Source organism: Campylobacter concisus, from assembly GCF_003049085.1.
Taxonomy (GTDB): Bacteria; Campylobacterota; Campylobacteria; order Campylobacterales; family Campylobacteraceae; genus Campylobacter_A; species Campylobacter_A concisus_H.
On record NZ_PIQX01000001.1, the window covers coordinates 1 to 115343 of the forward strand.

Sequence of the window (115343 nt, forward strand, 5' to 3'; positions counted from 1 at the left end):
TTAGGAAGTGGGTGGTTAAGAGAGTTTCGATCTTGCCACCAAGTGGGCAGGCTTTGGGTGAGTCAGAGTGGATCTTGAAAAGTTTTTCTTTATCATTTACTGCGTTAAAAATTTGAAGGAGGGTTAGATCTTTTGGCTCTTTCGCAAGACTCACTCCACCAACTCCAGCTACGATATTCACGAGTCCTGCAGCCTTTAGAGTACCGAGCAGGCGCCTAACTATGACTGGATTCGTGTTTATACTACCTGCTATAAATTCGCTCGTGACTTTTTCTTCTTTGAAAAAACAAGCTGCTAAAACTACATGGATCGCGGTTGAAAACTTAATCCCTACTTGCATGATCGTCCTTGAAATTTTTTCTGATTATACTTTAAATTTTTACTAAAAGCAGTTTATTTTTTAGTTTAGATTTGACAAGCCGGCTTTTTATGCCAGCTATGTCAAATCTATAATTTCATGCTCGCTCACTAACTGCTGTGAAGCGTTTTTGTATAAATTTTTTGTTTTTTAGCTCGTCTATGATCGCAAGCGCAAGGTCTGCATAGCTTATATAGCTCTCATTTTTTGAGTTTAAGATGAGATTATCTCCACCAAGCACGTATTTACCAGTACGAGCACCATTTGCGTCGTAGTCGCCTGCTGGGCTTACGTATGTCCAAAGCAAATCGCTCCTACCTTTTAGCTCAAAATAAGACTCCGCAGTCGCCTTTGCCACACCCATATATGCAGCCGGGAAGTCTGGTGTATCCATTAGCATAGTGTCTTTGCTATCAACAAATAACGTACCAGCGCCGCCAACTACGATGAGCCTTGTACTAGTGCCTTCTAGTAAATTTATAAGGTGAGTGGCCACTTTTTTGTGAAGCGCAAAGGTATCTGGCGTCCACGCTGCAAATGCACTGATCACTGCGTCAAAGCCAGCCAGATCAGTCTTTGTAAGCTCGAAAATATCTTTATAAACGACCTTTACGCTTTTGTTTTTATACTCTTTATTTCTAACGATCGCTGTGACATCGTAGCCTTGTTTTAAAGCCTCGTTCACCAAATTTACACCGCTTTTGCCGTTTGCACCTATGATTGCTATTTTCATTGTTTCTCCTTTAAATTTTACAGCCAGCTTGGCTTTACGTCATCAACTATCACGCCGTCGCTCATTGTGTATTGCTCTAGGCTACCGCGTTTTGTCTGGATGCAGATCATTTTGATGCCGTTTTTGCCAGCTTTAAAGCACCTTTTGCCATCTGGATCTATGCGCACCGCATCTCCTTTGCTTACTTTTAGCACCTCACCGTCGATGAAAAGCTCACCCTCACCCTCTAGGATGATGTAAAGCTCCTCGTTTTGCTTGTGCGCATGGACAAATGGCACGCTCACATTTGCTGGAAGCTCGTTTATAGATACCTCACAGCCGCTTAAATTTAAAGCCTCTTTTAGCTCGACTCTTGGCTCGTTTACGATCTTTGCAACCTGAAAATTTTTCATTTTGTTCTCCTTGTCTTTGTGTTGTAATATTTTTATTTACAACCGATGAGCGAAGTATAATAATTTTTAGTTGTAATGTCAATAGTTACAACAAAAATTTTTCAAAATTTATAAATTTTGGCTAGAATTCGCGAAAATTTTAGGATTAAATTTGCAAAATAACGCCTTTAAAACGCTAAAGAGCATAGCGACCGAGCACAACAAAAAGCTCATTTTGACCTTTGCTTTGGTGTTAGCAGAGAATGGACTTTTTCTGGCATACCCGATATTTGCGGGCTTTGCGATCAACGCAATCATGCAAGGAAACACGTTAAATGCCCTCATTTACGCACTTTTTGTGCTCATAGCGTGGCTTGTAGGAGCCATTAGGCGCCGCGTGGATACGCAAGTTTTTGCAAATATCTACGCAAAGCTTGCTGTAAATGTCATCATGAATGAAAAACAAAATGCCAAAGACGACTCCGCCATCATTGCTAGAGTAGCGCTCTCGCGAGAGTTTGTAAATTTCTTTGAGACGCATTTTCCTATGTTTTTTACATCGGTTATTTCGATCATCGGCTCAGCGTTTATGCTCATTTTTGTCGAGTCAAAGGTCGCTGTGGCGTGCTTTGTCGTGATGATCGTTTTTCTTATATTTTTACCAAGATATATCAAGAAAAATGACGACCTTTATCTTCGTTTAAATGACCGCCTAGAAAAAGAGGCAAAGGTGATAGGTGTTTTTAACAAAAGCACGCTAAATAGGCACTACGACGTCGTTTCTAAATTTCGTATAGCGATCTCAAACAGGGAGGCGATGAGCTATTTTATCATCGGCATTAGCGCTTCGCTGCTCTTTTTGGTGGCGATAATAGTGCTAAGCTCGCAGCAGACAAATGCCGGCCACATCTACTCTGTGATGACCTATATATGGAATTTCGTCATCAGTCTTGACGACTCGCCAAAGCTCATCGAGGAATTTTCAAATTTAAAAGATATTGGCAAGAGGATCGACGCCCAAAAGAAGGATAATGATGCACAACAAGAGCGTTCTTAGAAATTCGTTTTTTCTAATTTTCACGTTTATGGTGGTTGAAGCCGTTTTTGGCTTCGTTTCAAACTCGCTTGCGCTCATTAGCGACGCATTTCACATGCTCTCAGACGCTGCCGCGCTATTTTTGTCGCTAATAGCGTTTAAAATTTCAGAAAAAAGGGCAAATTTACAAAAGACTTTTGGCTACAAAAGGGTCGAGATCATCGCCGCTTTCATAAACGCCATCGCTCTTATCGCACTTGCTGTTTTTGTCGTAGTTGAAGCTATCATCAGGCTTTTTAACGAGCCAGAGATAGAGGCTGAAACGATGCTTTTTGTTAGTATTTTAGGGCTTGTGGTAAATTTGGTCGTGGCTATTTATATGCATAAAAGTGCTGATACAAAAGAAAATTTAAATATGAAAGGTGCTTATTTGCACGTGCTTGGCGATACGCTTGGCTCAGTTGGCGCCATCATTGCGGCGCTTCTTGTGATGAAATTTAACTTCACGCAGGCTGACAGCATCGCAAGTATCTTTGTCTCGCTACTCATCATAAAAAGTGGCGCTAGCTTGCTAAAAGATAGCTTTAATATCCTGATCGAAGCCGTGCCGCTTAAGCTTGATACGGATGAAATTTTAGGCGTTATAAAGAGCGTAGATGGCGTTAAAATCGTGCATGACTTGCATATATGGGCGATAAATGCTGGCACAAACGCGCTCATAGCCCACGTGGTGGTGGATGATGCGCTAAACGTGGCTGAAATTTCAAAGATGATAAAGCGCATCGAGCACGAGCTTTCTCACGTTGGCATCGGCCATGTCACGCTTCAGTTTGAGAGCGAGAACCTTGGACATAAAGACGATCTCATCTGCGAGCTAAAAAGCGCGCATAAAGACGAGCACTTTGGGCATCATCACTAAAATTTGACGGAAAAGGCTTAAATTTAATGTTTCGTGTAAGAAATGAATATCTAGTAGTCGTGGCTATGGGGTTGCTTTGTGTTTTTATTGATATAACCCATCTTATCGCAGTAAATTTTGTAGTAGCCTTGATTTGCGCTCTATTTTGTATGAAAAAGGATTATATATTTATTTTGTTGCTGGCGTTAAATTTTGCTCTGTATTTTAATGTCATAGATGCTCCGTTTGAACAACCAGAGCTTTGGACTTATCATGTGCCAGCGCTGGCAACTGCGACATACGGGCTTAGTACTTTAGTTTATGCTTCAGCTTTTTTAGCTTTTTTACCGCTTTTTGCTTATCTTTATTTTTTATATTCACTTTGCGTTGTGCTCTGCGCTTTGCGTAAAAGTTTAAGAGCTAAATTTGAGCTTTAAATTTAAGCCTTGCTAGCCTAGCAAACTCATTTTTACTCAACTTTAACGATTTTTTTTATAAAATCGCCTAAAATTTAACTAGGGATTTTATGAAAAACATTAGAAACTTTAGCATCATCGCTCACATCGACCACGGCAAAAGCACGCTTGCTGATCGCCTCATTCAGGAGTGTGGCGCTGTAAGCGACCGTGAGATGAGCTCGCAAATCATGGACACGATGGACATCGAAAAAGAGCGTGGCATCACGATCAAAGCCCAGTCTGTCCGCCTAAACTACGCACTAAATGGCGAAAATTTTGTTCTAAATTTGATAGACACCCCAGGACACGTTGATTTTAGCTATGAGGTGAGCCGTAGCCTAGCTAGCTGCGAGGGCGCACTGCTTGTCGTGGATGCTAGCCAGGGCGTGGAGGCGCAAACCATCGCAAACGTCTATATCGCACTTGAAAATAACCTAGAGATCATCCCAGTCATCAACAAGATCGACCTACCAGCGGCTGACCCTGCTAGGGTAAAAGACGAGATAGAGCATATCATCGGCCTTGACTGCTCAGGAGCGATCGAAGTGAGCGCAAAAACAGGCGTTGGCATAAAGGAGCTGCTTGAAGCGATCATCACGAGGATCCCAGCGCCAAATGGCGACGTAAGCAAGCCTACAAAGGCGCTAATCTACGATAGTTGGTTTGACAACTACCTCGGCGCACTTGCTCTTGTGCGTGTTTATGATGGTGAAATTTCAAAAAATGATGAAATTTTGGTCATGGGTACAGGCAAAAAACACATCGTGCTAGACCTCATGTATCCAAATCCTATAGCTCCGATCAAGACCAAAACGCTTAGCGCTGGCGAGGTTGGCATCGTGGTTTTGGGGCTTAAAAACGTTAGCGACGTGCAAGTTGGAGATACGATAACGCAGTCAAGAAATCCTCTAAAAGAGCCAGTTGGCGGCTTTGAGAGGGCTAAGCCGTTTGTTTTTGCGGGACTTTATCCAATAGAAACTGATAAATTTGAAGATCTGCGTGACGCGCTGGATAAGCTAAAGCTAAATGACAGCTCCATTAGCTACGAGCCAGAGACCTCGGTCGCACTTGGATTTGGCTTTAGGGTTGGCTTTTTAGGTCTTCTTCATATGGAGGTTGTCAAAGAGAGGCTGGAGCGTGAATTTGATCTTGATCTCATCGCCACAGCGCCAACTGTGACTTATGAAGTCATCCAAACTGATGGGTTAAATTTAAAAATTCAAAACCCAAGCCAGTTGCCGCCTGTAAATAAAATAGACTCAATCCTTGAACCATACGTGAAAGCGACTATAATCACGCCAAGCGAGTTTTTGGGCAACATCATCACGCTTTTAAACAATCGCCGCGGCATACAAACGAAGATGGACTACATCACGACTGACCGCGTTTTACTCGAGTATGATATACCGATGAATGAGATCGTGATGGACTTTTACGACAAGCTAAAGTCAAGCACTAAAGGCTACGCGAGCTTTGACTACGAGCCAAGCGACTACCGCGTGGGCGATCTAGTGAAGCTTGATGTCAAAGTAGCCGGCGAGACGGTCGATGCGCTCTCTATCATCGTGCCTGAGAGCAAGGCTCAGACAAAGGGCAGGGACTTCGTAAAGGCGATGAAAGAGATCGTGCCACGTCAACTCTTTGAAGTGGCGATACAAGCTAGCATCGGTAATAAAATAATCGCCCGAGAAACCGTAAAATCAATGGGTAAAAACGTCACAGCCAAGTGCTACGGCGGCGATATCACGCGTAAGAGGAAGTTGCTTGAAAAGCAAAAAGAGGGTAAGAAGAGGATGAAGGCCATTGGTAAGGTGAATTTGCCGCAGGAGGCGTTTTTATCCGTCCTAAAAATAGACTAATGTGTTGTCTCGCTTTGTCATACTTCGTTGTGTCTAAAATTTACTCGGTCATTACCTGCCATGGTAACTCCCGTCGTAAATTTTATCCACGCCTTGTCTGACTTTGCGATACTGCCGCATTTGGGAGCTTGTTTGGTGGATAGGTTTTGATTAAAATTTAAGTGCTAAATTTACAAAAAGGAGTGCTATGCCGTTTGTGAAAATTTGCGTGACAAAAGAGGGTGATAGCCCAAGTGTGGAGCAAAAAGAGAAGATGATAAGCGGAGTTACAAAGCTAATAAGCGAAATTTTAGGTAGAAGCGCTCAAAATACCGTTGTCATTATCGATGAGGTCGATACAAACAACTACGGCATCGCTGGCGAGAGTGTGAAAAATCTCCGCAAAAAACAAAAAGAGCAAAAGGAAGTGAAATGCTAAGAGCGACATTATTAGCAGTTTTTGCAGCCGTCTTTCTAACTGGCTGCGTGGCAAAAGCTAGCCTTTGTCTATCGTGCGAGGGCATAGACGGCGTGCAAAGTGCAAGCATAAGTAGCGAAGATAAGACCTATTTTGAAGAGGTTATGAGGATCCCAGCTGACTGCAGCGCTTGTAGGGGCAGGGGCGATGGCGTCTTTATAAATGGCGTCAAGTATAGAAGCGACGTGGCGATAAACTGCTGCTTAGAAAAAAATATGATCGATATAAACGTTGGGCTAAAGAAGGTCTATTTTCATAGGATCGTGGATGCTAGAAGCAGCGCAAGGTCGATTTACTACACAAGAGAAGATGGTAGTGGCGTAGTCTTTAACTCAAATCCACGCCTTGAAGTGCTCTTTTATATGTTTTTAAAACGTGAGCTAAATTCGCGTGGCATCGTTGTCGTGGATACGCAAACATCGCCTTATACATATAGGCTTGATTTTAGATTTGACGAGCTTAGAGGCACTTACTCTAGAAGCTCTGAAATTTTAAACGGACATCTATACGGCGAGCTTGTGCTTTCAGATATAAATTTCAAAAAACGAATTCCTATCTCGACTAGACACCACGTGGAGGAGCTTGAGGCGTCAAAAAGCGGTCAGTTTGACTTCTTTATCGCGCTTTTAGTCAAGCAAGCCGCCATAAAAGTGGCTGATGAGATCACTAAACTTTGAAAGGAAAAATATGAGTAAATTTAAATTTCTAGCTATCTTTGGACTTTTTGTCCTATTTTTGAGCGGTTGTGCGCCTACTCAGACGGTGCTTGCGTTTGATCCTTATAAGGCTATCGTTTCAAATCAACAAAGCAGTGGTTTTGAGGTTTATATAAGTGCAGTGCATGACAGTCGCAAAAACAAAAGCACTATAGCAACTATAACAGATGGCAAGGGCACTGTGGATGAATACGTCGTGCTTCAAAATGACCTTGCGACCTATTTTGGTGACTCTCTTAAAAAAGAGCTTATAGCTCATGGCGCAAATGTAAATGGTATGGGTGGCGTCGTGGTTGAAGTTTTCATAAACGAATTTGAAGCAAATATGAGCGGATATAACAGCGACAACACAAAGGGCAAGATAAAGATCACTCTTAAAATCCAAAAAGGTGATCAAAGCATCATCAAAAATATCTCAAACAACCAAACCAAATTTGAGCTAGTTCGCACTGGCGGAGCATTTAAATCATTTTTAACTGAGATCATAAATGATGCTATCAAACGCACTGCAATTGCTATTTTAAATAGCTAATGTTTTGTGCGTTTTGCAAGAGCTTTACGCTAAATACGTTTTGTAAAATTTGCTCACAAATTTTAAGCGAGCCAAGCCCGATAGTAAGAGAACTAGAGGGCTTTAAAATTTATAGCTTTTACGGCTACTCTGAAATAAAAGAACTCATCCACTCCAAGCACCAAATGCACGGATATTTTATATATAAAAACTTAGCTAAATTTGCATTTAATCAATTTGCTAAAAGCTTTAGCTTACTGGAGAAAGTCTATGCTCTGCCGATAGATGATAGAGTGCATTACGGCTATTCGCATACGGCTATTTTGGCAAATGCACTAAGGGCTAAAAATCTAAAGCCCATATTTCACGCACTGCAGGCAACCAGCAATATTAGCTATAGTGGCAAGGATTTGCAATTTAGACAAAATAACCCAAGAAATTTTAAAATCCTAAAAAAGATCACTGCGCCAGTTATTTTGGTAGATGATATCGTAACCACTGGCACAACGATACTTGAGGCTAAAAACACTCTAGAAAAAGCTGGCGTAAAAGTACTTTTTGCTCTAGTTTTGGCTGACGCTAAATATTAGATTTTTAATTTTTTGCTCAAGCCTTTTTAGTAAAAATTTATCAACCTCCAGCAGCAGAGGCAAATCAGGTAAAAGCGATAAAATTACAAATAAAGCATTGTTCCAAGGCGAATCATATTTGAGCCACATTTTATCGCTAGCTCGAAGTCACTACTCATGCCCATCGAGCAGATAGTTGCACCTTTTGGCTTTAGGCTCTCATAAATTTTATAAGTTAGTTCAAAGCTCTTTTGAATCTCTTTTGGCTCATCCACATGCGCTCCAATACTCATCACGCCTTTTAGATTGATATTTTTGCACTCGCTTTGGATACGCTCATAAATTTCTGCCGCATTTGCTACGCTTACACCTTGCTTTGTATCCTCATCAGCCGAGTTTATCTGAAGCAAGGTATCAAGCTTGTAGCTGAGTCTTTTATCGACCTCTATGGCTCTTTCAAAGCTATCGCAACTTTGCCAAAGTGTGGGTTTTAGGCTTATCATTTGATTTATTTTGTTATTTTGCAATCGGCCGATCATATGCCATTTTATATCAGCAAAATTTTGCAGTTCTAGCTTTTTTTTGGCTAACTCTTGGACTCTATTTTCACCAAAATTTCTTTGCCCTTGTGCGTAAAGCTCTCTTACTTCAGCGCTTGTGACATTTTTACTAACGGCGATTAGTGTCACATCTTTGCTTAAATTTTCTATCTTTTCTAACAGCTCTTTTAAAACTATCATCATAAACCTCCGCTTAATCTCATAATATCATTAAAGGTTGCAAGCATCATTATACCAAGCAGTAGCGCCCAGCCGCAGTAAGTAAGCGTTGTAAGTACTCGCTCATTTACCTCGCGTCTAAAAATTAGCTCATATAGGTTAAAAAGTATGTGCCCGCCATCAAGTGCAGGGATTGGGAATAAATTTAAAACGCCTAAATTTACTGAGATTAAAGCGACGATCGTCAAAAGTACGCCAAGACTTATTTTTGCGGCTTTTGAAGTGACATCAGCGATCTGTACGATGCCACCGACCTCTTTTAGCGGCACAGCTCCACTTACTAGTTTGGTAAAGCTTTTAAAGATTAGTTTTGATGCCTCGATCGTCTCACTAAAGGCAAAATTTATGCCTGCAAGACCAGTGTGGTAAATTTTTATCACTTCGCCATTTGGAGAGATCCCGATTAATGGGCGCTGTACCTTTTCATTAAATAGATTTATCGTCTCGCCTATCTTTGGTGTTAAATTTATAGTCATTTGCGAGCCGTTGCGATCTATCAAAATGGTGCTTGGCTCAAGCTTTACATTTTTACTGATCTCGTCCCACTCACTTATTTTTACTCCATTTATTGCTAAAATTTTATCATTTTTAGCTAGTCCAGCGCTCGCAGCTGCCGAGCCTTCAGCTATGTGTCCAACGCTTGGCGCAAGTCTCTCAACACCGATAAATCCAAGCAAAATGTAGATAAAAAAGGCCAAGATAAAGTTAAAAAATGGTCCTGCAAAAAGGATATAAATTCGCTTTAGTGGGCTTAGCACGTTGTAGCTATCACGGTCGTAGTTTTTGGCCTTTGGGTCGGTGTCGTCTTGACCTTTTAGCTGCACGTATCCACCAAGTGGGATCGCGCTTAGGCAGTAGTCGGTGCCGCCAACGTTTTTGGTGTAAATTTTCTCGCCAAAGCCGATGCTAAAGGTGTTTATCTTTACGCCAAGCGTTCTTGCTACCAAAAAGTGGCCAAGCTCGTGAAAAAATATGAGAAAACTTATGGCTAAAACAGTCACTAAAAAATAAAACGAATACGCATAAAGCCCAAGGCAAAGTAGGGCTAGCGTGAAGAGAATACCTTTCAAAACTTACCTTTTTTTGAAAAATTGATGAGATTTTAGCCAAAATTTATAAATTTACTCTCAAACGGCATTAAGTTAAAAATTTCTTTTAGCTAGGAGAAATTTTTTACTTGATTTTACTTATTTTGAAAATGAAGATTTGATTATTTATATAAATTTTTGCAAGTAAAAACTTTGGGTCTTACGAGCGAAAGAAATTTTAGCTCTTTTTCATCGCCTTTATATAGGCAAAGATATACTCAAATCCAGAATAAAGTGTAAGCGCAACAGCTATCCATAGCAAAAGTCCTCCGCCAGGCCAGCTCATCAGTAAAAATCCAACCGCAAACATCTGCGAGACTGTTTTTACCTTGCCAGCCATTGATGCAGCGACTTCGACACCGTCACTTGCCATCACGACACGAAAGCCAGTTATAAAAAATTCCCTCACCAAGATGAGATAAACAGCCCAAGCGCTCGCTCTGCCAAGCATCATGAGACCTAAAAATGCAGCAAGAATTAGCATCTTGTCTGCTAACGGATCAAGGATCGCTCCAAGTTTGGTTTTTTGATCCCAGCTTCTGGCGATGTAGCCGTCAAAAAAGTCAGTCACAGAGGCGATCACAAAAATAAGAGCTGCGAAGTAGTTTATCCAACTTATGTGAATTTGTGTAAAAATTTCTGGCGCATTTACGAGCATAAAAAACATAAGCGGAGCCAGAAGTATCCTAAAAAATGCCAATGCGTTTGGTAAATTTAAACTCACAAATATGCCTTTATGCTTAAAATTTCAATCTTCTCATTTAAAAGTCGTGCCACCATCTATTATGAATGTATGTCCAGTCACCCAGCTAGCCTTAGATGAGCACAAAAATAGACATGCTCCGGCTAGATCAGTCGGCTGTCCCATGCGGTTTAGTGGGCTAAGCTTTGCTGTCATATCACGCACCTCTTCGTAGTTGGTAAAGGCTCTTAGTGCGTCTGTTTCGATAGGGCCGCCACTTACGACATTTACGCGGATATTTTTCTCGCCAAGCTCAGTCGCAGCGTATCTTGCCATGGCTTCAACGGCTGCTTTTGCTGTGCCGTGACCTGCGTAGTTTTCGATATAGACTAAATTTCCAGTTGATGATAGGCTGATGATGCTGCCGCCACCCACTTTTTCCATGCGTTTAGCAGCTTCTTGAGTGCCTACAACAAAGGCATTTACGGTTGCTGTGAAGATATTGTTTATGCCTCTTGGTTTTAGCTTCATAAATTTAGTGTATCCACCAGCTACTGCGCGACCTGAGATGATAGCATTTGAGATGAAAAAATCAATCCTATCAAAATCCTCGTCTATCTTTAAAAATAGCTCTTTGTAAGTCTCTGGTTCGAGAATATTTAGCGCGTAAGCTCTGGCTTTTATCTTATAAGTAGCCTCAAGTTCTTTTGCCTGCTCTTTTGCAAGCTCTTCGTTTGAGTTATAGGTAAATGCTATATTTACACCAGCTTTTGCAAATTCTTCGACTATGGCTCTGCCGATGCCTCTAGTGCCGCCACTGATGACTAGTGTTTTACCTTTAAATTCGTTTAGTGTGTCCTTCATTAAAATCCCTTTATTTCGTAATTTTTAATAACTTCTTCTATCTTTTTAAAATTTTCTTTACTTGGTTTGCAAAGCGGTAAGCGATACTCTAAAGAGTCGATGAGTCCAGCTAGATACATCGCTGCTTTGATCGGTATCGGATTGCTTTCGCAAAAGAGTGTTTTATTTATCGTGTATAGATTATCGTTTATTAGTTTTGCTTTTTTGTACTCTTCGTTCATTGCAAGGTGCGTAAGCTCTGAAATTTGATCTGGTAAGAGGTTTGCAGTAACTGAGATAACGCCTTTGCCGCCATTTGATATGATAGGATAGTTGATCGCATCTTCACCGCTGATGACTACTAAATTTGGCTCGTGAGCCAGTAGATCGACGCATCTATCGATGCTGCCTGTTGCTTCTTTGATACCGTAGATATTTTTACACTCTTTAAAGAGTCTAAAAACAGTCGCTGGCAAGATATCCACGCCAACTCTGCCAGGAACATTGTAAAGAAGCACAGGGATTTCAATGCTATTTGCAATGGCTTTGTAATGCTCATAAAGCCCTTCTTGTGTTGGTTTGTTGTAATAAGGTGCAACAGAGAGGATGCCATCAGCACCATGAGCTTGGGCAAATTTAGCGATACCAATAGCCTCGTGAGTCGCGTTGCTGCCAGCTCCAGCTAGTACTTTTACATTTGTGCCTTTACACGCATCTACGGCTATTTCGATACAAATTCTATGCTCATCATGCGTTAGTGTTGCACTCTCACCAGTAGTTCCAACTGGCACAACGACATCTATGCCGTGTTTTATCTGTCTTTTTATTAGTTTTTCAAAACTGACTTCATCTACTTTTTGATTTTTAAATGGCGTAATGAGTGCGGTCATCGCACCTTGAAGCGAATTTTCCACGTTTATTCCTTTTTTAATATTATTGTTGTGCTGGTTTTTTCATTAAAATATCTATTTGCTATCTCTTTTAAAAGCTTGGCATCTATCTTATCGATATTTTTTTCAAGCTCGTAAAGTGGCTTTATGTCGCCTCTAGCAAGGTATGAGCCATATAAATTTGCAACCTTGCTTGCACTCTCAAATGAGTAAATAAAATCAGTTTTTATCAAATTCTTAACTCTTAAAACATCATCTTTATCGATTGGCTTATTTTTTAAATCATCTATGATCTTTAAAATTTCAGCCTCAACCACGTTTGCTTCGACATCTGGGTTGCAAACTGCTAAAAATATAAATAAATTTTCATCAACACAGCTCATGTTGTAAGCATAAATTTGATTTACAAGCATGAGCTCATCGACTAGGCGCTGCTGTAAGATAGAGCTTTTGCCAGTGGTTAAATATTCGCTTATCGCATTTAGCCCCACTTGATCAGCGTGTCTGAAGTCTGGGATCTTATAAGCGATAGCTAGCATTTGTGTTTGGCTATCTTTATAGATGATAGCTCTTTTTGCGCCGTCTTGCTCAGGCTCTTTGCAGTGTAGTTTTGGTATAGCTCTTTTGTTTTTTATGCTGCTAAAGTTTTTTTTAGCTAGCTTAAATGCCTCATCCTTGCCGATGTCGCCACTTATCATTAAAATGGCATTTTTGGGCTGATAAAAAGTGGCATGAAATTCTTTTATGTCGGAGATATTCCAGTTTTCGATATCTTTTATAAAGCCTATCGGAGTCCAGTGATATGGGTGGTAGATAAATGCGTGGTTGTAGAGCCTAAAGTAGAGGTATCCCATAGGGTTGTTGTCTGTTCGCCATCTGCGCTCTTCATGCACCACGTCTCGCTCTGGCTGAAATTCTTTGTCTTTCAGGCTTAAATTTTTCATAAGCTCAGCAAAAAGACCAAGCGTTTTGTCTAAATTTTCATTTGAGGCTTTTATGAAGTAGTGAGTGTAGTCAAAGCCTGTACTTGCGTTATTTACGCCACCAAAGCCTTTTACTATTTCGTCAAATTCACCAGCTCGTAAATTTTTGGTTGATTTGAAATTTAGATGCTCTAACATGTGAGCGATGCCGCTTTTGCCCATCACTTCGTTTCTTGATCCAACTTTATAAAAGACATCGACGCTTATCACTTTTGAGCCCGGATTTACTGGTACGTGATAAATTTCTAGTCCGTTTTCTAGTTTTGCTTTATTAAATTTTATCAATCTTTTGCCTTTTATTTTTTAACATCTATGCCGACCGCTTCGCTAATAGAGGCAAAGCCATCTCTTTTTAAAAGTTCTAAAATTTCTAAATTTATATCTCTTGCGATCATTGGCCCTTTAAAGATAAAGCTTGTAAAAATTTGCACTAAATTTGCTCCCATTTTTATGCGCTCATATGCCTCTGCACCACTATCTATGCCGCCGCATGCGATAAGTGTCGTCTTACCATAAAGCTCGTCTGCAACGGCTTTAAAGATCTCTTTTGACTTTTTAGCGATCACCTTACCACTTAGTCCGCCAAAATCCTTTAAATTTGATGAGTGAGAGAGCGAGTAATCAACGCTTGTATTTGAAACAAGCACGCCACTAGCACCGTTTTCTACCGCACAGCTGCAAAGCTTGATCGCATCTTCGTGACTCATATCAGGAGCGATTTTAAAGATGATTGGTTTTTTAGTAAGTGGCAAAATGACGCTAAAAAGCTCTTTTATAAAGCTCTCATCTTGCAATGCTCTTAAATTTGGCGTGTTTGGCGATGAGACATTTATGACAAAGGTGTCGCAAATTTCGATAAATTCTCTTACTAAAATTTCATAGTCTTTTATTGCATCTTCGTTTGGTGTGACCTTGTTTTTACCGATATTTGCCCAGATAGGTAAAGTATAAGGATAAAGTTTTTTGACTCTATTTTTAATAGCCTCGCAACCATCGTTGTTAAAGCCCATCGCATTTTGGATGCTCTCTTCGTCTACGAGCCTAAAAAGCCTTGGTTTGTCGTTGCCAGGTTGAGGTTTTGGAGTAAATGTGCCAAATTCTAAATACCCAAATCCAAGAGCTGTGAGAGCTTCAAACATTGTGGCATTTTTATCAAAGCCACCAGCTATGCCAACTGGATTGTGATAAGTGCTTGAGAATAAATTTTGTTTTAGCGCATTGTCATCGACCACGCACTTATTTGCTACAAAGCTTAATGATCCTGGAAAAATTTTATTTGCTCCGATCATTGCAAGTTCTGCGATTTTATGGGCAGTTTCAGGATCGAATTTAAAAAATATAGATTTTAAAGTTTCGTAGTTTAAGCTCATTTTAACCTCTTTAAAATGCCTAAAAATTTGTGCAAATCTTAGCAAAAATCGCCTTAAACTAAGGCTTTGCCTTTAAGTTTTGCATAAATTTCATTTCTCTTGCTAAGCTCTTCATCGCTTCCAATATCAACTATCTTTCCACCACTTAAAACCGCGATCTTATCAGCACTCTCAACCGTGCTTAGACGGTGAGCGATGACAAAGATGATTTTCTTGCTTCTTAGATTGTTTATAGCCTTTGTGATCTCTTTTTCACTCTCGTTATCAAGCGCTGAAGTGGCTTCGTCAAAGATAAGAATTTGTGGGTTTTGATAAAGCGCTCTTGCTATTGCTATGCGTTGTCTTTGACCGCCTGAAAGGTTTGTGCCAAATTCATTTAAGATAGAGTGGATACCATCATCTAGTTTGCTCACAAACTCATAGGCATTTGCCATTTTTAGTGCATTTATCACGGCTTCTTCGTCAAATTCTCTGCCGTAAGCCACGTTTTTAGCGATTGTATCGTTAAAGATATAGACACGCTGTGTGACAAGACCGATGTTTTGGCGAAGTGAGTGGATTTTGATATCTTTTAAATTTGTCTCATTTATTAAAATTTCTCCGCTATTTACGTCGTAAAATCTCATAAGTAGATTCATGAGCGATGTTTTTCCGCCACCACTTGAGCCAACAAGGGCTATAAATTCTGACTTATTTGCCTCTAAATTTATCCCTCTTAAAACTTCTTTTTCACCGTAGTTTAGACATACGTTGTTAAATTTGATAAGTTTTATCTCTTCGCTTATCTCTTTTTCGCCATCTTTTATCTCGCTTACTTTATCCATCAAGAAAAAGGTTCTCTCGCTTGCGGCGATCGCATCTTGCATCTTGTTATAAATATTTACTATGCGTTTTAGCGGAGTATAGAGCATAAAAAGTGCAGTTAAAAACGAAAAGAAAGCACCCATGTTTATGTTGCCATCGATGACATCTTTGCCACCCACGATGATAACGGCTGCAACTCCGATAGAGCCTATCGTCTCCATTAGCGGACTTACTAGTTGCTCAATTTTTACGGTTTTGAGATTTAGTTTAAAAAATTTATTATTTTCATCAACAAAGCGTGAATGCTCGTATTTTTGGGCATTGTTTGCCTTTATTATCTCGATATTTGTAAAAATTTCACTCAAAGCTGAAGTGATATCGGATGTCTTTTCTTGCGACTGCTTTGAAATTTTTTTCATCTTTTTTGCAAGACGAGAAATCGGATAAATCGCTATTGGCATAACTACAAGTGCAAAAAATGCTAGCTTTGGGCTTTGATATATGACTACACAAAGTAGGCCAATGATCGTTATAAATTCCCTTGCAAATTCAGGTATCATACTCGAAACTATCGATCTTATGCGGTCGATGTCGTTTGTGGTTCTACTTATTAGCTCGCCTGTTCGAAAATCATTAAAAAATTTCATATCCAAAGTTAGTAAATTTTCGACCATCTTCTCACGAAATCTTCTAATTGTATCTTGCCCGATATATGCCGTAAAATAGGCCTGCATAAAAGTTCCAACATTTTTTAACACATAAATAGCAATGATCGCACATGGTAACAAATAAAGCAGTGTTTCGTTTTTTTCAACGAAAATTTTATTAAGTACAGGCTCCACTAGATACGCACTGACTGCTGTTCCGCCACTTGCGAGAGCCATGCTGATGAAGGCTAGGATAAAGTATGGAATGTAGTCTTTAAAATATGGACCAAAGCGTTTTAGCACATCTTTTAAGCCAAAGTTATTCATTATTTTTCTCCCAAACTGCGCCATTTGGCGTATCCATGATAGAGATATTTAGGCTGGAAAGCTCATCTCTTATCTCATCAGCTCTTGCAAAATTTTTCTCTTTTTTAGCTACCGCGCGCTCATCAAGTAGTCTTTTTATCTGCTCTTTTTGCTCGTCGCTTACACCAAACTGAAAATACTCAACATAATTTGTGCTAGCAATGCCTAAAATTTCGCCCATCAGCTCTAGAGTTGCCACTACTTCGGCCTTATATGCTTTATCTTTTGGGTTATTATCAAGTCTTTCATTTGCCGTTTTTACAAACTCATCAACGCTTGCAAGTGCTTTTGAAGCATTTAGATCGTCGCTTAGTGCTTCAAGTAGCTCATTTTTAAAGCTCTCATTTGCTGTCCCTGCTTGCACACCGTCAACTCTTTTTTTAAGGCGATAAATTTTATCAAGTCTCTTTTTTGAAGCCACTAAATCTTCATCTGAATAATTAAAATGAGCCCTGTAATGGCTTGTAAGTAGATAAAATCTAAGCACTTCACCATGAACGTTTTTTAGGGCGTCCTTTACGAAAAAGCTGTTATTTAGGCTCTTGCTCATCTTTTCGTTATTTACTTTTATAAAGCCATTGTGCATCCAGTATTTGCTCAAATTTTTATGATAAGCGCATCTGCACTGGCTTGCTTCATTTTCGTGGTGCGGAAAGAGTAGGTCGATGCCTCCAGCGTGGATATCGATCTCAAATTTATCATTTTCTTTGTCGCTTAAAAACTCCCTTATCATCGCCACGCACTCGGTGTGCCAGCCAGGGCGACCCTTGCCAAATGGGCTTTCATACCATTTTTCATCAAATTTCCAAAGCACGAAGTCTTTTTCATCTCTTTTCTCGCCAAAACTTGCCACGCGCGCGATTAGATCAGTGTTATTGTCCTTGCCGCTAATGCTAAAATAGCCACTATCCTTGCTCGTATCAAAGTAAATTCCATCGCTCGTCTTATACGCCACACCTCTATCCATAAGCACTTTGATGTAGCTAATGATCGCCTCCAAACACTGCGTAGCCTTTGGCTTAAAGTCTGGATCAAGCACGTTTAAAGCGTTCATATCGCTCTCATAATGCGCTATATATTTGTTTGTGATCTCCTCTAGGCTTTGGCCAGTTTGCGCCATTTTATTTAAAATTTTATCGTCGATATCGGTGTAGTTTCTTGCAAATTTGACCTTGTAGCCAAGCGCTTTTAAGACCCTTCTTAAAAGATCAAAGCTAACGGCTGATTTTGCATGTCCCAAATGCGCATCGTCATAGACCGTTGGTCCGCACAGATAGATGCTAACTTCACCATCTTTAATAGGGCTAAACTCAACCTTTTCTCTTTTGGAAGTATCAAAAATTCGCATTAAATATATCCTTTAAAAATGTTAAACCAAAATAGAGCAAAACCGCAAAGAGTGCGATAGCGGCTATAAATTTAGGCTCGATTATAGCTAAAAATCGCTTAGCTCCAAAGGCTCTAACGTATAAAATAAGCTGTAAAAATCCTCCAAGCGAGCTTGCAAATGCAAGGCCAGCAGCTCCAAATTTCTGCATCAAAATGACTGCTAGGATCAAATTTATCACAAGGCAGATGATAGAAATTTTAGCTGCCTCTTTTTGCTTCATATTTGCATAGAGCCAAAGTGAGAAAATTTTAGCCAGACCAAATGGCGTAAGCCCCACCAAATAGGCACTTAGCACCTTGGCGCACTCAATGGTGTTGGCCCTTACGAAATTTCCTCTCTCAAACAAGAGCCAAATGATAAATTCGCTCATCACTACGCCTGTGATCGTGGCTGCTAGCAGGGCGCAAAGAAGCAAGTAAAAGCTCTTTTTCGTCCAAACTAGGGCGTTTGCCTCGTCTTTTTGCTTTAAAAGTCTAGTGATCTTTGGAAATAGTGCTTGAGAGAGCGCGATCGCAAAGATAGCAAGCGGAAGCTGAAAAATTCTATTTGCATAAAAGAGATAGCTTATCGAGCCGCTTACCAAAAAGCTAGCTAGCCAAGTGTCCATAAATGCGCTTATCTGCATAGCACTTGAGCCAAGTAAGCCGTGGTAGAAATTTATAAAAAAGCCTTTGCTGCTAGCTTTTTTGCCTTTAAAATATCCGCTTAGACCGCCCCAGAAAATTTTATTTAAGGCGTTAAATTTCATAGCGATTAGATGCACCAAAACTTGCAATATACCGCCTGCAACGACGCCAAAGCTAAGATAAAGTGCGACCACACTCTCACTCTTGCCAAGAGCCAAAAGTAGCGATGCGATCATGGCTAAATTTAGCAGTGCTGTAGAAAACGCTGTTGTCGCAAAGTGCCCTTTATACTGAAGTAGCGCGCCCATGAAAGTGACGATATAAACAAGAGCTAGATAGTAGAAATTTATACGCACAAGTGGCACTGCATCGGTTATGTTTTGCTCGCTTAAACCGCTTGCGATGATCTTTATAAAGTAGGGCGTAAATAAATTTACAAGAAGCGTTAATGCGCCTATGAAAAGTAAAAATTTGATGAAAATTTCAGCCTGAAAGATCGCTTTTTTCTTGCTATTTGCAAAATTTGGCAAAAATGCCTGAGTAAAGGCGCCCTCGCCAAAGATGCGGCGAAATAAATTTGGTATCTTAAATGCTATAAAAAAGAGGTCGCTAAATATGCCAGCACCAAGGATAGAAGCCGTTAAAAGATCTCTTATAAGCCCTAAAATCCTTGAAGTCATGATACCAACTGAGTTTGAAAAAAAACCTTTTATAAACATCGTTCACCTAAATTAAATTTGAAAACGCAATAGTAACAAAAGATGCTTTAAAGCTTACATAACCCAAATTTAATAAAATTTTGGCGATAATAAGAGCCAAATTTTATGTGAAATGGATCAATTTTGAGCGAGAACGTGCAAGAAAACGAGAGATTTTTACCGCCAACGCAAATTCAAACTTCAACACCTTATATATCGCTTAAAGAACTAAGCAAACAACACAGCGTACCGGTAGAATTTATAGATTTTAAAATTTTAGACATTTTGACTTATTATAAAAATAAAGATAATGAAGAGTCAGTTTTTGTCCCTGAAGAAAATTTAAACTTTTTTGATGATAATGCTTTTTATCTTGACGAGACACTAGAGATCGAGCAGGTCTATGACGTGGAATTTTTTGATGTTAGGCTAAATGCTGTGCCAAAGCTTCCAAAGATAGAAATCGGTGTAAATTCAACAGTTACAAAAGTAGTCGCAAAGGTAAAAGCCACAAAAGATTGTGAATACGAACAGCATTACGAAGATAAACTTTTTGAATATATCGCCAAACAGCTTATGAAAGCTCAAATTTTAATAGGTATAAGGATCGGCAAACTAAAAGATGAGTTAAAACAAATCGCCTCAGTTGTGCATGTAAAGGGCGAACTTGATAAAGACTACATACTAAACATAACACAAGGTATAAATCCAAAAAAAGCTACCGATGCAAAGATACTTTACTACTACAAAGATAAACTTGATGCAATAAAAGAGGAAGATAAGATTGATTACGCTGATAGAGGTTTTGTTTTTGGTGTAGCACAAGATGAAGTGATAATGGAAGAGAAAAAGTCTCACGAGGGACAAAATGGCCGTGATGCGAGAGGTAAATTATTAGCAGTAGAAAAGCCAAAAGAAGATACTGGCAAAGAGATAAGTATAAGCGAAAATATAGAGAGAGTAGAAAATGACGATAGCATAATATACATCGCTAAAAAATCAGGATATGTAGTTGAGAAAAATGGTTCATTTGACATTGAAGAGCGTATAGAGATAAATGAAGCAAATTTTAAAACAACTGGCTCTATTCAAGCAGGCACTGATACAAATGTGACTTTGGTGGTTAGAGAAACTGATACTATAAAAGACGCCATCGGCACTGGCATCATCGTGGAGGCTGACGAGATCGAGGTAAAAGGAAACGTCGGTGCAAATGCGATGGTTAAAGCAAATGAAGTAATAATCGGCGGTCAAACACACCAAAAGGCTAAAATTTATGCAAAGAATGCAAAAATTTCTATCCATATCGGTAAGGTTGAAGCTGAAAATGTCGAGATAGATAGGCTAGAAGGCGGAAATGTCGTAGCAAAAAGAGTTAAGATAAATAGCGTCGTTGGTGGATCTATAACCGCTCAAAATATCCAAATAAATACGCTTGGCTCAAACTGCACTATCACAGCTTCACACTTAATAGACGTAAGATATTTAAGAGGCACTGACAATAAATTTATAATCGATACCAGTAAAATGCCTGAGAGTGCTGAGGCTACGCAAGAGCAATTAAATAAGATCGAATATACAAAAGCAGAGCTTGCCTCTCTTCTAAAAAATATTGAAACAAAGAAAAATGTCATAAATGAAAATAAAGACTCGATTTATACCATAAAAGCAAAGGTAGAAGAGCTCTCAAAAGCTAAAGTGATACCGCCAGTTACCTTTATGAAAAAGCTAAAAGAGTATCAAGGTCTAGTCAATGAATACAACACTTTGCTAAAAATTTTTAAAGATAAAAAAGAGTTGCTAGCTACTCTAAAGGATGAGCTTGAGATCATGCAAAATGGAATATTTTCTGCAAAAGTGATAAATAGAGGCAACTGGGTTGAATTAAATGAGATTAGATTTGTTATCGTTGATCCTCCACAAAATGTCACTTATATCTCAAAGCAAAATGAAACCGCACATGCTATTACTTTGGAGAAGATCGGCGATGGCGATGAGGCTGAGTATAAGATCAAAAAGTCAAATAAATTAGAAGACTACACAGATACAAATTTTTAAGAATAAAAGGTTAAATGATGATAAAAGCGATCGAAGGTGTCGTCAGCAAAAAAGATCCCGCATTTGTGATACTTAAAACAAATAGCGGCGTAAGCTATGGAATTTTTATCTCGCTTTTTTGCTCAGCCAAGCTTAGCAAGGGCGAAAAAGTCGAGCTTACCATAACACAGATCATAAGAGAGGACGCAAATTTACTCTATGGCTTTTTGGATGCAAATGAGCAAAAGATGTTTGAGATGCTTATTAAATTAAATGGTATCGGAGCTAGCACGGCTATGGCAGTTTGCTCAAGTCTTAGCTCACAGGCATTTACAAATGCCATAATAAGCGGCGATGCAGATACCTTTAAAAGTGTGCCAGGTATCGGACCAAAGACTGCTAGACGCATCATAGCTGAGCTAAGCGACGCAAAACTAATAAGTGATGAGAGCGTGCCAAGCTACCAAAACGAAGCGCTTTTGGCACTTGAAGCGCTTGGCTTTAAACGTGAGAAGATAGTGAAAATTTTGCCTGAGTGTAAGAGTGAAAATACAAGTGATCTTATAAAAGAAGCATTAAAGAAATTAGGATAAGGATTAGAAAGATGAATTTAGGTGTGATATTTGGAGCAAAGAGCTATGAACATGAGATAAGCATAGTTAGTGCGATAGTTTTAAAAAATGTCCTAAAACAAGAGCTAAAATTTATATTTTGCGACGCAAATAGAGACTTTTATCTTATCGAGCAAAAAGATATGAGAGCAAATTTCTTTAGCTCTGGTAAATACAAAAACTCAAAGAAGCTATCTTTGGCAAAGGGCGGCTTTTACGTGCACTCTCTTTTTGGCGATAAAAAAGTAGAGTGTGATGTCATTATAAATTTGATCCATGGCATGGACGGCGAAGATGGCAAGATAGCAGCACTTTTTGACTTTTACGGCATAAAATATATAGGTCCAAGGCTTGAAGTAAGCGCGCTTAGCTACAACAAAGAGCTTACTAAATTTCTAGCACAAAAAGCTGGTGTAAAGGCGCTTGACTATGAGATACTAACTCGTGAGAGCCAGCCAAAATTTCACTATCCTATTATCTTAAAGCCAGCAAGACTTGGAAGTAGCATCGGCGTAAATATAGTGCATGACGCCAGCGAGCTAACTTATGCAAAAGACGTGGCATTTGAGTTTGATAAAGATGTGCTTGTCGAGCCTTTTATAAAAGGAGTAAAAGAGTACAACCTTGCAGGCTGTAAGATAGATGGAAAGATAAAATTTTCTATCATAGAAGAGCCAAAAAAGAAAGAATTTCTTGACTACGAGCAAAAGTATCTTAGCTTTTCAAATGAAAACAAGGTAAAAGAGGCTGAAATTTCTGAGGAGCTAAAACAAAAGCTTAAATTTAACTTTTCAAAAATTTATGATTGCGGTTTTGACGGAGCGATCATTAGATGCGACTTCTTTGTGATAGATGATGAGGTCTATCTAAATGAGATAAATCCAAATCCAGGAAGCCTTGCAAACTATCTATTTGAGGATTTTGAGAGCACTTTAAATGCTCTTGCAAACTCACTTCCAAGAGAGCGTAATATAAAGATCGATTATAGCTTCATAAACTCGATCACTTCAGTAAAAGGTCGCGGAAAAATTTAGGCCATTTAGTAGATTATAAAGTAGTTTGTGATATTTTACGTAAAATTTTACACAAAGAGCGACAATGGTAACTTTTACAAAAGATGAAATTTATACAGCAACTGAAGTGGTTAGAAATTTTAGTTCAGTGCTCTCTCGTGTGGGAGCTAATGAATTAAAAAGAGCGGTCATTGTTAAAAATAATAAATTTGAAGCAGTGCTTTTAAATATGGAAGAGTATGAGCGCCTTTGCGAAGCAGTGAGCGTGCTTGAGAGCATTTACGCTGCTAAAAAGAGAGAAAACGATGGCGAGTAGGGCGGTAAAGTACGGCTCAGACGAGTATGAGATCAGCTACGAAGTAGTAAATCCAAAATGCAAAAAAATAGTGCTTTTCTTGCACGGCTGGGGTGCTAATAAAGAGATAATGAAAAAGGCTTTTGGGCACTATCTAAACGAGCTTTGCCATGTCTATATCGACATGCCAGGCTTTGGTAAAAGCTCCATTACTGATCCATTAAAAACAAGTGATTACGCAAAAATCGTTGAAAATTTCTGTGATGAGCTTGGCATAAAGCCAGATATTATCGTAGGTCATAGCTTTGGTGGCAAGATCGCAACGCTTCTAAAGCCGCCATATCTTGTGCTTTTAAGCTCAGCTGGCATAATTGTCAAAAAGCCATTTATCGTGCGCGCAAAGATCACTATTTTTAAAATTTTTAAGCTTTTTGGATTTGGAAAATTTTATAAACTCTTTGCCACAAAAGATGTGAGCGGCATGAGCAGAGTGATGTATGAAACCCTAAAAAACGTAGTTGATGAGGATTTTACGAAGCATTTTGCCAACTTTAGTGGTAAGGCTTTAATATTTTGGGGAGAAAATGACAAGGCAACGCCTATAACAAGTGGAGAGAGCATACATAAGCTCATAAAAAATAGTTCATTTTTCCCGCTTAGGGGCGATCACTTTTTCTTTTTGCTTCACGCTAAATTTATAAGTGACGAGATAGAAAAAGGGATAAATTTTGAGCCAAATGAAGCAAAAAATGTCGTGCTTGACGATGAGAGCGGTATCGAGGAGATAAGATGAGTATATTTTTAAGCATAAGCACAGTTTTATTTATCTTTGCGCTCGCTTTTTATGTGATTACTTGCTTTCAGTGGTTTTCATATAGGCCTGAGCGCGTACTCTTTCACTTCACAAAGCCCGCTTGGCACGTCTTTTTCTTTATTGTGCCGTTGGTGCTTTTTTACACGACTGGCAAGTGGTTTTTTATCTATTTTTACTTTGCTCTTTTGCCAGCTCTTTATCTTTGGCACAAAAAACTTGATAAAAAGCTAGTCTTTACCGCCAGGATCAAGCACTTTTTTGTGATCCTTGCTTGCGCTATCATCTTAAACTACGCTTTAAATTTTATCATCCACAAGGCGTTTTTGGCTCCGATGCCACTTTTTGTCTTGGTTGTGAGCCTATTTTTTAGTGAAATTTTAGAAAAGATAAAATTTCAAGGATTTAAAAACAAGGCGCTTAAAAAACTCGGCGCAAACAAAGAGCTAAAGATAATCCTAATCACCGCAAGCTACGGCAAAACTAGCATCAAAAATTTCCTCTTTGAAATTTTAAAAGATAGCTTCGTCTGCTACAAGACGCCTCGCAGCGTAAATACAATGGCTGGCATAATTAAAGACATCAATGAAAACTTAAGCGAGCAAACGCAAATTTACATCGCTGAGGCAGGTGCTAGGCTAAAGGGCGACATTTTAGAAATCACAAAAATTCTAAACCCGCAAATCGTCATCGTAGGTGAGATCGGCGCGCAACACATTGAGTATTTTAAAACGCTTGATAATATCCGCTCTACCAAGCTTGAAGCACTTCAAAGCACTCGTTTGCAGATGGCATTTTTACATAGTTCGACAAAAAAAGAGCCAAGCCAAAATATAGAAATTTATGATGAAAGTCTAAAAGATATCAATGCAAATTTAGATGGAATTTCGTTTACGCTTGGTGACAAGAGTTACGCCTCGCCGCTACTTGGCAAATTTAACGCTACAAATTTAGCCGTTTGCATCAAGGTGGCAAAATACCTAAAAATGGGCGATGAGGCGGTAGATAGAGCGCTATCTAAGATGAAAAACGTAGAGCACCGCCTAAGCAAGATCGAGGCTGGTGGCAAGCTGATAATTGATGATAGCTTTAATGGAAATTTCTCAGGCATGAGTGCAAGCTACGAGCTTGTAAGCACCTACGCTGGCAGAAAAGTGCTGCTAACACCTGGTATCGTCGAGAGCGATGCAGAGCAAAATGCAAATTTAGCCAAGGTGATAAATGAAATTTTTGACCTTGTTATCATCACAAGCTCGCTAAACGCCGAAGTTTTACTAAAGTACATCGTAAAGCCAAAGATCATCATCTTAAAGGATAAAAATAAAATGCAAGAAATTCTAGCTCAAAATACGCGTGCTGGCGATCTTATACTATTTTCAAACGATGCACCGAGCTTTATATGAAAAAGATAGTTTTTTTAATCCTAGCTTTAAATTTAGCATTTGGCTTTGACATCGATGATTATGACAGAGGTATTGAGGCGCTAAATGCTGGAGATTACGCAACTGCGTATGAAATTTTTTATGATGGCTGTGAGCAAAAAGATGTGCTTTCGTGCGAGGCTTTGGGCGATATGTTTGTAAATGAAGAGATAAATGAGCAAATGGATAGTGATCTAAAAAAGCACTCAAATATCGAGCTTGGCGTGAGTTATTATATGAAAAGCTGCGACCTTGGCTACCAAAATGCTTGTGATGACGTGATGAGCTTAAGGGACGATTTAAACATAAGCCTACCAGCTGGTGTTTATGAAAATGCCAAAGCAAGGTACGATGAGATAAGGCAAGAAGACGAAAAAGAAGAAGCCTTAAGCGAGCAAAATGCAACTTTGCAAAAATAAATTCTCTAGTTTTAGACTAAATTTACTTTTAGCGTATGCTCTTTTAGGCTTGCTGGAATTTTGCCATTTTCAAGCTCGACCAGTTCGCTAACTCTTAAAATATAAAAATCCTGCAAGCTTCTGTTTGCAAATTTTTCAAGCTTTTTTGAAAGCGTGTCAAACATATAAAACTCAGCCTCATTGCTAGCTAGTAAAAAATCAGCCCCGCTATCAAACGCATTAAAAATAATCTTACTTGCAAGTGCAAATGCAAGCTTTTCGTTTGCTTTTAAAAGTTCAAATCCACAAGGAAATTTATTGTTTAGATTTATAAAATTTGCTCTAAATTTATCTAAAATTTCAGGGATTTTATTGCTTACGGCTATTTTGAATTCTTTAAATTTATCCAAGCTCTTTATTTTTTCAAGCTCATTTTTTGAGGTTTCATCCTCTTTTATCCCTAAAATTTCTTTAAAAAACCTAATCGCTTCGGTATAAATTTCGCTTCCGCTAAAGATAAAATCATCAATCTTGCAAGCTATTAAAATACCATTTTCATTGTTGATAAGCCTCATGATCTCATCATTTTTTTCTTTTTTATAAAGATGATGAGCTAGTATGATGGCCGCTGCACCTATAAAATTTGGCTCGTATTCTCTCACAAAATCAGCATAAAAATATGGCTTTAAGCTTGCATAAAATTCTTTGTCTGCTTGATCACAAAATTTCTCAAATGGTTTAAATTTCTTCCAAAAGTCATCATCATTTATCTCAAGATCTAAAACCGCTCGTTTTTCATCAAGTGGCGAAATCACAAGCTCGTCTGCAAATTTCTCATATAAATTCTCTAATGGTTCAGCAGTGCTCACTACGACATCATTTACTTTCACAAAGCCAGTTGTTGGCTGAAAATACGGATCAATCTTTTTAATATGCAAAAATAGCTCGTCAAGGTTTGCGTAATCTAAAATTTCTAAAAAATATGGTTTAAAATACGACAAAATATCCTTTTTTGCATTAAATCTAAAAATTTCTATTTTTTGCATTTGGCTCCTTTTTTGGCTTATTTTATCCTAAAATTAAAAGGAGTTTCATTATAATGGCCCGATGGATAAAGAAAATTTTACGATTGAATGCTTTGGTAACGCTTATATTGGCGATGATGCGGCTGTGCTTGGCAAGCAGGTCTTTAGCAAGGATATTTTTGCTGAAAACTCGCACTTTAAGCATGGCTGGCTAAGCCTTGAAGAGATCGGCTACAAGGCGATGATCGTAAATTTTTCAGATACGATCGTGATGAATGCTAGGCCAAAATTTGCGCTTCTTGGACTTAGCTTGCCAAAGAATTTTTCGCCGCAGCAAATCAAAGAGCTAAGTAGTGGCATAAACAGAGCTTGCGAGGAGTTTGGTGTAAAGATAATCGGTGGCGACACGATAAGTAGTAAAATTTTAAATATAAGCGTTAGTGTAATTGGCGAGCTAAATGGCAAAGCTGTGCTTAGAAAAAATGCAAAATACGGAGATCTGGTGGCTTTTACTGGTGAGCTTGGAGGTAGCAAAAATGGGCTAAATTCGCTTCTGAGGCTAGCTAAAATTTCAAAAAACTCACGATTTAAAAAGCCTATTTTAAGAGATAAATTTTTCTACAAGGCAGCTCATCTTATAAACTCCGCTATGGATATCTCAGATGGGCTAAATGCTGATCTTGCCAAGCTTTTAAAGGCTAGCAAAAAGGGTGCTAAATTTACAAAAGAGCTAAGTAAATTTGAGCTTAGTAGCGGCGAAGAGTATGAAATTTTATTTACTTTTAGTCCTAAAAATTTAAACGCCATCAAAAGGATCGCCACAAAAACACGGACAAAGATTAGCGTCTTTGCAAAAATTTCAAACAAAAGGTTAAAACAAAATGCAAGAAACCACCACTTTTAAGCCACTTTATGCACTCACTCATGCACCTATCGAGGCATATTTTTCTAAAAATTCAGATGATTTTGTCGTACGCGAGATACCGCTTTATGAATTTAGTGGCGATGGCGAGCACATGATCGTTGAAATTTCTAAAAAAGATATGACGACGCAGGAGGCTTTGCATGTCTTAAGCGAGGTTACAGGGGCTAAGATGCGCGACTTTGGCTACGCTGGGCTAAAGGATAAGCAGGGCATGACGACGCAGTTTATCTCGATGCCACGTAAATTTGAGAGCAATCTAGCAAACTTTAGCCACGAAAAGATGAAAATTTTAAGCCTAAATGTGCATAAAAATAAGCTTCGTATCGGACATCTAAAGGGAAATAGCTTTTTTATCCGCTTAAAAAAAGTACTACCAAGTAATGCCAAAAAGCTAGAGCAAGCATTTGTTAGCATTGATAAAATGGGCTATGCAAACTACTTTGGCTATCAGCGTTTTGGTAAATTTGGCGACAATGCCGAAACTGGGCTTGAGCTTCTTAAAAATGGGACGATAAACGGCAAAAAGAGTAAAAATGTAAAGCTAAACGACTTTTTGATCTCAGCATATCAAAGCGATCTTTTTAACCGCTGGCTTAGCAAACGCGTGGAGATTTCGAGGTTTGCGCAGGACTTTAGCCTTTCTGAGCTAGCTCAAATTTACCCGTATCTTGACGGCGCGATTTTGAAAAATTTAAAATCGCAAAAGAGATTTTTTAAGCTGATAGAGGGCGAAGTTTTGGGTCACTACCCGCACGGAAAGTGCTTTTTGTGCGAGGATTTGGACGCAGAGGGCGCGCGCTTTGACGCTAGAGATATCACTAGCTGCGGGCTGATCGCGGGCGCAAAGGCGTATGAGGCGCAGGGCGCGGCTAGGGCAGCCGAGGATCAAATTTTTGCGCAGGCAAATGAATATAAAGCTAAAATGACGGGATCTAGGCGCTTTGCGTGGTGTTATTTGGAGGATGCAAGCTATAAATACAACGAGGAAAAAGCACACTTTACGATAAATTTCACACTGCAAAAAGGCAGCTACGCGACTGTTGTGCTAGAAGAAATCTTGCATAAAAACATCTTTGAGTAGGGCAGCGGCTCGTCTTGCGAGTACTTTTAAATGATTTTTGCGTCTATGCCGGTAACTGCAAGTAGAGTATAAATTTCGCTCCGTGATAGGCTGTATTCCTTATTTTTGGACGAAATTTACTTCTTTTGTTTAGCTACGAGCATAGTGACACAGAAAACACTTAAAACCATCTCGCAAAACTTTGCCTTAACTTTTAAGTTTAAATTTCACAAATCAAAATTCACCTCGCCTGACGCTCTTTAAAAGCTGTGAGCCAAGCGGTACAAAAATACTTTACTTTATTGTTTTAAATTTAAATTTGTGGCTAAATTTATCAAATTTTTGCACCAAGATCCTTATCCTAAAATCGCTAAATTTTACCCGTAAAGCAAGATGCGCTGGCGACGCGAAACACAAGTGTTTCTAAGCTCGTTTGGATATAATGGGTTTGCAAATTTATATTTTAAAAGGATTAAAAATGGCAAATATTTTTCTTTGCTCTTACTTTGCGGAGGTTGCGAGCAAGATTAATGAAGTGGTAAATTTTCAAGGCAAAGATATTGTTTTTATAGATACTGCGGCCAAATTTGAAGAGGTAAATTTCTACGTCGGCGAAGCGGTGGAAATTTTAGAAAATTTTGGTGCGAAGCTAAGACGCCTTGACGTCTCTTGCGCCAAGAATTCGGCGGCACTAGTATCTAGCCAAGATGAGCTATCTTGTGAAGATGAAATTTTATCTGCCATTAGTCAGTGTGATATCATTTACGTTAGCGGTGGAAATACATTTTATCTTCTTAGTGAGTTACGAAAGTCGCATGCTGCACAAGCCATCAAAGATGCAGTTCAAGCAGGGAAAATTTATATTGGCGAGTCAGCAGGTGCGGTCGTAGCGGCACCAGATACGAGATATGCTACGCTTATGGATGAAAATAGCGTAAACGTGAGTGATTTTACAGGCTTAAATTTGGTGGATTTTTTCATAGTGCCACACTTTGGTTGCGAACCTTTTACGCAGGCCACGCACGAGATAATGCAGAAATTTGGGAACTTGTACGATTTACGACCTATAAATAATGCTGAATTTATTGCGCTTTGAGATAATTTTATATGCTTTTTAACAAAACATACGCTAAATATTTACTCAAAGCACTATATCTGCCTGCGAATCTACCTTGTAAATAAAACATAAAGTTAAAAGCCTAAAGCTTTTAAAGCTAGAAATTTAAGCCAAAGCCGCTATAATTTCGCTCTGGCACGGTAAGCGATCGCTTTTGTTTTTACAAAAGAGGAAAGTCCGAGCTGCGATAAGACAAGGTTCCATCTAACGGATGGCTAGGGAAACCTAAGGGATAGTGTAACAGAAAGTAGACTTCCGCTTCGGCGGTAAAGGTGAAACGGCGGAGTAAGAGCCCACCGGCACGCTTGGTAACTTGCGTGGCCATATAAACCCAACCTGCAGCAAGAAGGGATGGTTTTGGTCTTATATTAAAACCCTTCGCTAGAGCTTGTTTGTAAAAGCAAGCGTAGATAAATGATCGCTCAAGACAGAACTCGGCTTAACGCCGTGCCTTTAAATTTATAAAAATTGATTAGTTTGTTACGTATTTTTGAGCTTTTTGTAGTTTTATAAGCTCATTTTGGATGTGCGAAGACTTGCTTTTTAAAAGCTCTATTGCACCGCCAATTAGTGCTTGTGCTTCCTGTGCTGAAGCTAGGCTTGTAAACATATCCTCACTAAAATTTTGTGATAAAGCAGCTATCTTGCTCGTGTCTTCGTTTATCAATGCTAATTTAAACTCATTAATCCAACTATTCACCTGAAGTTACCTCTCTCCATGCTTCAGATAGTTGCTTTACGACATTGGTTACTTCATTTAAGGCTGCGACATCGTTTTGTATATTTGCCATAGCAAGAAGCTGCATCTGTCTTGTATAAAGGCCGCTAAGATAGTGGGCTACGTCGCCTTGAGAATAATCAAGCGAATTTAAAAGCTCAACAAAAATAGCGTTTGTTCTATTAATATAATAAACTTTTTTCTCTATATCTCCAGCTTCTATCGCCTTTTTTGTACGAAATATAAATTTTAAAATTCCGTCATAAAGCATTTCTATTAATTTAGTTGGGGACTCAATGCCCCCAAAACTAGACTGTGCGTATGCACTATATGCACTTTGATTCATCTTTCTCTCTTATTTTCTGCTATTTATCTCTGCATCGATCATTGATTTTAGTGTTGAGAACTGATTTTCTAAGCTTGCGATGATAGCGTTATACTTGATAAAGCGCTCTTGCATTGTTGTATATTTTTCATCTAAAAGCTTTTGTGTGCTCTCTTTGTTTTTTGTGATCGACTCATTTTCATCTTTTAATTGATTTTGCATAGCAACCATCGTACCACTTTTGCCAACGACACCATCAAGCATTTTAGCTAGCTTTGTAAATAGCCCATCTGTCTTTTTGGTTACTGGATTTATAGTGGCTTCATTCATACCTAGAGCTGTTAAGGCTGAATTTTTACCTTTTACCTCGATATTTTCACCATCGCTTCTTTTTAAGACGATTCTTTTGCCACTTTTATCAAGACTAGCTGTAACTCCAGTTATACCAGCATCATTTATAGCTTGTTGAAGTTTTAGTGCGTTCTCTTCGGCTGTGGCTGTGGCAGTAGTTGAGAATGTAACTGACTTGCCGTTTATCGTAAGATCACCAGCTTTTATGTCTAGTGCTCCAACGCTAACAGTCGATGCTCCCATATAGCTTATTGGCTCGATCTTGCTTGATCCCATGAAAAATTTCTGAATCTCTTCAGGATCTTTGCTAAGAGCTGCATTTAGCTTATTTAGATCAAGCTGAAGTTGTCCGTCTTTATCAGGCACTATGCCATATTTGCTTAATGCTTTACCTTCACTATCTTGTCCATTTACTAGACGACCAATGTTTGATCTTAAGCTTGAAATTTCGCTAACGCCTTGGAAAGTACCAGCTCCTTTTTCCTCGTCATATTTTGTGGCTATACCAAGGTTCATGGTCATTAGGTTGTAGTCTTTGATAAATTCTTCAACAGCTTTTATTACCTCTTTTGTATCCTGAGAGACGCTTACGTTTGTTTTGCCAGTTTCATTTAATGTAATAGAAATTCCCGGTCTTAAGTCGTTAAAGGTATTTTTGCTTCTTTTTACATTTACTCCGTTATATGTAAATTCCGCATCTTGTGCCTTTAAAATTCTATTTTTTTCAAAATTTGATGTCATCTTTGGTGTGCCATCAGGATTTGTTAGTAGAGTGCCATTTGCATCTTTATCCTGAAACTGCGTACTATCCCAGCCAAGCTTATCTAAAACACCAGCCGTATCATTTGAAAATTTAATAGTCTGTGTTGCGCCAGTATTGCCTGATTGAAGCATGATTTGATTTGGTTTATCTCCGCCAACGTTTAAAATTCTAGCTTGTAATTTGCCACGACTAATATCATTTATCTTGTCTACAATATCTTGATATGTGGTTGATCTAGTTACGCTAATAGAAAATTTTTGTCCATCGATCTCAACGTCAAAAGAGCCGTTGCTTGTCGCACCTACTAAGTTTGAAGCGTTTTTGAAATTTGAGCTTTGAAATGTGTCTTTTTGAGCAAGTTTTTGCACATCGATACTAAAATTTTGCACGCTAACGCCATTTGCTGCTGAGGCTGTTACGCTTTTGCCAGCATTATTTGTAGTTCTTTTTAGATAAAGTGCCTCTCCGCCAAGTGTTTTGCCACTTACGTTTACGTTGCTAACTAGAGTTTTTAGCGCTGCAAGGTCTTTTTGCTTTAGGTCATTTCTTTCTAGCCTTTTTGTTAAAGGCTTGATCTGTCCTGCTTCATCTGCTTCTTTTAGCTTTTTGATAAGATCGTCATTTAGTCCGCTATTTTTTGTACCGATGCCTAAATTTGTTACATTACCTACTGCCATTTTTAACTCTCCTTGTCAAAAAGTATTCCAATACTTTCTTTGAAATACTCACTTATTCTTATAGCTTCTTTGCTCGGAAGTTGTGTTATCTCTTCGCCAGTTTTAGCATCTTTTACTTGCACGACCATTAAATTTAGCTTCTCGTTGTAAGCAAATCTTACATTAGTATCGAGTTGCTGCATTTGATAGTTTAGTCTGTCAGTGACCTCTCTTGTTCTTTTGGCAAGCTCTTCGTTGCTAAGTCCGTCTAGCTCGTTAATGTCTTTTGTTTCATTATTTTTATCAGCACTTAATTTAACATCAGAATGCTCGATAGGTCTGCTGTCTATTTGACGTTGAGCGGATGTGCTCATGCTCGTATCTAGTACCTGATTTGCTGCTGCCTTAAAGATTTCCATAGTTTTACTCCTTAAAACTTACGTTAGCTTCTACATCGGTAAAATTTTAAAATCCTTTAGTGTTTATATAAATTTTTGATTATTTAGGCTAAAATCGAGCAAAAATTTATAGGAAGAGATATGAAAATTTCATTTGAGTGCGAGTGTATTTTACTTCAAAAGACACTGCTGCTTTTTTGTGGAAATTTGGCTGCTCATCATAAGGATTGTGATTTTGTAGTGAGTGACCGCGAGATTGCGACAAAAAAACCACTATTTATAATAGGTAAAAACGCTCATCTTTCTCATCCTTTTACCAAGACAATACTTCTTGATACACTTGAAGAATTTTACTCAGCTATGCAAATTTCAAAAGCAAATGAGCTAAATGAAGCTAAAAATGAAAAGGGCTTAGAAGAAAAAATTTCAATTTTAATAGATGAATTTAAAGCCAATCTTCTTGAAATTCTAAGGGCAAATCAGTGAAGCTTTACACTAAAATCTCAAGTGGTAAATTTAAAGGCAAAAGGCTTGAGCTACCAAGTCTAAGCACGACTAGAAGCACAAAAAGCATCGTAAAAGAGTCCTTTTTTAATGTCATCAGAGATGAAATTTACTCGCTTACATTTATAGAGGGCTTTGGCGGAAGCGGCGTGATGGCAAGCGAGGCCGTTAGCAACGGAGCACGTGAAGCTATCGCTATCGAAAAAGATAGAGCCGCTTTTAAGATCACGCAAAGCAATCTTGCAAGCCTAGAGTGCTCAAATTTAAAAGCGATAAATGGTGACAGCTTTTCTGTCTTGCCCGATATTGTAAATTCTCAAAGTGGTAAAGTCTTGCTCTACCTTGATCCGCCATTTGACATAAGAGCTGGCTTTGATGATATCTACGAAAAGCTTGTAAATTTAATCTCACAGCTAAAAAAAGAGAAAATTTATATGATAGTTTTTGAGCACAACAGTGATTTTAAATTTAGCGATGAAATTTCTACATATAAGCTTGTAAAATTTAAAAAATTTGGAGCTACTTCGCTCTCTTACTTCCAATAATTTATAAAAATTTGGAACATCTTTTGCTTTAAAAACCTAAAATAGCTAAATTTTAGGAAAAAATATGAAAAAAATTTTATCTTTTGTAGCAGCTTCAGTGATAGCTACTTCAGCCTTTGCTACGCAGATAAAAGAGCTTGCAAGCATAGTTGGCGTAAGAGATAATCAGCTAATAGGCTACGGCCTAGTGGTTGGGCTAAATGGCACAGGTGATGGCTCAACGTCAAAATTTACGATCCAGTCTTTATCAAACATGCTTCAAGGTGTAAACGTAAAGATAAATCCAGATGATATCAAGTCAAAAAATGCAGCTGCTGTTATGGTAACAGCTAAGCTTCCTGCATTTGCAAGGCATGGTGATAAACTCGATGTCGTGATCTCATCTATCGGCGATGCAAAAAGTTTGCAAGGCGGCACTCTTCTCATGACGCCACTAAAAGGCGTTGATGGTGATATTTACGCTTTGGCTCAGGGTGCTTTAAGCATCGGCGGAAAAAGCATGGGTAGATCAGGTGGCAACCACCCAACCGTTGGCTCTATCCTAAATGGAGCTTTGGTCGAGCGAGAAGTGACTTATGATATTTACAATCAAGATAGCATAAGACTAAGCCTAAAAGATACAAATTTTAAAACTGCTCTTGATATCCAAAATGCTATAAATGCAAATATCTCTGATGATGCCGCAAAGGCGATCGATCCAAGAACGGTTATCGTTAAAAAGCCAGATGATGTTAGCATTATCGAGCTTGCAAGCGCTGTGCTTGATCTTGATGTGGAGTATAAGCCAGATGAAAAGATAGTGGTTGATGAGAGAACTGGCACGATAGTAAGTGGCATAAATGCCGTAGTTAGCCCAGTTGTCTTAACGCATGGTGCAATCACAATAAAAATAGAGCCAAATAGCTATGACGAGGCAGCGCAAAATGATGTAAATATAGGAAGCGATACGTCGGTCGCACCTAGTCAAAATTTACTTAAAATTTCAGGTGAAAAAACAACCGTTGCAAATGTAACAAGAGCTTTAAATAAGCTTGGGGCAACACCAAGCGATATCATATCGATACTTGAAAATTTAAAGCGAGTTGGTGCGATACAGGTTGATTTGGAGATAATATAATGCAAATAGACAACACCTTAGCGTTAAATTCATACAATGAAATTTCTACAAATAAGATAAAAAACGCAAATGCCAAACAAGATACACTTTTAAAAGAGCAAACTGATGCATTTGAGGCATATATGGTAAAGGCTGTGCTTGATATTGCTTTAAAAGAAGATGAGCACAACTCGCCATATCCAAAGGCTGCTGGTAGCGATATTTATAGGTCGATGTATAACGATGCAATGAGTAAAGCATTGAGTGGAAATCTTGGTTTTTCAGAACTTTTGTACGATTTTTTAAAGAGAGACTCTTAAGTAAATTTATATTCTGCCGATGTAGTGATATAAACATTTTATTTTAAGAGGTATGAATATGATAAGGCCTTTGAATCAAAGACCAAATTTTCAGGCAAATACGCTAAATAAAAATAGCGATGCCAAGGTCGAAGCTCAGAGTAAAGAAGTAAGAACAAACGAAAACGCAAAGCTAAAAGAGATAGCTGATGCCATAGCAAATGGCACTTATCAGGTTGATATCTCAAAAACGGCTAGGGCTGTGGCTGATGCGTTGCTGTAATTAAGGAATTTAAATGATAAAAAAGCTTTTGGACGAGGCTATAGGCGAGCTTGATGAGCTTATAAATTTAACCATACAAGATATCGCAAATATAAAAGAGGCTAAGCACTCAAGCGTTGATGAGAGTGTAAAGAAAAAAAATGCCTTAGTTCGTGCATTTGAAGATACCAAAAGAGCACTAGATAAAGAGCTTTTAAAGGTATCAAAAGAGAGCGGTACGACTACACTTGCTAGTGTTTTAGACGATGAAGTGAAGTCAAAGCTTGTACTTATGCGTTCAAAGCTTGAAAATTTACATAAAGTAAATAAAGAATATGCAAGACATGTTGTTGCTGTTAAAGAATTTTTTGACTCACTTAATGAAAAAATTTTTGGCACTAAAGCAAGTGAGTACGGCCAAGATGGAAACAGCATAGATAATAATTTTTATAAATCAAGGGTTTAAAAAATGGCTAATATCTTTATGTCATTAGGCACGGGTGTTTCGGGGCTAAATGCAGCCCAGCTTCAAATAAGTACAACCGGAAATAATATCGCAAACGCTGATAGCAACTACTATACAAGGCAGCGTGTTGTCCAGTCTGCTTCTCCAGCGATGAATACAGTACCTGGCGGAGTTGGCACAGGCACACAAGTAGATACTATAACAAGGCTTCATGATGAGTTTGCCTACTCAAGACTAAAATACTCATCGTCAAATTTAGAAAACACAGCCTATAAACAAAGAATTTTGCAAGAAGCTACAAAATATTTTCCTGACCTAAAAGATAATGGAATGGTGAAGGATATTCAGGAGTATTTTTCCGCGTGGAATAACTTTGCTTCAAACCCTAATGCAGGTGCTCAGAAAGTAAATTTGATAAATAAAGCAAGTGTATTGACTGCAAGTATCAACCGCTCATCAAAGATGCTTTATGATATGCATGAAAAGATTGATGAAACGATAAAAATAAATATAAAAGAGATAAATTCGCTAGGCAGACAAATAGCAAATATTAATAAGCAAATCCAAAGAATAGAATCAGGTGCAGACGCTGGTATAAAAATAAATGCAAATGATCTTCGTGATAAACGTGATGAGCTTGAGCTTGCTATGTCAAAGCTGGTAAATACAGCAGTTTATAAAAGCGATCTAAAGAGCAATTCTAGGGTAGATACAGGAATAACAGATCAAGGAAAATACTATAATCTAAACATAGGTGGTGTAAGTATCGTTGATGGTGTAAATTTTCATGAAATTTCTATGAGTTCAACTGAAAGCGGAAGATATACAAAAATTTATTATGAAAGAGAAGATGGCAGAAGAATCCCAATGGAAGAAAAGATCACAGGTGGTAAAATCGGAGCTGCACTTGATCTTAGGGGTCGAAACTACGAGCCAGATAATGATAGATTTAGTGACGGAACGATCCAAAAATACATTGATAATCTAAATACATTTAGTAAAACCTTGATAACAAGCACAAATAATATCTATGCTGAGTCTGCAGTTGAAATTTCTAACTCAGATCCGATAAGTTATTTAGAAGGCGATAAAACGTTGATGAATCATGATAATAGTATAAGAAACGGAAGTTTTGAAGCTATTGTTTATGATAACAAAGGTAATGTCGTTGCCAGAAAAACTATAAATGTAAATGGCACGACGACGATGAATGATACAAGATATGGTAACTCTATCGTCAAAGACTTTAACTCAAACTCAGATGACAATAAAGACAATAATATGCTAAATGACGTTGATGACTTTTTCGAGGCGTCATATTTTTATGATAAGAATACAAAAAAAGGCACATTTTCTCTCATTCCAAAACAGGCTCAAGGGCTTTATAGCATATCAATAGTCGATCACGGCACAAATTTTCCAGGCGCTGTTGGCATAAATAGATTTTTTTCAGGTACTGACTCAAATAGTATCGGCATAAATCAAAATTTTACCCAAGACCACACAAAGCTTCGTGCCTACTCAAAGCCAGTTATCGGAAATAATGAAGTTGCAAATAAAATGATCCAGCTTCAGTATCAAAAGCAGACCTTTTACTCAAGTGGTATAGCGCTTGATAGAGATGAGACGATCGAGGGATATTACCGCTATCTTACGACTGACATGGCGAGTGATACAGAGGCAAATAATACGATCCACGATACAAATACATCTTTGCAAAAGACAGCTGAAGAGGAATTTCAATCAACAAGTGGCGTAGATACGAACGAAGAGCTTACGAATTTGATCCGTTTTCAAGCAAGTTACGGCGCAGCAGCAAAGATCATTACGACAGTTGATCAAATGCTTGACACGCTTCTTTCATTAAAACAATGAGCAAACTAAAGAGCCTTTTAGACTCGCACGTACTTAGTAAAAATACAAATCTGGGGCTGTTTGAAGCCCCAGATCCACTTCAAGTAGCTACTAAATTTAAAGAGCCAAACATAGCGCTCATTTGTGCGTTATTTGCTTATGGCAACGCAAAAATGATAGTGAAATTTCTAAATTCGCTTGATTTTGGTTTGCTTGATGAGAGCGAGCAAAATATCAAGAAAAATTTATCAAATTTTAAATACCGCTTTCAAAATGAAAATGATGTAAAAGAAATTTTTATCACTCTCTCACGCCTTAAAAAAGAGGGCGAGATAGAAGAAATTTTACGCCAAGGTCTTGCAAAAAATGGCGAGATGATAGAGGGCGTAAATGAGCTTATAAAATTTATATATAAGCTAAATTCTTACCGCTCTGACGGATATGAGTTTTTCTTTGGTAAGAGTTTTGATAAAGAGCCACAAAGTCCATATAAACGCTATAATATGTATCTTCGCTGGATGGTAAGGGATAGTGATATTGACCTTGGACTGTTTAAAAATTTACCAAAAGATAGGCTTTTGATGCCACTTGACGTGCATACGCATAGAGTTTCTTTAAATTTAGGACTTATAAACAGAAAGAGCTACGATTTCAAAGCAGTCATGGATCTTACAAAAAAACTTAGAGAATTTGATGAGTTTGATCCGATAAAATACGACTTTGCACTTTATAGAATAGGGCAGAGCAAAGAGCTAGAAACTATCGTAAAAAATCTCAAAAAATAAAAATTATTGCTAAATTTTTAAATTTAGGGTAGACTTGCCATACAATTTTATCCATAAGGAGCTTGTATGAAAAAAATCGTTTTACTAAGTGCAGTGTTAGGAACTTTGCTTTTTGCTCACGAAGGCCATCACTTTGATCCAAAGGCTGGAGAGCATCTAGTTATACCTGTTAATGAGCTAAGCGAAAAGGGCGATAAGAGTGTTGGCGAAGTAGTAGCTGTTAAGACAAACTACGGCGTTGCGTTTTTTCCAAATTTAAAAGGTCTTCCTGCAGGACTTCACGGCTTCCACGTTCATCAAAATGCTGATTGTGGTGCGACTGAAAAAGGTCTTGGCATGAAAGCAGGCGGTCACTGGGATCCAGCTGAAACAAAGATGCACTCATTTGCATGGGACGATAAGGGTCACAAAGGCGATCTACCAGCACTTTACGTAGATGCCGAGGGCAATGCAAACTACCCAGTGCTAGCTCCAAAGATAAAAAATCTTGACGAGCTAAAAGGTCACTCACTAATGGTTCACGTCGGTGGTGACAACCACAGCGACAATCCAAAAGCACTTGGCGGTGGCGGTGCTAGAATGCTTTGTGGCGTTATTAAGTAATCACTTTAATAAACGAGTCTTTGAGCTAGATCCAAAGGCTCGTTAAAATTTATAAATTTTAAAAATCTCTCATTTCAAATATAAAAATTTTACAAAAAGATAAGTACAAATAAATTACAATCTGCTTTTATTTCAATTATCAAAAGAGCAAAAAATGGAATTTGATCTACTTAGCTATGTCGTTTTTTTTATAGCTGCGTTTTTAGGTGGTTTTATCGATTCTATCGCTGGTGGAGGTGGGCTTATAACGCTTCCAGCTATTATGGCGATGGGAGTGCCACCACATCTTGCACTTGGCACAAATAAGCTCCAAGGAGTTTTTGGTAGCTTTACGGCGACTCTAAATTTCACAAAACGGGGATTAATTAATTATAAAGAGTGCTTTGTAGGCATCGTTTTTACTTTCATTGGAGCTATCATTGGAGCGGTGGTTATCTTATTTTTAAATACAAATTTTTTAAAGATAATTATCCCATTTTTACTGATTGCTATTTTTATCTACACCCTTTTTATGCCAAAAGTCGGCGAAAATGATAGAGCCGCAAAGATGAATGAAAAGCTATTTTATGTAGTTTTTGGACTAATACTTGGCTTTTATGATGGTTTTTTTGGCCCAGGAACAGGCTCTTTTTGGACATTTGCGATAGTGGCATTAATTGGGCTAAATTTAAAAAAGGCTGTCGCTCATACAAAACTCTTAAATTTTACTAGTAATATCGTTGCTCTTGGCATTTTTATAGCTGGTGGACAGATGCTTTGGGTTGTTGGACTTTTGATGGCAGTTGGTCAAATTTTAGGCGCATATTTTGGATCAAATCTTGTCATTAAAAAAGAGGTTAAATTTATTAGAACAATGTTTTTAGTGGTAGTTGCAGTGACTATTTGTAAATTGATTTTCGATTATTTCAGAGTTTAAAATTAAAAATGTTTTAACAATAATTTTGTTACAATCACGCAAAATTCTAAATCCAAGGTAAATTAATGAAAGATTTGTTTTTGTTTTCAAATTTTCTAAACAACTCCCACGCCTTTATCTATGCATTTCACTTTCTACTTGTAGCTTTGATTGTTATCATAGTTGCTTATATAGCAAGGAGTAAGATGCAGCTTGTACCAAGAGGTCTTCAAAATATAGTTGAAGCTTATTTAGAGGGCGTTATATCGATGGGAAGAGATACTTTAGGCAGTGAAAAACTAGCTAGGAAGTATCTTCCACTTGTTGCAACTATCGGTTTTATCGTATTTTTTTCAAATGTTGTAGGTATTATTCCTGGATTTGAGTCACCAACATCAAGTCTAAATTTAACTCTAGTTTTGGCTTTAGTTGTATTTGTTTATTACAACTTTGAGGGCATTAGAGAAAATGGATTTTTCAAATACTTTGGACACTTTATGGGACCGAATAAATTTCTAGCTCCTATTATGTTTCCAGTTGAAGTCATCTCGCATCTTTCACGTGTAGTTTCGCTATCTTTCCGTCTTTTTGGTAACATCAAGGGCGATGACTTGTTCTTGCTAGCGATGCTTACACTTGCACCTTGGTTTGCTCCACTTCCAGCTTTCGCACTTCTAACGCTTATGGCTGTTTTGCAAACATTTATTTTCATGATGCTAACTTACGTTTATCTAGCTGGTGCCGTTGCTATTAGCGAGCACGAGCATTAAAATTTAAAGCCATATTTTTATATGGCTTTTCTCTTTTTAAAACTACTTAAATTTTTAAATCACATTCTTTATTTTTCCAGTTAAAACGCTCATTTTTAGATATTTTAAAAGAAAGTATCGCTAAAATATGCCTTAAAAATTTGCATAAATTTAAAGGTAAAAATATGTTCGAAGTTGTTATCGGTTTAGAAGTTCACACTCAGCTTAATACAAAAACTAAAATTTTCTGCTCTTGCTCAACTAGCTTCGGCGATGAGGCAAACACTCACGTTTGCCCAACTTGCCTAGCACTTCCTGGAGCGCTACCTGTGCTAAACAAAGAGGCTGTAAAAAAGGCTATCAGTTTTGGCACAGCGATAAATGCTAAGATCAATAAAAAATCAGTCTTTAATAGAAAAAACTACTTCTATCCAGACCTTCCAAAGGCATATCAAATTTCACAGTTTGAGATACCTATCGTAGAAGGTGGCGAGCTAATAATCGACGTAAATGGTACTAAAAAACGCATCGGCGTAACCAGAGCACACCTTGAAGAGGACGCTGGAAAGAATATCCATGAAGAAACTGAGAGTTTGGTTGATCTAAACAGAGCCGGCACACCGCTTCTTGAGATAGTTAGCGAGCCAGACCTTAGAAGTAGCGACGAGGCGGTGGCTTATCTTAAAAAACTACACTCGATCCTTCGCTTTTTAAATATCAGCGACGCAAATATGCAGGAAGGTAGCTTTCGCTGCGACGCAAACGTCTCTATCCGTCCAAAAGGTGACACCAAGCTTTATACAAGGGTTGAGATAAAAAACCTAAACTCATTTAAATTTATCCAAAAAGCGATTGACTACGAAGTAGAGCGCCAAAGCGCAGCTTGGGAAGATGGCAAATACGACCAAGAAGTCTATCAAGAGACAAGGCTGTTTGACACGACAAATTTAGTGACAAGATCGATGCGTGGCAAAGAGGATAGTGCGGAGTATAGATACTTCCCTGATCCTGACTTGCTGCCTGTTGAAGTGTCGGAGCAGATGTATGAAGAAGCGATAAAAATTCCAGAGCTTGCCGAACAAAAGGTAGCAAGATACGTTAGCGAGCTAGGCGTAAAAGAGAGTGATGCGCTAAATTTAACTCAAAGTGTTGAGATGGCTAGATATTTTGAAGAGCTGATCGCTGCTGGAATTCAGCCTAAACTTGCTACTACTTGGCTCATAGTCGAGCTTCTTGGCCGCTTAAATAACGGCGTAACGATCGAGACTAGCCCAGTTAATAGTACCAAAATGATAAATTTACTAAAACGTATAGAAGATGACACGATAAGCGGCAAGGCTGCAAAAGAGGTTCTAGACTACCTAATGGAAAACGACGCGGACGTTGATAGTGTCATCGAAAAGCTTGGCTTAAAACAAGTGAGCGACGACTCAGCTATCATCACAATCATAGATCAAATTTTAGCTGCAAACGCCGACAAGGTCGAAGAGTATAAAAACGGCAAGGATAAGATGTTTGGCTTCTTTGTCGGTCAGGTGATGAAAGAGGGCAAGGGTGCCTTTAACCCAGGCAAGGTTAACGAGCTTTTAAAGGCCAAAATAGGCTAAAAAGGGCTAAAATGAGCATAGCAGTCATCGGAGCTGGCAAGTGGGGCAGTGCGCTTTTTCACGCTTTTGGTGAAAATAACGAGTGCGTCATCAGCTCAAGAACGCCAAGAGAGATGCCAAATTTTGTAAGCTTGAATGAAGCTTTGGAGTGCGAATATCTAGTCTGCACGATCCCAACTCAAGCCACAAATTTATGGCTAAAGCAAAACTACAAAAACAAAGGTCAAAAGATCTTAGTCGCCAGCAAGGGCATAGATACGGCAAATCTTAAATTTTTAAATGAAATTTACGAGAATTTTGTTGATAGTGAAAATTTAGCCTTTCTTTCAGGGCCAACCTTTGCAAAAGAGATCATGCAAAAGCTACCTTGCGCCTTGGTGGTAAATTCTAAAAATGAAAATTTAGCTTCAAAATTTGCCTCATTTTTCCCAAGCTACATGAAAGCATACACCTCTGATGACGTGATCGGTGCTGAAGTGTGCGGAGCCTATAAAAACGTGATCGCCATAGCTGGTGGCATCTGCGACGGTCTTGGCCTTGGCAACAACGCAAGGGCTAGTCTCATTTCACGTGGGCTTGTTGAGATGGCTAGATTTGGCAAATTTTTTGGCGCAAAAGATGAGACATTTATGGGGCTAAGCGGCGCAGGGGATCTGTTTTTAACTGCCTCATCGATACTTTCACGCAACTACCGCGTAGGCCTTGGCATCGCAAGGCACGAGAGATTAGAAAAAATTTTAAATGAGCTTGGCGAGGTGGCCGAGGGCGTCGATACTGCAAGGGCTATTAGCAAGATCGCCAAAGAAAAGGGCATATATGTACCTATCGCTAGTGAGGTTGAAAATATGCTAAATGGCAAAGACGTTTTTGAGAGCGTAAAATCGCTTTTGGGAAGAAGATGAGAGCTTTTAAATTTATACTTTTTGTGGCTATTTTTGCTCTGGAGCTAAGCGGCGCAGAAGTTAGCCTAAGAGCTAAGGTCTCGCAGATGATAATGGTTGGTTTTAACGGAGCTAGCACAAAGGACGCTGCGTTTCGTGCGATGCTAAGTGACGCTGGATATGAGAGGTTTGGCGGTGTAATGCTACTTGGCAGAAACGTTACCAACAAAGCCCAGCTAAAATCTAGCATAAAAGCAATCAAAGTAAAAAGTCCTAAAATTTTTATCGCTATCGACGAAGAGGGTGGCAATGTAAGCCGCATGAAGGATAAGAGCTTTGACGGCCCATATCCTAGCGCATATGAGGTCGCAAGTACGCTTGATATCAAAAGCGCATACGATCTCTACTCAAAAATGGCTATAAATTTAAAGGAGTGTGGCATAAATTTAAATTTCGCCCCAGTGGTAGATATACACGACGAAAACTCGCCGATAATTGCTGCTAAGCAAAGGGCGTTTAGCGAGTATGCAAGCAAGGTAGTGATCTACGCTGATGCCTTTATGGACGCATTTAAAGAGCAGGGCATCCTAACGACACTTAAGCACTTTCCAGGGCATGGCAGCTCAAAAGAGGACTCACATAAAAATAAGAGCGAGGTCACGCTAAGCAAAGATGCGCTGCTGCCATATAAAGACGCTATAAGCACGGGTAGAGCGCAGATCATCATGGTCGGACATCTTTTTGTAAAAGGCATCGACGAGGACAACCCAGCCACACTTTCTAAAAAAATAATAACCGATCTTTTACGAAATGAGCTTAAATTTAATGGCGTGGTTATCAGCGATGATATGCTGATGAAAGGCGTTGGCGACGAAGCTTTAGCGCAAAAAGTGATGAAATTTATAAACGCTGGTGGCGACATCTTACTCTTTAGCGAGTTTAAGATAAATAACCAAAGAACAGCCGATTTAGTCACTCAGATCATAATTGACGCGGTAAATGAGAAAAAGATCAGCAAAGAGCGGATAGATGCATCATATAAGAGGATAATGGCTCTAAAGGCGAAACTTTAAAATATTTGATATTTTTTGGGTGTAAGATTAGATATTTTTTGATCTCCTAAAATACTTTAGGAGAAAAGTGTTCATATAATATTATTCCGCTTTTGCACTCTATATCTGATAGTAATAAAGTTAGCATTTCTTTTTCATGTTCGTTAATCGCTTGTTTATATTCGTCTATATTGTTGCCATTTATACATGCTGACATCAATATCAGTTTTAGGCTTTGTATTATTATATTTGGATATGTAGTTCGCTTTGCTGATGGGGCAAGATTAGAAAATTTAGAGTTACCAGAAGTTGTAACAAGCGCTAAGTTACCAAAAGAGTTCAAAATTTTGCCATCATTCATGCGCTCTATACTATCTCCAGAAGGATTTTGTGGGTAAAAATGCTCGATAGAGTCTCTAAATTTAAATTCCCACTCTTTTAAATTTTTTAAATTTACATTGCCAACCGCTTTAAAAGCATTTTGTAATTTTTTCTTGATTTTATTATCTTGAGCGCTAACTATACACTCTCTATATAAAATATAATCAAGATAAGCAAGGATTATTCTCTCACATATAGGATAAGAGGTGCTTTTTTCTAGCGCATTTTTTACCTTCTCTCTTGCATACTTTTCTAAAATTTCTTGCATACCATTTGCTGTTTTATTTTCATTAAGTTGTTTAATGAGCGTAAATATCCACTCCATAGCGCGCGGTGAGGTGTATGTTATGCGCAAACAAGATTGCAAAGCGACAACTAGCTTGTTGTCATCGAGCGTATCCACATAACTAAATGTAACTTTGTTGTTGGAGTATTTTTTGAGCATTTTTAGCGACCATTTTTCGTCGTCATTTTCATCGGTTTTTATAATAAATTTATCAAATAAAAGTCTAAATTTTAAAAGGTTATAGATAAAATTTTTGGCATTTTCACTATTATTGAAGTGTTTTTTTAAATTATCAATCAATTTTTTATCATAAAGCAGCTCATTTGTACTGCTACTGCTTGTATTATTGCTCATAGTCGCATTTACTTGCAAAAGAAAATTTGGGAAATTTATAATAGATGAAAACCTTTCATTTTCGTTTTCATTTTGTGTTGTTTTTTCAGAAGTTAAATTTTTATTTTCTAAAATTTTGTTCAATGGCTCTTCTTTGGCATTATTGTTATTTTCAATAGAAATTTCAAAAAGTTCGCTTTCATTACAAATTTTATTCCAGTCATTGCCAAAAATTTGTTCTCTTAGATTCTTTTCAAAGCTCATCTGCACGTATCTATCCATGTCCGCACAAGCATCCCAAACCAATGCAGCTATTTTTCTGTCTTTTTCTTCTAAAATTTCTAAAATTTTTGCCTTTGCGATCTGATGAGCTTCAAGTTGCTCGCCTCTTGTGTTCATTATCTCAAAAAAATGATTTAGATCGGCATCATTTGGGACTGGTACGCGTAGAAGTTTGGCATTTAAAATTTTACTTTTAAAACTCTCGTCTTTTTTATTTTCCGAAAAATATTTTTCTATAATTTTAAACCCATCTACTATTTCAGTAGACGGCAAATCAGCACATTTATCATCATCGCAAATTTTTTCTAGCGTTTCGTTTGACTTTTGTCTAGCTTCAAATTTAAGTTCACCTTTTATGTCGTGCTTAAGATATCTTAGTATCAAAAATAGAGTTGTGAGTCTTTGTTGCCCATCTATAACTTCAAAAACACCATCTTTTTGCTTAACAACCAAACTCCCTATAAAATACCCATCATCATTACTTTTAATATCATCTAAAAGCATCCCTATCTCATAACTTTTCCAAGCGTAGTTACGCTGATATATTGGTATCAGATACTTGCTTTCAAAAATTTTTTCTACACTAAATTTTAGATCATCCGTTTTGCTCATTTTTAACCTCCAATCTATTTTTTATATCATCATATCCACCAACAATGGACTCAATATCACATAGCTCAACGCTGTAAATTTCATCTGGCGATCTCATGTGAGATATTTTTTCAAATAAATTTAATCCGTTATTTTCATCTTGATATCCAAGTGCATATTTGTTTATGCTCTCTAGATATACGGCCTGTTTTGCCAAACGCAAGGTATAAACGTATCTATAAAAAAATGCGCAAATATTTTCGCTAAGCTCATCAAAGCCAAATCTATCAACAAATGCCATTATAAAGCATTCAAAAAGTCTTACTATATATTTATCACCTCTCTTTTTCCTAGGCATGGCGTTGTCATCATATTTTGCTTCTACAAATTTCTTTATTTTATGGCAAAGGTTTAGATAGTGAGCTGTAAAGTAAAAAAAGTGTTTTCCACTTAACAAATCTTGAGTGAGTAAAAATTTAATACTATTTTTAGAGCTAAAAATATAAGCAAAATCATCACTTTTTTCTAAAAAAGTTACCGCTGCTTTATTAAATTTAGTCACATTATATAGCGAAGTATGGTCTATGCCTTTAAAAATATCTATGTGGTTTTTAGAATAATACAATCCGCTCTCTCTACGTTGCCATCTAATAATAGGGAACAAAAAATCGCTAAAAATTTCTTTTATATCATTGCTATTTTCGTTTTCCCAAGCTGATATTATCTGTACTTTTTTATTCTTGTCGGTATCAGCCATGTGCCTTAGATGATACGCTTTTAGTAGATCGTGTATCTCTAATGCTTTACCTCTGGTGTTTTGAGAGTCAAAGTAGTTAAATGCATCTAATTGATTATCTACAACGATTTCAACCATGGTACATTTTTCTAAGATAAAATTTTTAAAATTTACTTTTGCGTCATCTCTTAATAGCCCCACTCTTTGCTTTAAAATTTTATGATTGTTTGTGATACTGTTATAGGAGAGAGGATTAAAAGTTTGCTTCAATAACGGCAAATTTTCTTCTCCTAGTAATTTTAGTAGTATTGTAAGCGTAGTAAGTCTTTGTTGCCCATCGACAATATTATAATTTTCAGCTTCTTGATGCAATATAACAGAGCCTATACGGTACTCGTTTTTGTTATTTTCGTATTCTTTAAAAATATCATTAAAAAGCTCAAGAGTCGATTTAGTACTCCATGTATACGGACGTTGATAACTTGGTATTTTTAAATTTTTACTAAATATTTCAGAGAGATTTTTGATATTCGCTTTCATGTTCTATCCTCTTAAATTTTCTGCATTATGGCACAATTGATTTTTTATCTTAGTGTCTTAAATCTTTTTAAAAACAAATTCTATTTATGTAAAAAATCATTACAACCCATCAAATTCTCTTTTTAGCTCCTCTCTTAGCTCTTCAGCTCTATCTTCACCGTTTTTGAAATTTCTCTTTATAAAGCTATCAAGCTCGTCCAAGATCGCAAAGAGTTCGCTCTCCCAGTTTAAATTCTCTTGCTTTGATAAAGTTTCCAGTTTTTCTCTTATTTGCTCTAAGGCATCTAATGCTTTATCCTTCTCAGACTCACTATTTAGCGCATCTTCAAATAAAATATCTTGCCTTAAGGCGTTTATTTTTTTAAATATTACATTGCAAAATTTTGGATATTTCTCAGCATTGCTTAAATTTTCTAAAACCTCCTGTGCGGCCTTTTGATAAGCTGGCACCGCTCCCTCTTCGTCTAGCTTTCTGGTTAGTTTTTGTATCTGAAAATATAAAATAAGCGCTGCAAAAAACGCAAGCAGCAAATAAATCGTCACATTATTCATTTTTACTCCTTTTTCTAAATTTATCTATGCTAATTATCGCAAGTGCCAGCCAGATCATGCAAAACGAGATGACTTTGTAGCCGTCTAAATTTTCGCCGTAAATGAAGACCGCACAAAGGATCGCGATGGTCGGCGATATGTATTGCAAGTAGCCAATCGTTGTTAAATTTATCCTTATTGCCGCTGCGTTAAAAGCGACAAGCGGCACGATGGTTACGATGCTTGAAGCGATCATTAAAAGTGAGTCCTCATTTAGTCCAAAATGGCTTTTACCTAAAAATGCTATGTAAAGGACGTAAGCAAGTGCAAATGGAAACATAAAAAATGTCTCTATAAAAAGCCCGTTAAATGCGCTAATCTTTGCCATCTTTCTAACTGCTGCGTAAAATCCAAATGAAAGCGGCAAGATAATGGAAACTAATGGCAATCCACCTTGGGCATAAATTTGTACACTAATGGCTAAAACGACTATACAAATGGCTAAAATTCCGCTTTTATTTAGCCTTTCTTTGAAGATGATAACGCCAAGAAGCATGCTTATTAGTGGATTTATAAAATAGCCCAAGCTTGTGTCCAAAATTTTGCCATTGCTAACAGCATATACATAAACGCCCCAGTTTGTAGTGATAAATATACCACTCAAAAATAGGATTTTTAGCGAACGAATATCTTTAAGTAAAGTAAAAGTTTCACCCATTTTGCCACTAAAATAAAGCACGCCAGCCATTAAGAAAAATGACCAAATGACCCTATGAGCTAAAATTTCATAAGCATTGACATCTTTACTAAATAGGTTGAAATAAACCGCCAAAAACCCCCACATAAAAAAGGCACTAAGCGCGAGAATAACGCCTTTTTGGCTCTCATTTAGTCTTGGTATTTTTGTCGCCTTTTATAGAATTTATACTATCTATCATCAAAAGCGTGACAGAGATGGCTAGGCAGATCATCAAAAAGTATGAGCTTTTCTCCAGTCTCTCGCCGATGGCAAATGAGACAAAAAGCATCATTATAGGCTCAAAATATGTAAGCAAACCTAGTACATTTATCGGCACGAGCGTGCTTGAGAGGATCTGGGCGATGAGGGCTATGCCGCTGATAGCACCAAGCAAGATGAGCAGATAGTAGATGTTTGGATTTTGGCTCATTACGTAGTCCATATCGGCTGTGAGCGCAAAATAAAATGAGAATAAAAACATAAAAATTATCTCGATAACAAAGCTTGAGAAATTTGCAAGGTTGTAGTACTTTCTAATGGTAAAATAGACTGGATAAAGGCAAAAAACTACAGCGCTCTCCCACGAGATGCCACCGCTTATGACCGCTGTGCTAAAGACGCCAATGGCAGCGAAAAATATCGATGCTAACTTTGTTTTTGAGAGGTGCTCTTTGAAAAATATCCGTCCAAAAAGGACCATGACTATTGGCATGATGAGGTAGCCTATCGAGACTTTTAGCGCTGCGCCGTTACTTGGAGCCCAGAGATAGAGCCACATCTGAAATGAGACGATGAGCGAGGTAGCAAGCAAAACTAGTAAAATTTTAGGTTTTAGCTTTATTTTTAGAAGTAAAAATTTGAAATTTCGCTGCTGTTTTAACAAAAAAATGGCGGCGATGACAAAAGGCATGGCAAAGATCATGCGGTATCCAATAAGAGCTTGCGTGCTAATTGGATTCATAAGCACTGACATGTAGTAAATGCAGTTAAATAAAACTGATGCCAAAAGCGAATAAAAAATGCCTTTTATCATGAAAAAAATCTTCTCTTTTTTTGGGTAAATTTAAAGTAGCGATTGTAGGCAAAATATCTTTAATAACCCATTAATGGCTTTTATTTTTTAAGTTTGCCGTGATATAATCAGCGTCTAATTTAAGGCAAAAAAGATAGGAAAATAAATGACTTGGAACCGCGATAGCTGGAGAGAATTTAATATCTTGCAACAACCAAATTACCCAGATTTAAAAGAGCTTAAAGAGGTCGAAGAAAAATTAAAATCACTTCCTCCTTTGGTCTTTGCTGGAGAGGCTAGAAGTTTAAAAGAAGAACTTGCAAAAGTTTGTAATGGCGAGGCATTTTTGCTTCAAGGTGGCGACTGCGCTGAGAGCTTTACAAATTTTAATGCAAACAACATCAGAGATATGTTTAAGGTTTTACTTCAAATGGCGATAGTTTTAACCTTTGCTGGTGGCTATCCGGTGGTCAAAGTGGGCCGCGTAGCAGGGCAGTTTGCAAAGCCTAGAAGTAGCGATTTTGAAGAGGCAAATGGCATTAAGCTTCCAAGCTATAGAGGCGACATCATAAATGGTTTTGAATTTGATGAAAAAGCTAGAGTGCCTGATCCTAAACGCATGATAGAAGCCTACTATCAAAGTGCATCTACGATGAACTTACTTAGAGCCTTTTCAAGAGGCGGTTTAGCCGACCTTCATCAAGTGCATAAGTGGAATTTAGGCTTTGTTAAAAAGCCAGAGATCGGCGAGAAATACGCAAAACTAGCTGATGAGCTAACAAAGACACTTTCATTTATGGCAGCTTGTGGCATCACTTCAGCAAATACGCCAGTCATAAATCAAACCGCGGTTTATACATCTCACGAGGCACTTTTGCTACCTTATGAGGAGGCATTGACTAGGGTTGATAGTCTTAGTGGTGAGTGGTACGACTGCTCGGCTCATATGCTTTGGATAGGCGAAAGAACGCGTGGTATAAACGATGCTCACGTACATTTTTTAAGTGGTGTGAAAAATCCTATCGGCGTAAAGATCGGACCAAGTGCAAAGGCTGAAGATGTCGTCGCTCTTGCAAATAAACTAAATCCAGAAAATGAAGCTGGCAGACTAAATGTGATAATCAGAATGGGCGCTGATAAGATAGGCGAAAATTTACCAAAAATTTTAAGAGAGCTAAAGCGAGAAGGGCTAAATATCGTTTATAGTATCGATCCGATGCATGGCAACACTGTAAAAACCTCAAATAACTACAAAACCAGAGAATTTGACAAGATAATAAGCGAAGTTAGAAGCTTTTTTGAAATTCACAAAGCTGAGGGCACAAGAGCTGGCGGTGTGCATCTTGAGATGACAGGCCAAGACGTGACTGAGTGTACGGGCGGGGCATTAAATATCACTGAAAGTTCGCTTGAGCAAAGATATGAAACACAATGTGATCCAAGGTTAAATGCTGATCAGGCACTTGAGCTTGCATTTTTGATGGCTGATCTAGTTAAAAAAGCTTAGAATTTATAAAATTTGGAGAAAAAGATGGTAAATGTTTATGATCTAATCGTTGTTGGTGGCGGACCTTGCGGGATTGCTAGCGTAGTTGAGGCAAAAAGAAATGGCTTAAACAATGTTTTGCTTCTTGAAAAAGGTGATAATCACAGCCAGACGATAAGAAAATTTTATAAAGATAATAAACGCGTAGATAAAGAGTATAAAGGGCAAGATAGCACGATACATGGCGTAGTTTCATTTGAGGATGGCACGAAAGAGAGCACGCTTGATTATTTTGACAAGCTGCTTGATACTGAAAAGATTGAAGCTTTTTTTAACTCTGAAGTAGAGAGCGTGAAAAAAGATGGAGAAAATTTTAAAGTAACTACCTCAAAAGCCGTCTATGAAGCTAAAAATGTGATGATATCAATTGGCAAAATGGGACGACCAAATAAGCCTGATTATAAAATTCCGCCTTCACTAAACTCGGTTGTAAATTTTAACCTTGATAGCTGTACAAACGGCGAAAAGGTGCTTGTTGTAGGTGGCGGAAACTCAGCAGTTGAGTATGCGATCGAGCTTTGCCAATACAATAAAACCACAATCGCTTATAGAAAAGATAATTTTAGCCGCGTAAATGAGACAAATTTAAGCGCGCTTTGGGAGCTAGAAAAGCACGGTAAGATAAAAGTTAGGCTAAATCACGATATAAAAGAGATAGATAACGAATCAGGCAAAGTTAGAGTGCATTACGAAAATGGCAAAATTCGCGTTTATGACAGAGTTGTCTATGCAATAGGCGGCTCAAGTCCGGTTGATTTTTTACAAAAATGTCAGATAAAAATTGATGAAAAAGGCACTCCAATAGTTGATAGCAACTACCAAAGTAGCGTACCAGGACTTTATGTGGGTGGTGACATCGTGCTAAAAAATGGCGGCTCAATAGTCGTTGCGCTAAATCACGCTCATCACGTCATAAAAGATATTTTAAAGGGCAAGGCATAAGCTTGATAAATAAAATTTTACTAGCTATTTTTTGTTTGATAGTTGGCTTTTGCCTATCGTTTTTTAAATCTCCAAAAGAAGATGAGACACCAAAAGATACTACTCAAACGATTTATTCTATAAATTTTGACAATTTGCCAGAAGAAGAGAGACAAAAGTACATCAGCAAAGACGATCTTTACGAATATGGCGGATATATAACTCCAAAAAGCTATATCCAAAATTTTACTGAAACGAACGATCAAAATTTATCAAATGATGTAAATGAACTTCAAGAACAAGTTCGTGAGCTAAGTAAAAAAAATAAAATTTTAGCTACTGATAATGTCGATATCAGCGAGAAAAATTTAGACTTTATAAGCAAAATTTCAGAGATGAAAAAAAATATCGAAAATGAAAAAAATGAGATAGTTGAGAAAAATCAAAAGACACTAGGCGAGCTTGAAGCGCAACACTTTGAAAACATACAAACTCTCACAAAACGGCTAAATGAAGCTCAAGCTGATATGATTGAGAGCTCAAAAGCCTATGAAAAAAAGATAATAGACCTTGAAAATGCGATAAATGAGGCAAAAAATGGCGATGAAAGTAAGGTAAAAGATATCGAAGCAAATTTTGCTAAATTTAAAGAGATGGCTGAGGCAAATTACACAGCTTTAAAAGAGCAAAATATAGAGCTAAATACGACACTGGCTCAAAAAGACGCGCTAATAAAAGAGTACGAAAATACTCAAAATGAAAAAGATAAAAACGAAAAAAGAGAAATTTTGCTTTTAAAAGAGGAGATTGAGCGAGCAAAGAGTGATGCTAAGACACAAAAATTTAGCTACGAAAAAGAGATAAATGCACTAATTGATGGCTTTGAAACGCAAAAGAGTGTTATGGAGGATGAGCTTTCCAAAAAGGCAAATAAGATAATTGATCTTGAGGAGGCTCTTGAGTCAAGCAAGACTGCCTTAAAAGATAGAATTTATGAACTTGATGAGATAAAGAAAAATTTAAACTCAAAAGATTTGGCAGTTGAGAACTATAATGGTAAAAATTTAGAGCTAAACGCCTCTCTTGCGGCACTTCATAAAAGTTTTAATGATCTAAAAGAAAAAAATCTTAAAAGCGAGCAGGAAAATAAACTCGCAAATGAAAATATAAGCTTGCTTAAAAAAGAGCTTGAGCGAGTAAATTTGATAAACAAAAAGCTAGAGAAGCAAAATTTAGATGCAAATGCAAGTCTAAGTGAGCTAAATAAAAAGCTAAATTTAAGTGAAGAGAGCCTTAAAAATGCACGAGATGAGCTAAAGACGCTTGATACAAAGACGAATAAATTTTTAAAAACTTTGTTTGAGCAAAATCAAACTATCTCTTTGCAGACCCAAAAGCTTGGTTTAAATGACAGTGAGCTGAAAAATTTAAGTGCAAAGATAAACTTAAAAGATGAAAAGATAAAAGAGCTGGAAAATAATCTCACACAAACAAGCCAAATGCTAGTAGCAAAGCAAAGTGAGCTAGAAGCTCAAAAAAGAACGCTAAAGATCGATATGCAAAACTATGAAATTTTGCGTCAGCAAATAAATATTTTGCAAAAAAAGATAGCCGATACGTCAGCTCTTTTTGCTGATAGCAATAAAAGTGGCGGTAAAAATTTACTAAGCTTACAAAATGAGCTTGAAAGTGCAAAACATAAGTTAAACGAGAGTAATAAGACGATTGAAAGGTTAAATTCTAAAATAAATGAACTTAGCTCATCTAGCGTAAAAGGAAGTCCAGTAAATGCCAAAATCATCGAACTTCAAAAAGATATCGAGCAAAATTTAAATAGGCAAGATGAGCTTGAAAATGAAAATGTGAATTTAAAAAATATTTTACAGGCGACAACTAAGCCAGAGACGCCAACAAAGCTAGTTTTGATCTCTAGCCTTGAGTGTGATGACATGGACGCAAAAGATAAGATTAGCGTGATGTGTAAGAATAGAGTGAGCGAATTTTTGCAAAGATTTAACTCAAACTACCTTTATGAGATAATTCCGATCGTAGATAAGAAAAATTTTGTCATCCCGTCAAATGTGGCGCAAAGCATCAAAAAAGATGATCTTGGCAGGCTAAATAACTATGTAAATTATGGCGTTGGTAAAGAGCGCGCAAAGGCAGCAGCCGAGCTTATAAAAGAAGAATTTGGCGATTTTGCAAGGATCAGCTTTAGCTCAGAAGTGATCGTAAAAGATGTCACGCGTGGCTTTATCATCAAGGTTTATAGATGATCTTGGCTCAGCTAAAAAGTGGCTATCGCTACAACAGCGATACGCTGGTACTTTATGATTTTATAAGCTCAAGTTTGAAAAATTTTTCAGGCAGGATTTTAGACGTTGGCTCAGGGTGCGGGATACTTGGGCTTTTGCTTAAACGCGACTTTAAAAATTCCAGCCTAAGCTTGCTTGATATCTTACAAATAAATGGTGAAATTTCTAAATTTAATACCAGTAAGAACGGCTTGGAGGCAGAAATTATAAATGCTAATTTTGCAGATTTTAAAGATAGTGAGAGATTTGACCTCATCGTATCAAATCCACCATTTTATCACGAGGGTGCAAAACAAAGCGAAGATGAGCATATAAAGGCTAGTAGATACACAAGCTCTTTGGGTCTAAAAGACTTTATAAAAGGTATAAGCGTAAATTTAAAGCCTCACAAAAGGGCGTTTTTTTGCTATGCACCTGATGATCTTAGTCAGATTGTAGCGTGTCTAAAAGAGTTTAAGTTAAATTTAGTAAGCCTAAAATTTATTCATACAAAGGCTGATAAGCCAGCAAATTTGGCCTTGTTTGAGGTAAGAAATAATTCAAACTCAAAGCTAAAAATTTTGCCACCTTTGGTAATGAGCGAAAATGGCTCGCATACAAAAGAGGCGATTGAAATTTTTAAAAAAGCTGATACAAACAGCGTTGATTATCAGGGGCTAGCGTGAGGGTGCAAGGTTTTAGCTATGAGTTTGATGCCAGCTTTTGCGAGAGCTGCGGCGGTAAGTGTTGCACGGGAGAGAGTGGCTACATCTGGATAAATGAAGAAGAAATTTCAAAATTTTGCACTGCATTTCATATGAGTAAAGATGAGTTTGAAAAGCAGTTTTTAATAAGAGTTGGGCTAAGGTGTAGCATAAAAGAGAAGCCTTATGAAGATGGCTTTGCTTGTGTATTTTTTGATGAAAAAAATAAAAACTGCTCAGTCTATGAGCTAAGGCCACAGCAGTGTAGGACTTTTCCGTTTTGGAATTATTTTAAAAAAAATTTAAAGGAGCTAAAAGCAGAATGCATTGGCGTAAAATTTTAGTATTTTTTATGAGCGTATTTTTTAATTCGCAGCTACTTTTGGCTGACGATAATAAAAGTATAAATTTACGCCTAATGCAGGCTTTATTGTTTCAAGATAGCGGAGATGTGAATGCTAGCATTCAAGCTTACTCAAACATTTTTAAAGATACAAATCAAAAAGCTTATTTAAAAGAGGCGATCAAACTCGCCTTTGCTACAAAAAATGAAAATTTAGACGCTTTGATAAGTGAAGGCGAAAAAAGCTTAAAAGACGACAGCGATTTTATCCGTATAAAGGTGGCAAATTTAGTAAATCTTTCAAAGCTAAATGAGGCTAAAAGTTTAATGCAAGAGCTTGCCACAAAAGAGCCAAATGCTCAAAATTTACTCATGCTTGGCACAATTTGTATGATGCAAAATGAAACAACGACTGCACTAAAATACTTTGAAGAGGCATACTCGCTAAAGCAAGAAGAAGAAAATTTGCTCCGCATCGTTGATATTTTGATAAATCGCATGGATAAGATAAAAGACGCTACAAAATATCTTGAAAAATTTAAAGATGAACAAGGCTGCACGCTAAAGACTTGCGAGCTTTTGGCTGAAATTTACTCCCAGCAAAGAAATTTCCCAAAGGTGATCGAACTCTTTGAAGAGCTTTATGAGCTAAATCACGACACTTCTTATCTTGATAAGATCGTGCAGTTTTTTATCTATGATAAAAATTACAAAGCAGCAATTGAAATTTTAAAAAAATATAGCTACAACGATATAGCGCTTATGGATCTTTATGCGGCGACTAGTAATTTTGGTGACGCATACATACTTGCTGTTAAAATTTATAACGATAGCAGGGATTTAAATTTTTTAGCAAAAGCCGCGATTTACGAATACGAGATGAATAAAGATAACTTGAACGAACAAAAAATGTCTGAAATTTTAGACAAATTTGAAGCTAGCGTGCCAAAGCTAGAAAATGATATGTTTTTTAACTATTATGGCTACTTGCTGATAGATCATGATATTGACCCTAGAAAGGGTATAGAGCTTGTGCAAAAGGCGCTTGCTATCTCGCCTGAGTCGCCTTATTATGAGGATTCGCTAGCGTGGGGATATTTTAAGCTTGGTGAGTGCAAAAAGGCAAAGGGCATTATGCAGCATGCAATGAAAGATATTGATTTTAGAGCTTCAAAAGAGGCAAAAGAGCATTTGCACCTAATAGAGCGCTGTATAATAAATCTAAACAAAAGGCTTAAAAAATGATACTTGATGAGATAATTAAAAAAACTAAAGATGATCTTGAAAAAAGAAAAGCAGACTTCCCTGAGGAGTGGCTTGGCCGCTCGCTCGCGTACAATCCATACGTGCCAAGAGATGTTTTAAATGCGCTTAGAGCAAGTCAAAATGAGCCGATAAAAATAATAGCGGAGATTAAAAAAGCAAGCCCAAGTAAGGGCGTGATAAGAGAAGACTTTGAACCTATAAAAATCGCTCAGGAATACGAGCCATACGCAAATGCTTTTAGTATCTTGACTGAACCACATTGGTTTAAAGGCAACATCGAGTATATCACGCAGGTTAGGCGCTACGCATCAAGGACGATCCTTAGAAAAGATTTTATTATTGATAAGTATCAAATTCTTGAAGCTCTTGTTTATGGGGCAGACTTTATCTTGCTCATCGCAAAAGCATTAACTCAAAACGAGCTAAAAGAGCTTTTAGACTACGCTCATCATTTAGGTCTTGAAGTTTTGGTTGAAACTCACGACGCAAGCGATGTAAAAAAGGCTATCTTTGCAGGAGCAAATATAATAGGTATAAATCACCGAAATTTAGATGATTTTACGATGGATATGAGCCTTTGTGAGAAGCTCATACCACTTTTGCCAAATGGCAAGATAATAGTTGCTGAAAGCGGTCTTTACGAGCATGAACAGCTTAGAGAGCTAAGTAAAATAGGCGTAGATGCTTTCTTGATAGGAGAGCATTTTATGAGGCAAGATGATATAAAAAATGCCGTCAAAAAGATAAAGGAGGGCGAGTAATGCAGCACCTTTGTGCCCCTTGGAGAAGCGAATACTTTAGTGCTAAAAAAGATAGCTGTGTTTTTTGTGATGTTATAAACTCAGATGATGATGATAAAAATGGCGTACTTTTTCGAGCTAAACATTGTTTTGGGATTATGAATTTATATCCGTATTCTCCAGGTCATTTTATGATAATACCAAATCAGCATACCGACAAGATCGAAGAGCTTGATGAGCAGACTTGGTTTGAGATGAGTAAATTTGTAAGGCTTGGAGTTGAAATTTTAAAAAAAGAGCTTTATGCTAATGGCGTAAATATAGGTATGAATTTAGGCAAGGCAGCGGGAGCTGGCATAGCTGAGCATGTGCATTATCACCTTGTGCCAAGGTGGAGCGGAGATACAAATTTTATAACTACCATCTCTGATGTGAGAGTAAATGGCACGCCATTTTATCCACTTTTTGAGAAACTAAAAAAGGCATTTAGTGCCATTATTTGAGCTTGATGTAGAGCAGTGGCTAGAGAAAAGAAGCTCTTTTGAAATTTTAATAGACGCAAGATCGCCACATGAATTTTTATATTCACACATAAAAGATGCCATAAATTTATATGCTTTAAATGACGCGGAACATAAAGAGGTAGGCACACTCTATAAAAGCGATAGATTCCTAGCAAAGAGTCTTGGTGCAAAGTATATCTGCAAAAATTTACAAAATATCATTGATGAGGTTTATAAAAGAGCCAAGGTTGGTTCAGCTATTGGCATCTACTGCGCTAAAGGCGGGCTTAGATCAAATTCTGTTGGCTATGTGCTAAGCATGATAGGATATAGAGTTTTTAGACTTAGTGGCGGTTATAAAGCTTATAGAAATCACGTTTTAGAATTTCTAAATCGACCTTTAAGCACGAAATTTATCACTCTTTTTGGCAATACTGGCTGCTACAAAAGTAAGCTCATAAGGGCTCTAAGCCCGTCAATAGACCTTGAAGCTATGGCAAATCATTTAGGATCTGTCTTTGGGGCAATAAATGGCGCGCAGCCAAGCCAAAAAAGCTTTGAAGATGCGTTGTTTGAAAAGCTCATAACGCTAAAAGATAAAATTTGCTTTATTGAGGGTGAGAGCAGAAGGATAGGCTCATTAAGTTTGCCAAAAAGTCTTTATGAGGCGATGCGTAGTGGCATAAATGTCGAAGTAAGTGCAAGTTTAGAAAAAAGAATTTCTTGTATAGTAGATGACTATAAAAGTGTGGATAAATCTTTTTTTGACGAGTGTATGAAGAAAATTTCGCCATTTATCGATAAAAAAGCTAGAGATGAAGCTATGGCTAAATTTAATGAAAATGACATTGCTAAAGTAGCTGAAATTTTACTCACAAAATACTACGATAAAGTCTATAAGAAAAATGAAAATATTAATATTTTTATAAATTCTGATGACTTTGACGAAGCCGTTAAAAAGCTAAATGATATAAAAAATGAAGCAAAATTTTAGGCTTATTTTAATTAAAAAATTAAGCCTAAAATTTATACAAATGAGTTTTAGCTCTTAAAAATTTTATAGTCTTTGCTCACTTAAATTTATCAATTTTACTAAAAATAATATGTTTAGTTTTATGTAAAATATTTTGTATTATTTTTTTAAATTAGTTAAAAATTTTTCAAGAAAATCAAAGCAATACCTAAAATTCGCTAGAAAGTTAAAATGGATTTAAAATGCTTTGGGATATAATTTGCGATAAATTTATCAAAAGGCTAAAGTGATGATAAAACAGATTTCTGGTTCACAGATGATAAGCGAGGCCTTGCACGAAGAGGGCGTTGAGATAGTTTTTGGCTATCCTGGCGGTGCAGCTTTAAATATCTACGACGAAACATACAAGCAGACTTATTTTAAACACGTTTTGGTTCGCCACGAGCAAGCAGCCGTTCACGCGGCCGATGGATACGCTAGAGTTAGTGGTAAAGTTGGCGTTGCTTTTGTGACAAGTGGCCCTGGCTTTACAAATGCTGTCACTGGCCTTGCAACAGCTTATAGCGACAGCATACCGATCGTGCTTATAAGTGGTCAAGTACCAACATTTATGATCGGCACAGATGCTTTTCAAGAGATCGATGCGGTCGGCATTTCACGCCCCTGTGTTAAGCATAACTTTTTAGTTAATAGCGTCGAAGAGCTACCTCGTATCATAAAAGAGGCCTTTTACATCGCAAGATCAGGCCGTCCAGGACCAGTTCATATCGATATCCCAAAAAATATCACATCAAGACTTGGAGATTTTGTATATCCAAAAGAAATTTCTATCCCAAGTTACAAACCGACCTATAAGGGCAACTCAAAACAGATAAAAAAAGCAGCAGTTGCGATAAATGAAGCTAAAAGGCCGCTTCTATACATCGGTGGCGGTGCGATCGCATCTGGAGCTAGTGATATTATCCGTAAATTTATGCAAAAAACTGGCATCCCAGCGGTCGAGACGCTGATGGCGCTTGGCGTACTTGACGCAAAAGATGAGCTAAATTTAGGCATGGCAGGCATGCATGGCAGCTACGCTTCAAATATGGCACTTAGCGAGTGCGACCTTCTCGTTTCGCTTGGGGCTAGGTTTTGTGATAGGATCACTGGCAGGACGGATGAGTTTGCCAAACATGCAAAGATAATTCACATCGATATCGATCCAAGCTCCATCTCAAAGATCATAAATGCCCACTATCCAATCGTTGGTGATCTTACAAACGTGCTAACTGAGCTTTATGAAGAAGTCAATGCAAAGCCTGAAAACTACGCACCTTGGAGAGAAATTTTATATAGATATTCTAAGTTAAATCCACTTGGCTACACAGATAGCGACAAGGTCTTAAAGCCACAATGGGTCATCGAAGAGACCGCAAAGATAGCAGGAGCTGATGCGATAATCTCAACAGACGTCGGCCAGCACCAAATGTGGGTGGCGCAGTTTTATCCGTTTAACCGAGCAAGACAGCTTGTCACAAGTGGCGGACTTGGCACAATGGGATACGGCCTCCCTGCAGCGATCGGCGCAAAATGTGCAAAACCAGACAATCTTGTTATAAATTTTACAGGTGATGGCTCAATACTTATGAATATCCAAGAGTTGATGACGGCTCATGAGATAAATATGCCCGTTATAAACATCATTTTAAACAACAACTTCTTAGGCATGGTTCGTCAGTGGCAGACATTTTTCTATGAAAAACGCTACTCATCGACTGATCTTAGCTTGCAACCTGATTTTGTAAAGATCGCTGAAGGATTTGGCGGAGTTGGCTTTGTTTGCAAGAGTAAGGATGAGTTTAGAAAGGCTTTAAAAGAAGCGATCGATAGTAAAAAATCAGCAATGATCGACGTTAGGATCGACCGCTTTGAGGACGTGCTTCCTATGGTTCCAGCTGGAGCTGCGATTTATAATATGATATTAAAGAGCAAGGAAGAAAAATGAGTATCAGAAGAACGATATCAGTTATAGTTTTAAATGAACACGGCGTTTTGGCTAGAATTTCTGGACTTTTTGCAGGCAGAGGCTACAACATCGATACACTCACCGTTGCTCCGATACCTGAGAGCAATTTCTCAAGGTTAAGTATAGTCACAAGCGGCGACGAGAGAGTTTTAGAGCAGATCGTAAAACAGCTTCATAAGCTCATACCTACATATAAAGTTATAGAAAGTGGCGAATTTGTCGAAAAAGAGATGGCGCTCGTAAAAATTCCGCTTGGTGAAAATTTCGCCGGCCTTGAGGCGATACTAAAGTCGTACAATGGTATCGTTACAAATACAAATGAAAACTACATCGTTGTCATGGTGGCTGACGATGCGAGTAGGATAGAGAGCTTTTTAAAATCGATAAAGAAATTTAACCCAGTTGACGTCGTACGTGGCGGATCTGTGATAATGGATATATGATGAAACTAAGTGAAATAGCTTTAAAAGTAAATGCTACTTTTAGCGGAGAAGATATAGAAATTTTTGCTCTAAATTCTTTAAAAAATGCAAATAAAGCTGAGCTAACATACTGCGATGGCGAGAAAAATGCAAAATTTATAAGTACGTCAAACGCTGGAGCCATCTTGGTGACAAAATCGCTTTTAGACTTGGTGCCAGCTGGTATGGTCGCACTTGTGTGTGATAACCCGCACCTTGCATTTGCCTTGCTTAGTAAAGATTATGCTAAGCCACTTTTTTGCGAGCCAAAGCCATCAAATATCGCCAAGAGTGCAAAGATAATGCCAAATGTCTATATCGGCTCAAATGTGAGCGTAGGCGAAAATACGGTAGTAATGGCTGGGGCATTTTTGGGCGATAACGTAACTATCGGTAAAAACTGCATCATCCATCCAAATGTCGTCATCTACAACGACTGCGTCATCGGCAATGAGTGCCATCTGCTGGCAAACTGCGTTATAGGCAGCGATGGCTTTGGCTATGCACATACAAAAACTGGCGAGCATGTAAAAATTTATCACAATGGCAATGTTGTTTTAGGTGATTTTGTTGAGATCGGCGCTTGCACGACGATAGATCGTGGCGTTTTTGAAAGCACGATGATCGCAAACTACACAAAGATAGATAATCTCGTTCAAATAGGCCATAACTGCGAGCTTGGAAATGGCTGCCTAATCGTCTCACAAACTGGCCTTGCTGGCTCAACAGTGCTAGGCAGAAACGTTGTAATGGGCGGACAAAGCGGCTCAGCTGGTCATGTAAGCGTTGGAGACTTCGCGCAGATCGCTGCACGTGGAGGCGTTAGCAAAGACCTACCTGGCGGCAAAAAATACGCTGGAGCTTATCCGATAATGGAGCTTTCAGATCAGTTTAAACTCCAAGCAAAAATTTTGAGATTTTTTAAGAAAAATTGATTGCAAGCTTTTGCGAGCTTAAAATCGCAAAAGCTTTTTATCTCGTAGCCTAAAAATGCTAATTCTATTTTAAAACGAGCTAGACTTAAAATTTATATGTTGAGTTTGGCAAAATACAAATTAGCTATTTTATTTTAAATTTCTATTTATTTGGCTTTGTTCTCTTTTATTACTCTAGCCGTTTCTATTGCGATTTCTAGCTCTTCGTTTGTTGGTATGATGAGCGTTTTTATCTTAGCGTCATCCCCGTCTATGCATCTCTCGTCTCGCATGTCTTGGAAATTTAGATCGTGATTTATGTGAATGCCAAGATGTTTTAATTCATCACAAATTTTTTGCCTTGTGTTTGGTGCATTTTCGCCAATGCCACCGGTAAATATAAGCGCATCAACGCGTCCTAAAATGGCGTAATATGAGCCAATATATTTTTTTACTCGGTAACAAAACATCTCAAATGCAAGCTTTGCTCGCTCATCGTTTTGCATTTTAGCTACAACCTCTCTCATGTCGCTTGAGCCACAAATTCCAAAAAGTCCGCTTTTTTTGTTTAAAAAGTTATCGATCTCGTTCCACTTTAAAACGCCGATATTTAGCAAGTAAATGACCACAGCTGGGTCCATATCGCCGCTTCTTGTACCCATTATGAGCCCTTCAAGTGGGCTAAGCCCCATCGAGGTATCGATACTTTTGCCATTTTGTACTGCACAGGCTGAGGCGCCGTTACCTAGATGAAGCGAGATAGCGTTAAATTTATCAAATTCTATGCCAAGCATTTTGGCTGCTTGCTTGCAAACATATCTATGTGATGTGCCGTGAAAGCCGTATTTTCTGATATGATGAGTCTTGCAAACGTCGTAGGGTAGGGCGTAGCGGTAGGCGTACTCTGGCATGCTTTGATGAAATACCGTGTCAAAAACGACCACGTGAGGCACATTTTTGCTCTCTTTCATTGCGTTTTTAATGCCAGCAAGGTGCCCTGGGTTATGAAGAGGGGCAAGTGGGCTTATCTCCTCTATCTTTTTAATAACGCTCTCATCAACGATCATTGAGCTAAAAAAGCTCTCTCCGCCGTGCACTATCCTGTGTCCGATGCCATCAAGCTCACTTAGATCGTGCAGAGTGTGTGAGGTGACAAAGAGCTCGTTCATCGCCTCAAGTCCGTCGTGGTGGTCTTTTATAAAGCGTTTTATCTCATAAATTTCGCCATTTGCTTTTAGTACCGCTCTTGAGCTATTGCTGCCGATTTGTTCGACCAGACCGCTTGCTAGGCTCGTTTTTGTCTGCATATCAAAAAGTTGAAATTTTATCGAACTACTACCTGAGTTTAAAACCAAAATTTTCATATTATTCTCCTGCTTGTATAGCACTGATTAAGATAGTATTTACCACGTCTTCAACGAGGCAGCCGCGACTTAGGTCGTTAACTGGCTTTTTTAATCCTTGAAGTATCGGACCCACGGCTAGAGCGTTTGCGCTTCGCTGAACTGCTTTATAGCAGATGTTTCCGCAGTTTAAATTTGGAAAGATAAAGACATTTGCATGCCCAGCAACCTCTGAGTTTGGCATCTTTTTGCTAGCCACGCTTAGATCAACGGCTGCGTCAAACTGAATAGGTGCTGCGATCTTTAAATTTGCATCAAGTTCGCTCGCCTTTTTGGCAGCCTCTTTTATAAATTCTACATCAGGCCCGCTACCACTATCAGCCGTAGAGTAGCTTAGCATGGCGATCTTTGGGTTAAGACCAAAGGCGCTTGCCGTTTGAGCGCTGCTTAGCGTTATGCTAGCTAGCTCATCTGCGCTTGGATTTGGCGTGACGGCGCAGTCGGCAAAAAGCAAAATTTCTTCTTCAAGCGCCATAAAAAATGCCCCACTTACCACGCTTACATTTGGCTTTGTTTTTATTATCTGCAAGGCTGGGCGGATCGTATCAGCTGTGCTCATCGTAGCGCCGCTTACCAAGGCATCGGCTAAGCCCTCGTGAATTAGCATCGTAGCAAAGTAAATTTTATCTTTTGCAAGCGCATTTGCCTTGGCTTCATCCACGCCTTTATGTTTTCTAAGCTCATAAATTTTCTTTGCAAATTCATCTGTTAGCTCATTTTGTTTTGGATTGATCACTTTGGCTTTGCTTAAATTTAGCCCCAAAGCGGCCGCTTTTTTTGAAATTTCATCTTCAAGTCCTAGCAAGATGATATTTGCCGCGTCTTTTTCTAGCACGATGTGAGCTGCTTTTAAAATTCTCTCATCGTCACTCTCTGGTAAAACAACGGTCTTGTTTGCAGCTTTAGCTCTTTTTAGAAGCAAGCTTTGAAATTTAAATGGTGTGATGATATCTGCTTGATAGTTTAAAATTTCGTCGATCTTATCGGTAATTAGAAGCTTTGAGTTTGGATTTAGTGCTTTTAGCTCGCTTGCATTTTCATCAAAGACTGGCGTGTTTAAATTTCTAGCTAGCTTTAAATTTAGCTCGCTTTTGCCAAAGACACTAAAACTCTCACAGCCAAGAACTATGACAAAGTCGCTTTTGGCTTTTAACTCTTCAAATTTATCTATAAATTTTAGAAAAAATTCTTTTTCATTTGAATTTATTAAGTTATTTTTATCGTTTTCATCTGGGATTATCTTAAAAATCTCAACTTTTTTAAATTTTGTAGCTATAATTTCTTGCAGATGTGCTAAATTTTTGTCTGTAAAAACGTAACAACTTTTCATTTGTGACCTTTTTTAGGAACTTAAATTGCTTAATTTTAGCACAAAGATACTTATTTTAAGGCATTTTTTATGAACCATAAAACGATTTGGCTCGTCTTATCTGCGGGCATTATTTGCACTGGCTGCACACCAAGTGCTGATCCTCATATCAATATGAAACCCCCAGTTTATGTCGAGCAACTCCCTTCAAAAGATAGTGGCACCGGACAAAGCAACGCTGGCAGCCTCTTTGGTAAGGGCGAGAATCCTCTTTTTTCAGATAGAAAAGCGATGAATGTAAATGATATCGTGACTATCGTTATCTCAGAAAATGCAAGTCAAACTTCAACTGGTAGCAAAAGCACAAATAAAGATAGCACCATTTCGCTTGGTGGCGGTGTTTTCACAGCTGGGGCTGCACCGCTTTCAACTGTGGCTGATAATCTAAACAAATACGGCGATATCGGCTTTAAAGCAGGTGGCGGAAACAAATTTACAGGAAGTGGCACTAGCAACAGAAGCGAGAAATTTACCGCAACCATTTCAGCCAGGATCATAAAAATACTAAATAATGGCAACTATTTCATAGAAGGTAGCCGGGAGCTACTTATAAACGGCGAAAAGCAGATCATGCAAGTAAGCGGCGTTATCAGACCTTACGACATCTCACAAAACAACGAAATCGACTCAAAATACATAGCTGACGCCAAAATTTTATACAAAACCGAGGGCGAGCTAGACAAATCTACCAAAAAACCTTGGGGTACAAGACTTATGGAGGCCATCTGGCCATTTTAATGCAAATTTAAAAGCCTAAAATTTAATCAATTTGGGCTTTTAAAAATTTATATCTCAAAAATTTCTCTCGCCTTAAATATGCTAAATTTTTAAAAATCATTAAAAATTATAGTTGATATTTACTTTCAGAATAATATGCTTAAAATATTGAAAATTCATCAAAACAAAATAAAATTTCTCAAAATATTATTTTTTATATTTTGAAAATATATCGCAAAAAAGGGATTTTAAATTTTTTAGTTAAAGTTTATTTAATTATAAATATTAATTTTATAAAATAATTTTTTACTTCTTTAAACAAAGATATTATTAACAAAAGTAAAATTTTCAAGCAAAGGAGCTTATATGAATAATGACTTGCGTCAAAAGATAGATAGACGCTTAAGTGAGCTTAGTGCGTTACCTAAGATGAAAAGCGACTCGAGTATTGCGCAGCTTTTAAAAGAGAAGGGCTTTACGAGGCGTGATTTTATGAAGTGGGCTGGTGCGATGACAGCTTTTATGGCTCTACCAAGTACGATGACACCGATGGTTGCTCGTGCTGCTGAGCTTAGCGATAGGCTTCCTGTGATATGGCTTCATATGGCAGAATGCACAGGCTGTAGCGAGAGCTTACTAAGAACTGACGCTCCAAGCATAGATAGTCTTATATTTGACTACATAAGCCTTGAATACCACGAAACTATCATGGCAGCCTCTGGTTGGCAGGCTGAAGAAAATTTAGAGAGTGCGATCGAAAAATACAAAGGCAGATACATCCTACTAGTTGAGGGAGGTATCCCAACTGGTGCGACTGAAAATTTCTTAACAGTTGGACCTCATGGCACAACAGGTAAAACTCATGCTGTAAATGCTTCAAAAGACGCAGCTGCTATCTTTGCGATCGGCACCTGTTCTAGCTTTGGTGGCATTCAAGCTGCAAGGCCAAATCCATCAAATTCAGTGGGACTTTCAAAGGTCACTGATAAGCCAGTTATTAATGTTGCGGGCTGTCCACCAAGTGAGAAAAATATCGTTGGCAACGTGCTTCACTTCTTACTTTTTGGCACACTTCCAGCGCTTGATGTTTATAATAGGCCAAAATGGGCTTATGGCTTAAGAATTCACGATCTTTGCGAAAGACGTGGTCACTTTGACGCTGGCGAGTTTGTCCAAAGCTTCGGCGATGAAGGTGCAAAAAATGGATACTGCTTATACAAAGTAGGTTGCAAAGGTCCATATACATTTAATAACTGCTCACGTGAGAGATTTAACCAGCACACATCATGGCCAGTTCAAGCAGGTCACGGCTGTATAGGCTGCTCAGAGCCAGACTTCTGGGATACGATGGGACCATTTGAAGAGCCTATGGCAGATAGACTCTTTGATACTGTTTTGGGTCTTGGAGCTGATAATGTCAGCGATAAAGTTGGCATCGGAATTTTAGCTCTTACAGGCATTGGTATAGCAGCTCACGCTGTTATAGCTTCTATGAGTAAAGATAAAGAATAAGGCGAAAAAATGAGTGAAAAAAGAATAGTAATAGACCCTATAACACGTATCGAGGGACACTTAAGAATAGAAGTTGTTGTAGATGAAAATAATGTCGTAAAAGAGGCTTACTCTGGCTCAACTCTTTGGCGTGGCTTAGAGCAGATCGTAAAAGGCAGAGACCCAAGAGATGCTGGCTTTTTCATGCAAAGAATTTGTGGCGTTTGTACATACTCACACTACCGAGCAGGCATCATCGCGGTTGAAAATGCCCTTGGCATCAAGCCTCCACTAAATGCAGAGCTAACTAGAACGCTTATGAACGCAGCTTTATATCTTCACGATCACATCGTACATTTTTATCAACTTCACGGCATGGACTGGGCAGACGTCGTCTCTGCACTAAGCGCAGATGTGCATAAAGCTAGCGAAGAGGCGTTTAAATACACTGATTTGCCATTTGCCACTGGAGCTGACAAGCTAAAAGAGGTAAAAGAGAGAGTTGAAGCCTTTGTTAAAAAGGGCAATCTTGGACCATTTGCCAACGCATATTGGGGACATAGCAAATATAAATTTACGCCAGAGCAAAATTTAATCGTCCTCTCTCACTACTTAGAGTGCTTAAGGATTCAAAGAACAGCAGCTCAGATGATGGCTATCTTTGGTGCGAAGAACCCACATCCACAAAGCTTAACAGTTGGCGGTGTGACCTGTGTGATGGACCTTATGGATCCAGCTAGAATGGGCGAATATATGAGCAAATTTGCTGAGATTAAAGAATTTGTAGATAGAGCTTACTATCCAGATATCTTGATGGCAGCTAAAGCTTATGGTAATGAGCCAAGCGTTCTAAACGATGTTGGTGTGGCAAATTTACTCTGCTACGATGAGTTTTTGATTGGTAAAAATGATCATCTATTTAAAGGTGGCTATATCTTAAATGGCGATCTTAACAAGGTTTATGATATCGATGAAAATAAAATTACTGAAGAGGCTACTAGGTCTTGGTATAAAAACGACAAAGCGCTTCATCCATATGACGGCGAGACCGAGGCAAACTACACAGGTCTTATTGACGGTGAGAGCATAGATGCCGAGGGCAAACTAGCTCACAGTAAGCTTTTTGATACAAAAGGCAAATATAGCTGGATTAAAGCACCAAGATATGATGGCATGCCTATGCAAGTGGGTCCAATAGCAAGTATCGTTATAAACTACGCTAGAGGCAACGAGAGAGTTAAAAAGGTGGTTGATGAGTTTTTAGCAAAGAGTGGCTTGCCATTAAGTGCGGTTTTCTCAACTCTAGGCAGAACCGCTACTCGTATGCTTGAGGCAAAAGTGGTCGCAGAGCATACAATGGATGCATTTAATGCTTTGATCGAAAATTTAAAATCAGATCAAGAGACTTGCACAAAATATGTAATCGATAACAAAAAAGAGTACAAAGGAAATTTCCAAGGCAATGCTCCAAGAGGTGCGCTTAGCCACTGGTGCCGCATAAAAGATGGTGTTATCACAAACTGGCAAGCAGTCGTACCAAGTACTTGGAATGCCTCTCCAAAAGACGCACAAAATCAAATGGGAAGCTACGAAGCGTGCTTAGTTGGTTTAAAGATCGCTGATCTTTCAAAACCACTCGAGATAATACGAAAAATTCACTCTTATGATCCTTGCATCGCGTGTGCCGTGCATGTTATGGATACGAAGGGAAATGATTTGAGTACTTATAAGATAAATCCAAATTTGTAAGGAGAGAATATGTCACATAAAAATGCTGACAGGATCAGCGAATACGAATTCTCCATTGGCGTTAGGCTGACACACTGGATTAGATTTGCAGCGATCACACTTTTGGTTGTGAGTGGCTACTATATCTCATACGTTTTTGTGAGTCCAGAGATCACGAGCGAGCCTACAAATTTTATGCAAGCAAAGTGGCGTTTGGCGCACCAGGTCGCTGGCTTTGTGCTAATAGCGGTATTTATCTTTAAATTTTATCTATTTGTCTTTGATAAACACAGCAAAAAAGAGTGGATGAGCGTGCTTGACTTTTTAAGTCCAAAAGTTTGGATAGCGCAGATCAAGTACTACATCTTTATGGGGCCACATCCGCATTTAAGGGGCGTTTATAACCCTTTGCAGTTTGCCTCATACTTTTTCTTTTATCTTGTTTTGACTCTTATTTGCCTAAGCGGTCTTGTGCTTTATGTTCATGTTTATCATGAGGGACTTGGCGGAGCACTTTATGAGCCAGCAAGATTTTTTGAAGAGCTTATTGGTGGATTAGCAAATGTCAGAACGATACATAGAATTTGTATGTGGGTCATTATGATTTTTGTGCCGATTCATGTTTATATGGCAGTATTTAACGCTGTTAAAGGCAAAAATGGAGCGATGGACGCTATCGTTAGTGGTTATAAATTTGTAAAAGAACACTGATGAGAGTGCTGGTTCTTGGTATTGGCAACGTGATGTTTGCCGATGAGGGCATAGGTGTTCATTTTGTAAATTTGATGGCTAAAAACTACAAATTTACAAGTTCTAAAAACGAGCTTACTCTAATGGACGGGGGCACTTTAGCCCTCGCCCTAACTCACATCATAAGCGAATTTGACTATCTTGTCGTTGTTGACTGCATTAGCGCGAACGGCACAAGCGTGGGTGATGTTTATTTCTTCGACTTTCTAAACATACCAAATTTTATCAGCTGGGATGGCTCGGCTCACGAGATCGAGATGCTCCAGACCCTTCATCTAATGGAGCTTGCAGGCGACAGACCGACAACCAAAATTTTAGGCATCGTGCCTAGCCGCATAGAATCATCAAATTTTAGTCTCTCAGATGATGTTATAAACGCTTCTAATATTTTAGAAAAAACGCTGCTTGAACACTTAAAAGAGCTTGATTTTAAGTGTGAAAAGGTGGCAAATTTTACCCTAAATGATATCGTTGATGAATACGCTAAAAAAGGTTTAAAATGATACTTGCTTTTAAATTTACTTGCCACAAAGACGCTTCGTTTCTAGCGCCATTTTTACGCTTGCTTGCTGGCGATCTAGCTCATAGTATAAAGTGCAAAGAATATGAAATTTGTCTAAAGGTAAGTGGTAACGCCAGCGAGCTTGAGAGCGTGGCAAATAAAGCAAGTGCGCTCTTGCCATTTAGTCTTTTTATAAAGCACAGTGAGGTTTTGGCTGCAAGTGAGCTTGATGAAGATAGCAAGATAAATGAGATAAAATTTGGCGGCCTAACTCCGACTCAAGCGAGCACATTTTTGGCTAGCGAAAAGGCTATTTTAAATGAAAGTGGCGTGCTATGTGAGAGTAAATTTGAGGGTGAGATAACGCTTGGTAATTTTAATGAAAAGCTAAAAGCTTGCCTAAATTTGTTAAAAAACGGCAAGGGCGTTTGCATAGAGCAAGATGAAAATTTATATGAAATTTCTCTTGGGATAAAATTTGATGCAAATTTCTTGATGCCTGTAAATTTAAAACAGCTGCCAAAAATTTTTATCGCCGATGATAGGGCGCAGATCGCGCTTGCTAGCTTTGAAAAGCCACTTTTAGCACTAAAAACGACAGCCATTTACAGGCAAAACCACGAGGATGCACCGCTTTTTTTTGACGTGATGGCGCCAAATGATCTTTTTCTTTACGCCCTTTGCGAGCAGCTAAACAAAGATGGCTTTAGCTTTTTAAGTGTTTCTGTAAAGGAGCAAAAGAGCGCCCTTTCAAGGCTAATTTTACTTGAAAACAGCGCGCTTTTAAGCCCATTTTTTTACACAAAAGATGAGAAATTTGAGCTTAGCTATTTGGGCGAAGTGGCTTTGGGGCTTAAATTTAGCAAATTTAGCGATGATGAAATTTGCCTGCTTTCAAAATCAAGCAAAACACAGCTTCTATTTTTACCAAAATTTAGCAGCTTTGAAGAAATTTATGAGCTCATAAGAGCCGATTATGGCGGCGAAAGGCTACTTGAAAACTTCAGTAAAGAGCGCGCCCTGCCAAGAGGTAAATTTAGCTCAAATGCTAGCTTTTTCTCGCTATTTTGCATAGCTGGACGCTTGCTTGGCTTAAGCAGCGACTTTAAAAAAGCAGGGGAGAATTTGCTTCTAATGGCAAGCGATTTTAGTGGTCAAAAGGGCGTTAGGATAGATTATAAAATGAAAGATGACTTTGGTTTAGACGGGGTTAAGTTTGTAAAAAGTATTATTTCATTTATCCTTGCTGGCGCTGGAGAGAAGAATATCAGCTTTGGTTGCACCGAGTCTTTGGCGCATTTTTTGAGCGATTTTAGCTATGAGAAACGAGATAAATTTAACATTAAAAATGTTACTTTAAGCGGGGATTTATTTTATAATAAGGTAGTTAGCAACTTGATAAAAAAGCACCTAAACCCAAATATAAAAACAAATTTTGACCCCGGATTTGGCGTTGAGATCAAGCTTTAGATATGAGATCAAAGGCTTAGTTCAAGGCGTTGGTTTTAGACCTTTTGTCTATACTTTAGCGGACAAATTTAAGCTAGTTGGCGAAATTTACAACGATGATGAGGGCGTGAAGCTAAATTTTAGCGGCGAAGAGGCTAGCTTTTTGGCTTTTGAAAAAGAGCTTTATGAGAAGCTACCAGCCCTTGCTAGGATCGATGAACTGCATAAATTTAAGATAGATCAAATTTACGAAAAACTTGAGATCATCGCTTCAAAGTCAGCCACCAAACAAGCACCCATTTTGCCTGATTACGCACTTTGCGATGACTGCTTGCGCGATTTTTATGACCCTACAAATCCACGCTACAAATACCCATTTATAAACTGCACCAACTGCGGACCGAGATTTTCCATCATCAAAGCATTGCCCTATGACAGGGTAAATACGACGATGAACGAGTTTAAGATGTGCGAGTTTTGCGAAAGCGAATACAAAGATCCGCTTAATCGCCGCTACCACGCAGAGCCGATCTCTTGCCCAAACTGCGGACCAAAGCTATATCTAAAAGATAAATTTGGCAAAGTTTTGGCTAGTAAAAACGAAGCGGCCAAAGAGGCGGCTAAGCTCATAAACGAGGGTAAAATTTTAGCCATTAAAGGGCTTGGTGGCTTTCATCTAGTTTGCGACGCGACAAATGAAGCTGCAGTTTGCGAGCTAAGAGCTAGAAAGCACCGCCCAAGCAAGCCTTTTGCTCTGATGAGTAAAAATTTACAAAACGCTAGAAAAATAGCGCAAATTTCAGAAGCAGAGGCGAAGCTTCTTACTTCAAATTTAAAGCCGATCGTCTTGCTTGAAGCAAAAAACGGCTCAAATATCGCAAAAAGTGTCGCTCCAAATTTAAACAAGCTTGGTGTTATGCTCGCATTTAGCGGCATACATCTTTTGCTATTTGATTATTTAGAGCACGACATCATCGCAACTAGCGCAAACATCTCAGGCGAGGTTGTGATAAAGGATGAGAGCGAGCTAAGAGAAAAATTAGGCGGCGTCATAGACTTTTACCTTGATCACGACCGAGAAATTTACTCGCCAAGTGACGATAGTATCGCATTTTGCGTTGGCGATGAAGTGATTTTTACAAGAACAAGCCGCGGTTTAAATCCAAATTTCATCCATACAAATTTCAAGCAAAAAGGGACGTTTTTGGCCCTTGGAGCGGAGTTAAAAAGCTCATTTTGTATCTATAAAGACGGACTTTTGATGATTAGCCCATATATTGGCGACCTAAAAAACGTGGCGACTTTTGATAGGTTTAAGGACATTTTCACCCTTTTTGAAACGACTTATGATCTAAAAATAGACAAGGTCATAGCCGATCTGCATCCAAATTTTTTAAATACAAAATGGGCGAAGGATCAGGGCTTTGAGCTAGTTCATCTTCAGCACCACTACGCGCATTTGCTAAGCGTGATCTTTGAAAATGATTTGCCAGACAAAGAGTATCTTGGCTTTTGTTTTGATGGCACAGGATACGGGGAGGATGGCAAAATTTGGGGTGGCGAGGTTTTTAGGCTGGATAAAAATAGCTACAAAAGGGTTTTTCACTTTGATGAATTTAGCTTATTTGGCGGCGAAAATAGCATAAAAAATATCTATCTTATCGCTTATTCTATTATTTTGAAGTATGAGCTTGAGGACGAGGGGCGTAAATTTTTAGTAAATTTTGATGAAAAAGTGCTTCGAAATTTCAAGATGATGGAGCAAAAGGGGTTAAATTTAGTAAAAACTAGCTCTGTTGGTAGGATATTTGACGCATTTGGTGCGATAATATGTGGCATATCTCACTCGAGTTTTGAGGGCGAGAGTGGCATGAGGCTTGAGGCGCTTTATAATAAAAATTTAGACGTGTGTTACAAATTTAGCCTAAATGACGGAGTTATCGGCTTTAAAGAGGCCTTTAAAAGTGCTCTAAAAGATGAGCCAAGAGTGGCTGCAACGGCATTTATAAATGGCATGGCTGATATTATTTTTGAAATTTCAAAAAAAGAAAAAATGGAAATTTTACTAAGCGGCGGAGTTTTTCAAAATAAGACTTTACTCGAACTTATTTACAAAAAATTTACTAAAGTAAATTTGAAATTTTATATCAATAAAAAATTCTGTAGCAACGATTCTAACGTAAATTTAGGGCAAATTTATTATTATTTATCCACATTTTCTAATAAGTGATGTATAATGATTATAAACGGTAATCAAACAAGAAAGGAGCAGAAAATGGATAGTGTTATACGTTTTAGTGTTTCTTTACCTAGTCAGTTACTTGACGAACTAGATAAAAAGGTTAGCGAACAAGGCTACGCTTCTAGGAGCGAATTTACGAGGGATTTAATACGCGAAAAGATCGTAAGTGATAGCTGGAAGGACGCTAGTGAGGAGTTGATCGGGGTTTTGACGCTCATTTATATGCATCATCACAACGATTTGGTGAATAAAAAGATGGATATAGAGCATAGCTCTGATGTGAAAATCATCTGCACAAACCATGTTCATGTCGATCACCATAACTGCTTAGAAACGATTTCAATAAGAGGCGAGGCGGGCAAAATTGAACGCTTTGCTGAAAGGATCGCTGGTTTAAAAGGTGTTAAATTTTCTAAACTTACAAGGGCAGCTATTCCTAGGTTTTAGTTTTTTAAGGGTCTTTATGTGTTTTAGGAATTTTAGGGGTTTTTTTATAGGTGAAGCTAGCAGCGGTATTTTTCTTATCGTTGCTGCTTTAGTGGCATTTATCTTTGAAAATATTTTTTTAAGCAGTTTTTATAACTCATTTTTACAAATCGATACAAGGCTAAATTTTGGCAAATCGCCGATACAAAAGCCCCTTATCCTTTTGGTAAATGATAGTTTGATGGCCGTTTTTTTCTTTTTACTTGGGTTTAGACTTAAGCGAGAAATTTTTAAAGCAAAGCTTAGGAGTCTGACCCAAGCTACCTTGCTAAAAATTTTTATCATCGGCAGCATTTTAGCTTCTGTATTTTTTTATATTTTAAATCACAATTATATTTTTTGTTGAAAGACTAAGACAGTGTCAATGGATATAAATACGGCATTTAAAACACTAGCTAGAAATTTGGTGTTTTGGATATCTTATAAAAGAGAGTGTGAATAATGAACTTTTTAAATAGAATTTTTCTAGCAAAAGAGCTGGATCGGTGGCAAAGTGACGGCATAGTCGATAAAGAGACCGCTATAAAAATAGCAAATTTATACGACATCGACCCTGATGCCCATAGTGACAAGATAAGTTTTGTCCTAAAGCTCGTAGCATATCTCTTTTTTGCGCTAGCCTTTTTTACGCTCGTTGGTGCAAACTGGGAAGAGATACCAAGACTAGGACGTTTAGCACTTGTGTTGTTTGTACTTGGGCTTGTAAATTTTGGTGGAATTTACTATCTTGCAAAGGGAAAGGAAAATCTATCAACGGCGATGTTTTTTCTTGGAAATTTCTGCTTTGGTGCGGCGATTGCTCTTATTGCTCAAATTTATAACATTAGCGATGAGCCAAGTGGTGGTATTTTGCTTTGGAGTATCGGGGCGTTTGCGGTTTCTTTTGCTAGTAAAAAAGGTGTGTTGGTAGCCCAAAGTCTTATCTTTGCGACAGTTTGGTTTTTTATGATAACTTATCAAGGCGACTTTGGTTTTGGCTTTATCATTTTTATAGCACTTGGCGCATATACGCTTTACAAAGACGACTCAAAATGGCTTGCTTTTGTGCTTTTTATAGATATTTTTATATACATCATTTCATTTTGCGGCTACATTAGTGGTCTTAGAGCGATATTTGATTATGGATTTTTGTTTGGACTTCCGATGGTTGCGATCGTATCGCTATCTTATGCACTTTTACTTATCAGCATTTCGCCTCTACTAGATAAGTTTAGAGTAGGGCTTGGCGTATTTACGAAAGAATTTGGTAAAAATTTTGGCGTTTTTGTGTTGTTATTTTGTCTATTTTTATTTGAAGAAAGAAATTTATTTGAGGTTGGAGATGAAGAGCTTTGGTTTGTGAAGTCGTTTTTTAAAAGCAACTTTGGCTTTGTCTTTATCCTATTTAGTGTTGCTTATTTTGTACTATTTTTTAAAGAAAAAAACAAGAGTGGCTTGCTACTTGGGGCACTGCTCGTGTCGTTGCCATTTGTCTTTAGCTACGGGCCTGGCTACGCAAATATATTTTTCTCGCTCGCAAATATCATAACAGCTGCGGTTCTTATCAAAAAGGGTGAGTTAAAACTCGGTCTTTGTATGATATTTTTGGTTGCAGCCGTGAGGTATTTCCAACTCATAGGTGATTATATTGGTGCTACGGCGCTATTTATGGTGTTTGCTTTCATAGTGCTAGTTGTCGCTAGAAAAGGACGTAAAAAATGAAGATAAAATTCTTAATAGTAGCTGTAGTTTTTCAAATTTTGCTTATTGGCATTATGCTTGGCTACGCGCTTATGCCGCTTTATTTTGGGCAAGAGGTAAGAGTAAGGGTCAATCTTTATGATCCAAGAGATCTTTTTCGCGGAAACTATGTTGATTTAAACTATGATTTTTCAAATTTTCACTCAAGAAATTTTGACGAAAATGATAAAGATGACCGCTATATCGACCAATACGATGAGAGAGTAAGAGATGGAGCTAGAGTTTATGCTGTTTTAAAACCAGATGTTAATGGCACCTACAGCTTTGCTAAATTTAGTATAAGCAAGCCAGATAATGGAGTGTTTTTAGCTGGTAGATATGATGGCTACTCGCTTGTAAAATACGGCATAGAGCACTTTTATATGTCACCTGATAGTGCAGCTAGTACCGAAGATGAAATGAGAGAAGAAGACGTTGATGCCTATGCTGTTTTGATGGTGATGGATAATGGCAAGGCTAGATTAAAGGATCTAATAATCCAAAAGAATGCCCAAAAAAATAGCAAAAAACTACTTGGTGATGAAAATTTTGATAAGTTGGATGAGATTAGGCAAAAAGAGTAAAGTAAATTTAGTCAAAATTCTTATGCAAATTTTATTTATATTTTTAAATTTAAATAAAAATTTAAATAAATTAATTAATTTTGATCTATTTGCAAAAACTCCTAAATTTTAATTTTATTTTTAAATTTAAGAGTTAAAATCTCCATAAATTAATAAAAAAGGATGAAAAAATGTGTAAAGATTGCGGTTGTTCAATGGGTAATCACGCCCACGTTCACACTCACGCTGATGGCACCACTCACTCGCACCCACACACTCATGATGGACATACAGATCACGCTCATGACGCACATGAGCACAATCATGACACTCACGCACATCCAGTGCTAAATGAGAGTAAAACCATAGACGTGATAGAGAAAATCCTCTGCGAAAATGATAAAGAAGCTGCTCACAACAGAGCTCATCTTGATGAAAAAAAGATACTTTGCGTAAATTTAATGAGTAGCCCAGGGGCAGGCAAGACAACGCTTCTAGAGGCTACGATAAAGGCTGGTAAGTTTAAAATAGGCGTTGTTGAGGGCGATTTGGAGACAAATCAAGACGCCGACCGTATAGTAAAGGCTGGCGCAAAGGCTCATCAGATAAGCACAGGTCAGACCTGTCACTTAGATGCTTTTATGGTGCATGAAGGCCTTCATCACTTGCCACTAAATGAGCTTGATCTGGTTTTTATAGAAAATGTTGGAAATTTAGTCTGCCCTGCTAGCTATGACGTTGGCTCACATTTTAACGCTGTGCTTCTTTCAGTGCCTGAGGGCGATGATAAAGTGAGCAAATATCCAGTGATGTTTAGGGCTGCTGACGTGCTTCTCATCACAAAAGCTTCGCTTGCACCACACTTTGACTTTAATATCGAGCGAGTGAAAAACGACGCTAGAAAGCTAAATCCAAAGGTTGATATCTTTGTGATAGATAGCAAAACTGGTGAGGGCATTGATAAGTGGATAAGTTATTTGGAATTTAAAAAAGAGCTAAGATAATGTGCCTCTCGATCCCTTCAAAAGTAATAGAAATAGATGAAAACAACGTTGCCACCGTTGAGACTCTGGGCGTTACTAGAAAGGTAAGCCTTGATCTCATCTCTGAAGAGGTAAAAGTTGGCGAATACGTGCTAATCCACGTTGGATACGCTATGCAAAAGATCGATACGCAGTTTGCGCTTGAGAGTTTAGAGGTCTATCAAAAGATCGCTGATGATATGAACGCGGGGAAAATTTGATGGATCTTATCAATGACTTTCGCGATAAAAATTTAATCCTAGCCCTTTCAAAACTCATCCAAAAAGAGAGTACAAAGCCCCTAAATATAATGGAAATTTGCGGCGGACACACGCATAGCATTATGAAATTTGCACTGCCAAGTTTGGTTGGAGAGCATATAAATTTCATCCATGGCCCAGGCTGTCCGGTCTGCGTGATGCCAAAGAGCCGCATAGATGAGGCCTGTAAGCTAGCTAGCATGGATAATGTGATCTTTTGCACGCTAGCTGATATGCTAAGAGTGCCTGGCTCAAAGACAAGCTTGCAAAAGCTTCGTGGCGAGGGACATGATATAAGAGCGCTTTACACTCCACTTGATGCGCTAAATATAGCACAACAAAATCCAGACAAAAAGGTCATATTTTTTGCAATCGGCTTTGAGACGACGACACCGATGAGCGCAAATTTGGTTGAAAAAGTGGTGCAAGAGGGCATTAAAAATTTATACTTTCACATAAATCACGTAACTGTCCCGGCTCCAGTTAGAGCTATAATGAGCGATGAAAACGTGAGGATAGACGCATTTTTAGGCCCAAGCCATGTAAGTGTCATCACTGGAAGTAAAATTTATAAAGAGCTAGCAGATGAGTTTAAAAGACCAATCGCCATTAGCGGTTTTGAGCCGCTTGACATCATGGCAAGTGTCTTAAATTTAGTCCGTCAGCAAAATGCAGGCACACATGAAGTCTACAACGAGTACGCAAGGGCTGTCAAAGAAGAGGGTAATGTCAAGGCAAAAGAGCTCATAGCTAAGTACTTTGAGCCGTGCGACTTTGTCTGGAGAGGCCTTGGCGAGATAGCGCAAAGCGGCATGAAGCTAAAAGACGAGTTTGCCTACCTTGACGCTAGGGTGCAGTTTGACTGCAGTGTAGAGAGCGCTGGCGAGAGCAAGGCTTGCATTTGTGGGCAAATTTTAAGAGGGCTAGCAAAACCAACAGAGTGTAAAGTCTTTGGTAAAGTTTGCAATCCGCAAAATCCGATAGGATCGTGCATGGTCTCAAGCGAGGGTGCTTGTGCGGCGTATTTTAAATATGCAAGAGTTGGTTAAGGAATTTAATGAAAAAGATAATGCTAAGCCACGGCGGAGGCGGCGAGGAGATGAACTCGCTTATAAATGAGACAATATTTAAAATTTTTGATAATGAAATTTTAAGGCAGAGCAACGACTCGGCAATATTAAATTTAGGTGGCAAGATCGCTTTTAGCTCTGATAGCTTTGTCGTGACTCCCATTTTTTTTAATGGCGGTGACATCGGCAAGATCGCAGCTTGTGGCACGATAAATGACCTTGCAATGGTTGGAGCAAGCGCAAAATACCTAAGCTGCTCGCTCATCATCGAAGAGGGGCTTGGTATAGAAGAACTTGAGCACGTGCTTGGATCGCTTGCAAAAACTTGTAAAGAAAGTGGCGTGAGCATAGTTTGTGGTGATACAAAGGTCGTGCCAAAAGGCAAATGCGATAAAATTTTCATAAACACGGCTGGTATCGGCGAGATAGTTTGCGAAGGCGTGGAGCTTAAAAATTTAAAAGCAGGGGCTAAAATTTTAATCTCTGGAGATGTTGGCAGGCACGGTGGTGTGGTGCTTGCAGCAAGAGAGGAATTTGAGCTTGGGCTTGATCTAAAAAGTGACTGCAAGAGCCTAAAAGAGGTTGTCTTAAAGCTACTTAGCGCTGGCATAAAACCGCAGTGCATGCGTGACGCGACTAGGGGCGGACTAAGTGCAGTGCTAAATGAATGGGCTAAATTTAGTAAATTTGATATCTTGGTCTTTGAAGAAAATATAAAAGTAGCCGACGAAGTTATGGGCGTTTGTGAGCTATTTGGATTTGAGCCTTATGAGCTTGCAAATGAGGGCACTTTTGTGATGGCTGTTGATGAGAGCCAGGCCGAGACTGCACTAGAAATTTTAAGAGAATTTGATAAAAATGCGATGATAATAGGCGAGGCAATGGAAGCTAAAAACGAGCGTGTCATTATCGAAAACGCCTATAAATCAAGAAGATTTCTCGAGCCGCCAAAGGGCGAGCTACTACCAAGGATCTGCTAATGCACGAGCTCAGTATCGTTCAAAATTTAGTCAGCCTTTGCGAGAAAAACGCAGCTAAAGAAAATGCCAAAGAGATAAGTAAAATCGAGATAAAGGTCGGCCGTCTAAGCGGTGTTGAGCCACACTATTTAGAGAGTGCCTTCGATGTTTATAAGGCTGGTACGATCTGCGAAAACGCCGAACTTGTGATAAATTTACAAGCTGTGGTTATTGAGTGCTTGGATTGCGGATTTGGTGGGGAGCTTAGCGAAAATGACTTTACTTGTCCAAAGTGCAAAAGCCAAAATTTAAAGGTGACTGACGGAGAAGAGATGTATCTTATGCGCCTTGAGATGAAGTAAATTTTACATATTTTTATATGTAAAATTTTATGCTTTTTGTCAAAATATTTTAATAGCACTAGTATCAAAAAAATAACTACCAAAACCTTGATCTTTAGCTTTCGATATCCTTTTTACGCGCTTTGCAAGCCGAGGATAATATAAATAATCAAAAATGAGTGCCACTCTTGGCTTTAGAAGCAGCCAATAATTTTTCTATAATTTTCGTGCGTTACAGATTTAAACTACTCAAATATCAAAAACGGAGCCTGAATCACGTTTCTTATTATCTTTAGTGGCGAGAGCAGGGCGTCTTGCAGGATCTGCGTCGAGTACTCAGGCTTATCGGTAGTGCCTCGTATGGCGATGACAGTTGAGAGCGAGCGGTCCTTGCCAAGGATTATTTGATTTACCAGTGGAATTTTATCAATGATACTGCTAGCATCTTTTAGTAGCTTTAGCTCAAGGTCGATATTTATCTTTTTACTCTTTAGATCGATCGTACCACGTCCGCCGATATCAGCGCTTGTGCCTATCATTTCAATCGCCAAAAACTCGATCATATCGCCATTTCTAGTGAGTAAAATTTTACCATTTTTAACAGTAAAGCCCTTGTCATTAAAGTCAGGCGTTTTAAAGCTAAGAAGCGATGGAACGGAGTTTAAAAAGCTAAGTAGTCTTTGATAAAAGATATAATCTTTTAAAAAAGTATCAAAAAATCTCACCTCTGCCTTGAAATTCTTAGAGTTTTCTCCAAGTAGTTTCAGGCGAAATTTACCACCCTCAAAACTCTTGATGCCAAAAAGGTCGTTGATAAATTCTCCGCTTATGTCGGTTGCGTCTAAATTTATACTCTTTTCATCGTTAAAATAGCCAACTCTTCCTTGTTTTGCTAGCCCATTTAGCGAGGTGCTTTTGCCCTTTTTTTCGGCACTAAAGCTAGTAAATGGCAAGGTCTTGTTTAGATCCCTTAAAATGATATCGCCATTTTTTGCTAAAAGCTCAAGCGGCGTGATTTGCTCGCTGGTTTTGTTATCGTCAAGCACTAGCAAATTTAGATCTTTAGTTTTTACGTTTATGGCTTTTTCTTTTATGTCTAGGCTTAACTTTTTACTTGCGCTATCTACCTTCACACCAGTTTTTGAGACTAAAATTTTAAGATCGTCATTTTCGTACTTTGAGCCATTTTTATCTAAAAACGGCAAATCAAAGTTTACCTCTTTGGCAAAAATTTCAAGATCAGTAAAATCCTTACTTTTTATACTAAGTTCATCAAAACCATGCACGCCGTTTTGCTTTAAAACAGGCGAGCTCTCTATGAAAAATTTACTATTTTTTGTTGTTATTTTGCTTTCACTGCCAAAGCTCATATCAAGCCCAAATGGCTCTATCTTGAGCAAAGTTTCATCAGCCTTGCTAAAGTCTAAAAAAGCAGTAAATGGCTCATTTTTAAAGGCTAAAATTTCATCATTTTTTTCTTTTAGATCAAAGCTTTCTATTGTGCCTTTTATCTCGCCAGTGCTTTTTTGTAAATTTATATCAGCCTTGGCATTTGCTTTAAAAAACTCAAGCCCAAAGCCAGTAGCATCGATGCTTAAATTTATCGTATTTATGAGCTTTACAAGGGCGTTTTTAGCGTTAAATTTACTCCCAGCTATTTCTAAAACCGCGTCACTTAGCTTAAATTCTCCATTTGCAATGACGCTTTTTTCGTCAAAATTTTCTAAGCTTTTCTCATCAAGCTTTATCAAAATTTTTAAGCTAGCATCCATTTTTCCGCTAAGCTGCCTTACTGGCACGATGATTTTATAAGCTTTTAATATCTCATTTATAGCTTCATCATAAATTGATTTTGTCTTTATAAGTAGCTCTAAATTTGCGCTTTTTTCATCAAAGATATTATTTATCACAACGCTTGAGCCATCAAGCTTTTTACCCTTGTAAATAGGCGAAATAAGATCAAATTTAAGTTTTGAGTTTTTAAGCGTGATATTTGCCTCACCTACATTTACGGCTGGCAAGCCTTTTTCAAATTTAACGAGCAAATTTTTAGTGTTTGCGGTGGCATTTAGATCATTTAGATAAAAGTTATTTTTAGCTAAATTAGCCTTGCCGTTAATCTCTTTTAGCTCGTAATCATCAGCAACGATGTATCCATATATCCAGTTTTTAACTTCACTATTTAGCTCTATGCGTCTATCAAGCTCATCAATGAAGTTTTTAATGCTTCCAGCCTCGACATCGTAAGCTTTGTAGGTTAAAAATGTATCTTTTAGGGCAAAATTTAGCTTACCGCGCAGCTCATGAGAGGTGAAATTTCCCTCAAATTTATAGTCATTTTTATCAAAATCTGCACTTCCTTCGCCGCTAATACTGACGTTAAAATCCTTAAAGCTTAAATTTCTAACGCTAAAAAGATCTATTCCATCTTGCTGTTCGTTTTGGAATTTAATATCCACATTTAAATAAGGGCTATCAACAAAAAATATATCATCTAAAAATAGAATTTTTAGTTTAAAATCATCGCCTATTTGCACATTTTCAAGTGAAATTTCTTGAAAAATCGTATCTATAAAATCTACGCTTTTACTAAGATTTAAAAGGCGCTCATCGCTGCTTTTTTGCTTGCTTTCTTTCTTAAAATTTGGGAGCTTTATCTGCTTTGCTCTTGCAATTATTTTTTTATCTAATTTTATATATAATTGCTCCAATTTTACGCCGTAAAACTCGAAATCGTTAATTTTTATGCCGTATTTTAAAAGTAAGATAAATGAAAGAATCAAGATGATAAAAAATTTTATGAAAAAGCCATATTTAGACATTTTTTTTGATATCGTAGCCATCATTTTCCTAAGTATTTTTGTCTATTTGGCACGCCCTATAAACACAAGCAAGGTCGTTTTTATACCAAAGGGAAGTGTGGGCGAGATTATATCTTATTTAGCTAATCGTAACTTTAACTTAAGCGTGATAGACAAATACGCCATACTTTTTATCGGCTCTCCGCAATCTGGCTGGATAGAGATCGGTCAAGACAAAATTTCAAGGGTTGATTTTTTAAAAAAACTTGCAAAATCAAAAGCAGCTTTAACCGAGATAACGCTAATACCAGGCGAAACGACTATCGTTTTTTTAAACCAGATCGCCGCCCAGCTAGGACTTGACCCAGTTAAGCTAAATAGCGAATATAACGCTCTTGCTCCAGTGAGTGATGGCTTTTTGATGCCAAATACATATAAAATTCCAATAGGCATCAGCGAAAGGCACCTTGCTTTTTATCTTGTAAATTCATCAAAAAAGGCTCAAAGCGAGATCAGCAATAAAATTTTTGGCGAATACAATGAGAAAAAATGGTTTAAAATTTTAACGATCGCTTCGATCATCCAAAAAGAAGCGGCAAACAACGCTGAGATGCCACTTGTCGCCTCAGTCATTTATAACCGCCTAAATAAAGGTATGAGGCTGCAAATGGACGGCACATTAAACTACGGAATTTATTCGCACGATGTGATCACGGCTGAGCGCATAAGAAGTGATATGAGCGAGTTTAATACCTATCTAAACGACGGCATTCCGCCAAGTCCGGTTTGCTCGGTCTCGATAAGTGCGATCAAAGCAGCAATAAACCCTGTAAAGAGCGATTATCTATACTTTGTGCTTGACAAAAAGGCAAAAAAACACATTTTTTCAAAAACCTTAAGCGAGCACAACCAAAATATAGGAAAATAGAGCTAGAATTTGCGGCAAATGCCTAAAATACAACGAGATTTAATAAAGAAAGTGATAAATTTTAAAAAAATAAAAGGGCTAAAATGAGTGACATTATCTGGACCAAAACTGACGAAGCACCGCTATTTGCAAGCTACTCTCTCTTTCCTATCGTAAAGAGCTTTTTATCACGCACTGACATTAGTATAACTAGGGCCGATATTAGTCTGGCTGGGAGAATTTTATCTCTTTTTAGCAAAGAGCTTGGACTAAATAAGTCCGATGAGCTAGAACTTTTGGGCGAACTGACTGCGCACAAAGAGGCAAATATCATAAAACTGCCAAACATCTCAGCTACGCTTGTTCAGCTAAAAGCAGCGATAGAGGAGCTTAGAAGCAAGGGCATAAATGTGCCTTTTTATCCAGATGAGATCATCACAGACTACGACGAAGAGATCGCTAAAAAATACCAAAAAGTGCTAGGAAGCGCAGTAAATCCAGTTCTTAGACAAGGAAACTCAGATAGAAGAGTCTTGCCACCGGTTAAAGAATTTGCCAAAAAGCATCCTCACAGCAATGGCGACTGGGACAAGGCAAATAAAACTAAAATTTGCTACATGCAAAAGGGCGACTTTTATGAGAATGAGCGCTCAATTATCGCAGAAAAAGATGAGAAATTTTATATAAATTTCATAAATTTAGATGGCAAAAAAGAGCTTTTAAAAGAGCTTGCTGTCCAAAGTGGCGAGATCGTAGATGCTACCTTTTTAAGCGCAGATGAGCTAGATAAATTTTATGAAAAGTGTTTTGATGAGGCAAAAAAAGAGAATTTGACCTTGAGCTTGCATCTAAAATGCACGATGATGAAAGTTAGCGACCCAGTCATCTTTGCTCACGCGATAAAAAGCTATTTTAAAGAGGTTTTTGAGCTGTTTGATGAGGAGTTTAAAGCTCACGGCGTTGAGGCAAAAAATGGTTTAAAAGATATGTTTTCTAAAATTTCAACTCTTAAAAATAAAGATGAAATTTTGGCTAAATTTGATGAAATTTTGAGCAAAAAGGTAAAAATTTGGGTATTAAATGAAAATACCAGCAACTTTGACGTGCCAAATGACGTCATCATCGACGCCTCCGTACCAGCACTCATTAGAAACTCTGGTAAGATAAAAGATAGAAGCGGCGAGCTAAATTTCTCGCTTTGTATGATCCCAGATAGGACCTACGCTAGGGTTTATGAGGCCTGCGTGGCGGACTTTAAAGAGCATGGTGCGCTTGATGTGAGCAGCATAGGCAGTGTGGCAAACGTGGGGTTAATGGCTAAAAAGGCCGAGGAATACGGCAGCCATGATAAGACTTTTATCGCAAAAGAGGACGGAGAATTTGTAGTTTTTGATGAGGCTGGCAAGAGTGTCTTTAAATTTAGCGTCAAAAAGGGCGACATTTTTAGGATGACTCAGGCAAAGGATGATGCGATAAATGCGTGGTTTGAGCTTGCTTTAAAAAGAGGAGAAATTTCAAAAGATGAGCTTATATTTTGGCTAGATAGTAGCCGTGCTCATGATAGAAATTTGATAGTTAAATTTGAAAAATTTAGAGAGAAATTTGCTAGGGCTGGCGTGAAATTTGAAATTTTAAACTACGAGCAAGCAACGATAAAATCGCTTGGGGCAATAAGAGCTGGCAAAAACGTAATAAGCGTTACTGGCAACGTTTTAAGAGACTATCTAACCGATCTTTTCCCGATCTTTGAGCTAGGTGGCAGCTCTAAAATGCTCTCGGTCGTGCCACTACTTGCTGGTGGAGCGATGTTTGAAACAGGTGCTGGCGGGACAGCTCCGACGCTTGTAAAAGAACTAAAAGAGAGAAATCACCTGCTTTGGGATAGCTTAGGCGAGTTTTTAGCGCTTAGTGCTTCGCTCGAGCATTTGGCATTTGCTAAGCAAAAAAAAGAGGCAAAAGAGCTAAGTGATGCGCTAAATAGAGCGGTTGCTAGCTATTTGGACGAAAACAAAACGCCAAATGCCACTCTTGATACTAGGGAGTCGCACTTTTATCTAGCGCTTTTTTGGGCAAGAGAAATGGCAAAAAGTGGCGGGATTTTAAGTAAAATTTTTGAAAATTTAGCAGACGAGCTAGAGAAAAATGAGAGCGAAATTTTAAAAGAGATAAGACAAAATGATGGTGCAAGCGTGGAATTTGGCGGATATTATTTGCCAGATGAAGTGAGGGCAAATGAGGTCATGAGACCAAGCAAAATTTTAAATCAAATAATAGGATGAGAAAATGAAAATAAGTATAGTTGGAGCTGGAAACGTCGGTGCGAGCATAGCTTATGCGCTTTGCATGAGAGAAGTTTGCGATGAGATCACGCTTGTGGATATATTTGGTGATGTGGCACGTGCAAAAGCTATCGATTTAGCTCAGTCAAGCTGCGTTTTTAACGCAAAAACTACCGTTTGCGGTGGCGATGATTTTATGCTAATAGAGGGCAGTGATATCGTAGTGGTAACTGCTGGAAGCCCAAGAAAAGAGGGTCAAACAAGAGAGGACTTGCTCCTTAAAAACGCCGTAGTCGTAAAACAAACAGCTCAAAATATTGCAAAATTTGCACCAAATGCGGTGATAATCGTTGTGACAAATCCGCTTGATGTGATGGTCTGGACGGCTCATAAATTTAGTGGTTTTAGCAAAAATAAAGTGATCGGCATGGCTGGTGAGCTTGATGGCGCAAGATGCAGATATGAGCTAGCACTTCTAAAAGATAAAGATGCAAAAGAGCTAAAGACAAAGATAATTGGCGCTCACAACGATGAGATGATCGTATCTGCTAGCAACATTAGCGAAAATTTAAACGAAAATGAGCTTGCAACTCTTAAAAAAGAGACAAGCACAGGTGGCGCAAAGATCGTTAAGCTCCTTGGCACTTCAGCTTACTACGCACCAGCGGCTGCTGTTGTGAAAATGTGTGAAGCGATCATGGGCAAGAGTGATGAAATTTTAAGTGCTAGCGTGCTTCTTAATGATGAGCTAAGTTGCGGCAGGCTAGTAAGGCTTGGACGTGATGGCTTAAAAGAAATTTTAGAGCTAAATATAAATGAAAGTGAGCAAGAGCAGCTAAGTAAAAGCGAAGCTGATATTAGAAAAAACATTAAATTTTTAAAAGAAAATTTGGATTAGGAATATAGATGATAATAAAAGAAAATGTACCTGTTTGGGTCGATGAGAGCAGGTGTAAGGCCTGTGATGTCTGCGTGAGCTACTGCCCAGCAGGCGTACTAGCTATGAGACTTGAGCCAAAGGCGGTGCTTGGTAAGATGATAGAGGTCGTCTATGCTGACTCATGTATAGGCTGTCGCGACTGTGAGCTTCACTGTCCTGATTTTGCCATTTATGTGGCTGAAAAAGGCTTTAAATTTGCAAAGCTAACGCCTGAGAGTAAAGAACGAGCTGTGGCCGTAAAGGCAAATAAATTTGCAAAACTTGGAGAGAGCGCATGAGAGAGCTAGTATCAACTGGAAATGCCCTAGTAGCAAGGGCTGCGGTCGAGTGTGGCTGTAACTTCTTTGGCGGATATCCTATCACTCCAAGTAGCGAGATTGCCCACGAGCTAAGCGTGCTTTTGCCAAAAAATGGCGGCACATTTATACAAATGGAAGATGAGATAGCTGGCATTTCAGTAGCTCTTGGTGCAAGTGCAAGTGGCGCAAAGGCGATGACTGCTAGCTCTGGACCTGGGATCTCACTAAAGGCTGAGCAAATAGGTCTTGGCTTTATCGCTGAGATACCGCTTGTCATCGTAAATGTTATGCGTGGCGGCCCTTCAACTGGCCTACCAACCAGAGTCGCACAAGGCGATATCTTGCAGGCTAAAAACCCAACTCACGGCGATATAAGCATGATCGTCCTTGCGCCAAGCAGCCTAGAGGAGTGCTATACGCAGACCGTGCGAGCCTTTAACCTCGCAGCTAGGTTTATGACGCCAGTTATGCTGCTACTTGATGAGACTATAGGTCATATGCAAGCAAGAGTGCGCCTGCCAGAGATAGGCGAGCTTGAAATTTATAAAAGAAAAGAATTTAGTGGCGAGCCAAAAGAGTATAAGCCTTACGAGGCTACGCATGATGAGCCAGCCACGCTAAATCCTTTCTTTAAAGGCTATCACTACCATATAACAGGACTTCATCACGGCGCTACTGGCTTTCCAACAGAAGATGGCAAGATCGTTGAAAGCTCGATGAATAGGCTATTTGATAAGATAAATTTACACACTGACGAGTGCGAAAAATTTGAAGAGTTTATGCTTGATGACGCTGAAATTTGCATCATCGCCTTTGGAAGTGTGGCACTTTCAGCCAAGCAAGCGATATTAAATTTACGTGAAAAGGGGCTAAAAGTAGGGCTCTTTAAACCACTCACACTTTTTCCAGCTCCAACCAAAAAACTAAAAGAGATATCAAATACATTTAATAAAATTTTAGTTTGCGAGCTAAATTTAGGTCAATATAGCGGCGAAATTTCAAAGATCATCTTAAGAGATGACTTTGCAAAACTACTAAAAGCAAACGGTAGACCGATAAGTCCAAGCGAGATCGAGGCAAAGATAGGAGAAATTTATGGCTTTTAATTATGATAAATATTTACGAACAGATAAAATGCCTACTCTTTGGTGCTGGGGCTGTGGCGACGGCGTCATACTAAAGGCGCTCATCCGCGCTATCGACACGATGGGCTGGGACATGAACGACGTTTGCGTGGTCTCAGGCATAGGTTGCTCTGGCCGCTTTAGCGGATACCTTGACTGCAACACCATTCACACGACTCACGGCAGAGCCATAGCCTACGCCACTGGCGTAAAGATGGCAAACCCAGACAAACACGTCATCGTAGTAACTGGCGACGGCGACGGACTGGCGATTGGAGGCAACCACACGATACATGGATGCCGCCGAAATATCGGGCTAAATCACATCTTAATAAACAACTTCATTTATGCACTTACAAACTCGCAAACTAGCCCAACGACGCCAAAGGGCATGTGGACGGTCACAGCGCAGTACGGCAACATCGATCCTAGCTTTGACGCCTGTAAGCTCGCAACCGCAGCAGGTGCTAGCTTTGTCGCGCGCGGAAGCGTCATCGAGCCAGAGAAGCTTACAAAGCTCTTTGTGGAGGGCTTTAGCCACGATGGATACAGCTTTTTTGATGTATTTTCAAACTGCCATATAAATTTAGGTCGCAAGAACAAAATGGGCGAGGCGGTGAAAAATTTAGAGTGGATAAAGGGCCGCACGACGAGCAAGGTCAAATTTGACATGCTAAGCGACGAAGAGAAAGAGGGCATTTTCCCACTTGGCGTGCTTCACAAAGATGAAGAGAAGATAGAGTACACCAAGGCTTACGATATGGTAAGAAGGGCTGCTATGAGCGGTGAGCCGATCGATTTTAAGGAGCTAGCATGAGGTCACAATTAAGATTTGTCGGCGTTGGCGGACAGGGCGTCATACTAGCAGGCGAGATCCTCTCAGCTGCCAAGATAAAGGCAGGCGGATACGGCGTTAAGGCCTCTACCTACACATCTCAGGTGCGCGGCGGCCCAACGAAGGTCGATATCATACTTGATGAGAAAGAAATTTTATACCCTTACGCAAACGAGGGTGAGATAGACTTCATGCTAGCAACCGCACAGATAAGCTACGATGCCTTTAAAAGCGGCGTAAAAGAGGGTGGCGCGATCGTGGTCGAGCCAAATTTGGTAAAAGTAAGCGATGAAGACAAAAAGCACTGGAAAATTTATGAAATCCCTATCATCTCTATCGCAAAAGACGAGGTCGGTAATGTCATCACTCAAAGCGTTGTTGCTCTTGGTGTGGCTGTGGCTATGAGTGGATGCATGGATGAAAATTTAGTGCGTGAAGAGATGCTAGCAAGCGTGCCAGCTAAGGTCAAAGATGCAAATGCCAAAGCTTACGAGCTAGGCCTAAAATACGCAAAAGAGCTTTTAAAATAAATTTTGGCTAATTTTTAGCCAAAATTCTACTATAAACAGAAAAATCAATTATTACTTTTCTTAAAATTTTAAGCATAATTTTTCGATATAAAAGATTATATTTATAGTTTTTATTTATCTTATCAAAGCTATGAAATTTTTAAAAATCGTTCTCATAATGCCTTATTTTAGCTTTCTTAAATAAAATGTATTTTTAAATATTTAATAAATTAATAAATTATATTTAAGATTTGTTTTAGTAACATTTCAGACGTAAAATTTTTGTAAAAGGAGTAAAAATTGAGTTACAAAATCTCAGTTGCAACATGTGCTGCACTTTTGATGTGCAGTGGTTTTTTAAGTCAAGTTTTTGCTGTGCAAACGACAAAGCTTGAGGGCGTTGAAGTAAATTCAGTCGGTGATAACATCAGCGAGAGTGGTATCAGCGAAGGCATACTAAACAAAGGCGTTGCTAGTGGTCCTCTAGCAGGAAAAAGAGTGTTTGATATGCCTTATCAGGTAAATACAATGTCTATTGAAGCTATGAACAACCAAGGTGTAGCAGGTTTTGAGGATGCAGTAAAATACTTCCCTTCGGCGCAAATTCAAACCAGAGGCGGTATAGAAGTCGGTCGTCCGCAAACGCGTGGCTTTGAAGGATCAGTCGTTGGAAACGTACTTTGGGACGGATTTTACGCTGTTTCTACGACAGCTATTCCGATGTATATGTTTGAAGGCCTGCAAATCCAAAACGGACTTGCCGGTTCGCTTTATGGCGGACAAAATCCAGCAGGCTTTTTTAACTACACAAGAAAACGTCCGATACCTTTCTCAAATACGGTTTGGGCTGACTATACGAGCCGCTCAAATTTTGGTATAGGTTGGGATACATCAAACAAATTTGAACACATTGGATATCGTGGTGTATTTTATAAAAGTTACGGTGCAAAACAAGCTAAAAAAAGCGACTACGAAAGAAATTTGGCTAGTCTTGGACTCGACTTTTATTTAACTGAAAACTTCACGATTGAGACAAATTTTAGCTATTACAGACACAAAATGTTAGGAAATCCTGGTGGCTTTTCGATGCCAGGTGCTAACGGTGTCTTAACCTTTGCTATTCCAAGTGCTACTAAAACTACTAAAGCTGGTTTAGAACAAGAATGGGCTGGAAGTGACCTAAAAACAACGACTGCAAGCGCTAAATTTAAATACATACCTACCGAGAATTGGTATTTCGAGGGCGGCTATCAGTGGCAAAAGGCTATCCGCGATATGTATGGCACGAGCAAAACCTTCACGAACCAAAACGGTGATTTTGACGTAACAGCTGGAGGCGGTGGCGGTGCAGCTCAAAGATTTGACGTGCAAAGCTGGTTTGCAAAGGCTATAACCGAATTTGAAACATTTGGCATAGAACACAATCTTGGCGTGCAAACAAATGGATATATATGGACTTTATATGGTGCTAGAAATCCTGCTTCAAGACCAGTTTCTTTAGGAAAATCTAACTTATATAGTCCGCGCGTCTTTGCACAGCCTAACACAAAAAAAGCAAGCGGAGCTTATAAAAGCAAAGAAGATATAATGAAAAATGTAACTATCGCTGACGACATTAAAATAAACGACTATTTTAGCGTCATTTTAAGTGCGGCTAGAAGCAACTTCGAAAGTAAAAACAAGCAAACGGGTGTAAAAAGCTACGACAAAAGCGGCAATAGCTATGCAGGAAGCCTCATCTACCGCCCAGTTGAGAACGTCAGCTTGTATTTCACATACGCTGATAGCTTGCAAGGCGGATCTGCTCATACCTATACCGACGTAAGCAACCCGCGATACGGTGAGACGGTTGTCGTAAAGCCGTACAGAAGTAAGCAATACGAAGTCGGTGCAAAAGCTAGGATAGACGAGCTTGACCTATCGGCTGCGCTTTTTGAGATCAAACGCCCATTAATTTATCTTGGCGACAATAATGAATACGGCGAGCAAGGCGAGCAAGTAAATAGAGGACTTGAAGTCAGCGCAGGCGGTAAGATCACAAACGATCTTAGCGTAATGGGCGGTATCGCTCATCCAGCCTAAGCTAAAAAGAGCAAAACAAACCTATGCAGAGGGTAAAATCGTAGTTGGCGAGCCGCGCGTGCAATCAAACCTGCTCTTTGACTACCTTGAGCCAAATACAAATAAGCTAGCATTAAGTGCAAATTTTCACTATACTGGCAAACGCTATGCTGATCAACGTAACATAAATGCAGCTCCTGCTTACTTTACAACCGATCTTGGTATTCGTTATACAACAAAAGAGTGGTTAGGTAAGCAAACAACTTTGAGATTTAACGTAAATAACGTATTTGACAAAAAATACTGGGTTGGAATGTATCCATCAAATATCGATGGAACAGACAATAAAACAGGCTCTAGCCTATTCTTAGGACAATCAAGAACTTTTATGTTATCAGCTAAAGTTAAATTCTAAAACCAAAACTTAAAGCCAAATTTATTTTGGCTTTAGGCTCTTTAAATTTGCCCTTTTCGTAGGGCAGATTTAAATAACCAAAGGGAGAAAGATGCAAGGGCTGGTTGATTATCAAGCGATTTTGGAGCGAGTGTTTTCGCCTACTTTGCAAAAAGTAAAGGGCAAATATGGCGGCGTAAATTGGGACGATGTCGCAAACATGTATAACGAGATGACACGCATGGAGGCGGCTTCTACGCTAAATTTACTTTCAAATTTGCCTATCACAAAAGATGATAGCGTGCTTGACGTGGGGTGTGGTCCAGCAAGGCTTAGCGTGCCACTTGCAAAGCTAGCAAAGAGCGTAAGCGCGCTAGATCCGTTTGCAAAAATGCTTGAATACGCTAAAAAAAATGCAAAAGAGGCTGGAGCGAAAAATATAAATTTCATCCAAAAAGACTGGAGCGATGAGCAGAGCTTAAAAGACTTACCAAAACACGACATCGTGCTAGCATCACGCTCAGTTGGGCTTTTTGATATAAAAAAGCTTTGCAAATTTGCTAAAAAATATGTTGTTATGACCTCTTTTTTAATGGATTATCCAAGCTTAAAAACGTTCTGGTAAGACTTCCTAAAAGGGATAAAAGATGAAAATGAGGCAGGTCTTAGCGATAGGAGATTTGGCTACAACTTTATCTTTAACATCGCTTACGACATGGGAGCAAATCCAAATTTAAAGATAATCGACACCATTTTTGAGAGGGATCTTGCTAGCCTTGAAGAGGCGTTTTCTTATTTTAGATTTGTCGGCGAGATCGCACCCGAAAAAGAAGAAATTTACAAACAAAACGTAGAAAAGTATCTTACTAAAACAAATGACGGATATAAATTTAAAAGAGAAACCAAGAGCTATCTCATCTGGTGGGACGTGCGGGAGATGAAATTTGAGTAGTCAAAAGATTATTTTCGCATTATTTGCGCTTCTTTTGCTGGTGCTCTTTTTTTCATTAGGTATCGGATGCTACGAGATAAGCTACGCTCAAATTTTTGAGTTTATAAGATCAGCCATTTTAAACGAGCAGCCAAGCGACGAGCAAGACTACACGGTCTTTACGCTTATTCGCTTGCCAAGGGTGCTTTTTGCAATCCTTGTCGGTGCAGCACTTGCTAGCTCTGGAGCTGTCTATCAAGGTCTTTTTAAAAACCCTCTAGTCTCGCCTGACATCCTTGGTGTCTCAAGTGGCGCAGCCGTAGGAGCGAGCGTGGCTATCATCTTAAATTTTAACTACATAGGCGTGTAGCTTAGTGCCTTTGGCTGCGGTCTTTTTGCCGTTTTTGCCGTCGTTTTTATAAGCAGCGTCATCGAAAAAGGTAGGCTAAATTTACTCGTAATGGTGCTAACTGGCATCGTCATCTCATCTCTTTTTGGAGCGCTTAGCTCACTCATAAAATTTCTAGCTAATAGCGATGATAAGCTGCCAGAAGTTACTTTTTGGCTGATGGGAAGCCTAGCAAGAAATCTGTCTTGTGCCACTTTTCATGCTTCGCTACAAGCTAAATACGCTTAGCTTTGGCGAAGAAGAGGCTAGGGCGATGGGGCTAAATGTCAAATTTTACAACATCATAATCATCATCGCCTCAACGCTTCTAACCGCTACTTGCGTCTCATTTTGCGGTATCGTAGGCTGGGTGGGGCTCGTCATCCCTCACATCATGCGCTTTGTCGTGGGGGCAAATTTCATCACGCTCTTTCCAGCTTCGCTGCTTGGCGGAGGGCTGTTTTTACTGATAGTTGATACCACTTCACGCAGTCTAATGGCAAGTGAGATCCCGCTTGGCGTCATCACTTCGCTAGTTGGCGCGCCTGTTTTTGTCTATTTGCTTTATAAGAGCAAAAAGGGTTTTGCGTGAAATTTGAGATAAAAAATTTAAGCTACGGCTACGATAAAAAGGTCGTTATAGAAAATTTCAATGCAAATTTACAAGATGGCGACATCTTTTGCCTGCTAGGTAGCAATGGCGTTGGCAAAACAACGACGTTTAAGACGATACTTGGCTTTTTAAAGCCACTTGGAGGAGAAATTTTAATAGACGGCAAAGACGCGCTAAAGATGAGCGAAAAAGAGCGAGCAAGCTTTATAAGCTACGTCCCGCAGGCTCACACACCGCCATTTGCCTTTAGCGTTTTTGACGTGGTGATGATGAGTACAAATGCAAGACTTGGTATATTTGAACGCCCTAGTAAAGAGGATGAAGAGATAGCGCTAGATGCGTTAAAAACGCTAAATTTAGAGAGCTTTAAAGATAAAATTTATACCGATCTAAGTGGCGGCGAGCGGCAAATGGTGCTGATAGCTAGGGCTTTGGCGCAGCGCTCAAAGGTGATGCTGCTTGATGAGCCAACGGCAAATTTAGACTTTGGCAACCAAATGCGAGTTTTAAAAGAGATAAAAAAGCTCGCAAAGCAAGGCTACATCATTATCCTCACCTCTCATCAGCCAGAGCAGGTCTTTTATTTAAATGCAAAGGTCGCGATGCTCGGGCGTGATAAAAACTACATCTACGGCGAGGCTAGCGAGGTGATGAATGGTGAAAATTTAAAGAAAATTTACGGCGTAGATATACGAGTGATGAAAAATATCATCGATGAACGCGAGCATTACTCTTGCGTGATGGTGGATTGAAAGGAGAAGATATGTTTAAGAAAATTTTACTTTTGGCTTTTTTGCTTGTTAGTTTGCAAGCAAGAGTGGTGCTTGATAGCGACGATAAAAAAGTAGAAGTACCTGATGTGATCGAGCGTGCGACACCTTTGATAGGGGCTTTTGTGCAAGTCTCTGCGATGCTTGGTAACGAGGATCATATAATTAGCGGTGCGCCAAAACTGCCTCCACTTATGTCAAAAATTTTTCCAAAGATAAAGAGTAACAACAACAAAAGTGGCATGCTAAGTAGCAGCGTCGAAACTATTATCGCGTCAAAAACGCAAGTTGTTTTTGGGCCAGTTGGCATGATGTTTGATGAAAATAGCAAGGCTCAGCTAGAGAGCGCTGGCATCGCGGTTGTGAAGATAGATAAATTTCAAAGCATCAAAGAGATACAAGATAGCTTTAGCAAGATCGCTGAAATTTGGGGCGAAAAGAGCGTAAAAAGGGCGCGTGAGTTTAATGACTATTTTAACGACAACATAAAATTTGTAAGCCAAAAAACAGCAAATTTAACGCCAAAAAAGAGAGTTTTGGTGCTTAACTATAGCTCTGGAAATTTTAACACCATTAGCTCAAAAGATATCGGCGCTGAGTATATTAGCGTAGCTGGTGGTATAAATGTAAGCTCAGAGCTAAGTGATGGTGATTTTAAAATTTCAAAAGCGATAAATGAAGAGCAAGTCATCATCTTTAACCCGGACATCATCATCACAAATTCGCAAAAAAATACCGATGCCATCGCCAAAAACGCATCATTTGCCAAGCTAAAAGCTGTGCAAAATGGGCAAATTTTTGTAGTGCCAAGTGGCGTTTATCTTTGGAGCGTAAGAAGTGCTGAGGGTGTGCTTTATCCGCTTTGGCTGGCTAAGACATTTTACCCAGAGCAATTTAGCGATCTAAATTTAGAGCAAAAAACAAAAGAGTTTTACGAGAGATTTTATAATTACAAGCTAAGTGATAGCGAGCTAAAAGAAATTTTGTACCCAAAGGGTGAATTTTGATAATAGGACAAAAATAATGTTATTTATTATATTTAATATATTTATTTAAGTATAAAAGTAAATTTATCTTTCTGATATCCTAAAAAAGAGCTTCTAAAGCTTAAAAACTCAAAAATAAAAATAAACTTCAAATCGGTAGAAATTTTTATACATCTTATAAAATTTCTACCGCTAAATTTATATAAACCGCCTAAAAAAGCCCATTTATCCTTTTTGATTTTAATATCAGCTCTCATTTCTTAATCTAAAATAAATCTTTATGTTTCTTTTAAGTAAATTTAATGTAATGTTTCATTATTAATTATTTAATTAATGTAGTCGTTTTAAAAAATATTAAGAAATGAACTGGCGGTGCGTTTAAAACGCTAAAAATTTTACTAAGATAGGAAGTTATCAATGAGTGAAAAATTTACCAGAAGAGAATTTCTACAAAGTGCCTGTATTAGCGTAGGTGCGCTAGCTACAACAGCTGGTGCGACCAATGTTTTTGCTGGTGAGTTGCCAAAAGGCAATGAAAATGGCTTACCATCTGTTGATGTGCTGATAATTGGCTCTGGTGGTGCTGGACTTCGTGCAGCAACAGCCGTTCGCAAGCAATATCCAAACTCAACCGTCGTTGTTGCTACAAAGATGATGCCATCTCGCAATGCAACCTGTATGGCGGAGGGCGGAATAAACGGCGTTACTGACTTTAGTAATGGCGATAGCTTCAAGCTTCACGCTTATGACACAGTTAAAGGTGCGGCTTATCTTGCCGATCAAGATGCAGTTGTGAAATTTTGCGAGGCAGCAGGCGCAGTCATCCACGAGCTAGACCACAATGGCATGCTCTTTTCTCGTATAGATAATGGCGACGTATCCCGTAAAGATAATGGCGACGTGGCATTTCGCTTCATGGGTGGCGCTAGTAAAAAACGCTGTAACTACGCGGCTGATAAAACTGGCCACATTTTGATGCACGCCTGTCTTGACGACGCTATCACAGCTGGCGTTAAATTTTTAATGGATCATGAGCTACTTGAGATCGGTCTTGAGGACGGCAAGGTCGAAGGCGTCGTTCTTCGCAACATCCAAGATGGTCAAATTTATCCAGTTCTTTGCAAATCTCTTGTTATCGCAACTGGCGGATACACTAGAATTTTTTATAACCGCACATCAGTTCCATTTATAGCAACTGGTGATGGCATCGCTGCTGCGCTTAAAGCAGGTCTTGGTTTTGAAGACCCTGAGATGCTTCAGTTTCACCCAACTGGCGTTCAAAATGGCGGCACACTAATCACAGAAGCTGCTCGTGGCGAGGGTGGATACTTGTTAAACAACAAGGGCGAGCGCTTTATGAAAAACTATCACGAAAAGATGGAGCTAGCTCCTCGTGACGTCGTCGCTCGTGCGATCGAGACAGAAATTCGCGAAGGCAGAGGCTTTGGTGAGGGTATGAGCGCTTATGTGCTTTGTGACGTTCGCCACCTTGGCAAAGATACTATTATGAAAAAGCTTCCAAAAATTCGCCACACAGCCATGCTTTTCCAAAATATCGATCTAATCGAGCAACCAGTGCCTATCCGCCCAACAGCTCACTACTCAATGGGTGGCATAGAGGTAGCAAAATTTGATGATATGAGCACAAAAATCCCTGGAATTTATGTAGGTGGTGAGGCTTCTTGCGTATCTATCCACGGTGCAAACCGCCTTGGTGGAAACAGTCTAACTGACGCAGTTGTAACTGGCGATCTAGCTGGCAAGGGTGCTGGCGCTTACGCTCAAAATGCAAAATTTGCAATCGGAAAGAAAACTTCTGAGCTAGCAAAAATGTGGCAAGATAAATTTAAATCTATCGCAACAGGCGAGGGCGGTGTAAATGATATGTATGCACTTCGTGAAGAGCTTGGTAAAAACAACTGGGACCTAATGGGTATCTTTAGAACTGGTGCAAAACTTGATCAGCTTTCTAAAAACCTAGAAGCTATCCAAGCAAAATATGACACCCTTAAAGTGCCAAATCAAAACCCAGTCATGAACACAGCATTTACTGACTATGTCGAGCTTGGCAACCTTATACTTCTTTCTCGTGCAGCATGCCTTGCAGCGCAAAATCGTCTTGAGAGCCGTGGCGCTCACACAAGAGAGGACTATCCAAAAAGAGATGATGTAAATTTCTTAAAACACAGCATAGTCACACTAAAAGACGGCAAGCTTGAGCTTAGTTACAAAGACGTTGTGACAGGCATATTTTCACTTGACGGCAAGAAGCCAGAGTAAGGAGCTAGGATGAAAATTATTATCGACCGCTTTGACGGAACTAAAAAATATGAATCAACTTATGAGCTAACAAATGAAGAGATCAAAGGCAAAACTCTTTTAACAGTGCTTCTTGATATCAAACAAAAAAAGGATGCGACGTTAAATTTCACAGCATCTTGCCGCTCAGCGATATGTGGTGCGTGCGCTGTTAGAGTAAATGGCCACTCATATCTAGCCTGTGATACAAAGATGAATGAGCTTTTGGCAGAGTATGACAATCCAGAGAGCATAAGAATTTCTCCACTTGGAAATTTCAAAGTGATCTCAGACCTCATGGTGGACTGGGAACCAAGTATTGAAAATTTACGCAAGATAAAGCCTAGCATTACAGCTAAGTCAGAATTTAGCGCAGAAAAAGGCTGTAAGCAAAGCCAAAAAGAGTATGACAAAGTAGCGCTTGAATGGGACTGCATACTTTGCGGAGCGTGCGCTAGCGAGTGTAATAAACTTGAAGCTGATGCGAGTGATTATATGCAGCCATTTGTATTTGTGCATGCTTATAGAGCCGCTTTTGACTCACGCAGCAAAGATCCTCTGCCGCACCTAAAACCAGCTATCGATAATGGCCTTTGGATGTGTGTAAAGTGCCAAGAGTGCGCTGATCGCTGTCCAAAAGGCATAAGTGCATGCAAAGATATAACTGATCTTCGCATTATGGCTATACAAAAAGGCTTTGATGATGGTATGGGACCAGATCACGCTGAGGCGTTCTTAACCGATCTAGTTGATGGCTCAGGCAGACTAAATGAGATCAAGCTTGCACTTCGCTCTGAGGGAGTGTTTAGAAATATGGGCAAAATGGATATCGCTGCAAATTTAATGCTTGCAGGTAAGATGAATCCACTTCATATCTTTGGCGAAGAGGATATAGAAGGACATGATGATCTAGTAAAAATGATAAATGCGGCTCGCAAAGCTGCTAGTAAGGAGTAATTATGCAAAACGAATTCGCTTTTTTCCCAGGATGCGTACTCTCTCAAGCAGCTAAAGAGGCTAAGATGTCGCTTGAGGCTATCGCTCCGATACTTGGCTGGAAGCTTCATGAGATAAAGGGCTGGAGCTGCTGTGGTGCCCAACAAGCACAAGACGTGGATCCTATCGCTACGCTTGTGGCAAATGCTAGAAATATAGCGCTTGCAGAGCAGATGAATATGCCTATGCTTACTACATGCTCAACTTGTATGCTAACTCTAACAAGAGCTAAAACTACACTTGATAAGGGTGCAAAGGACCGCATAAATACTTTCTTGGCTGAGGGCAATATGAAATATAATGGCTCAACTGAGATCACAAGCCTTCTTTGGGTACTTTATCAAAACGTAGAAACACTAAGAGCAAAGGTTGTTAAGCCACTTAGTGGGCTAAAAGTAGCGCTATTTTATGGCTGCCACAGTCTAAGGCCTGAAAAAGATCTGCACAATAGAGAAAGCTCAGTCAATCCAAAGAGCTTTGAAACTGTTGTAGGCGCACTTGGTGCTACTATCGTGCCATTTGAGAAAAGACTTGACTGCTGTGGTTTCCACGCTAGCTATCCAGCTGGCACATCTGTAAGGAAAATGTCAAGCCAGATCGTAAATAATGCCGATGAAAACGGCGCTGACGTAGTTGTCACACCATGCCCACTTTGTCAAATGCAACTTGACATCTACCAAGAGAGATATCAAGATGAGAACCACTCAAACGTGAGAAAGCCAATCATTCACCTATCTCAGCTTGTAGGTCTTGCACTTGGACTATCTGTTGAAGATCTTGGACTTGATCTAAACATCATCGACGCTACCAAGATAGCGTAAAATTTATCCCACGTCTTTTGGCGTGGGAAATTTAGCTTACACAATTAAATTTTTACCGATAAATTTTTACTGCAATAAAGATAATAAATATAGAAAATTAAATTTATAGAAGTATGTTAAAGCCCAAAATTTCTCTTGGGCTTTATAAATTTAGATAGCTTTTATCATCACTTTCGTTAGTAGCTCTGAAAATTTAGCTGGGTTTTCTAGGCTCATGCCCTCATTTAGTCTTGCCATATCAAGAAGCAAAGGCGCTATGTCATAAATCATCGCCTCATTTTTCTCTAGTTTTGCAAAAATTTCATGATCAGCGTTGATCTCCAAGATCGGTTTAACTTTTGGAGCGTTTGCGCCTTGACCCATTTGCCTTAACATCTCTTGCATAGCGTAATCAGGATCGTTTTTATCGTAAATTAGCACCGCAGCCGAGCTTGAAAGTCTTGAGCTTAGTCTTACATCTTTGACTTCATCTTTTAAAATTTCTTTCATTTTAACAAGCGTGTTTGCAACCTTGCTCTCATCGACCTTCTCACCGCTTTTGATCTCATCATTTATATCAGCGTGTGAGACTGATTTTAGAGGTGTTTTGTCAAATTCATTGACCATTGGCATAACGATCGTATCGATCTCTTCATCCATAATAAGCACTTCGATGTCGTTTTTCTTAAAACTCTCAAGAAGCGGAGAATTTCTTAGCATATTTTCATTGTTGCCGCTGATGTAGTAGATCGACTTTTGATTCTCTTTCATCGCTTCTTTGTACTCTTTTAGGCTGATAAGTCCGTCTCTTTTTGAACTTTTAAATAGGCAAAGATCTAAAATTTGCTCTTTTTCAGCGTTAAATCCATAAAGCCCCTCTTTTAAAACCTTGCCAAATAGTTTGTAAAATTTTATGTATTTTTCTCGGTCGTTATCTTTTAACTTTGCAAGCTCGCTTAAAATTTTCTTCACGCTTTGCTCTTTGACACTTCTCATGATCGCATTTTCTTGTAAAATTTCGCGGCTAACATTTAGTGGCAAGTCCTCAACATCAATGATGCCCTTGATAAATCTTAAATATGGCGGCAAGAGTTCTTTTGCATCATCTGTGATGAAAACTCTTTTTACATAGAGCTTTACGCCACTTTGATAATCAACCCTAAAGAGGTCAAACGGCTCAGTGCTTGGCACATAAAATAGAGTTGAGTACTCAATCTTACCCTCAGCTTTTGTGTGGATGTAAAGGAGCGGATCACTGCTGTCGTGTGAAATTTGCTTATAAAAGTCGTTATAATCTTGCTCTTTTAGGCTGGCTTTATTTAGCCTCCAAAGCGCATTTGCCTTGTTTATTTGCTCGTTTTTAGTCTCATAAGTGCCCTCTTTTTCGCCTTCTTTTGGAGCGACATAGCTTTGTTTATCCATAAATATAGGATAAGGAATGTGATTTGAATACTTCTTGACTATCTCTTCGATACGCCAAGAATTTGCAAACTCATCGTCATTTAAATGTAAGATGATGTCCGTTCCAAAGCTCTCTTTTTGGGCATCTTCGATCTCATAGTTTTTTGCATCAGATGTCCATTTGTAGGCTTTGTCGCTAAGTGCTCGTTTGCTTATGACTTCGATCTTACTTGCCACCATAAATGCTGAGTAAAAGCCAACACCAAACTGACCGATCAGTGAGCTATCTTTTTTAGCATCGCCACTTAAATTTTTCATAAAACCTTTTGTGCCGCTTCTTGCTATCGTGCCTAAATTTGCGATGAGTTCATCCTTGTCCATACCGATACCATTGTCGCTAATGGTTAAAGTCTTAGCTTTATCATCTACTTTGATGTCGATCCTTGGAGTGTAGCTTAGACTTTTATACTTTTCATCAGTCAAGCAAAGGTAATTTAGCTTGTCAAGAGCGTCGTTTGAGTTTGAGATGAGCTCTCTTAAAAATATCTCTTTGTTTGAGTAAAGAGAGTGGATCATCAAATTTAAAAGGTCATTGACCTCGGTTTGAAATTCAAATTTATCTGCCATTTTTCTTTTCCTTGTTTTAAAATTTTTGGCAGATTATAACACAAAGTGATAAAAATATACTTAACCTTGATAGCATTACTATCAAGGTTTTTAAATCAAATTTTTAAAATGGTTTTAAAAAAGTTATAATTTATGAATAAAATAATAATGATAATTTATTAATTATTATTAATTATGCATTCTTGTATAAAGTTTATTTAAAATAGTGCTATAATCAAGGCGAAAATTTTTGGAAAAAGGAGACAAAATGAATTTACGAAGCATTTTGGTAAAAGTTTCAGCAACGATTGCTACGGTTTTGGCAGTATCTATGACATGTTTTGTTGTATATACATCAAATATTTTAGAGCGCGAGATAAAAGATGGTGTGCTTACAACAGTAGAACAAAACGTCCAGCTTGCTATGAATACGGTTAAATTATTTGAAAAAGATAATGTAAGTAGTGCAGAGCTAATAATGAGTGTTTTTAAAGAGATGATTGGAAAAATTTCAACTAATCACCAGATGAGCAAGACTGACAAATACGAGGCGATAGATCTAATATCTCAAAATGGTATTTTAAACAACAACTACGATATTCTAGATAAATTTAATAAAGCTACAAAAGGTGGAATTTCAACCATTTTTGCAAAATCAGGTGATAATTTTTTAAGAGTTAGTACATCGGTGACGAAGGCTGATGGTAGTAGAGCTGTTGGTACGATGATTGACAAAAACGGTCAAGCCTATAAAAATATCATGAATAAAGAGAGGTATATAGGCGTTGTAAATTTATTTGGACGCAACTATATGAGTATTTATGATCCTATCATTGAAAATAACGAGGTAATAGGAATCTTATTTGTTGGTTATGATCCTACCGAAGGATTAAACAATATGAAAAAGACTTTTTCTGAGATGAAACTTGGTAAGCATGGATATTTTTCTCTGTACAATACTAAAACCGGTAAATTTGACTTCCATCCAACTAAGGCAGATCAAGAGCTAAGTAGTGAATTAAAAACTACTATGGATAATATTGTTAAAAAAGGAAAGGGCATTGAGCCTATTATAATTGATGGGGTTGACTGCATAGTTGCTTTTGAGTCATTTGATAAACTAGACTGGATGGTTTTAGGTTCAGCTGTTACTGATGATTTTTTAACACCATTAAAAGTAGTTAGTAAAAATTTCATCATAGCAAGCGTCATAGTTACCTTACTTTTGATAGCTGTCTCGATGTTCTTGCTTAAGAAGATGGTTGCAAATCCTATCGATAGACTAGGAACAAATTTAAATGCGATAACATCTGATTTTACAATTAAAATTCCTATTTATAGTAAAGATGAGATAGCTAAGATAAGTAAAGACATAAATGATTTTATTGAAAGAATAAGGGTATTAATAAGTGACACAAAGCACCTTTCAAGTGAAAATAGCTCCGTTGCAAACGAGCTTAGTTCTACATCTCTTCAGACAGGCAAACGTGTAGAAAAATCAACTGAAATAGTAGAAGAGACAAATCAAAGATGTAAAGTAATGCAAGAAAATATGAAAGAATCTTTAGCAGTAGCTCAAGCTGGCAAAGATGATCTTCAAAAGGCTAGCACACATATAAAAACGGCAACTGAAGCTATAAGATCGCTATCAGCGCAGATTATTGACTCTGCTAATGTAGAAAATCAAATGGCTGATAAGATCGATCAACTTAGCCGTGATGCCGAGCAGGTGAAATCAGTCCTTGTTGTTATCAATGATATAGCTGATCAGACAAATTTACTTGCACTTAATGCCGCTATTGAGGCTGCAAGAGCAGGTGAGCATGGACGTGGCTTCGCCGTTGTTGCTGATGAAGTTAGACAGCTAGCTGAGAGGACTCAAAAGAGTTTAACTGAGATAAATGCAACTATCAATGTCATCGTTCAAGCGATCAATGATAGCAGTGAGCAAATGGGTATCAACTCTAAACAGATCCAAGAGTTAACTCACGTGGCAAGTGACGTTGAAAAAACTATAAATGTTATGAGTGAGACAATGAATAACGCTATAGCAATGTCTGATAAGACTATGCAAGACTACATCGTAACTGGCAAAAATGTAAATGAGATCATGGAAGGCATCTCAAATATCAACCAAATTTCATCTGAAAATGCTAGAAGCGTCGAAGAGATAGCTTCAGCGGCAGAACATCTAAACAAGATGACAGATGCATTAAATTCAAAACTTAGTATCTTTAGGACTTGAAAGCTTACCTCTTAAGCTAATATTTTTAGGTCTAGCTCCCGCTAGACCATTTTAAATTTATTTATAAAAATTTCTAGTATATAAAATCAAATTTTTATAGATAATGATATAGAGCAGGGGGCTTTGTAAATTTGCAAAGCCAAATTTATTTTCTATTTTCGTCTAGGACTTTTTGCATACTCTCTCTAGTCGTCTCTAGCCAGTTGTCTTTTGAAGTATCGACCAAATCAAGACAAAAGAGCTTGATATCTGCTTTTTTAAAGCTAAATTCTTTTACTTTCATCGCATCGCTTCCTACGATAACGATAGGCTGAACTTTTAAATTTAGCTTTTCAACTAGTAGTTTTGCACCACCCTTAAAAGGTAAAAGCTTATTGGTTTGAGATCTAGTTCCTTCGGGAAATATCGCTAAAACACGACCATTTTCAACTCTATCTTTTGCTTCGCTTAAAAGCTTTATAAGTGAGTGTTTATTTTCACGTTCAACCGCTATCATTTTTGGCAAGCTTAAAATTTTACCAATTATAGGAATTTTTCCGATCTGTGCCTTTGCGATCCAGCAGACATTTTTTGGGTGAAGCTCTTCGATGACAATGATATCAAGCATACTTTGATGGTTTATGAGTAAGATATTTGCCTCGTCACTAAAATTGCCTATCACTTCAAGTTTATATCCACCAAAAAACCTTTGCGATCTTCCCCAAAATTTTCTTATGGCTCTATTTTTGTCATTAAATAGCCACATAAAAAAGACGACTAGAACAACGCTGATAACAAACTCAATAGCAAAAAATAAAGCTCTAATTTTTGACAAGATTATCCTTTTTTACCCAGCCGATTTTACCATCAGCAAATAAAATTTTTGAGTAGTCGTCTTTTGTATCTAAAATTTCAACATTTTCATTTTTACGAGATGTGTAAAAAACGGTTGAATTTTTAGTTGGAAGGATAGTGACGCTCATATCTGGCTTAAGCACTGCTTTGCCAAAAGGGTTGTAGGTGTAAAATCCAAGTGCGATAAAAACAGCCGCCACAAAAAAGTAGCTAAGCCTTCTGCGCCAAATAGCTAATAATATAAAAATTACCGCACAAGAGTAGATCATGACATCTTTATAGGTGCTAAACTCGCTTTGTTTTGGGTTTAGTCCGATTTGTGTGCTGACATCGTCATCTTCAACACTCACTGGCAAAGAAAAGCTTTCAAATTTGGCCTTTTTTAGGTTGTAATAGTTAAAGTCAAGCGATTTTTTATTTGGCTTAAATACTGCAAAATAATATGCACTTTGTGAGTTAAAATCGCCATTTATAGTATCTACGCCTTGCTTTAAAATTGTCTTATTTTCAATATTAAAAGCACTTAGATCTACGTTGTTGCCATAAATTTCTACAACCATGATATTGTTTATATCATCAAATTTTGTTGTCTTAAATTTCTTAACTTCAAGATTATCAGCCACGATGTGGTTGTAGTTCTCATCGCTTCTAAGCTCTTTTAGCTTTGGTAAAAAGATATTTATGCTTGAACTTTGATAGTTTTCGCCATTTCTTTTTAGGGTTAAGCTAACTTTTAAAGTCTTTGCGTCAATGCTTGTTGCCTCAAGATAAAAAGTACCTACATATTTGTTGTCTTCACTTTTTACCCATTGAAAATTTTTCTTATTTAGCCATTTGATATTTGTTTCATCAAGCTGTGTCTCAAACTCAAACTCAAAGTCATTTTGCGTATCAGCCACTATCTCAACACTAAAAATTTCTCCTATAACAACATTTTTTGGTACATTTGTGGCTTTTAAAAGAAGCTCTTTTACTTTGATCTTGTCATATACTTGATTGTCTGGGACGCTAATATCTGGCTCGTTTGTTGGCACGATGTTTCGCATCTGCTCTGGAGTGATACGCTCTGGCTGTGGTGATACAAATTTTCTTGAAAAATCTTGTTCTTTTGGCGGTTTTTGAGTTTTTGGATTTGAAGTAGGGCTATTTACAAATTTATCCTCCCTAGCTTCGTCCATCATGTCAAAAACGCTGACTTCATCAGTGTTTGCGGCAAATAAATTTAGCGCGAGTAGGGCGATAAAAAGTGTTCGTTTTACCAAACTAGCCCTTTTAACATCTTCATGCCATCATCTGTGCCTAAAATTTTCTCGCAAGCGCGCTCTGGGTGAGGCATAAGACCAAAGATCCTCTTACTCTCATCGCAAATTCCAGCTATGCTATCAACTGAACCATTTGGATTTATCTCATTGCCGTGGCTGTCGCAGTATTTTAGCAGGACTTGCTCGTTGTCATATAGGCTTTTTAGCGTATCTTCGTCGGTGTAGTAGTTGCCCTCGCCATGAGCGATAGGGATATTTACCACTTCGTTTTTGGCTAAATTTGCTAGGAATTTATTGTTATTTGAGATCACTTTTAGGTGGTGGTATTTTGAGACGAAATTTAAATTTTCATTTCTTCTCATCGCACCTTTTAAAAGTCCAAGCTCAAGAAGCATCTGAAAGCCATTGCAAATTCCTAAAATGTAGCCACCTTTTTTCGCATGCTCTTTTACAGCCTGCATAGCTGGGCTAAATTTAGCTATCGCAGCCGTTCTTAGATAGTCGCCATAGCTAAAACCACCAGGCAAAACGACTAGATCAGCATCGATCTTATCCTCTTTGTGCCAGATGATCTGCGTTTGGCATCCAAGTAGTTTAAAAGCGTGAGCTGTGTCTTCTTCGCAGTTTGTGCCAGGAAAAAGTATGATCGCTACTTTCATAGCACGATCTCGTAGTCTTCGATGACGGTGTTTGCTAGAAGCTCTTCACACATCACTTTTAGCTGATCTTTTGCTTTATTTTTATCGCTCTCATCGATATCTAAAACGATTTGTTTGCCTATCCTGACATTTGAAACACCGCTAAACTCAAGTGAATTTAGCGCATGCTCCACTGCCTTACCAGCAGGGTCAAGGACCCCGCTTCTTAATGCTATATTTACAACAGCTTTCATCTTTGTCCTTAAGAAAGAATTCTTCTTAAAACTTCTTCGTAAGCTACTTTTACGCTACCAAGGTCTTGTCTAAATCTATCTTTGTCAAGTTTTTCGTTTGTTGTCGCATCCCAAAATCTGCAGCTATCAGGGCTTATCTCGTCAGCTAAGATGATGTTGCCATCTTTGTCGATACCAAATTCGACTTTGAAATCAACTAGTTTTAAATTTCTCTCTGCAAAGAATTTAAATAATATAGAGTTGATCTCTCTTGCTGTGTGTCTTAGTGTTTGTAGATCTTTTTCGCTCTTTACTAGACCCATGATGATGCAGTGCTCGTCAGTAACTAGTGGATCGTGTAAATCGTCATTTTTGTAGTAGAACTCAACAAGTGTAAAAGGTAGAACTGTACCTTCTTTTATGCCAAGTCTTTTGCTAAGTGAGCCAGTTGCGATATTTCTCACAACAACTTCAAGAGGTATGATCTCACATTTTTTAACCACTTGCTCAGTGTCGCTGATGGTCTCAACTAGGTCAGTGACGATGCCTTTGCTCTCTAGTAGTTTAAAAAGCTGAGTAGAGATTTTGTTATTTAGCGCGCCTTTGCCAGCTTCGTTGCCTCTTTTTTGAGCGTCAAATGCTGTTAGATCGTCTTTAAATTCAGCCACAAGTAGATTTGGATCGTCTGTGGCGTACATTTTCTTGCCTTTTCCCTCGTAGATAAGCTCTCTTTTTTGCATGTTGTTCTCCTTTAGATTATTGTTGTTTTATCTTTAAAATTTTGATCGTATCAATCGCTGTTTTTAACTGAATGTCTTCATCAACTTTTTTCTGTGTGATTATATTTTTATCATCTTTTGCTTCAGTTTTATTGCCTTCACTTGTTGGATTTATCTTGTTTAGCTCGCTTTTTAGGTGTGCTTTTAGCTCGCTCTCTTTGATGCTAAATGCACTATCATCACTTTGTGGTACTTTGCCAGGATGCACGACTACATCAGGCGTTACGCCAACTGCTTGGATAGTTCTGCCACTTGGTAAGTAGTATCTTGCGATGGTTAGTCTTAATGCTTCTGTATCATCTATCGGAAGAATCACTTGGACGCTTCCTTTTCCAAAGGTGTTTTCGCCAATTATTACAGCACGTTTATGGTCTTGAAGTGAGCCACTTACGATCTCGCTAGCACTAGCACTTCCGCCATTTACTAGTGCAACAAGCGGTAGTTTTGAAAGAGTTTTACTAGCACTTGCTTTATACTCTACATTTTCAGATGCGTCGCGACCTTTTTGAGAGACGATGACGCCGTTATCTACAAAAAGATCAACTAGATCAACAGCTTGATTTAAAAGTCCGCCAGGATTGTTTCTAAGATCAAGTATTATACCACTTGCTTTTGGATATTCTTTGATTGCTTCTTTTACCTTTGTAACGACGTTTTTGTCAAAATTTGTGACACGTATATAAAGGATATTTTCATTTTCTATCATTTTTGCATAGACAGACTCAACCTTTATAAGATCTCTTATGATCTTTACGTCAAATGGTTTTTGCTCACCTTTTCGCAAAATCGTAATTGTTATCGGAGTTTTTGGCTTACCGCGCATCTTATTTACGGCTTCATCTATCGTTGTGCCGATAGTTGAGTTGCCATCGATCCTTAAAATGATATCGCCTGCCTTTATGCCTGCTTTATCAGCTGGAGTGTCCTCGATAGGCGAGATAACGGTTAGGGCGCTATCTTTCATGCCAACTGTTATGCCAAGTCCGCCAAATTCGCCGCTTGTTTGCACCTGCATATCTTTATATGCTTTTTCATTTAAAAAGCTCGAGTGAGCGTCCAAATTTTGCATCAAACCAGCGATGGCTTTATCGATGATCTCTTTAAATTTAATGTCATCAACGTAGTATTTTTCAACAGTTGAGATGGTTTTTGTAAGTTTTGAAAGTGCTTCAAGTTTCGCACTTGCCTCATCTTCAGTTTTAGCAAAAAGTGCATTTACTGCTACGCTTGAGATGAGCAGGGCACCTGTTATTTTTAGCGCAAAAGATCTAGTAAATTTGTTCAAAATATCTCCTATATTTTTTGGCTCAATTTTATTAACATTTGGCTAAAAAAAGCATAAATTTAGCCTTATATTTTTAGCTTTTGTCTATTTTTAACACAAATTTATAACAGCAAATTTTAGCAATTAAATAAAAAGAGTGACAAATGTTATAAAAATACTTGACAATATAAGACTAAAGTTATATAATGCCGCCATTATAAAATAACTTAAGGAGCTTTAATGGCTGACATAACAGAAAATTTAACAGCGCAGATGCAAGAGACACTTGAAAAAGGCGTTAGCTTAGCGATCTTTTCTAAAAATCCACAAGTTGTACCACTTCACGTCTTTTGGGCTTTGCTCGCTGATAGTAATTCTATTTTAAATCAAGTATTTAATAAGATGAACATAAGCAAGGACGCAGTCGAGCTTGAGATAAAAAGCAAGATCTCGTCACTCCCAAGCAGTTCAAACGTCACAAAAGATAACGTTTCAGTTTCAAGAGAGCTTATAAATTCGCTTGAAAATGCAAAAGCTTTAATGGTAAGTATGGGCGATAGCTACATAGCTGTTGATACATGGATCATCTCTGCTCTTGAACTTAGTGAGATCAAACAAATTTTGAGCAAATTTTGCGATATCTTAGAGATCAAAAAGAACCTTGAGAGCATAAGAGGTGGTAAAAAGATAGATAGCCAAACTGGCGACGATACCCTTGATAGTTTAGAGAAATTTGGTATCGATCTAACGCAAAAAGCGCTAAATAAAGAGCTTGATCCAGTCATTGGACGTGATGAAGAGATCACTAGGATGATGCAAATTTTAATAAGAAAGAGCAAAAACAACCCTATCTTGCTTGGTGAGCCAGGTGTTGGTAAAACAGCCATCGTTGAGGGGCTAGCTCAAAAGATAGTGGCTCGCGATGTGCCAACAAGCCTTGCAAACAAGCGTGTCATCGCGCTTGATATGAGCGCAGTTGTAGCTGGTGCAAAGTATAGAGGCGAGTTTGAAGATAGGCTAAAAGCTGTCATTGACGAGGTTAAAAAAGCTGGCAATATCATACTTTTTATAGATGAAATTCACACCATAGTTGGAGCTGGTGCGAGCGAGGGCGGAATGGACGCTGCAAATATCCTAAAACCAGCTCTTGCACGTGGAGAGCTTCACGCTGTTGGTGCGACAACATTAAAAGAGTATAGAAAATACTTTGAAAAAGATGCAGCACTTCAAAGACGTTTTCAGCCGATAGACGTTAAAGAGCCAAGTGTAAATGAAGCACTTCAAATTTTACGTGGTATAAAAGAGCGTCTTGAAGTTCACCACGGCATCACGATAACAGATAGCGCACTAGTTGCCGCAGCAAGACTAAGTGATCGCTACATCGCAAACCGGTTCTTGCCAGATAAGGCGATAGACCTTATAGATGAAGCAGCAGCTGAGCTTAAGATGCAAATAGAGAGCGAGCCATACGAGCTTTCAAAGATAAAACGCGAGATCGTAACGCTTCAAGTAGAAAAAGAAGCTCTAAAGATGGAGGATGCGGATAAAAATAAAGAAAGACTTGGCGAGATCGAAAAAGAGATAGCTGACCTAAATGAGAAAAAGCTAGCACTTGATACTAAATTTGAAAATGAAAAGGCTGTTTTTGGCGGAATTTCAAAAGCAACAAAAGAGATCGATAGCTTAAAATCACAAGCTGAGATAGCAAAAAGAAATGGCGATCTTCAAAAAGCTGCCGAGATAGAATACGGCAAAATAGCAGAAGCTAAGAAGCAAAAACACGAGCTTGAAGAAAAATGGGATCACATGAAAAAAGAGGGCGTGCTTCTTAAAAATCAAGTCGATGAAGAGCTTGTGGCTGAAATTTTGAGCAAATGGACTGGAATTTCAGTTAAAAAGATGCTAACAAGCGAAAAAGAGAAATATCTGCGCATCGAAGAGCATTTAAGAGAGAGCGTTGTCGGTCAAGATGACGCACTACACGCACTTGCGCGTGCTGTTAAGAGAAACAAAGCAGGGCTAAATGAGGGTCAAAGGCCGATTGGTTCATTTTTATTTCTTGGTCCAACAGGGGTTGGTAAAACTCAGTCTGCTAAGGCTTTGGCTAAATTTTTATTTGATGATGAAAAGGCGCTCATCCGCTTTGATATGAGCGAATATATGGAAAAACATAGCGTGAGCAGGCTTCTTGGTGCGCCTCCAGGATATGTAGGCTACGATGAAGGCGGTCAGCTAACAGAAGCAGTTCGCAGAAGACCTTACTCGGTCATACTTTTTGACGAGGTTGAAAAGGCTCACAAAGATGTATTTAACATACTTCTTGGCATACTTGATGATGGACGTGCGACTGATAACAAAGGCGTAACGGTTGATTTTAAAAACACGATCATCATTTTAACTTCAAACATCGCTTCAAATTTCATAATGGAGCTAAAGGGTGAAGACCGTGGCGTGGCTGTTAAAAACGAGCTTAAAAACTACTTTAAGCCTGAGTTTTTAAATAGGCTAGATGATACTATCATCTTTAATCCTCTAAACGAGCAAGGCTTGATATCTATCGTTGAGATCATGTTTAAAGAGCTTGAAAAAACTCTTCACAACCGTGGTATCAAGGCAGTTTTAAGCGAAGAAGCTAAGAAATTTATCGCAAAAGCTGGCTTTGACATAGTTTATGGCGCAAGACCTCTTAGAAGAGCGCTTTATGAGCTAGTTGAAGATAAGATCGCTGATATGATCTTGAAAGATGAGCTTGAAAGTGGCGATGAGATCACCATCGATAGCGACGGCGAGAAGATCATCATTAAGAAAAAATAACTTCAAATTTACTTGGCAGGTTGGATCAACTTGCCAAGCTTTCATATAAAATTTATACAAAAAATATCTAGAAATAGAGCAGTTTAGCTATTTAAAAATATGACTAAACGCCTAGTAATTTAGCAAGAGCAAAATAAAATATAGCCGATGAGATAGCAGCTGCTGGAAGCGTGATGAGCCAAGCTAAGATGATAGGTCTTACCATTTTCCAGTTTGCGTTTTTATTTACGATGCCAATGCCCAAAACTGCGCCTATTAGGATATGCGTCGAGCTAACTGGTATGCCAAGCTTTGTAGCTAGAAGTATGACGATACTTGAGGCAAGCTCCGCACTAAAGCCAGTTGTCGGCAAAATTTCGGCTAGTTTTGAGCCTATAGTAGTGATCACCTCTTTGCCTAAAAACCAGAGTCCAACGACAAGCGAGATACCAAAGGTTACCATTGCGATACTAGGTATGGGCGAGCTTTCGTTTATAGAGCCAGTTTTTAGCACGTCAAGTACGGCTGCAAATGGTCCAACTGCATTTGCAATGTCGTTTGCGCCGTGTGAAAACGCAAAAGATGAAGCGGTAAAAATTTGAAACCATGAGAAAATTCTATTGATGCTCTTTTCACTATCGTTTTTACTCATGACGTTTATGATAGCAAGGCTTGCAAGATATGCTAGAGCTCCGATGACGAAGATGATCCAGACTGTTTGGATAATACTAAAGGCTAAATTTATATGCTCAAGCCCTTTAAAAAGCATCATCGACGAGATCACCATCGCGGCAAATCCAGCGATGATTGGGATGTGCTTTTTCATCGCTTTAAAAGTGTCTATCTCTTTTTCACCATCTTTCATGATGCGAATTTTTGAGCGATACTCGCTGTATTCAGTGGTTTCGATTTCGTCCTCGTCGATAACTGCGATCTTTGAAAGAGTAGCTATTTGCTCCTCGGCCGGCTTTGTTTTTAGTGCTTTTACAAAGCTTTCTTTATATGCTTTTCTCTCAGCCTTTAGCGCTTTTAGATTCATTTTAAGTTCATGTGTTGGCTCGATAATCTTACTTTTTACGTAGCCAAATATAATGTAAGACATCACGCCGCCAAGTAGTGGAGATATAACCCAACTTACGGCGATCCTGCCGATCTCGCTCCATGAGACCATGTTAAATGGTTCTGGATCTTTTATCATAAAGCCCATAGCAAGTCCTGCTCCAACTATGCCGCCAACGATCGAGTGAGTGGTCGAGACTGGCAGACCTTTTTTGGATGCGTAAAATAGCCAAAGGCCTGAGCTAAGAAGGGCTGAGATCATGATGATGACAAATTTCATCGGGTTTAGATCGCTTGGAAATTTCACGATCTCGTTTCTAATCGTATTTGTAACCTCTGATCCTGCAAATATCGCACCGCTAAGCTCAAAAATAGCTGCGATGATGAGAGCTTGCTTAAGTGTTAGCGTCTTAGCACCAACGCTTGTGCCAAAGCTATTTGCAACGTCATTTCCACCGATATTAAAGGCCATAAAAAGACCAAACATGCCAGCGATCAAGAATAAAAAGTAGTTATTTGTCGGGATGTATTGATAGCCCCAAACGAAAAATCCAACGCTACAAATTGCAAAAATAACAAATGCCAATAAGTTATCTCGAAGCAATCAAGCCCCCTTATAAGGTTTTTGATAGGGATTATATCTTGAAAAATATTAAAGTTTTTAGAATTTTTCAACTTTAAATGATACTAAATTATCATATGTTAGAATCTGAAAAAATTTTTAAGGATAAATTTTGGTTATAGCGATCGATCTTGGCTCAAACACATTTCGCGTAGCACTTGTCAAAAAAGAGCAAAATGGCTTTAGTAATGAGCAAATTTATGAAAAGATAGTAGGAGCTGCTAGAGGGCTAAATGAAAGTGGCAAGATAGCAGATGAGTCTAAAAATAGGCTCTTTGAAGCGATAGCGGAGGCTAAAAATAAATTTGATTTTGACAAATTTAAATGCGCAGCAGTCGCGACTGAGGCTTTTAGGGTAGCGTCAAATAGTGAGGAAATTTTTAGCGAGATAAGAGAAAAATTTGGCATAAATTTTCATATCATCAGTGGTAAAGCAGAAGCAAAGCTTACATTTTTGGGTGTTCAAAATGCTTTTAAAAAGCTTGGAATAAATGAAAATTTTAGCGTCATTGACATCGGTGGAGCAAGCTCAGAGATCGGCGAAGATGGAAATTTTATGAGCTTTAAATTTGGCATTATTACATTTTTTGAGAAATTTAAAACGCTTGATTTAATGCAAGAAAATGCAAAAATTTATACAAAAGATGCAAGAGAATTTTTAAATAGCTTAAAAAATAAATTTATTGTGCTGACTTCTGGCGTACCAACTACTATCGCAGCGCTGCGACTTGGACTTAACTACGATAACTATGATCCAAAAAAAGTAAGCGGATTTGAGCTTAAAAATGATGATCTTGCTTGGTTTGTAGATGAACTTTTAAAGATGGATGATAAGAGCGCTGATGTG

Annotated in this window: 113 protein-coding genes, 1 other RNA gene and 3 pseudogenes (1 of these 117 running past the window's edge); 83 read left to right on the forward strand and 34 right to left on the reverse strand. The window is 38.5% G+C overall.

Annotated features, from left to right (window positions below):
• The 3 genes from CVT13_RS00005 to CVT13_RS00015 all read right to left on the reverse strand — a co-directional run.
• The coding region (locus CVT13_RS00005; RefSeq protein WP_107811146.1) for an Rrf2 family transcriptional regulator at positions 1-340 on the reverse strand (340 nt) is incomplete at its 3' end.
• A 115-nt stretch (positions 341-455) separates the two neighbouring features.
• Positions 456-1091 carry an NAD(P)-dependent oxidoreductase gene (locus CVT13_RS00010; RefSeq protein ID WP_107811147.1) on the reverse strand — a complete coding sequence of 212 codons (636 nt, stop codon included), beginning with the start codon at positions 1089-1091 and terminating at the stop codon, positions 456-458.
• A gap of 17 nt (positions 1092-1108) precedes the next feature.
• Positions 1109-1483, reverse strand: a complete 375-nt coding sequence (locus tag CVT13_RS00015; protein WP_107811148.1) for a cupin domain-containing protein — start codon at positions 1481-1483, stop codon at positions 1109-1111.
• 151 nt (positions 1484-1634) lie between these two features.
• Between CVT13_RS00015 and CVT13_RS00020 the strand changes: the two genes are divergently transcribed.
• The 8 genes from CVT13_RS00020 to CVT13_RS00055 all read left to right on the forward strand — a co-directional run bounded on the left by CVT13_RS00020 (position 1635) and on the right by CVT13_RS00055 (position 7987).
• A complete protein-coding gene (locus tag CVT13_RS00020; RefSeq protein ID WP_107811149.1) occupies positions 1635-2519 on the forward strand; it encodes an ABC transporter six-transmembrane domain-containing protein in 885 nt (294 codons plus the stop codon).
• Positions 2497-3417 (forward strand): cation diffusion facilitator family transporter, encoded by a 921-nt coding sequence (locus CVT13_RS00025; RefSeq protein WP_107811150.1) that lies wholly within the window; start codon positions 2497-2499, stop codon positions 3415-3417. Before CVT13_RS00020 ends, CVT13_RS00025 begins: the two co-directional genes overlap by 23 nt.
• A 26-nt stretch (positions 3418-3443) precedes the next feature.
• Complete coding sequence (locus CVT13_RS00030; RefSeq protein WP_107811151.1) at positions 3444-3833, forward strand: transporter; 390 nt, start codon at positions 3444-3446, stop codon at positions 3831-3833.
• 89 nt (positions 3834-3922) lie between these two features.
• Positions 3923-5713 (forward strand): translation elongation factor 4, encoded by a 1791-nt coding sequence (lepA, locus tag CVT13_RS00035; protein WP_107811152.1) that lies wholly within the window; start codon positions 3923-3925, stop codon positions 5711-5713.
• Between the two features lie 187 nt (positions 5714-5900).
• Complete coding sequence (locus CVT13_RS00040; protein ID WP_021084375.1) at positions 5901-6131, forward strand: 2-hydroxymuconate tautomerase family protein; 231 nt, start codon at positions 5901-5903, stop codon at positions 6129-6131.
• Positions 6125-6847 carry a hypothetical protein gene (locus CVT13_RS00045; protein WP_103580764.1) on the forward strand — a complete coding sequence of 241 codons (723 nt, stop codon included), beginning with the start codon at positions 6125-6127 and terminating at the stop codon, positions 6845-6847. The genes CVT13_RS00040 and CVT13_RS00045 overlap by 7 nt, the downstream gene beginning before the upstream one ends.
• 10 nt (positions 6848-6857) lie before the next feature.
• Complete coding sequence (locus tag CVT13_RS00050) at positions 6858-7418, forward strand: YajG family lipoprotein (RefSeq protein WP_107811153.1); 561 nt, start codon at positions 6858-6860, stop codon at positions 7416-7418.
• Positions 7418-7987, forward strand: a complete 570-nt coding sequence (locus tag CVT13_RS00055) for a ComF family protein (RefSeq protein WP_107811154.1) — start codon at positions 7418-7420, stop codon at positions 7985-7987. Before CVT13_RS00050 ends, CVT13_RS00055 begins: the two co-directional genes overlap by 1 nt.
• An 83-nt stretch (positions 7988-8070) precedes the next feature.
• On the opposite strand, the gene CVT13_RS00060 is transcribed toward CVT13_RS00055, so the two are convergent.
• The 10 genes from CVT13_RS00060 to murJ all read right to left on the reverse strand — a co-directional run bounded on the left by CVT13_RS00060 (position 8071) and on the right by murJ (position 19153).
• Positions 8071-8709: a YggS family pyridoxal phosphate-dependent enzyme gene (locus tag CVT13_RS00060; protein ID WP_199907258.1), complete on the reverse strand. Its 639-nt coding sequence runs from the start codon at positions 8707-8709 to the stop codon at positions 8071-8073.
• Positions 8706-9815 carry an RIP metalloprotease RseP gene (gene rseP, locus CVT13_RS00065; RefSeq protein ID WP_107811155.1) on the reverse strand — a complete coding sequence of 370 codons (1110 nt, stop codon included), beginning with the start codon at positions 9813-9815 and terminating at the stop codon, positions 8706-8708. Before rseP ends, CVT13_RS00060 begins: the two co-directional genes overlap by 4 nt.
• A 196-nt stretch (positions 9816-10011) precedes the next feature.
• Entirely contained in the window at positions 10012-10557 is a 546-nt protein-coding gene (gene pgsA, locus CVT13_RS00070; RefSeq protein WP_107811156.1) for a CDP-diacylglycerol--glycerol-3-phosphate 3-phosphatidyltransferase, read from the reverse strand.
• Between the two features lie 33 nt (positions 10558-10590).
• On the reverse strand, positions 10591-11379 hold the full coding sequence (locus CVT13_RS00075) for an enoyl-ACP reductase (protein WP_054196728.1): 789 nt from the start codon (positions 11377-11379) through the stop codon (positions 10591-10593).
• A complete protein-coding gene (gene dapA / locus CVT13_RS00080) occupies positions 11379-12248 on the reverse strand; it encodes a 4-hydroxy-tetrahydrodipicolinate synthase (RefSeq protein WP_054197407.1) in 870 nt (289 codons plus the stop codon). The genes CVT13_RS00075 and dapA overlap by 1 nt, the downstream gene beginning before the upstream one ends.
• Before the next feature lie 26 nt (positions 12249-12274).
• Positions 12275-13516: a M16 family metallopeptidase gene (locus CVT13_RS00085; RefSeq protein WP_107811157.1), complete on the reverse strand. Its 1242-nt coding sequence runs from the start codon at positions 13514-13516 to the stop codon at positions 12275-12277.
• An 11-nt stretch (positions 13517-13527) separates the two neighbouring features.
• On the reverse strand, positions 13528-14601 hold the full coding sequence (locus CVT13_RS00090) for a quinone-dependent dihydroorotate dehydrogenase (RefSeq protein WP_107811453.1): 1074 nt from the start codon (positions 14599-14601) through the stop codon (positions 13528-13530).
• Positions 14602-14654: 53 nt separating this feature from the next.
• Positions 14655-16379 (reverse strand): ABC transporter ATP-binding protein, encoded by a 1725-nt coding sequence (locus CVT13_RS00095; RefSeq protein WP_107811158.1) that lies wholly within the window; start codon positions 16377-16379, stop codon positions 14655-14657.
• Complete coding sequence (cysS, locus tag CVT13_RS00100; RefSeq protein ID WP_107811159.1) at positions 16372-17766, reverse strand: cysteine--tRNA ligase; 1395 nt, start codon at positions 17764-17766, stop codon at positions 16372-16374. The genes CVT13_RS00095 and cysS overlap by 8 nt, the downstream gene beginning before the upstream one ends.
• Positions 17753-19153 (reverse strand): murein biosynthesis integral membrane protein MurJ, encoded by a 1401-nt coding sequence (murJ, locus tag CVT13_RS00105; protein ID WP_107811160.1) that lies wholly within the window; start codon positions 19151-19153, stop codon positions 17753-17755. The genes cysS and murJ overlap by 14 nt, the downstream gene beginning before the upstream one ends.
• 123 nt (positions 19154-19276) lie before the next feature.
• On the opposite strand from murJ, the gene CVT13_RS00110 reads away from it, so the two are divergent.
• The 7 genes from CVT13_RS00110 (at position 19277) to CVT13_RS00140 (ending at position 25739) form a co-directional block, all read left to right on the forward strand.
• Positions 19277-21190: a flagellar assembly protein A gene (locus tag CVT13_RS00110; RefSeq protein WP_107811161.1), complete on the forward strand. Its 1914-nt coding sequence runs from the start codon at positions 19277-19279 to the stop codon at positions 21188-21190.
• 17 nt (positions 21191-21207) lie between these two features.
• Positions 21208-21762 (forward strand): Holliday junction branch migration protein RuvA, encoded by a 555-nt coding sequence (ruvA, locus tag CVT13_RS00115; protein WP_107811162.1) that lies wholly within the window; start codon positions 21208-21210, stop codon positions 21760-21762.
• Positions 21763-21773: 11 nt separating this feature from the next.
• The gene (locus CVT13_RS00120; protein ID WP_107811163.1) at positions 21774-22814 is read left to right on the forward strand and encodes a D-alanine--D-alanine ligase; all 1041 of its coding nucleotides are present in this window, start codon (positions 21774-21776) and stop codon (positions 22812-22814) included.
• A gap of 64 nt (positions 22815-22878) precedes the next feature.
• On the forward strand, positions 22879-23109 hold the full coding sequence (locus CVT13_RS00125; protein ID WP_087584583.1) for a type II toxin-antitoxin system Phd/YefM family antitoxin: 231 nt from the start codon (positions 22879-22881) through the stop codon (positions 23107-23109).
• Entirely contained in the window at positions 23099-23881 is a 783-nt protein-coding gene (locus CVT13_RS00130; protein WP_107811164.1) for an alpha/beta fold hydrolase, read from the forward strand. Before CVT13_RS00125 ends, CVT13_RS00130 begins: the two co-directional genes overlap by 11 nt.
• Positions 23878-25302, forward strand: coding sequence for a Mur ligase family protein (locus CVT13_RS00135; protein ID WP_107811165.1), 1425 nt, complete (start codon positions 23878-23880; stop codon positions 25300-25302). The genes CVT13_RS00130 and CVT13_RS00135 overlap by 4 nt, the downstream gene beginning before the upstream one ends.
• Positions 25299-25739, forward strand: coding sequence for a hypothetical protein (locus tag CVT13_RS00140; protein ID WP_107811166.1), 441 nt, complete (start codon positions 25299-25301; stop codon positions 25737-25739). The genes CVT13_RS00135 and CVT13_RS00140 overlap by 4 nt, the downstream gene beginning before the upstream one ends.
• 11 nt (positions 25740-25750) lie before the next feature.
• On the opposite strand, the gene CVT13_RS00145 is transcribed toward CVT13_RS00140, so the two are convergent.
• The gene (locus CVT13_RS00145; protein WP_107811167.1) at positions 25751-26764 is read right to left on the reverse strand and encodes a hypothetical protein; all 1014 of its coding nucleotides are present in this window, start codon (positions 26762-26764) and stop codon (positions 25751-25753) included.
• A gap of 61 nt (positions 26765-26825) precedes the next feature.
• Between CVT13_RS00145 and CVT13_RS00150 the strand changes: the two genes are divergently transcribed.
• The 4 genes from CVT13_RS00150 (at position 26826) to rnpB (ending at position 30303) form a co-directional block, all read left to right on the forward strand.
• Positions 26826-27647, forward strand: coding sequence for a thiamine-phosphate kinase (locus tag CVT13_RS00150; protein ID WP_107811168.1), 822 nt, complete (start codon positions 26826-26828; stop codon positions 27645-27647).
• Positions 27625-28749, forward strand: coding sequence for a tRNA pseudouridine(13) synthase TruD (gene truD, locus CVT13_RS00155; protein ID WP_107811169.1), 1125 nt, complete (start codon positions 27625-27627; stop codon positions 28747-28749). Before CVT13_RS00150 ends, truD begins: the two co-directional genes overlap by 23 nt.
• Positions 28750-29206: 457 nt before the next feature.
• Positions 29207-29824 (forward strand): Type 1 glutamine amidotransferase-like domain-containing protein, encoded by a 618-nt coding sequence (locus tag CVT13_RS00160; RefSeq protein WP_159071091.1) that lies wholly within the window; start codon positions 29207-29209, stop codon positions 29822-29824.
• 153 nt (positions 29825-29977) lie between these two features.
• An RNA gene (gene rnpB, locus CVT13_RS00165) (RNase P RNA component class A) lies at positions 29978-30303 on the forward strand.
• A gap of 14 nt (positions 30304-30317) precedes the next feature.
• Here the strand turns inward: rnpB and CVT13_RS00170 are convergent.
• From CVT13_RS00170 to CVT13_RS00185, 4 genes are read right to left on the reverse strand one after another with little or no spacing between them, the layout of a single operon-like run.
• Complete coding sequence (locus CVT13_RS00170) at positions 30318-30545, reverse strand: hypothetical protein (protein WP_084041079.1); 228 nt, start codon at positions 30543-30545, stop codon at positions 30318-30320.
• Positions 30538-30909 carry a flagellar export chaperone FliS gene (gene fliS / locus CVT13_RS00175; protein WP_072594313.1) on the reverse strand — a complete coding sequence of 124 codons (372 nt, stop codon included), beginning with the start codon at positions 30907-30909 and terminating at the stop codon, positions 30538-30540. Before fliS ends, CVT13_RS00170 begins: the two co-directional genes overlap by 8 nt.
• A gap of 9 nt (positions 30910-30918) precedes the next feature.
• Positions 30919-32679 (reverse strand): flagellar filament capping protein FliD, encoded by a 1761-nt coding sequence (gene fliD / locus CVT13_RS00180; protein WP_107811171.1) that lies wholly within the window; start codon positions 32677-32679, stop codon positions 30919-30921.
• Between the two features lie 2 nt (positions 32680-32681).
• Positions 32682-33077 carry a FlaG family protein gene (locus CVT13_RS00185; RefSeq protein WP_072594311.1) on the reverse strand — a complete coding sequence of 132 codons (396 nt, stop codon included), beginning with the start codon at positions 33075-33077 and terminating at the stop codon, positions 32682-32684.
• A gap of 120 nt (positions 33078-33197) precedes the next feature.
• Between CVT13_RS00185 and CVT13_RS00190 the strand changes: the two genes are divergently transcribed.
• From CVT13_RS00190 to CVT13_RS00255, 14 genes are all read left to right on the forward strand, one after another.
• Positions 33198-33542, forward strand: a complete 345-nt coding sequence (locus tag CVT13_RS00190; RefSeq protein ID WP_107811172.1) for an ornithine carbamoyltransferase — start codon at positions 33198-33200, stop codon at positions 33540-33542.
• On the forward strand, positions 33539-34105 hold the full coding sequence (gene rsmD / locus CVT13_RS00195; protein ID WP_107811173.1) for a 16S rRNA (guanine(966)-N(2))-methyltransferase RsmD: 567 nt from the start codon (positions 33539-33541) through the stop codon (positions 34103-34105). The genes CVT13_RS00190 and rsmD overlap by 4 nt, the downstream gene beginning before the upstream one ends.
• 64 nt (positions 34106-34169) lie before the next feature.
• Positions 34170-35222, forward strand: a complete 1053-nt coding sequence (locus CVT13_RS00200) for a flagellar basal body P-ring protein FlgI (RefSeq protein ID WP_107811174.1) — start codon at positions 34170-34172, stop codon at positions 35220-35222.
• Entirely contained in the window at positions 35222-35521 is a 300-nt protein-coding gene (locus tag CVT13_RS00205) for a rod-binding protein (protein ID WP_107811175.1), read from the forward strand. Before CVT13_RS00200 ends, CVT13_RS00205 begins: the two co-directional genes overlap by 1 nt.
• Positions 35522-35579: 58 nt before the next feature.
• The gene (locus CVT13_RS00210; RefSeq protein WP_199907259.1) at positions 35580-35783 is read left to right on the forward strand and encodes a flagellar biosynthesis anti-sigma factor FlgM; all 204 of its coding nucleotides are present in this window, start codon (positions 35580-35582) and stop codon (positions 35781-35783) included.
• A 13-nt stretch (positions 35784-35796) separates the two neighbouring features.
• Positions 35797-36228 carry a flagellar export chaperone FlgN gene (gene flgN / locus CVT13_RS00215; RefSeq protein WP_021091397.1) on the forward strand — a complete coding sequence of 144 codons (432 nt, stop codon included), beginning with the start codon at positions 35797-35799 and terminating at the stop codon, positions 36226-36228.
• A 3-nt stretch (positions 36229-36231) separates the two neighbouring features.
• Entirely contained in the window at positions 36232-38103 is a 1872-nt protein-coding gene (flgK, locus tag CVT13_RS00220) for a flagellar hook-associated protein FlgK (protein ID WP_107811176.1), read from the forward strand.
• Positions 38100-38867 (forward strand): TIGR02757 family protein, encoded by a 768-nt coding sequence (locus CVT13_RS00225; RefSeq protein WP_107811177.1) that lies wholly within the window; start codon positions 38100-38102, stop codon positions 38865-38867. The genes flgK and CVT13_RS00225 overlap by 4 nt, the downstream gene beginning before the upstream one ends.
• A 66-nt stretch (positions 38868-38933) precedes the next feature.
• Positions 38934-39470, forward strand: coding sequence for a superoxide dismutase family protein (locus CVT13_RS00230; protein WP_107811178.1), 537 nt, complete (start codon positions 38934-38936; stop codon positions 39468-39470).
• A gap of 154 nt (positions 39471-39624) precedes the next feature.
• On the forward strand, positions 39625-40386 hold the full coding sequence (locus CVT13_RS00235) for a TSUP family transporter (protein ID WP_107811179.1): 762 nt from the start codon (positions 39625-39627) through the stop codon (positions 40384-40386).
• 65 nt (positions 40387-40451) lie between these two features.
• Positions 40452-41135, forward strand: a complete 684-nt coding sequence (locus CVT13_RS00240) for a F0F1 ATP synthase subunit A (protein WP_103628838.1) — start codon at positions 40452-40454, stop codon at positions 41133-41135.
• A gap of 164 nt (positions 41136-41299) precedes the next feature.
• A complete protein-coding gene (gene gatB, locus CVT13_RS00245; RefSeq protein ID WP_107811180.1) occupies positions 41300-42721 on the forward strand; it encodes an Asp-tRNA(Asn)/Glu-tRNA(Gln) amidotransferase subunit GatB in 1422 nt (473 codons plus the stop codon).
• An 11-nt stretch (positions 42722-42732) separates the two neighbouring features.
• Positions 42733-43623, forward strand: a complete 891-nt coding sequence (locus CVT13_RS00250) for an NAD(P)H-dependent glycerol-3-phosphate dehydrogenase (protein ID WP_107811181.1) — start codon at positions 42733-42735, stop codon at positions 43621-43623.
• The gene (locus CVT13_RS00255) at positions 43620-44675 is read left to right on the forward strand and encodes a glycoside hydrolase family 3 N-terminal domain-containing protein (RefSeq protein WP_107811182.1); all 1056 of its coding nucleotides are present in this window, start codon (positions 43620-43622) and stop codon (positions 44673-44675) included. The genes CVT13_RS00250 and CVT13_RS00255 overlap by 4 nt, the downstream gene beginning before the upstream one ends.
• Before the next feature lie 46 nt (positions 44676-44721).
• Here the strand turns inward: CVT13_RS00255 and CVT13_RS00260 are convergent, their stop codons facing one another.
• From CVT13_RS00260 to rarD (CVT13_RS00280), 5 genes are all read right to left on the reverse strand, one after another.
• Positions 44722-46548: a DUF262 domain-containing protein gene (locus CVT13_RS00260; protein WP_107811183.1), complete on the reverse strand. Its 1827-nt coding sequence runs from the start codon at positions 46546-46548 to the stop codon at positions 44722-44724.
• Complete coding sequence (locus CVT13_RS00265) at positions 46532-47803, reverse strand: DUF262 domain-containing protein (protein ID WP_107811184.1); 1272 nt, start codon at positions 47801-47803, stop codon at positions 46532-46534. The genes CVT13_RS00260 and CVT13_RS00265 overlap by 17 nt, the downstream gene beginning before the upstream one ends.
• Before the next feature lie 99 nt (positions 47804-47902).
• Positions 47903-48355: an aryl-sulfate sulfotransferase gene (locus CVT13_RS00270; RefSeq protein ID WP_107811185.1), complete on the reverse strand. Its 453-nt coding sequence runs from the start codon at positions 48353-48355 to the stop codon at positions 47903-47905.
• Positions 48348-49235 (reverse strand): EamA family transporter RarD, encoded by an 888-nt coding sequence (gene rarD / locus CVT13_RS00275; RefSeq protein WP_107811186.1) that lies wholly within the window; start codon positions 49233-49235, stop codon positions 48348-48350. The genes CVT13_RS00270 and rarD (CVT13_RS00275) overlap by 8 nt, the downstream gene beginning before the upstream one ends.
• A complete protein-coding gene (gene rarD, locus CVT13_RS00280) occupies positions 49219-50106 on the reverse strand; it encodes an EamA family transporter RarD (protein ID WP_009293763.1) in 888 nt (295 codons plus the stop codon). Before rarD (CVT13_RS00280) ends, rarD (CVT13_RS00275) begins: the two co-directional genes overlap by 17 nt.
• Before the next feature lie 145 nt (positions 50107-50251).
• Between rarD (CVT13_RS00280) and CVT13_RS00285 the strand changes: the two genes are divergently transcribed.
• The 12 genes from CVT13_RS00285 (at position 50252) to lpxD (ending at position 62779) form a co-directional block, all read left to right on the forward strand.
• Entirely contained in the window at positions 50252-51592 is a 1341-nt protein-coding gene (locus CVT13_RS00285; protein ID WP_107811187.1) for a class II 3-deoxy-7-phosphoheptulonate synthase, read from the forward strand.
• Positions 51593-51616: 24 nt separating this feature from the next.
• Positions 51617-52573, forward strand: a complete 957-nt coding sequence (locus CVT13_RS00290) for an NAD(P)/FAD-dependent oxidoreductase (RefSeq protein ID WP_103641514.1) — start codon at positions 51617-51619, stop codon at positions 52571-52573.
• 2 nt (positions 52574-52575) lie between these two features.
• A complete protein-coding gene (locus CVT13_RS00295) occupies positions 52576-54828 on the forward strand; it encodes a vesicular transport factor Uso1p (protein ID WP_107811188.1) in 2253 nt (750 codons plus the stop codon).
• Entirely contained in the window at positions 54825-55532 is a 708-nt protein-coding gene (locus CVT13_RS00300; protein ID WP_107811189.1) for a tRNA1(Val) (adenine(37)-N6)-methyltransferase, read from the forward strand. Before CVT13_RS00295 ends, CVT13_RS00300 begins: the two co-directional genes overlap by 4 nt.
• The gene (locus CVT13_RS00305) at positions 55529-55894 is read left to right on the forward strand and encodes a YkgJ family cysteine cluster protein (protein WP_021091298.1); all 366 of its coding nucleotides are present in this window, start codon (positions 55529-55531) and stop codon (positions 55892-55894) included. Before CVT13_RS00300 ends, CVT13_RS00305 begins: the two co-directional genes overlap by 4 nt.
• Complete coding sequence (locus tag CVT13_RS00310; RefSeq protein ID WP_107811190.1) at positions 55873-57138, forward strand: tetratricopeptide repeat protein; 1266 nt, start codon at positions 55873-55875, stop codon at positions 57136-57138. The genes CVT13_RS00305 and CVT13_RS00310 overlap by 22 nt, the downstream gene beginning before the upstream one ends.
• Complete coding sequence (gene trpC / locus CVT13_RS00315; RefSeq protein ID WP_107811191.1) at positions 57135-57920, forward strand: indole-3-glycerol phosphate synthase TrpC; 786 nt, start codon at positions 57135-57137, stop codon at positions 57918-57920. Before CVT13_RS00310 ends, trpC begins: the two co-directional genes overlap by 4 nt.
• Positions 57920-58402, forward strand: coding sequence for an HIT family protein (locus tag CVT13_RS00320; RefSeq protein WP_107811192.1), 483 nt, complete (start codon positions 57920-57922; stop codon positions 58400-58402). Before trpC ends, CVT13_RS00320 begins: the two co-directional genes overlap by 1 nt.
• The gene (gene mnmH / locus CVT13_RS00325) at positions 58389-59396 is read left to right on the forward strand and encodes a tRNA 2-selenouridine(34) synthase MnmH (RefSeq protein WP_107811193.1); all 1008 of its coding nucleotides are present in this window, start codon (positions 58389-58391) and stop codon (positions 59394-59396) included. The genes CVT13_RS00320 and mnmH overlap by 14 nt, the downstream gene beginning before the upstream one ends.
• 271 nt (positions 59397-59667) lie before the next feature.
• Positions 59668-61362 carry an acetolactate synthase large subunit gene (locus tag CVT13_RS00330; RefSeq protein ID WP_234411947.1) on the forward strand — a complete coding sequence of 565 codons (1695 nt, stop codon included), beginning with the start codon at positions 59668-59670 and terminating at the stop codon, positions 61360-61362.
• Positions 61363-61364: 2 nt separating this feature from the next.
• The gene (ilvN, locus tag CVT13_RS00335; protein WP_223154204.1) at positions 61365-61826 is read left to right on the forward strand and encodes an acetolactate synthase small subunit; all 462 of its coding nucleotides are present in this window, start codon (positions 61365-61367) and stop codon (positions 61824-61826) included.
• Positions 61826-62779 carry a UDP-3-O-(3-hydroxymyristoyl)glucosamine N-acyltransferase gene (lpxD, locus tag CVT13_RS00340; protein ID WP_107811195.1) on the forward strand — a complete coding sequence of 318 codons (954 nt, stop codon included), beginning with the start codon at positions 61826-61828 and terminating at the stop codon, positions 62777-62779. The genes ilvN and lpxD overlap by 1 nt, the downstream gene beginning before the upstream one ends.
• 146 nt (positions 62780-62925) lie before the next feature.
• Here lpxD and CVT13_RS00345 read toward each other — a convergent pair whose 3' ends face one another.
• Positions 62926-64122, reverse strand: coding sequence for an acetate kinase (locus CVT13_RS00345; protein ID WP_107811196.1), 1197 nt, complete (start codon positions 64120-64122; stop codon positions 62926-62928).
• A gap of 1 nt (position 64123) precedes the next feature.
• Positions 64124-65491, reverse strand: coding sequence for a phosphate acetyltransferase (pta, locus tag CVT13_RS00350; RefSeq protein WP_107811197.1), 1368 nt, complete (start codon positions 65489-65491; stop codon positions 64124-64126).
• Positions 65492-65560: 69 nt separating this feature from the next.
• On the opposite strand from pta, the gene flgH reads away from it, so the two are divergent.
• From flgH to hypA, 16 genes are all read left to right on the forward strand, one after another.
• Positions 65561-66268 carry a flagellar basal body L-ring protein FlgH gene (flgH, locus tag CVT13_RS00355; RefSeq protein WP_021091364.1) on the forward strand — a complete coding sequence of 236 codons (708 nt, stop codon included), beginning with the start codon at positions 65561-65563 and terminating at the stop codon, positions 66266-66268.
• Between the two features lie 345 nt (positions 66269-66613).
• A complete protein-coding gene (locus CVT13_RS00360) occupies positions 66614-67759 on the forward strand; it encodes a hydrogenase small subunit (RefSeq protein WP_107811198.1) in 1146 nt (381 codons plus the stop codon).
• Between the two features lie 9 nt (positions 67760-67768).
• Positions 67769-69487, forward strand: coding sequence for a nickel-dependent hydrogenase large subunit (locus tag CVT13_RS00365; RefSeq protein ID WP_107811199.1), 1719 nt, complete (start codon positions 67769-67771; stop codon positions 69485-69487).
• 9 nt (positions 69488-69496) lie between these two features.
• A complete protein-coding gene (gene cybH, locus CVT13_RS00370; protein ID WP_107811200.1) occupies positions 69497-70177 on the forward strand; it encodes a Ni/Fe-hydrogenase, b-type cytochrome subunit in 681 nt (226 codons plus the stop codon).
• On the forward strand, positions 70177-70719 hold the full coding sequence (locus CVT13_RS00375) for a HyaD/HybD family hydrogenase maturation endopeptidase (RefSeq protein ID WP_107811201.1): 543 nt from the start codon (positions 70177-70179) through the stop codon (positions 70717-70719). The genes cybH and CVT13_RS00375 overlap by 1 nt, the downstream gene beginning before the upstream one ends.
• Positions 70716-72188: a hypothetical protein gene (locus CVT13_RS00380; RefSeq protein ID WP_107811202.1), complete on the forward strand. Its 1473-nt coding sequence runs from the start codon at positions 70716-70718 to the stop codon at positions 72186-72188. The genes CVT13_RS00375 and CVT13_RS00380 overlap by 4 nt, the downstream gene beginning before the upstream one ends.
• A complete protein-coding gene (gene hypF, locus CVT13_RS00385; protein ID WP_107811203.1) occupies positions 72172-74397 on the forward strand; it encodes a carbamoyltransferase HypF in 2226 nt (741 codons plus the stop codon). The genes CVT13_RS00380 and hypF overlap by 17 nt, the downstream gene beginning before the upstream one ends.
• Before the next feature lie 45 nt (positions 74398-74442).
• On the forward strand, positions 74443-74856 hold the full coding sequence (gene nikR / locus CVT13_RS00390) for a nickel-responsive transcriptional regulator NikR (RefSeq protein ID WP_021091291.1): 414 nt from the start codon (positions 74443-74445) through the stop codon (positions 74854-74856).
• Positions 74857-74872: 16 nt separating this feature from the next.
• A complete protein-coding gene (locus CVT13_RS10590) occupies positions 74873-75241 on the forward strand; it encodes a Na+/H+ antiporter NhaA (RefSeq protein ID WP_107811204.1) in 369 nt (122 codons plus the stop codon).
• 95 nt (positions 75242-75336) lie between these two features.
• Positions 75337-76596, forward strand: a complete 1260-nt coding sequence (locus CVT13_RS00400) for a DUF2157 domain-containing protein (protein WP_107811205.1) — start codon at positions 75337-75339, stop codon at positions 76594-76596.
• Entirely contained in the window at positions 76593-77198 is a 606-nt protein-coding gene (locus CVT13_RS00405; protein ID WP_107811206.1) for a GDYXXLXY domain-containing protein, read from the forward strand. Before CVT13_RS00400 ends, CVT13_RS00405 begins: the two co-directional genes overlap by 4 nt.
• 170 nt (positions 77199-77368) lie before the next feature.
• Positions 77369-78181, forward strand: a complete 813-nt coding sequence (gene hypB, locus CVT13_RS00410; protein ID WP_107811207.1) for a hydrogenase nickel incorporation protein HypB — start codon at positions 77369-77371, stop codon at positions 78179-78181.
• Positions 78181-78420 (forward strand): HypC/HybG/HupF family hydrogenase formation chaperone, encoded by a 240-nt coding sequence (locus CVT13_RS00415; protein ID WP_054196671.1) that lies wholly within the window; start codon positions 78181-78183, stop codon positions 78418-78420. Before hypB ends, CVT13_RS00415 begins: the two co-directional genes overlap by 1 nt.
• A complete protein-coding gene (gene hypD, locus CVT13_RS00420; RefSeq protein ID WP_107811208.1) occupies positions 78420-79508 on the forward strand; it encodes a hydrogenase formation protein HypD in 1089 nt (362 codons plus the stop codon). The genes CVT13_RS00415 and hypD overlap by 1 nt, the downstream gene beginning before the upstream one ends.
• Before the next feature lie 8 nt (positions 79509-79516).
• On the forward strand, positions 79517-80509 hold the full coding sequence (gene hypE / locus CVT13_RS00425) for a hydrogenase expression/formation protein HypE (RefSeq protein ID WP_107811209.1): 993 nt from the start codon (positions 79517-79519) through the stop codon (positions 80507-80509).
• A complete protein-coding gene (gene hypA / locus CVT13_RS00430) occupies positions 80509-80850 on the forward strand; it encodes a hydrogenase maturation nickel metallochaperone HypA (protein ID WP_107811210.1) in 342 nt (113 codons plus the stop codon). Before hypE ends, hypA begins: the two co-directional genes overlap by 1 nt.
• Before the next feature lie 224 nt (positions 80851-81074).
• Here hypA and CVT13_RS00435 read toward each other — a convergent pair whose 3' ends face one another.
• Positions 81075-83540 carry an AsmA-like C-terminal domain-containing protein gene (locus CVT13_RS00435; RefSeq protein ID WP_107811455.1) on the reverse strand — a complete coding sequence of 822 codons (2466 nt, stop codon included), beginning with the start codon at positions 83538-83540 and terminating at the stop codon, positions 81075-81077.
• Between the two features lie 73 nt (positions 83541-83613).
• On the opposite strand from CVT13_RS00435, the gene mltG reads away from it, so the two are divergent.
• The 18 genes and pseudogenes from mltG (at position 83614) to sdhE (ending at position 100781) form a co-directional block, all read left to right on the forward strand.
• A complete protein-coding gene (gene mltG / locus CVT13_RS00440) occupies positions 83614-84558 on the forward strand; it encodes an endolytic transglycosylase MltG (RefSeq protein WP_107811211.1) in 945 nt (314 codons plus the stop codon).
• 83 nt (positions 84559-84641) lie between these two features.
• Entirely contained in the window at positions 84642-86816 is a 2175-nt protein-coding gene (locus CVT13_RS00445; RefSeq protein ID WP_107811212.1) for an NADP-dependent isocitrate dehydrogenase, read from the forward strand.
• 4 nt (positions 86817-86820) lie between these two features.
• Positions 86821-87714, forward strand: a complete 894-nt coding sequence (locus tag CVT13_RS00450; protein ID WP_107811213.1) for a malate dehydrogenase — start codon at positions 86821-86823, stop codon at positions 87712-87714.
• An 8-nt stretch (positions 87715-87722) separates the two neighbouring features.
• The gene (locus CVT13_RS00455) at positions 87723-88034 is read left to right on the forward strand and encodes a 4Fe-4S dicluster domain-containing protein (protein ID WP_107695130.1); all 312 of its coding nucleotides are present in this window, start codon (positions 87723-87725) and stop codon (positions 88032-88034) included.
• Positions 88031-89161 (forward strand): 2-oxoglutarate synthase subunit alpha, encoded by a 1131-nt coding sequence (locus CVT13_RS00460; protein WP_107811214.1) that lies wholly within the window; start codon positions 88031-88033, stop codon positions 89159-89161. Before CVT13_RS00455 ends, CVT13_RS00460 begins: the two co-directional genes overlap by 4 nt.
• Positions 89151-89996, forward strand: a complete 846-nt coding sequence (locus tag CVT13_RS00465) for a 2-oxoglutarate ferredoxin oxidoreductase subunit beta (RefSeq protein WP_107811215.1) — start codon at positions 89151-89153, stop codon at positions 89994-89996. Before CVT13_RS00460 ends, CVT13_RS00465 begins: the two co-directional genes overlap by 11 nt.
• On the forward strand, positions 89993-90544 hold the full coding sequence (locus CVT13_RS00470) for a 2-oxoacid:acceptor oxidoreductase family protein (protein WP_107811216.1): 552 nt from the start codon (positions 89993-89995) through the stop codon (positions 90542-90544). Before CVT13_RS00465 ends, CVT13_RS00470 begins: the two co-directional genes overlap by 4 nt.
• A 279-nt stretch (positions 90545-90823) precedes the next feature.
• The gene (locus CVT13_RS00475; RefSeq protein ID WP_265094413.1) at positions 90824-92605 is read left to right on the forward strand and encodes a TonB-dependent receptor; all 1782 of its coding nucleotides are present in this window, start codon (positions 90824-90826) and stop codon (positions 92603-92605) included.
• A 58-nt stretch (positions 92606-92663) separates the two neighbouring features.
• Entirely contained in the window at positions 92664-92999 is a 336-nt protein-coding gene (locus CVT13_RS10520) for a TonB-dependent receptor domain-containing protein (protein WP_265094414.1), read from the forward strand.
• 91 nt (positions 93000-93090) lie between these two features.
• A complete protein-coding gene (locus CVT13_RS10340; protein ID WP_234411941.1) occupies positions 93091-93603 on the forward strand; it encodes a class I SAM-dependent methyltransferase in 513 nt (170 codons plus the stop codon).
• A 90-nt stretch (positions 93604-93693) separates the two neighbouring features.
• Positions 93694-93930: a hypothetical protein gene (locus tag CVT13_RS10345; protein WP_234411942.1), complete on the forward strand. Its 237-nt coding sequence runs from the start codon at positions 93694-93696 to the stop codon at positions 93928-93930.
• Between the two features lie 40 nt (positions 93931-93970).
• Positions 93971-94546 (forward strand): annotated as a pseudogene (locus CVT13_RS10595) (FecCD family ABC transporter permease).
• Positions 94506-94889: a FecCD family ABC transporter permease gene (locus CVT13_RS10600; protein ID WP_413784292.1), complete on the forward strand. Its 384-nt coding sequence runs from the start codon at positions 94506-94508 to the stop codon at positions 94887-94889. The pseudogene CVT13_RS10595 and the gene CVT13_RS10600 overlap by 41 nt, the downstream one beginning before the upstream one ends.
• The gene (locus tag CVT13_RS00490) at positions 94886-95662 is read left to right on the forward strand and encodes an ABC transporter ATP-binding protein (protein WP_107811217.1); all 777 of its coding nucleotides are present in this window, start codon (positions 94886-94888) and stop codon (positions 95660-95662) included. The genes CVT13_RS10600 and CVT13_RS00490 overlap by 4 nt, the downstream gene beginning before the upstream one ends.
• 11 nt (positions 95663-95673) lie before the next feature.
• Entirely contained in the window at positions 95674-96687 is a 1014-nt protein-coding gene (locus tag CVT13_RS00495; protein WP_107811218.1) for an ABC transporter substrate-binding protein, read from the forward strand.
• 396 nt (positions 96688-97083) lie between these two features.
• Positions 97084-98946, forward strand: a complete 1863-nt coding sequence (gene sdhA, locus CVT13_RS00505) for an 8-methylmenaquinol:fumarate reductase flavoprotein subunit (protein WP_107811220.1) — start codon at positions 97084-97086, stop codon at positions 98944-98946.
• Positions 98947-98955: 9 nt separating this feature from the next.
• Positions 98956-99921 carry an 8-methylmenaquinol:fumarate reductase iron-sulfur subunit gene (gene sdhB / locus CVT13_RS00510; RefSeq protein ID WP_107811221.1) on the forward strand — a complete coding sequence of 322 codons (966 nt, stop codon included), beginning with the start codon at positions 98956-98958 and terminating at the stop codon, positions 99919-99921.
• 2 nt (positions 99922-99923) lie between these two features.
• Positions 99924-100781 carry an 8-methylmenaquinol:fumarate reductase membrane anchor subunit gene (sdhE, locus tag CVT13_RS00515; RefSeq protein WP_087585917.1) on the forward strand — a complete coding sequence of 286 codons (858 nt, stop codon included), beginning with the start codon at positions 99924-99926 and terminating at the stop codon, positions 100779-100781.
• A 150-nt stretch (positions 100782-100931) separates the two neighbouring features.
• On the opposite strand, the gene htpG is transcribed toward sdhE, so the two are convergent.
• Positions 100932-102788: a molecular chaperone HtpG gene (htpG, locus tag CVT13_RS00520; RefSeq protein ID WP_107811222.1), complete on the reverse strand. Its 1857-nt coding sequence runs from the start codon at positions 102786-102788 to the stop codon at positions 100932-100934.
• A gap of 310 nt (positions 102789-103098) precedes the next feature.
• On the opposite strand from htpG, the pseudogene CVT13_RS10605 reads away from it, so the two are divergent.
• Positions 103099-103932 (forward strand): annotated as a pseudogene (locus CVT13_RS10605) (Cache 3/Cache 2 fusion domain-containing protein); the annotation flags it as partial.
• A 27-nt stretch (positions 103933-103959) separates the two neighbouring features.
• A pseudogene (locus tag CVT13_RS10610) lies at positions 103960-105012 on the forward strand (methyl-accepting chemotaxis protein); the annotation flags it as partial.
• A gap of 145 nt (positions 105013-105157) precedes the next feature.
• Here CVT13_RS10610 and CVT13_RS00530 read toward each other — a convergent pair.
• From CVT13_RS00530 to CVT13_RS00555, 6 genes are read right to left on the reverse strand one after another with little or no spacing between them, the layout of a single operon-like run.
• Positions 105158-105832, reverse strand: a complete 675-nt coding sequence (locus tag CVT13_RS00530; RefSeq protein ID WP_234411948.1) for a lysophospholipid acyltransferase family protein — start codon at positions 105830-105832, stop codon at positions 105158-105160.
• Positions 105813-107108 carry an SH3 domain-containing protein gene (locus tag CVT13_RS00535; RefSeq protein ID WP_107811225.1) on the reverse strand — a complete coding sequence of 432 codons (1296 nt, stop codon included), beginning with the start codon at positions 107106-107108 and terminating at the stop codon, positions 105813-105815. The genes CVT13_RS00530 and CVT13_RS00535 overlap by 20 nt, the downstream gene beginning before the upstream one ends.
• Entirely contained in the window at positions 107102-107767 is a 666-nt protein-coding gene (purQ, locus tag CVT13_RS00540; protein WP_012001682.1) for a phosphoribosylformylglycinamidine synthase I, read from the reverse strand. The genes CVT13_RS00535 and purQ overlap by 7 nt, the downstream gene beginning before the upstream one ends.
• Entirely contained in the window at positions 107764-108000 is a 237-nt protein-coding gene (gene purS / locus CVT13_RS00545; RefSeq protein ID WP_107811226.1) for a phosphoribosylformylglycinamidine synthase subunit PurS, read from the reverse strand. Before purS ends, purQ begins: the two co-directional genes overlap by 4 nt.
• A gap of 8 nt (positions 108001-108008) precedes the next feature.
• On the reverse strand, positions 108009-108719 hold the full coding sequence (gene purC, locus CVT13_RS00550) for a phosphoribosylaminoimidazolesuccinocarboxamide synthase (RefSeq protein WP_009293856.1): 711 nt from the start codon (positions 108717-108719) through the stop codon (positions 108009-108011).
• Between the two features lie 16 nt (positions 108720-108735).
• Positions 108736-110010, reverse strand: a complete 1275-nt coding sequence (locus CVT13_RS00555; protein ID WP_234411949.1) for a S41 family peptidase — start codon at positions 110008-110010, stop codon at positions 108736-108738.
• A gap of 252 nt (positions 110011-110262) precedes the next feature.
• On the opposite strand from CVT13_RS00555, the gene CVT13_RS00560 reads away from it, so the two are divergent.
• Positions 110263-112836: an ATP-dependent Clp protease ATP-binding subunit gene (locus CVT13_RS00560; RefSeq protein ID WP_107811228.1), complete on the forward strand. Its 2574-nt coding sequence runs from the start codon at positions 110263-110265 to the stop codon at positions 112834-112836.
• Between the two features lie 103 nt (positions 112837-112939).
• On the opposite strand, the gene CVT13_RS00565 is transcribed toward CVT13_RS00560, so the two are convergent.
• Complete coding sequence (locus tag CVT13_RS00565; RefSeq protein WP_107811229.1) at positions 112940-114478, reverse strand: inorganic phosphate transporter; 1539 nt, start codon at positions 114476-114478, stop codon at positions 112940-112942.
• 130 nt (positions 114479-114608) lie between these two features.
• Between CVT13_RS00565 and CVT13_RS00570 the strand changes: the two genes are divergently transcribed.
• Positions 114609-115343 carry the 5' portion of a disulfide bond formation protein DsbA gene (locus CVT13_RS00570; RefSeq protein WP_107811230.1) on the forward strand. It continues 168 nt past the right edge of the window, so 735 of the gene's 903 nt are visible here — the first part of the coding sequence; the start codon lies at positions 114609-114611; its stop codon lies off the right edge, out of view.

Coding starts and splice junctions, on each gene's coding strand:
- sdhE (WP_087585917.1), top strand. CDS start 99,924: ATGCAAAACGAATTCGCTTTTTTCCCAGGATGCGTACTCTCTCAAGCA.
- CVT13_RS00075 (WP_054196728.1), bottom strand. CDS start 11,379: ATGAAGGACACACTAAACGAATTTAAAGGTAAAACACTAGTCATCAGT.
- CVT13_RS00310 (WP_107811190.1), top strand. CDS start 55,873: ATGCATTGGCGTAAAATTTTAGTATTTTTTATGAGCGTATTTTTTAAT.
- hypB (WP_107811207.1), top strand. CDS start 77,369: ATGTGTAAAGATTGCGGTTGTTCAATGGGTAATCACGCCCACGTTCAC.
- htpG (WP_107811222.1), bottom strand. CDS start 102,788: ATGGCAGATAAATTTGAATTTCAAACCGAGGTCAATGACCTTTTAAAT.
- CVT13_RS00285 (WP_107811187.1), top strand. CDS start 50,252: ATGACTTGGAACCGCGATAGCTGGAGAGAATTTAATATCTTGCAACAA.
- CVT13_RS00360 (WP_107811198.1), top strand. CDS start 66,614: ATGAATAATGACTTGCGTCAAAAGATAGATAGACGCTTAAGTGAGCTT.
- lpxD (WP_107811195.1), top strand. CDS start 61,826: ATGAAACTAAGTGAAATAGCTTTAAAAGTAAATGCTACTTTTAGCGGA.
- CVT13_RS00160 (WP_159071091.1), top strand. CDS start 29,207: ATGGCAAATATTTTTCTTTGCTCTTACTTTGCGGAGGTTGCGAGCAAG.
- CVT13_RS00290 (WP_103641514.1), top strand. CDS start 51,617: ATGGTAAATGTTTATGATCTAATCGTTGTTGGTGGCGGACCTTGCGGG.
- CVT13_RS00015 (WP_107811148.1), bottom strand. CDS start 1,483: ATGAAAAATTTTCAGGTTGCAAAGATCGTAAACGAGCCAAGAGTCGAG.
- purS (WP_107811226.1), bottom strand. CDS start 108,000: ATGAAAGCTGTTGTAAATATAGCATTAAGAAGCGGGGTCCTTGACCCT.
- CVT13_RS00130 (WP_107811164.1), top strand. CDS start 23,099: ATGGCGAGTAGGGCGGTAAAGTACGGCTCAGACGAGTATGAGATCAGC.
- CVT13_RS00045 (WP_103580764.1), top strand. CDS start 6,125: ATGCTAAGAGCGACATTATTAGCAGTTTTTGCAGCCGTCTTTCTAACT.
- dapA (WP_054197407.1), bottom strand. CDS start 12,248: ATGACCGCACTCATTACGCCATTTAAAAATCAAAAAGTAGATGAAGTC.
- mltG (WP_107811211.1), top strand. CDS start 83,614: ATGATAAAAAATTTTATGAAAAAGCCATATTTAGACATTTTTTTTGAT.
- pta (WP_107811197.1), bottom strand. CDS start 65,491: ATGAAAAGTTGTTACGTTTTTACAGACAAAAATTTAGCACATCTGCAA.
- CVT13_RS00470 (WP_107811216.1), top strand. CDS start 89,993: ATGAGGTCACAATTAAGATTTGTCGGCGTTGGCGGACAGGGCGTCATA.
- CVT13_RS00135 (WP_107811165.1), top strand. CDS start 23,878: ATGAGTATATTTTTAAGCATAAGCACAGTTTTATTTATCTTTGCGCTC.
- CVT13_RS00320 (WP_107811192.1), top strand. CDS start 57,920: ATGCAGCACCTTTGTGCCCCTTGGAGAAGCGAATACTTTAGTGCTAAA.
- CVT13_RS00260 (WP_107811183.1), bottom strand. CDS start 46,548: ATGAGCAAAACGGATGATCTAAAATTTAGTGTAGAAAAAATTTTTGAA.
- CVT13_RS00450 (WP_107811213.1), top strand. CDS start 86,821: ATGAAAATAAGTATAGTTGGAGCTGGAAACGTCGGTGCGAGCATAGCT.
- flgN (WP_021091397.1), top strand. CDS start 35,797: ATGATAAAAAAGCTTTTGGACGAGGCTATAGGCGAGCTTGATGAGCTT.
- CVT13_RS00465 (WP_107811215.1), top strand. CDS start 89,151: ATGGCTTTTAATTATGATAAATATTTACGAACAGATAAAATGCCTACT.
- CVT13_RS10590 (WP_107811204.1), top strand. CDS start 74,873: ATGTGTTTTAGGAATTTTAGGGGTTTTTTTATAGGTGAAGCTAGCAGC.
- trpC (WP_107811191.1), top strand. CDS start 57,135: ATGATACTTGATGAGATAATTAAAAAAACTAAAGATGATCTTGAAAAA.
- CVT13_RS00240 (WP_103628838.1), top strand. CDS start 40,452: ATGAAAGATTTGTTTTTGTTTTCAAATTTTCTAAACAACTCCCACGCC.
- CVT13_RS00380 (WP_107811202.1), top strand. CDS start 70,716: ATGATACTTGCTTTTAAATTTACTTGCCACAAAGACGCTTCGTTTCTA.
- CVT13_RS00445 (WP_107811212.1), top strand. CDS start 84,642: ATGAGTGACATTATCTGGACCAAAACTGACGAAGCACCGCTATTTGCA.
- CVT13_RS00300 (WP_107811189.1), top strand. CDS start 54,825: ATGATCTTGGCTCAGCTAAAAAGTGGCTATCGCTACAACAGCGATACG.
- truD (WP_107811169.1), top strand. CDS start 27,625: ATGCAAGAAACCACCACTTTTAAGCCACTTTATGCACTCACTCATGCA.
- hypD (WP_107811208.1), top strand. CDS start 78,420: ATGGATCTTATCAATGACTTTCGCGATAAAAATTTAATCCTAGCCCTT.
- flgK (WP_107811176.1), top strand. CDS start 36,232: ATGGCTAATATCTTTATGTCATTAGGCACGGGTGTTTCGGGGCTAAAT.
- CVT13_RS00040 (WP_021084375.1), top strand. CDS start 5,901: ATGCCGTTTGTGAAAATTTGCGTGACAAAAGAGGGTGATAGCCCAAGT.
- CVT13_RS00060 (WP_199907258.1), bottom strand. CDS start 8,709: ATGATGATAGTTTTAAAAGAGCTGTTAGAAAAGATAGAAAATTTAAGC.
- CVT13_RS00010 (WP_107811147.1), bottom strand. CDS start 1,091: ATGAAAATAGCAATCATAGGTGCAAACGGCAAAAGCGGTGTAAATTTG.
- purQ (WP_012001682.1), bottom strand. CDS start 107,767: ATGAAAGTAGCGATCATACTTTTTCCTGGCACAAACTGCGAAGAAGAC.
- CVT13_RS00250 (WP_107811181.1), top strand. CDS start 42,733: ATGAGCATAGCAGTCATCGGAGCTGGCAAGTGGGGCAGTGCGCTTTTT.
- CVT13_RS00095 (WP_107811158.1), bottom strand. CDS start 16,379: ATGAATAACTTTGGCTTAAAAGATGTGCTAAAACGCTTTGGTCCATAT.
- CVT13_RS00030 (WP_107811151.1), top strand. CDS start 3,444: ATGTTTCGTGTAAGAAATGAATATCTAGTAGTCGTGGCTATGGGGTTG.
- CVT13_RS00365 (WP_107811199.1), top strand. CDS start 67,769: ATGAGTGAAAAAAGAATAGTAATAGACCCTATAACACGTATCGAGGGA.
- fliS (WP_072594313.1), bottom strand. CDS start 30,909: ATGAATCAAAGTGCATATAGTGCATACGCACAGTCTAGTTTTGGGGGC.
- CVT13_RS00025 (WP_107811150.1), top strand. CDS start 2,497: ATGCACAACAAGAGCGTTCTTAGAAATTCGTTTTTTCTAATTTTCACG.
- CVT13_RS00120 (WP_107811163.1), top strand. CDS start 21,774: ATGAATTTAGGTGTGATATTTGGAGCAAAGAGCTATGAACATGAGATA.
- fliD (WP_107811171.1), bottom strand. CDS start 32,679: ATGGCAGTAGGTAATGTAACAAATTTAGGCATCGGTACAAAAAATAGC.
- CVT13_RS00210 (WP_199907259.1), top strand. CDS start 35,580: ATGATAAGGCCTTTGAATCAAAGACCAAATTTTCAGGCAAATACGCTA.
- CVT13_RS00185 (WP_072594311.1), bottom strand. CDS start 33,077: ATGGAAATCTTTAAGGCAGCAGCAAATCAGGTACTAGATACGAGCATG.
- cybH (WP_107811200.1), top strand. CDS start 69,497: ATGTCACATAAAAATGCTGACAGGATCAGCGAATACGAATTCTCCATT.
- CVT13_RS00560 (WP_107811228.1), top strand. CDS start 110,263: ATGGCTGACATAACAGAAAATTTAACAGCGCAGATGCAAGAGACACTT.
- rarD (WP_009293763.1), bottom strand. CDS start 50,106: ATGATAAAAGGCATTTTTTATTCGCTTTTGGCATCAGTTTTATTTAAC.
- CVT13_RS00205 (WP_107811175.1), top strand. CDS start 35,222: ATGCAAATAGACAACACCTTAGCGTTAAATTCATACAATGAAATTTCT.
- nikR (WP_021091291.1), top strand. CDS start 74,443: ATGGATAGTGTTATACGTTTTAGTGTTTCTTTACCTAGTCAGTTACTT.
- murJ (WP_107811160.1), bottom strand. CDS start 19,153: ATGTTTATAAAAGGTTTTTTTTCAAACTCAGTTGGTATCATGACTTCA.
- flgH (WP_021091364.1), top strand. CDS start 65,561: ATGAACCATAAAACGATTTGGCTCGTCTTATCTGCGGGCATTATTTGC.
- CVT13_RS00090 (WP_107811453.1), bottom strand. CDS start 14,601: ATGAGCTTAAACTACGAAACTTTAAAATCTATATTTTTTAAATTCGAT.
- sdhB (WP_107811221.1), top strand. CDS start 98,956: ATGAAAATTATTATCGACCGCTTTGACGGAACTAAAAAATATGAATCA.
- CVT13_RS00495 (WP_107811218.1), top strand. CDS start 95,674: ATGTTTAAGAAAATTTTACTTTTGGCTTTTTTGCTTGTTAGTTTGCAA.
- CVT13_RS00255 (WP_107811182.1), top strand. CDS start 43,620: ATGAGAGCTTTTAAATTTATACTTTTTGTGGCTATTTTTGCTCTGGAG.
- CVT13_RS00230 (WP_107811178.1), top strand. CDS start 38,934: ATGAAAAAAATCGTTTTACTAAGTGCAGTGTTAGGAACTTTGCTTTTT.
- lepA (WP_107811152.1), top strand. CDS start 3,923: ATGAAAAACATTAGAAACTTTAGCATCATCGCTCACATCGACCACGGC.
- hypA (WP_107811210.1), top strand. CDS start 80,509: ATGCACGAGCTCAGTATCGTTCAAAATTTAGTCAGCCTTTGCGAGAAA.
- sdhA (WP_107811220.1), top strand. CDS start 97,084: ATGAGTGAAAAATTTACCAGAAGAGAATTTCTACAAAGTGCCTGTATT.
- purC (WP_009293856.1), bottom strand. CDS start 108,719: ATGCAAAAAAGAGAGCTTATCTACGAGGGAAAAGGCAAGAAAATGTAC.
- gatB (WP_107811180.1), top strand. CDS start 41,300: ATGTTCGAAGTTGTTATCGGTTTAGAAGTTCACACTCAGCTTAATACA.
- CVT13_RS00225 (WP_107811177.1), top strand. CDS start 38,100: ATGAGCAAACTAAAGAGCCTTTTAGACTCGCACGTACTTAGTAAAAAT.
- CVT13_RS00150 (WP_107811168.1), top strand. CDS start 26,826: ATGGATAAAGAAAATTTTACGATTGAATGCTTTGGTAACGCTTATATT.
- CVT13_RS00235 (WP_107811179.1), top strand. CDS start 39,625: ATGGAATTTGATCTACTTAGCTATGTCGTTTTTTTTATAGCTGCGTTT.
- CVT13_RS00270 (WP_107811185.1), bottom strand. CDS start 48,355: ATGAATAATGTGACGATTTATTTGCTGCTTGCGTTTTTTGCAGCGCTT.
- hypE (WP_107811209.1), top strand. CDS start 79,517: ATGAAAAAGATAATGCTAAGCCACGGCGGAGGCGGCGAGGAGATGAAC.
- CVT13_RS00460 (WP_107811214.1), top strand. CDS start 88,031: ATGAGAGAGCTAGTATCAACTGGAAATGCCCTAGTAGCAAGGGCTGCG.
- CVT13_RS00190 (WP_107811172.1), top strand. CDS start 33,198: ATGAAAATTTCATTTGAGTGCGAGTGTATTTTACTTCAAAAGACACTG.
- CVT13_RS00345 (WP_107811196.1), bottom strand. CDS start 64,122: ATGAAAATTTTGGTTTTAAACTCAGGTAGTAGTTCGATAAAATTTCAA.
- CVT13_RS10340 (WP_234411941.1), top strand. CDS start 93,091: ATGCAAGGGCTGGTTGATTATCAAGCGATTTTGGAGCGAGTGTTTTCG.
- CVT13_RS10345 (WP_234411942.1), top strand. CDS start 93,694: ATGGGAGCAAATCCAAATTTAAAGATAATCGACACCATTTTTGAGAGG.
- cysS (WP_107811159.1), bottom strand. CDS start 17,766: ATGCGAATTTTTGATACTTCCAAAAGAGAAAAGGTTGAGTTTAGCCCT.
- ruvA (WP_107811162.1), top strand. CDS start 21,208: ATGATAAAAGCGATCGAAGGTGTCGTCAGCAAAAAAGATCCCGCATTT.
- CVT13_RS00145 (WP_107811167.1), bottom strand. CDS start 26,764: ATGCAAAAAATAGAAATTTTTAGATTTAATGCAAAAAAGGATATTTTG.
- CVT13_RS00125 (WP_087584583.1), top strand. CDS start 22,879: ATGGTAACTTTTACAAAAGATGAAATTTATACAGCAACTGAAGTGGTT.
- CVT13_RS00455 (WP_107695130.1), top strand. CDS start 87,723: ATGATAATAAAAGAAAATGTACCTGTTTGGGTCGATGAGAGCAGGTGT.
- CVT13_RS00415 (WP_054196671.1), top strand. CDS start 78,181: ATGTGCCTCTCGATCCCTTCAAAAGTAATAGAAATAGATGAAAACAAC.
- CVT13_RS00375 (WP_107811201.1), top strand. CDS start 70,177: ATGAGAGTGCTGGTTCTTGGTATTGGCAACGTGATGTTTGCCGATGAG.
- CVT13_RS00055 (WP_107811154.1), top strand. CDS start 7,418: ATGTTTTGTGCGTTTTGCAAGAGCTTTACGCTAAATACGTTTTGTAAA.
- CVT13_RS00265 (WP_107811184.1), bottom strand. CDS start 47,803: ATGAAAGCGAATATCAAAAATCTCTCTGAAATATTTAGTAAAAATTTA.
- CVT13_RS00140 (WP_107811166.1), top strand. CDS start 25,299: ATGAAAAAGATAGTTTTTTTAATCCTAGCTTTAAATTTAGCATTTGGC.
- CVT13_RS00050 (WP_107811153.1), top strand. CDS start 6,858: ATGAGTAAATTTAAATTTCTAGCTATCTTTGGACTTTTTGTCCTATTT.
- CVT13_RS00200 (WP_107811174.1), top strand. CDS start 34,170: ATGAAAAAAATTTTATCTTTTGTAGCAGCTTCAGTGATAGCTACTTCA.
- CVT13_RS00400 (WP_107811205.1), top strand. CDS start 75,337: ATGAACTTTTTAAATAGAATTTTTCTAGCAAAAGAGCTGGATCGGTGG.
- CVT13_RS00405 (WP_107811206.1), top strand. CDS start 76,593: ATGAAGATAAAATTCTTAATAGTAGCTGTAGTTTTTCAAATTTTGCTT.